This is a genomic window from Bacillus sp. FSL L8-0358 (assembly GCF_038593095.1).
Classification (GTDB): domain Bacteria; phylum Bacillota; class Bacilli; order Bacillales; family Bacillaceae; genus Bacillus; species Bacillus subtilis.
In genome coordinates, this window is sequence record NZ_CP151962.1 from 2583910 (window position 1) to 2699252 (window position 115343).

Here is a 115343-nt window from a genome sequence, read left to right on the forward strand (position 1 = left end):
GAAATACTCAATGATCTGAATACGTTCATCTATGCTCAGTGAATGTTGTTCACCAGTAGTACCGCATATTAGTAATGAATTGATACCGTTGTTTTTTAAATGATCAACAATAGTATCAAATCCTTCTAAAAATAGACTTTCATCCTCATTAAAAGGCGTAGGAATAGCAACATTTAGATTTTTCATTTTGAAATTTCCCCCAAATAAATATTCTTTAACTAACCATATGTCTTTATTTTCAATGGATTGACAAAGTACTTTTAGGATAAAATAACAACTGACATTTTAAAAGGTACAGTTTTAGTTAAATATACATGTCAGAGGAGAAAAACAAATGAAAAGCATGATTTTCGCTTTCAAAAGCGACACTCCGAAATACAAACAAATTTACGAGCAATTTAAGGCATTAATCGAGCATGGAAATATAAAAGTAAATGAGCAGCTGCCATCCATTCGAGAACTGGCCAATTCCCTGCAGGTAAGCCGCAATACAACGCTAATGGCCTACGATCTTCTTTTAGCAGAGGGATACATTCGCGGAGAATCACGTAAAGGGTATTTTGCAAATGAAGTAGGACCCCTTTTAAGACAAGAAAATGCTGAGGTACAAGCTGATAAAACAGAAACGTCACAACCGATACTGATTGATTTTCGCGCCGGAGCCGTCGATCAAAAGCATTTTCCGCTGAAAACATGGAGAAAATTATACAATCAGGTTTTGTCATTAGAGAAAAGCTATCTGTACAGCGAACCATTTGGAGAAATGAGCCTCCGTGAGCAAATTGCCACTTATCTTTTAGAATCACGTGGGGTGAAAACAGATGCTAATTCTATTATTATCGGCAGTGGTACGCAACAAATGCTAATATATCTTTGCCACATTCTAAAAGAGGAATTTCACGGAATTGTAGTTGAAAATCCGGGGTATGAAGGTGCCAGGGAAGCTTTTCAATTTCATGGACTTCATTTAGAAACGCTTCCTGTTTATGAAAGTGGAGCTGACTTTTCTCAATTAAATGCACTGAAAGAGAAATTAATCTATGTGACTCCTTCCCATCATAGCCCTTACGGCGTAAGCATGACCATTCAGCATCGTCAAACACTGATCAATTGGGCGAATAATAGAGAAGGATATATTATTGAAGATGATTATGATAGTGAGTTCCGTTATACGCAACAGCCGTTTCCCGCCCTTGCATCCATTCAATCAGAACGAGTGATCTATTTGGGGAATTTCTCAAAATCCTTTCTTCCCGGCATCCGTATAAGTTATATGGTTTTGCCGCAGCCCATTTTGCATAAGTATAAAAAACGGTTTCTTCATTTTGAAAACACTGCTTCTTTGCTTAATCAGCTAACCATGTCTGAATTTATAAAGGCTGGTGAATGGACTCGCCATATTAAGCGTATGCGCATTGTATATAAACGCAAGATGCAACACTTAATTTCAAATTTAAAGCAGCAGTTTGGGGATCATGTGACAATCATCGGCGAGCAGTCCGGATTATATATATTAGTGAGAGTTCATCTGAATTGCCTAGAAGAGAAATTAATTCAGCGTGCTTTGCAGTACGGTGTGAAAGTATATCCTACTTCCGTTCATTTCGTTAACACTATGCCTGATAAACCAATTATAAAGTTAGGTTTTGCTCATCTCAACTTTGATGAAATTACATCTGGCTCACAGCTTTTAAAAAGTGCTTGGTTAAATTAAACATAATTAAGAAATAGAAGTTGAAAGGCACAGAAAATTTGCTCATATACATAATAGATAAAAAGAAAAGGCTTAAAACTCTTTCCTTTTTTAGATACCATTTGTCCATACTATCAATCCACTTGCTCCTAAACAATTATAAAAGGCTGTTGAGATTTTTCTCACAGCCTGAATTAATTTAAAGTTTAGTTTTCCAACTTAGTTTCTTTACCTTTTGCTTCTTAATAATCTGGTGTTTTCTTTGACAGCCCCAACCTGTCACTTTCTCCGTTACCTAGCATATATTCAAGATGCTTAATACCAAGCCAAAAGTTATTATGATCTACCGAAAATTTTAATTTGCGGTGCACTATTGCCTTTTTCTCTCCCCAAAAAATAAGGTTATGCCTCAAGGATTTAAAAGGGGATACTATTTATGTAGCATTTGATTCCATTGTTTCTGTTAATATCAAATAAAAAAACCTCCATTTCTGAAGGAGGTTGAATGTAATATTATCAAGTTTGAAAACGATCAGAGGCAATATGAAATGTGTTTTGAGTTTGATCTTCTGTTAAGTTGGATCCGAAACCACACACTAAAACAAGTGACAAACCCAGGATTAGGCATACCTTCTTTTTAAAAGTCATACAGGCATTCTCCCCTTTGAATTTGTGTTTGAGTCTCAAGCATTTTCTGATGATATACATAGGATGTTTCAAATTCTTTTGAGTTTGCGTAAGCAGCTGCGGTCTCACAGGCAATGTCTTCAATATATGAATAGTTCTTATTTTTTTCTAAGTATTCTATTGTTTGATTAACACCTTGTTGGTCCACTGCATCGACATAAAGAGCTTTTAAATATCCCTGTAATTTTGCGAAAAGCTCATCACCTTGATAAAGAGCTGCTGACAAACCTTTCTTACTTACTTGGATAGCCTCATTCATTTTTCCTTGTTTAAAAAGGATTTTTGCATAAGAAAATAAAGAATGTGGCAAGTTTGTGAGCTTTTCTTTTTCTGTAATCTCCACTGCTTGCTTTATGTATACTTCCGCCTGCTCGTAATCACCACTGTCAGCAAAATTAGTGCCTAAATTATATAGTGCAGAACTAATCAACCTTTTGTTATTCAATTCCCTAGATAACTCTAATGCCTTTTCAAGATGCGGCTGACTTTTTTCGTAATGTTTAAAATCAGTATAATTCCCTGAGATAACAAACATACATTGAACTTTTCGCACCTTATAAAGTTCATATTGATTATAAATATCCAATGCTTGTTTAACGTGATGCATAGACACATGACTTTGCTTCATACCATAATATGCTTCAGCTAACTTAAAATGAAACTCTGCCCTTTCGATCTCATCTGGGACATGTATAAGCTGCTTTTCGGCTTCTCTATAATAGTAGATAGCTTTCATGTATTGCTTCTTATCAAACTCGTACATCCCTCTGAAAAATAGAGAATAATACGATAACAGGCCAGATATGCCTTTATTTGAAGTCTCAATTTTTTCAAGAAGTTCCTCAATAGTTGGTCTTATACGTGTTGTTACGGGTTCCAAATAATCTAACATGAGCTGATGACGGAATTTCATTAGGGAGAAGTAAATGAGTAAATACTCATCTTCCTCCATCCGTTGGATTTCTTGCTCGACCTCTGCCTTTAAAATCTCTGCATCCGGGACACTAAATTGACGTATCATTTTATACCATTCATTGATCTTTACGCCAACTTCTGACGATGATAAAACCGGATTCACAGGACCCCTCCTTTTATGTCTTTTTATGTAATATTCTAACATTTCCAAAAAGTGTTCAGACCGCAAAAAAACCGCAAACTTTTTATTCGCTATCTTTGATATGATCAATCAAGTTAATTTTAGGTTCGTTCCCTCTTTCTTCCATGGTAATATTTTGATATATAATTAAATGAAAGGGTATGATTATGAAAGTCTTTGAAGCTAAAACACCTATGTCTGAAGCTACAGACCGCGCCAAAGAATATAAAGAACTAAGGACGCAAATGGTCAACTTGAGAAAAGCTTTACAAAGCGTCGGGCGGAAAAATTATTCAGGGTACGGAAAAAAAAACTGATAAAAACGGAGTTTATATGGCAAAGGTTGAGGTTGATAAAAATAGCTGATTCTAGTTTCTTCCCTAGAGAGTGGAACCGTACAGATGTATTAAAAGCTATTGATGAAGCTTACCAAACTAAAAAGCAAATCGGCCAACTAAATTCAGGGGCATCTCTTGGTCGGGTATTAAAATAGAAATGTATTTAAATAAGGAGCAATAGCAACTGCTTATCCGTTATATAAATAATAATATTTAAGGTGAAATAACATATGAAGTATTCATATAAATTTGAAGAAGATCCATTTGGTGATTTAGGAATAGTATTGCCAGAAGAAATCAGTATTTTCTCTGACTTTATTGAAAACATCACTACAGAAGAACAAGCCAACGAGTATATAGATTACATTGAGAAGGTTTCAGAAGGGATATATGAAGATTTTGAGATTGAGTTAAATGCTACAAGTGTTCTAATCAAAAAAGATGTGGCAATTGTTGAGAAACCTCTTTTAGGAAGAAGAACCCTATGAAAACTCAATTGAGACTAATCAATTTAGAGAATTGCTATTAATATGATGAGAAAAAATTCCAGATATATTTAAAGATTAGAAAAATCAACACCCTCTTGTTACATAAAGAAGGATGTTACAGATCAAGGCGGTGATTCATATGGTTGAATGGGATTTCGGAGAGCATCCTGTTAGTAACAAGGAAATTATTGAAGTAGAAAACCTGTTACAAGTAAAGTTCCCAAAAGATTATTTAGAATATGTCAAAATCTATTCTGGTGCTACCCCCTCTCCTGAAACTTTTGATCTTGAAGATAGGGAAGGAATTGCATTTGGATACTTACATAGCTTCCATAAAGAAAGTGAGTCATATATAGTTAACGTTTCTAATCGTTATCGAGACGGCAGAATGCCAGATAAAGTAAAACCGATTGCCGATGATGTGTTTGGCAATGAAATCTGCTTCGATTTTAGAAAAGGACTCAATAGTCCTTCTATTGTATTTTGGGATCATGACATCGCTTATGAAGATAAGGAAAGTTCCATTAGCTATGTTTGTGATTCATTCACAGAGTTAATGAACAAACTTGAATAGAATGAACTTTGTCTCTAGCTGATTTTAAGTAAATAACAAAAAACTAAGGCAGAATTTGCAGAAAGCAAAATTTAAGAAATCATATTATATATGTGGAAAGTCCTTCTCATAACAAGAAGGGCTTCTCTTTTATTAGGGATTTAAGTTTTGCTTTTGTTTTCGGTCCATAAATGTCGTCTTGAAGTAAGGAGAAAAAAGAGCCCTTCTTTTAGTAAGGACTCTTCTCAATTTAGAATTATGAATTTTTATTTAAACCAAGCTTTCTTTAAATTGTTGGTGAAATTACTATCATTAAAAGGAACGTTTGCTTTACCGAAATCTGCTGTATTTAATGCATTCCTTGCGGCAGGAGTTAAATCATCCCAACCGATCAACGGTTGAGTTCCACCTACAACACGATCGCTCATCATCAATTCGTGGTTAAGTGGCCACGTGCTGTCATAGGCAATCAAAGGATGAGTGCCATCTTTCATGTTGGTTCCGCTTGGTGCTACATTTGTGAATTTTCCATGTCCGGAATATGCAATTGATAAAACCTTTGGATTTTGATTCGCTGGATTATCAATCCATACAACGATTCCTTCCCAGTCATGTCTGTGACCTAAGCTTGGAGAGGCTTCATCTTTAGGAAAATACCAAGAATACATGATTGCCCAAACCCCATTGTACCATGCAGAACGTGAATATACTTGTCCAGTATTTTTGCTGCAATGTCCTTCAGGCGCTCCAGTCGGCTCTAAACCTCCACTTGTATTACCTTGCGCATCTACTGCAGGAAAAGGCACACAGCCGCTATAAACCTTTAGATATGGTTGAAAACGTTTCGCCGCTTTTTGAGTAACAGTGGTAGGCACCACCTCTCTAAAACCCACAACTTTATCATGATCGATTACAGCTGCATTTGCTGTTGAAACCGTGCTAACAGAAGTGATTACAAATAAAAAGAGAGCCAAGAAAAATTTGTTCATTATTCCAACTCCTTTTAAGAATATTGACAACAATTAAATACCACAGAGTTGGAATAAATATCAATATCTTTTTTAGAAGATAACTGAATTTTCATACTAGATTACTATTTTATTTTCCTTATGTCTTTAAATTCAGTAATTAATGCACTCTTTAAAAATAAATAAAATGTCCTCCCCTTTGGCTGTGAGGCTTAATAGGACATTGCTCTTCAAGTATAATTTCAGGATTTAAAAATAAAACATAACAGATGAATAAAATTGGCACCATCATTAACCTTTTACCAACTTGTTATTGATATTTAACCCCCACCAACAAGCAAGCCCCGCGTTTCACAATCCATTTTGGTATTTTCTTTGAACTTCTTTCATTTTATAATTCATTTTCATGATTAAGCCCCTTTGAAGTCCATTTTATTCTCCTTGCCCTTTTCACTAGTAATAATTACACCAGCGAATAAAGATTGACATTGCTTTTTACTCAATGGTGCAGTTTTGAAGTTCGCTTGTGGGCTGCTTATTAAACCAGTTTATATTCTTTTTGGGCACACAATAGAAGCAATTTTTCCATATGAAAATCTCGTAATCTTACACCTCCTTAACTTGAAGGAGGATTTTGGCATATGTATTTTCATACCCGTCAACTACCATCTCATCCAGCATATATTCCTCATATGCATTTTGCCCTATTTGCATTCCATTCTTTTCAATGAACTCAATGATTCTCCGGTATGCCTCTTCAGTATTTCCGCCTATTTCATATCCAACTGCATACAGGCCCTTTGGTCGTACATGATAATTTATGTTCTCTGCCCCATCTTTTACTTTTATATAAAAGTAACTGTAATTGTAGAAGTCTTTTTCTAAGATTTGTTCCCGTGCAAAGATTCCGCCTATCGGATATCCTTCATCTAATTCATATTGCTGAACTTCATGAATGAGTTCTGAAATGGCAGCCACATATTTTCGTTCCGGTAAGTTTAATGTTTTTCGGCTTAACATAAATTTTTCTTCATGTAAATACTCAAATGAAATTGAGGAAAAATCAGTATCAAGTGCTTGTTCAGTAAGCGCCACTTTTGTATGTAAGATCGTTTGCAACTGCTTAAGCTCATTTATTTTTTTATCAATCTCAATAGACTTTTCTTTTAGAACATGCAGGATCTTGTCTGGTGTTTTTCCTTTTATTAGACACTTTATTTCTTTTAATGGAACTCCAAGCTCTTTAAATAGACTGATGACTTGAAAAATCTCAAATTGATGATAGGAATAATATCTATACCCATTTTCTTTTTTTATTTCCGGCGAGAAAAGACCAATCTCATCATAATGAAATAAGGTTTGTTTTTTTACACGGCAGAGCTTCGAAAACTCCCCTGTTGTGAAATACTTCTTAACATCTTCGCTCATAAAAACCTCCTTGACTATACGGTAACCATATACCTTATGATTTGATTGTACTTGAAAAAAGCTTCAAGCGAAAAGGATAGGTAAAAAGGGTTCAATTGAGTTAAAGGGGAATTCAGATGAAAAAATCAATAAATGAGCAAAAAACGATATTCATTATACTATTAAGCAACATCTTCGTAGTATTTCTTGGTATCGGTTTAATCATTCCAGTTATGCCTTCTTTTATGAAAATCATGCATTTATCCGGCAGCACAATGGGTTATCTTGTTGCAGCTTTTTCCATTTCTCAGTTAATTGCGTCACCTTTTGCAGGTAGGTGGGTTGACCGATTCGGCAGAAAAAAAATGATTATTCTCGGGTTGCTTATATTCAGTTTATCTGAGTTGATTTTCGGATTAGGGACCCATGTTTCAATATTTTATTTCTCGAGGATATTGGGTGGTATAAGTGCGGCTTTTATCATGCCCGCGGTAACAGCATATGTAGCTGATATTACAACCCTAAAGGAAAGGTCAAAGGCTATGGGGTATGTTTCTGCTGCAATTAGCACAGGCTTTATTATTGGGCCTGGTGCGGGAGGATTTATTGCCGGCTTTGGTATCCGCATGCCGTTTTTCTTCGCCTCCGCCATCGCGTTAATAGCAGCTGTCACTTCCGTTTTTATACTAAAAGAGTCATTGTCGATAGAAGAACGCCATCAACTCTCATCTCATACAAAGGAATCAAATTTCATTAAAGACTTGAAGATATCCATTCATCCTGTCTATTTCATTGCATTTATTATCGTCTTTGTAATGGCTTTTGGTTTATCAGCTTATGAAACGGTATTCAGCTTGTTTTCTGATCATAAATTTGGCTTCACACCAAAAGATATCGCAACCATTATTACGATAAGTTCCATTGTTGCGGTAGTTATTCAAGTTTTACTATTCGGGAAATTGGTCAACAAACTTGGAGAGAAAAGAATGATTCAGCTGTGCTTAATAACCGGAGCGATCTTGGCTTTCGTGTCTACTGTTATGTCAGGATTTTTAACTGTTTTGCTTGTAACTTGTTTTATTTTTCTGGCGTTCGATTTGCTACGCCCGGCCTTAACCGCTCATTTATCCAATATGGCCGGTAACCAGCAGGGTTTCGCAGCAGGCATGAACTCCACATACACCAGCCTGGGAAATATATTTGGACCTGCTCTAGGCGGTATACTATTTGATCTTAACATTCATTATCCTTTCCTTTTTGCAGGTTTCGTTATGATTGTCGGCCTTGGTCTTACAATGGTTTGGAAAGAAAAAAAGAATGATGCTACAGCTTTAAATTAATTCATTCTCTATAAAGTCAAGTCATTTGGATGCAGGGAATGCCTCTGGTTAGGCACAATAAGAAAAGGTACTTAATTTGATAGGCTACATGTTGTTTGACGTGAATATAGTTTAAGCTGAGATTTAGCAATATTAGGATTTCATCTGCCATCACCATAAACCGCAGCCTAACCGGGATAAGAAAAAAGGAGAATGTAGTATGAGTATAAAAATAAAAGCAGTAACTGATGATAATCGTGCTGCAATTCTTGATCTACATGTCAGCGAGAATCAATTATCATATATTGAATCTACAAAAGTATGTTTAGAGGATGCAAAAGAATGTCACTATTATAAACCTGTCGGGCTTTACTATGAAGGAGATCTAGTCGGTTTTGCAATGTATGGATTGTTTCCAGAGTATGATGAAGATAATAAAAATGGACGAGTCTGGCTTGACCGATTTTTTATTGACGAACGCTATCAGGGAAAAGGATTAGGGAAGAAAATGCTTAAAGCCCTCATTCAGCACCTTGCTGAGCTATATAAATGCAAGAGAATTTATTTGAGTATATTTGAAAATAATATTCATGCTCTACGCCTTTATCAAAGGTTTGGTTTTCGATTTAATGGTGAACTCGACTTTAATGGCGAGAAGGTAATGGTAAAAGAGCTATAGATATCCAAGCCTCCTTGTTTGCTGAGAAACGTTTGAACCTCGATAATGATTACCTGCTTAAACTGCAAGATCATTGTTTAAAAAAGCCTGGATGAAATTTTCATCTCAGGCTTTAAGCATCTTATTAGTCAAAATCTCATGTGTTTTATCCAGATGTTATTCTTTTTTCCGGACAATTTCTAAATAATTAATATGCCGGCCAACTGTTTTGTGCACTTTAAAAATATACCCATCGGCTTCTATAACGGACCCAACTGCAGCGTCTATTTGTTGAGTTATAAACCAGCCGCCTATTGTATCCACTTCGTCACTTGCTAACGTCGTTCCCAATAAATCATTTACATCCTCAATGAGCACTTTCGAATCTAAGATATAGTGATTATCATTTACTTTTCTAATATCAGGCACTTCATCTTCATCAAATTCATCTCTGATTTCCCCAACAATTTCTTCAAGAATATCTTCAGCAGTGACTAAACCTGAAGTGCCGCCATATTCATCCACAAGAATAGCGATGTGTGTTCGCTCTTTTTGCATTTTTACCAATAAATCATGAATTGGAACGGATTCAATAACATGGATAACAGGGTTGATATGATTTTCTAACTTGAAATTCTCTTTTATCTTCTGGTCTGTGTCAATATAAGCTGACAAGAACTCTTTAGCATTGATATAACCAATGATTGAATCTTTATCTCCATTTAGGACGGGGTACCTTGTATAGCTCTCTGTCTTAATGGTCTTAACAATAGTTTCATAAGAATCCTCACTAGAAATCGCTACGATCTCTCTTCTCGGAATCATAATTTCTTTGGCGATTCTTTCATCAAATTCAAAAATATTATTTACATATTTCAACTCATTTTTATTGATTTCACCGCTCTTATAGCTTTCAGACAGTAAGATGCGCAGTTCTTCTTCAGAATGAGCAAGTTCATGTTCTGATGCAGGTTTCAAACCGAAGAGTCCTACTATAAACCGGGCTGAACCATTTAAAAACCATATAAAAGGGAACAGGATGCGGTAAAACCAAATAATTGGCTTTGCAGTCAAAAGAGTGATGGTTTCCGCTTTTTGGATAGCGAGTGTTTTAGGAGCAAGTTCTCCAACTACAACATGCAAAAAAGTCGCCATCACAAAAGCAATCACTAAGATCAATACATGTGAGACTGTTTCACTTACATGAAAATGAACAAATAAGGGGTGCAAAATCACTTCAAAAGTCGATTCTCCAACCCAGCCAATTCCCAACGCTGTAACCGTGATCCCTAATTGACAAGCTGACAAATATTCGTCCAAATGAGTAATGACCTTTTTGGCTGATACGGCACCTTTTTTTCCCTCTAATATGAGTTGGTCAATTTTTGATGACCTGATCTTTACTATCGCAAATTCAGTCGCAACAAAAAATGCTGTCAAGACAATTAAAAGAGTAAAGATGATAAGGTTAATGGTTGTCAATGATTTGCCTTACCTAGTAAGGCGTACACCTCCGATGTAAATATTTTCTTTTATTTTTATAACGTCCGTTTTTTCTGAATAAACAAAAAACAGTATATGTAACATTATAAGTTCAAAAGAACCTAAAATCAACTCTGAATGATGTAAATAATCATCTTTTCCGTATGGAGAGTGGTTCCCATAGTATTCAACTAGCGATTGGTGACGTTTTAAGACTTAAAATAAAAAGCAAAATAAAAACACACCTGAATTTTCTGGTGTGTTTCAATAATATCCAACCATCTTGATTTATTTAATGTCTTTATTAAGGTTTTCTTTTAAAATTTGAATCAATTCCGCCTGTTGCTTTATATTTTTGCGGCCATTTCTATTAATTGCAGCAAGTTCACAGACAATTCCAGCTGAAATAAAAAACAATAAACCTTCAAACATTTTAAATCCCCCACCGTCTAAGTGATAGTCAAATGTGTTTTTTCTTTTTGTAATACCCGCTTATAATCTTCCTTACGCTGATATATGTTATTTAAAATAAGTCCAATAATCACAAACAGTGTTCCTACTATATCAAATGCAGTTATGTTATATCCTTTGATCACCATGATTAACAATGTAGTAATGGGGACAAAGTTAATAAATAAAATCCCATTAATGGATGATAGGATTTTAATGCCATAGTTCCAACCAAGGAGGGCTATGATACCTGGTAAAGTAATCATAAATAAAAAATCATACTTAATTGCTGCAATCACTTTAATACTCGGTACCGACACGTAACCTTGCGCGGTAAGTATAGCTGTCATGATTCCTGTTATAGCTGTGCCGAATAAACATGTCAATGTTGAATAACGAAGTGTGGACCACTCTTGGAATAACTGTCCCCCCATTGTGTAGACAACCCATCCTAAAACACCAATTAATATAAAGAGTAGCGAGAATAGATGATCCCCTAATGAAAAAAAGAAACTTATATTACCTTTGGTTATGACCATCGAAGCCCCCAAAAAGGCAATCAATATACTGATCATTGTGTATTTTTTAGGTTTTACATGTTTATATCCCCATAGAATAACAATTGAAAGCATCGGCATGAGTGCCTCGGCAATGGATGCTGTCATAATTCCAGACTTCCCCATCAACCTTTGACCTAAAAAAATAAGAACATTGTATACAGTAAACGCCATCACCCCAAATAAAATGATCCATTTTGCTTTACCCTCTAAATGAAATGATTTTTTTCCTTCTCTCACCAATAATAAAATCACTAACATAATCGTTACCACACCGTAGCGAATAAATGAAAAATAAAACGGATCAATAAATTCTAATGCATGATCTGCAACTGGAAACATCGCGCCCCAAGACATACTTGCCACTAAACATGTAAGGGCACCAATGAATAATTGACTTTTTTTCATTGAATTCCCCTCCTTTTCTTTAAAATTACAATGAGAATTATAAAAAGAAGTAAGCATCAAGTAAAATGAACAAAAGTGATGAAAAACATCACTGATAATGATACTTTAATGAAGGGGGGATCTTCATGGAACTGCGAGACTTACAAATTTTCAAATGCGTAGCCTATCACAAGAGTATTACCGGTGCTGCAAAAGAGTTAAATTATGTACAATCTAATGTAACTGCGCGAATTAAGCAATTAGAGAATGAGCTCAAAACACCTCTTTTCAATCGCCATAAAAAAGGGGTTTCACTAAGCCCAGAGGGCCGAAAAATGATTGAATACGTTAACAAAATTTTGAAAGATGTTGAAGAACTGGAGCAAGTCTTTCTAGATACTGATATACCGTCTGGAATATTAAAAATCGGTACAGTAGAAACAGTGAGGATACTGCCGACCATCATAGCTTCCTATTATAAAAAGTATCCTAATGTGGATTTATCATTGCAGGCTGGTCTAACAGAGGAACTTATTAAAAAGGTCATGAATCACGAATTAGACGGAGCTTTTATTTCAGGCCCTTTGAAACATTCTATTCTGGAACAGTATGATGTTTATACTGAAAAACTTACTCTTGTAACCAGTAACAAAACGTTTAATATAGAGGATTTTTCAACGACTCCGATTCTTGTTTTTAATCAGGGGTGCGGGTATCGGTCTAGGCTTGAACAATGGCTCAAAGATGAAGGCGTGCTCCCAAACAGAATGATGGAGTTTAACATCCTGGAGACAATCTTAAATAGTGTTGCACTTGGACTCGGTATAACAGTGGTACCGAAATCTGCTGTTATGCATCTTGCTGCACAAGGTAAGGTTTATTGTCACCCATTACCTGAGAAAGACAGCTGTATCTCAACAATCTTTATACGCCATAAAGATGCATACCTGACAAATTCAATGCGCAGCCTCCTTAAGACCATTGTTGAACATAAAAATATGAGTATGTCTTAAAGTGCTTTTTCTCTTTCTATGTTCTACCTTCTTAAATAAAAGAGAAGGCGCATCTCCACTTCGCTACCCTTATTCACAATAAAATAGAGCAGTAAACATGTGAGTTACTGCTCTGCTTCGTTTATTCACCGTTCATTTGTTTTACAATGTATTCAGCATCATTTCCTACGCCTTGAAGCAACGCTGAACCTCGCTTATGCTGCCAAGGCAAACCTATAAAGTACAATCCTTCTACAGGTGAAACACCTCTATGATGTATGATTCGGCCTTCTTTATTCAAAACACCTTTTATATTTATCCAACATAGGGGATTCCTAAAACCCGTAGCCCAAATAATATTGTTTACTTCTAATGTAGATGAATCTTTAAAAATGATTTCATTTTGCTTTCCGGCAATGACTCTTTTTTTTAAGATGATCTCCTTCTGTTTTATTGCATGTTTTAATTCATGCCCAAATATTGGATCACCTTTCTTTTGAATGAATTTGCCTACTATTGATGTATTACTTATATTTAAAACTCCTAATTTATCAAACCACCAAAAGATGCTTCTTTTTCCGATCATTAAAGGGAAATAAACTAGTTTATTACTAGAGGCTAAATATGTAACTCTTTCTTTGGATAATTCAACAGCTATCTGAGCACCACTATTCCCACCACCAACTACTAGTTCCATATGCCAATTGTTTTGAATTCTTATATTGTGATGAGTGTAGTTGATTAATATCATCAGCTAAATCCTTTGATATTGATGGAATATTAGGGGTATGAAAAGGACCTGTAGCAATGACAAGATTCTTCGTTTGATATTCTTCCCGATTTGTTTTTATTAAGAAATGATTCTTTATTTTTAGGACACTTATTACTTCTGTCCGTAATTGGATTGGAATTTCAAATTTTTTAACGTACTTCTTTAGATAAGCAACAATTTCATTTTTTGAAGGAAATCCATGTTTTTCTCCTTCAAGATGCATTCCAGGCAAAGAGCTATACATTCGAGAAGTAAATAAAACTAATGAGTCATACCGATCTTTCCAGCTCTCCCCCACCTCATGACTTTTATCCAAAATGATAAACTTTTGATCGGACTGCTTAAGATAATATCCTATCGAGATCCCTGCTTGACCAGCCCCGATTACTATAGTGTCGTACACATTATCACCCCGCCAATTTCAAATTGTCAGTAGACAGAATCTGCAAAATGCTAGTTGATCTCCTCACTATAAAGTTAGATAAAAAATTTAATGGTGATGGTGGTCACGCGGCTTCTCCATTTTGGCCTGACAAAGGATCGCATTGTCGTGATTATGCGCTTCGGTTTCCATTTGAATGGTTACGTGCGTAATGCCTTTATGCTCAAGTTCATGTTCAATTTTGCGTAAAATATTTTCACTTTCTGAAATGGTCAGTTGATCGTCAACAACTGCGTGGCAAGAAAGAGCATTCAATCCACTTGTGATAGACCATATGTGTAAATCATGAATGTTTTGAATTCCCTCTGTCCCTTCAATTGTTCGAATGATATCAGAGACATCGATATTTTCTGGAGTTCCTTCCATTAATATGTGAATGGAATCTTTAGTCACATTGTAACCGCTTCTTAGAACAAGAATAGCCACAATGATACTAGCCAATGGGTCTGCCCAGCCCCATCCAAAGAAGATGATAAGTATGGCTGCTAAAATGGCACCTACAGAGCCGAGCATATCGCTTATTACATGTAAATAAGCTCCTCTTATATTCAGATTATTCTTTGTATCTCCGCCACTCATCATAATCCAAGCGACCAATAGATTCACAACTAACCCGATGATACTAATTGTAAGCATGCCGGTTGTTGCTACTTTTGGTGGATTAGAGAAGCGTTCGATTGCTTCATAAATGATATAAAGAGAAATAAGAATTAGGGCAGCACCGTTTATCACAGCTGCAAGAATCTCAAATCGTTTATAGCCGAATGTCTTATTGTGATTTGCCTTTTTTTCAGCTAATGTAAAAGCAATCAGGGCAACCATTAATGAAATTGAATCACTCAGCATATGGCCTGCATCTGATAAAAGCGCTAGACTATTTGTTAAAAATCCACCTATAGCTTCTATTATCATATAACCTGTAATCATGATAAAAGAGATCAATAAAACCTTTTTATTTGCTCCTTCATTATGATTGTGACTATGATTGTGCCCCATAAAAAACTCCTCCTTAACTAAAGTTTATTGATACATATGTATTTATTATTTCAAATCTGTTATGAAGCATTCTAACATGGTGCAAATAATATTTATATATGAGCATGTGTTCATATATAAATATATCTGCTCTTTACTGAAATGTCAAAATATTTTTTATAGAAATCCACAATACCTCCTTAATTATTCTCTTATAAACATAAAAAAGCGGAGCAAACCCATGGTTTGCTCCGCTAACCTAGTTTCTCTATCCTTTTCTTCAATCAAGCATTTGAAAGTAGTATTCAACCACAATTTACCTGTTAAAAATTGGGCCTCACCAAGTCCAAAACTCCAGTCAGCATTATCATTTTCAACAATAGATACAATTAAATCAGTTGATGCGATACCACACTCCGATTCCAGTCTTTCGGCTAACAGCCTGTAAAATTTTTGTTTCTTCTCTTTTGGTCGGGATTTACTTGTAACTGAAAGAACAACAAGATTTTTAGTTCGGTTAAATCCTAACCCAGTATCCTCAATAATCATATGATTTTCTGGATGTTCATGAACAATTTGATAACGGTCTTGTTGAGGCACATCAAAAGCCTCTACTACAACATTGTGAGCGACATCTAAAAGTTTTTTCAAACTTGATTGATCTCGCCCTTCTATTAAGTCAAAACGAAGTAATGGCATAAAATTTCCTCCTTCTACTACAACAGTCTTTTTAATTTCATTCGTTATGTGTCAGCTATTTCCAAGCAGCTGCTATAAAATGTGTTCATTTTTATTCTTACTACATTAGAATAAAATAATTTTCCAATAACCCCTTCATTCTGTTGTTAGTCAAGCCTATGTTATGATGTGTATTTCCATAGGCAATATACAGAATCAACTTCGAGTAATTAACCATTTTTTGAAATAACCTTATCACTTACTCTAGAAATCATTTATTCTTCTAAGCTTTAGTTTACATGAAGTTCTCCTATCATATATAATTCAAAATTAAGATGTGAGACATCTCAAAATCAGATATCAACTATGGAGGACTACATGAATATTCAATTGTTACAGGTTTTTCTCACTACTGCTCGTGAAGGCAGTATTTCTAAGGCAGCTCAGACTTTAAATTATGCACAATCGAATGTAACGAATAAGATACAACAACTAGAAAACGATTTACAGACAAAATTATTCTATCGCCATAGTCGAGGAATCACACTTACTCCCCCAGGGCAAATTCTTGTTTCTTACTCAGAGAAAATTCTACATACGATTGAAGAAGCTAGAGCAGCCATGGGCGAATCATCCGCGCCTTCTGGGCCACTGCGTATAGGATCAATGGAAACAACAGCTGCAGTTTGGCTTCCTCAACTCCTTGCACATTATAATAACCTCTATCCAAATGTTGATTTGAACCTAGTAACCGGTCCTACGGAACAACAAATACAAGCAGTTTTACATTATGAGTTAAACGGCGCTTTTATTTCAGGGCCTATTGAACACCCTGATTTAGTTCAAGAAAAGGTATTGGATGAAGAGATGGTTCTTGTGACAAGCGCTTCACACCCTGTGATTTCTTCCATTCAGGATGTTCAAACACAAACAATGCTTGTATTCCGTGAAGGATGCTCTTACAGAGCAAAGCTCAATCATATCCTGCAAGAAGAAGGTTTATTACCTATAAAATTAATGGAATTTGGCATACTTGAAGCGATCATTGGCTGTGTAAGCGCCGGCTTGGGGATTTCACTGCTGCCTCGTTCAATCATTGCTTCGCATGAAAAAGAAGGCCGCATCCGCAGCCACACTATCTCTGACAAATATTCTTTCGTATCAACCATGTTTATAAGGCGGAAAGACACTTTAATTACCCCTGCTTTATCTGCTTTTTTAACGCATATGAGGGATCATTTTCAGGTAAAGAGGCCAGATTAATCGTAAATAAATGGATGGAAGGCAGGCTTCGCCTCAAAATACCTCTGATCAGTTGTCTGATATAAAAATATAGGCGCATCTCATTGTTTGTATAGAGCAAAAAAGCAAACTTCGGTATGTAGTTTGCTTTTTCTTCGTGATTTTGCACTCTGAATTGTGAAACCTAGTCGACATTAGAATGTAGATTTTCCTCATTCAAAGAATTTTGAACGAAGATCATTGCCCTAGACACTTGGTTGCGTCTTGAAGTTAAAGGCTAACTATTTCCTAAAGAGTCAATCGCTCTCACAACTATTAAATATTCACCTACAGATTTCGGGTGCCGACGGAAAGAGAATTTCTGCCACTCAACACTCTTACGACCTTTAACTTGAGCTTCTTTCCAACTCTCTCCTCCATCAGTGGATACTTCAACTGTTACAATTGGATGTTCTGCCCATGTCCAACCGAAAATATCAATCTCTTCGAGTTTAACCAATTGTCCATTCTGCGGATGTACAATAATACTGTTTGGGCTAACAGCCCATACCGGTGACTCTTTTAGTTGTCCATCTACTACTTCTCAGTCAACATAATATTTGGCAGTGAAAGCACTGTTGCTTCGGGAACCTGAAACAGTCAAATGAGTCAGCCATTTTGTAGAATTAGTTCCATAATAGCCGGAAACAACAAGCCGAACAGGACCACCCCTCTCTACAGTTAAAGGGCTCATTGTAATTTCCAAAGCTATTAATACGTTTGGGTTTAACGCCTTTGCTAGGGAGAGGTCTTTCTCGTATTTCGAATAGTATTCGTGGTTGTAAACTCCTTGATCAATTACCGGATGTTCTTCCTACCTTACGAAGAGGCGAAGCAAGAGGAAGGATGATTGTAAATTTAGTTGAACACATTTAATAAGCAATGCAACCGGCGAACAAGCACTTTATCCTTCCTGCAGATCTGAGTGATATTGCTGTTGATTGATCAACTTGTTTTTGCTCGGAATATACTCAGTATATAGCCGCATATTCCGCCTGCAATAGCTGGAATGAGCCACCCCAGCCCTATGTTATACATAGGAAGAATCTGAGTGAAAATATGATTCACAACTTCAATTTTTATTCCCGCCTCCTTCAAACCGTCAAATAAGCTGATGATGAATGCGAATAATAAACTGCCTTGATACACTTCTGTCTTCCCTTTAAATACAGAATGCAAAAACGTTAAAAATATTAAGGAAATCGCGATAGGATACATCGTCAGTAAGACAGGCATTGACACCTTAATGAGCTGGGTTAATCCTATATTTGCGACAAGCGTACTAAACACTGATAAAACGACAGCAATTTTTTTATAAGAAATGTTCGGAAATAATTCATGAAAAAATGAAGAACACGCTGTGATCAGTCCGACACTTGTCGTCAGACACGCCACTGTAATCATTAAGCCCAATAAGATTGAACCATAAGATCCAAAATAATAGGATGAAACCTTAGCCAAAACCTCTGCTCCATTTTCTAAAATCCCCAGTTCTTCAACGCTGGAAGCCCCCATATAGGAAAGGGCTGTATACATAACTGCTAAGAGTACAGCTGCAATCGCGGCTGCTTTTGCACAAACAACCATCAGCTGTTTTTTGGTAGAAGCTCCTTGTTCTTTCAATGCATTCACAATGATAATTCCAAAAACAAATGCTACAAGGGCATCCAGAGTGAGGTATCCTTCCTGAAATCCTTTAAAAAACGCTTGTGATGTGTACCCTTTTGATGGTGCTTGAATGGTTCCAATTGGGCGAATAAGAGCTACCACTACAAGCAATCCGATAAATGTCAGCTTAATTGGCGTCAAAAATTTTCCAACTATATCAATGATTTTTGAAGGATTAAGTGATAACAAGCATGCCAATGCGAAAAATAATATTGTAAATATGATCAATGAGACAGGGCCTGCATCATTTGATAAAAAAGGTTTTACCCCAATTTCAAACGATACGTTTCCTGATCTCGGGATAGCGAAAAAAGGCCCGATTGCCAAATAGAGAATCGTCGTAAATACAATGCCAAACACCGGGTGAACACGGCTGGCTAACGACTGTAAGTTTTGTTTACCCGAAAAAACAAATGCTGTTATAGCCAGTAATGGCAATCCAACTCCGGTCACTAAGAAACCTGCATTAGCGATCCATACATTTTTCCCAGCCATTTGACCAAGCATAGGCGGAAAAATGAGATTTCCTGCTCCAAAAAACAATGCAAATAGCATTAATCCTATAATGATGATATAGGAAGCAGACACTTTTTTTGACATTATACATCCTCCGATTAAAGTAGACACTTCTTGAATAGCCAGGAAACATTACAGATGCTATTTGCACTGGCACAGTGTTGATTCCAAAATAAGCTTGTGTCAGTTTATATATTTTTATCAAGTTCAATAAAAAGCATGATCATGTTGATAGTTTCCCATATCGGTTAAAAAACCAATTGCACCAAAACCATATAAACAACGGTTCCCCCCGCTATGGAAAGAAGCATATTTTTCTTCCACAAGTGAAGCAGTACAACTGCAGCTGCCCCAACCAATTCAGGAATACCATGACTTCCAGAAAGCAGACTCACATCTTTTAAACAATAAATGACCAAAAGCCCGATTACCGCTGATGGCAGCACTTTACCAAGATACTGTACATATTTCGGTGTCGGTTTGCCTGAAGGGAAAATCATGAATGGAAGGAACCGTGTCAGCATTGTTCCAAGCACGACCATTGCAATGGTAATCATTTGCTGCATCATAGTCATCGTCATACGGAAACCTCAGCTTTCTCCAATGGTTTTCTCAGTACAGTCAGTACCCCTAAAATGGCAAGCATAGCAGGAATAATAAATTGGTTTCCGCCAAAAAGGATAAGACTGCCTACTGAAAGTCCAAGCCCTGTGAGAGCACTGTAATGCTTTTTCTCTTTCATCCATTGTTCTATGAATATCACAATAAACAGAGCAGTCATCACAAAATCAAGCCCTTCGGTATTAAACTTCACGTACGACCCAAAAATACCTCCTATCGCTGCCCCCGCGACCCAATATAAATGATTAAGCAGTGTCACAAAAAACATAAACCAGCCCTTGTCAACATTCGCCGGAACATTAGCGGTATAATTAATAGAAAATGATTCATCGCACATTCCGAAAATCAGATAAAGCTTTTTCTTTCCAGTCCCCCTGTACTTATCCAGCATGGAAATTCCATAAAACAAATGCCGGGCATTGACCATTAACGTCAAAAAAAGAGCATTCATAGGGTTGAACGCACCAAGTAAAAAATTCGCTGCAACAAACTCCATTGAGCCCGCAAATATCATAAAACTCATGATGATTGGATAGATTGCGCTAAATCCCAAAGACTGCATAAAGATTCCATAAGCTATCCCCAAAAATAAAAACCCCGCAAAAATCGGAATTGTATATGGGAATGCAGAACGAAATGCAGCCCATATTTGACTTCTCTTATTCATATGAGTGTTTATAGCAGGAGAGCTTAAATGTAACGATTCTTTATTTTTATTCAAATCAACAACCTCCTACATTTCATCAATTGGCACACTGACAGTTCTTTTTTCTGTACTCATGACTATGCTTGTGTCAACTCCACTAATAGCAGGGTTCTGCATTAATGAATCAATGATAAAATTCCGATAACTCTCCATGTCCTTCGCCACAATCTTAAGCATATAGTCATGGCTTCCTGTAAGTGTGTAGCATTCTTGAACCTGTGGGAATTTGTTTATATCCTCTAAAAATGAATGAATTGTCTCCCTATTTAAGGGTGATAAGTTGATGAGAGCTAGTGCTGTGACTTCGATTCCAAGTTTTTTCTCATCAACAATAGTCGTAAACTTTTTAATTATACCTGCTTCTAATAGGTTCTTTGTTCTTGCAAGGCAAGCTGATGGTGAAAGCCCAATTTTCTTAGATAAATTTAAATTTGATATTGAAGCATCTTCCTGCAATTCTCTTAAAATGGCCTTATCAGTTTCGTCAAGCGTAATACCCATTTTATAACCCCCAATACCTTCAATAGAATTATATTTCATATGATTTAAATCATAACGAATTTTTATTCGTTAATCAAATATTATTTAAATTTAAATCCTTCTAAATGATTATTTACAGAATAAAATTACTCTCGATTAACTCATAATTAAATTAACTTACATCAGAAAGAAGTCATGGGAGAATTATGTAAACCACAATAAAAAAATGCATGTCCCTCCTAGGAATAACATGGAATATCTATTGCTGGCCTATGTATTCAATTCCAAAAAATCAGAAAAGAAGGTCTACTCTATTATTATTTTAAACTCGTCCTTTAGTTCCTCTTGAGCCTCTTGTAAAACTTCTAATACATCATCAGCGTATGAACCTAAAAATGTATTGCTGAACTCAAAATGTATCAAGACTAAAGTGAGCGGCAAATCCCCCACCCTGTCAGACAATCCCATAAAGCGTCTAAATTTCTCCCATAGTAGTTTGGGAAGTCTAGTTTATCTTTTAAAACATCATGTAAAACTTCTATATTTTCAAAGTCTTTTCCATCTATCATTATTTTTCTCATCAGAAACTATGCCCTCCATTATTTTATCTTAACAAACGTTTTCTATGTAACAGCTGTTTGTCCAAATGAGGCTGAAAACAAATAAAAAACACCGATAGGGGGAAACTATTGGTGTTTGCAAGACATTTTCATGCCCGGTAGGCATAAATAATGCTAAACTTTGTTTTTGAAAAGCTATCATATCAAATTTTTATGTTACAGCTTTTACTATCGTTTAATCTAATTTGAGGAGTAAAACGAGATATGTTTGAAAATCACATATCCCCCAAAAATTAAAAACTAAGCGGCAGTTCTTCTAGTGCTCTCATCAGAAAATTCCCTTTCCATTTCATTTGTTCCTTTTCGCCTTTTAACTGTATATTTGGACAGCGGCGTAATAAGGTGGAAATCGCAATCTTTGCTTCTAAACGGGCTAGCTGTGCACCAAGGCAAAAATGATTGCCATGGCCAAAAGCAATATGGCGGTTGTTCTTTCTTTCAATATCAAATATGTCGGCATTTGGAAATATCTTTTCATCACGGTTTGCTGATGCTAAAGAAATGATGATCACGTCTTTCCGTTTAATCTCCTGCCCATGCAGTATAAACGGTTCAGCCGTCCAGCGAATAGTCGTTAACTCAACAGGGCTGTGAAACCGCAATGCTTCTTCTATGGCTGAATTCATCAGGTCCGGCTGCTGGCGGAGCTTTTCAAATTGATCACCGTGACACATCAGAGCATATGTCATATTGGTGATTAAGTTTACGGTTGTTTCATGACCTGCAACGATAAGCAGCATAATCATCGAGTACAATTCTTCTGTACTTAATTGTGCGCCTTCACTTTCCGCTTGAATTAATGCACTGATTAAATCTCCTGCAGGTTCTCTCCTTTTTTTGCGAACTAAGGATTCCAGATATTCAACAAACTCCCCTAACAAGTGGTCATTCTCCTGAAGTCTTTCAGGGGCATCTGAAAAATCAATAATTGCTTGCGACCACACTCTGAATTTTTGACGATCTTCCAAGGGAATGCCGAGCATTTCACTTATCACGATAATCGGCAATGGAAACGCATAATCGTCTACTAGGTTCATGAATTTGTTGGGCTGCACTTTATCCAATAAAGAATCTGCGATATGCTGGATTTTGTCTTCCAACTGCAAAATCATCCGATGCGTAAATGCTTTTTGAACAAGAGTTCGCAAGCGGTTGTGATCAGGGGGATCTGAATTAAGCATATGTTTTGTTAAAGACTCTTCATTCTTCAATAGAGCAGGACGTTTTTCTTTTGCGGTAAATACATTTTCATAGTTTTTCTTTAATTTTTCATTCTTTAATAAATGTATTGCATCATCATATCTCGATATGAGCCAGCCTTTCCCCAGAGCTCCTAAAGATAATGGGTAGAGAGGCTGTGATTTTCGCAATTCTTTATAAAATTCATACGCTTCATCTTTAAATGCTCTCGAAGACAATTGACTTTCCGTCAAAATGGTTACACTATTTTTTTCTTTTGAAGACATTCATTCGACCTCCATCTTTATGAAAGGTTATGATAATCTTTAAATATAAAATCAGGACGATTTGTAAAATGATCTATTGAGATCAGTATTCGTGATAAGGGCCAAAATGCCGCCCCCGCATTTTGAAATAAAAGGTATGAGACAGTCATTAATCATTTTATGCCCAAACTCTTTCCCTGATAAGATGGCGAAACTCCTAATACTTCTAAATACCATGCCGGCTCTTTTAAGGATTTGTAGGATTTTTTCAGCCTCATTTTGTTAATGTTATCCCCCCTGCTGCTATATAATCGATCAAGTTAATGTCGGGTTTATTACGATGTTTTAATAGAGCGGCAACAACAATTTCACCATTCTGAATGTCAACAAAAAAGAAATGCTTTTTAAAATATGCTCTTGTCAGTACTTTATGCATTTGAAAAATAAATGAATGATCTTTTTTTCGCGTTTTACGAGTAAATCCATAAAAGGATATTGATTGAAAAATTCATGGAATAGCTTTGCCACTTTGCTTCATTCATCTGCCCTTGCTTGTCGATAAAGAAACATTGATACATCTCCTTTGAGCAAGTAAAGCAGGAAATCGAATTAATGCGCCCTTCCTATTGGAAAGGCGCCTGCCGTTTTACTGTGCAAAATGTTTTTCATCAGTGAGTTTTTATAAAATCATTTATTAATTGATCAGTTGTCAATATTGTGGCAAATTCATCATGCAATGTAGCTAGAGATATATTATGAATAGTCGCCGCATCATAATATGTATCATTTTGGTCTCTCATTCCGAAGGCTGCTGTTGCATCTGAAATCAGGTATGTATCAAACCCTAAATTACCACTCATTCTTGTGGTTGTTGATACACAGTGAGGCGTGGTTAAACCAGTTATTACTACAGTTGTTATTTCATTTAATTTTAAGAGTTCTTCTAAATTCGTTCCAATAAAGCTGCTATTTACTGTCTTGGTTATAATGCTTTCTTCATCCATAGGCTTAACTATTTCCTTTATCGCAAACCCTTCATTCTTTGGATGGAATAAAGAATGAGGTTTATCAGAAGTGTGTTGTATGTATATGACTGTCCATCCTTTTTCTCTCCATAATTTTAGTATTTTACTAATGTTTTCTTCCGCCTTTACGTTATTTCGTTCCCCCCATTTTTTATCATCAAAGGCTTTTTGCACATCCACAATGATTAAAGCTTTTTTCTTTTCTTCCACAAGATAGCCTCCTACGTAGAATTTCTATTTATTACTACATTTTAAATACAAATTTTACTTTTGTACAATTGTTTAATGATGAATTTCAAATAAGCGCCCTCTTTATTGGAAAATGCGTTCTAAACTGCAACTGTGCCCAAGCCGTTAACCTTCAATAATCTAATCTGAGAATCACTGGCTCTACAGAGAATGATAAAAAGCACTCTAATAACGAGTGCCGAAATTAGAAACTATTGATTTAGAAGCCATTTGATACGCTCAGCTGAAAAGATGTAGTGGAGTATTATTAGACATAAAAAGACAATACCAACTGGTTTTAAATGACTAAAATAAAGCGCTGCAACAGCCATTGCAAAGATCAATAATTCAATAACTAACCTTGTTATCCCTTTTACAGCTATTACAGTTTGTCCACTTCGACTAGGATCATGAGGTACTGCAAATACAGACCAGACAATCATAACTGCAATAGGCAAAACCAAAGTTAAAACATATTTAAAATAACCATTAAAGCTTATCCAAGCAAACACCCCTAAGGAGATTAGTGCAGCGATTTCAAGGGTGAATCTTAAAAGTAAATTAGTCTGATTCAGTTTTTCCAACTCCTCTATAAAAAACACCCCCCTAGGAGATGCTCTTTCTCTGCTTTATTTCAGCGTATAAAAACTTTTCTGTTCTTCCTCTTTAGATTCTATTGTAGTTTTCGGCGAGATTACCTCTACTTTTGAAGAGATGATACCGACTGCTGCTGTTACCAATGCTCCGATTAATAGAACGATGATAAGTATAATGAAATATGACAACTATTCCCCTCCTATCCAGTTAATTATCCAAATAATCAGGAAGTTGTCTACAATTTGCAGAATTTGTCGAACGAAGTAATGAATATACCATAAAAGCTGAATATTGACCTCGCTTATCGCTGGGAGGCTTTACTCGTTGTATGAATTACAGTAATAATCTGCCTTCCCTTTTGAGAAGACGTTCCTCTCTTATATCCATTTGTTGCAACTCAGCTAGACTCTTTCTCCTTTTGGCGCAGCTGCTTCTATTCCAAATTGAGCAACACCTGAATGTTTCATTGGAATTTCTGAACCATAGGTCGTTGCTGAATTTGTTGCAAATGCATACGTAGGATTAGTCGAATGGTGGTTGAAAAACGAAATGCCTTACCCACCTCGAGTGATGGCAGAAAAAGTGGGGGTTTTGTTAGAGAGGAATCTATAGATATGTGTATCTAGAAGATTTGACAGCATTAAAAATTATACTTACATCGTTGGGAATAGGCCAACAATAAAGCGGAAGAACGTTGTCATTTGAAGTGTTTGGAATAAAAATGATTCGAATATGTTCTTATCATTGGTAAACGAACAAAAAAAGAACATGTTTTGAAAAAAGATAGATCAAAACATCTTCTTATATGTTGTCATAACGTAACTTTTTTATAAAAAGGTTGATTACATTTTCGGGGCTTCCAAACCAAATTTTGCCCATTCTTCTTTTGCTGGACCATAAATACCTGGAACAGTTAAACCTGCTTGTCTCATAAGAACAGTCATTTGTCCCCGATGGTGATTTTGATGTTGAATTAAAAACATCAAAAGTGAACCGTTAGGCAATTGTTGTCCGATAAAGTTGATACGTTCTTGAAGTGTATGGTCAGTCCATTGGGTTTTTAATGCCTGTACAAATGCATTACTGGCTTGATGATAGCTGTCAGCTATAAACTGAGCTGAAGTTGGAACAGGATAATCTTCAGCTGGGGCATGGAACGTTAAGTCTGTGTTTGAGGTAATGATGCGAATGGCAGCAACAGTATGCCAAGCAATACGGCCTAGAGTCCAATTTTGTGAAGTTATTTCTTGTTTAAGTGATTCATCAGTTAGACTATTTAATAGTTTCTGTGTAGCATCTGCTTCGAACTCCCAAGATTTCAAAAAATGGTCTAAGGTTTGAAACACAAAAATCCTCCTTTTTATTCTTTTGTTTTTTCAATGTACCTATAGGTTAATTATAATGCCTCTTTTCGTTAAAAAGAACAAAAATTTTGGACAAGAATAATCATAGTAAAATGCGTAGACATTCTTAAACGTAATGATTTACGCATCTTTTTCAAACATGGTGACTCCTTGGTCTCCATTGTCAGCGAGAATCAAATATCAAATGAAGACAATCCTATATTCTTATCACTTTACTGAGCAATAAATACCTTCCGTATACTTAGTGATGCCTTCATCGTAATCAGGATACTTATATGCAAAACTTTCTGATACAGCTTTTGAATACTTTCTAAATAATGCATAGCAAGTAAATAAAGACTTCCACATTTCCTGATACCCATTCACAGAATATGTAGACATGAGTTCCTCCCATTCTTTATTTGAAAGGTACCGTTTCATAAATTTATAGTTCTTCCCCATACTAAATGAATACCCTTTCTGAGATGCGATATGCCAGGCCATCATTCTCAATAAATTAGGACGTACAATTTCATTTAAATGGTCAATGGCAAAAAGGATTTCATTTCTTGCTAGTCCTTTTACTACGTAAGTCGAAACCATCCAGAACTCATTACAGCAATCATCAAATTCCCTTGCAGTCGGCTTTTTCATCCAGTATTGGCGATCATTCGGGGTCACTTTATAGTTGATGAACGAATCCTTATCGAGCAAGACCTGAACCAAACCATCGTTATTATCAAAATAATCTTCTGCTTCACGAATTGGAATAAGGGTTAGATCTAATTTGTTGCCATCCTCAAAAAGAATAATGTATGAAAACCAATTACCTAATTCGGGAGGAAAAAGCTCCATATCTTCTGGTTTTTGCATCATAATGCGCTTCCCAAAAATTTCGAGCCACTGATCATTTTCTTTAAAAGATTCTACATCAGTTACAAAATACGAGATGTCATAATCTTGGAACTTGTCAGGAGGGATATTTCTGTTTGTACGTGACCCTTCCAAAGTGACCAATCGGATTCTCTCATCGTTCAAAACAAAGTCCAAGAAAATGTCCATCATTTCCTGCTCACTTCGCATCGCATGTTCCTCCGTTTCAGCCTTAATATCTAACTGTAAAATCGAATATTGACCTGTACGTCTTATAGATTTTTTTACTCTTGAATGTGATGTATTCTTCTAAGCTTTATTTTATATGATGTTCTCCTATATATCATTCAAAATTAAGATGCAAGACATCTCAAAATCAGATATCAACTATGAAGGACTACATAAATATTCAGTTTTTTGTAGAGCCGCCATGGGACGACACTATCTTTGACACACTTTAATCCCCCCTTGCTTTATCGTCATGTTAACTGGTATGAGAGATTGACAAAAAGAAGGAAAACGATATATTTAAGCGAATACGAGTTTTTGAGTAAATTTTAAAATGACACTTTTTTCAAAAATCATGTCTAAACGGGGGGATTCGGTATGAATGAATTTATGAAGAAGTTTTCCTTAACAAAACCGATTATTCAAGCTCCAATGGCTGGCGGTATTACAAAGCCCCGACTTGCATCTGCAGTTTCGAATCAAGGTGCTCTTGGCAGCTTAGCATCGGGGTATCTTACACCAGACCTGCTAGAACAACAAATAAAAGAAATGTTTGAGCTGACAGACGCTCCTTTTCAAGTGAATGTGTTTGTTCCGCTAGGTCTAGAGATGCCACCAAAAGATCAGATTAAAAAGTGGAAAGAAAACATACCGTTAGCTAATCAAGTAAATCAATTCACATCTGTACAAGAAGAGTGGGATGACTTCTATCAAAAAATTGATCTTATTTTAAAATCCAAGGTTAAGGCTTGCTCATTCACTTTTGATCTGCCGCCTGAAGACGCAGTAAAGGAGCTAAAAACCGCTGGATGCTGTTTAATAGGAACCGCTTCAACAGTAGAAGAAGCATTGTTAATGGAAGAACGGGGAATGGATATAGTAGTCCTTCAAGGAAGTGAAGCCGGTGGACATCGCGGAGCATTCTTACCTTCCAAAGGTGAATCTGCCGTAGGTTTAATGGCTCTGATTCCACAAGCAGCAGATGCACTGAGCATACCTGTCATAGCTGCTGGGGGAATTATGGACCACAGAGGAGTAAAAGCAGCTTTAACCCTTGGAGCCCAAGGAGCTCAAATCGGTTCTGCCTTTTTAATTTGTCACGAGAGTAACGCACATCCAGTACATAAACAGAAAATACTAGAAGCAAACGAAGCAGATACAAAGCTTACGACATTATTTTCAGGTAAAGAGGCCAGAGGAATCGTAAATAAATGGATGGAAGAAAATGAACAGTTTGAGACACAAACCCTTCCGTACCCTTATCAAAATATACTAACGAAGGCAATGAGACAGAAGGCTTCACTTCAAAAGAACCATGATCACATGTCTTTATGGGCAGGTCAAGGGATACGGTCATTGACTGAGGAAATGTCGGTTAAGCAGCTTTTAAATCAGCTTTGCCAAGAGGATATAAAAATATAGGCGCACCTCATTGATAGAGCAAAAAGCAAACTTCGACAGGCAGTTTGCTTTTTTTCGTAATTTCATCCTCTGACTCTGGAAATCTCAATACTCCTACATTTTCAAAGCTAATTGAATCGGGTTACCAATCATCCCATTGATACGATGCGATCTTAATGATTTCACCACAACCACAATACATCACCAACATTTCGATCTAATCTCCTCTTCTCAAATTTTGCTATCTATTCGAAAAATCGATAGCTCCCATATTACATTCGAATAGTAAAATGGTTGTTTTTCGTTTGATTCAGATGATATAAAGTCATATGATAAGAAAAGAATGAGACAGAAAGCGTGAGAAGTGATGAAAATAGGATTTTTTGATTCTGGAATTGGTGGCATGACTGTATTGTATGAAGCCATAAAAGTTCTTCCTTATGAAGATTACATTTTTTATGCAGATACGTTAAACGTTCCATACGGTGAAAAATCAAAGGGTAAAGTTAAAGAATATATTTTCAATGCAGCTGAATTCCTGGCCAGTCAAAATATCAAAGCTCTTGTTATTGCGTGTAATACAGCCACTAGCATTGCGATAGAGGATCTTCGGAGAAACTTCGACTTTCCGATAATCGGAATCGAACCCGCTGTAAAGCCTGCTATAAATAAATGTACAGAGGAAAGAAAAAGAGTTCTCGTAGTTGCTACTAATTTGACGCTTAAAGAAGAGAAATTTCATAATCTAGTTAAAGAAATTGATCACCATGACCTTGTTGATTGCTTAGCTCTTCCAGGACTAGTTGAATTTGCTGAGAACTTTGATTTTAGTGAAGACAAAATCATTAAATATCTAAAGAACGAACTATCTTCTTTTGATTTGAAACAATACGGAACGATTGTGTTAGGATGCACTCATTTTCCGTTTTTCAAAAACAGTTTTGAAAAACTGTTTGGGATAAAAGTTGATATTATTTCAGGCAGTGTCGGTACTGCAAAACAGTTGAAAAAAGTTCTTGCAGATCGTAATCAGCTTGGTAAAGGATCGGGCTCAATCACCTTTTTCAATTCTGGCCATAAAATTGTAGACCAAGAAGTCATATCAAAGTACAAAAGATTGTTTGAAATATTAGATGAAACTCAAAAGAGTCATGTTGGACATTGAATGTAAGGGGCTCTGGTTATAAACAATTTTTCAGTAAATTTACAAAAGAGAGAAGTATGAATTCTCGGGTTTGTTATCCAATGTAAATGAAAAAGACAGTCTCCTGAAGGGAAACATGAACTAAGAAGCGGGCTTAAAAAGCCCACTTTTTTTCTAACATACAATTGAGTTATGCACACATCTCTGATTACAGTGTTTTCGCTCTTTCCCCTCTTATTTCTCCCCCATCTCTATAGCTTTTCTATTTCAATAAAGCACAAGTATCGATTGAAAAGTTATCGTAACATGTACACTTCACAGGACATTTTTCGAGATTGCGAATCGACCGTTTGCCAGATATAAAAAGTCATAATGTGTAAATCCTGTGTCTATTTGCATGTTAATTATGGAATTATTTTCATAATGTTTTATAATACAAGATGATAGCGTTTTTTAATTATAATAATAGGGGGAAATAATGATGATGAAAAAAGGACTGCTTGCGGGTGCGCTTACGGCAACTGTGCTTTTTGGCACATGTGCAGTAGATGTGCCGGGTATTATTAGCCCAAAAACCGCAGAAGCTGCATCACAGCTAACTGATGGAATCGGCGGGAGGGCTTACTTGAACAGCACTGGTGCCATTTTTGTTACGAAAATCCAGCTTCCTAGCTCCATTCAGGTTTCAAATGGGACAGCCTACATCTACTCTGGCTTTAGCGGAGGCACAGAATCCGATATCGGGTTTCAGTACAGTGATAAATATAATGTATGGAAACCATATATGAAAGTTGGTTCAAAAGGGCAGGATCAGGTTCAGTACCTCGAAGGAGGAAGCCAATTCACGAATACGAAAGGCTTCCGTCCCGGCAGCACCGTACAACTTACCATCTACAAAAACCTTAACGGCAATACCCGCGCTACATACTGGGGCACGAACAATGCGGGATACAACGGCCGTCTCATTTCAGAAATCAGCAAAACAAATGTCGGCTCCATCTCAAAATGGAAAGCGCTCGCTACAGTTGCAACAACAGGTTCACGCCAATCTATCAAATCAAATTTTTCAACATCTTTTACAAACATCACCATCGACAACAAAGCAATAACACCTGTAATTGATACACAAGACTTCGCAAAAGTAACTGTCTCAGGCAACAGTGTCAGTTTATCCGTTGTGAAAAATTAAAACATGTTAAACATACAATGCGTTAGGCTATTGAGAAGCTCTCGATAGTCTTAAAGGGGGCTTAACATGCCCCTTTTTTCATTTCAATTTAACTTTCAGTTAGCTTCGGTACATGCCGTCTATCTCCGTCTTTTATCTGGGTAAAGTAAGGAGCAGCTCGCCCCTTCTGAACCTGTTCCATTTGCTCAACGCAAAAGGTGTGCATCACTGTCTTAAAAATGTTAAAACAAATGCACTTTATTATTAGATGAGGCATGCTTACGCTCGATATGCAAGTCAAATGATTAAGGGTCTGCAAGAGAGAGAAGTTTTGGGTGTAATTCCATAAAAGAGGGATGTCTTCATATAGCTCGATTGCATCAGGAAGATTAGCCAGCGATTGGCCGAGAACAACACATCACTTTGAAACGGATTCATTCCAAAATGATAAGTATGATCCCATAACTAATATAGATCAGTTAGCAGTCCAGCCTTAGGCTAAAAAATATTTTTACATCAATTAAACTAGTATCACTATCGAATAAGCTCGATCTGCATATCATGTACTATCCTCTTTTAAGGAAGGTGATGTTATGAGGTCATTTCCATTAATTGTAGTTCTATTCATCCTATTAATCATCGTTGGGACATCTTTCTTTGGTGGCTATTAAGAACACACCTTACCTCATATCCATCAGACGCCATAAGAAATCTTTATGGCGTCTGTTTTTATTAGATTTAAACAAAACCATTAAAGTGGGGCCATGCAAACACACCTATGGAGATTACTGCCACGACTTGTGAGGGAAATGTTCTTCTCTTTATGGACTATTGTCGATCAAAAGAGAAAGTTGAAATACCTTTTTATGGTGAGATGAATCATATAAAAGACCGCAAAGCTTTCTTGAAGAAGCTTTGCGGTCTTTGGGTCTCTTTTTTGCTTTGTATAAGCCTATAGATTTCAAGCGGAATCTACTGCCATACATCCAATGATTTTATTTTGAAATAGGTTTCTTCTACTCTTCATGTGGGATGAACTCAAGGTATGCACGTCACAATAATGTGGCGGATCCTGAATGGTCTCAATCAGTTTTTTACCCATTCTATCAATTCTCCACAGAAAAAAATGGCTATGGCAGAACAACTTTCATAGAGTAATCATCATTTAATGAGCCATCATCTCATGGGCAATATCGTGTCCATCCATTTTTGACGGGTAGTAGGTAGGCCAGTTTTTGACTTCATCAAGTAAAGCTTCACGGTCGTCCCCCCAATAGAGATGGTAATGACTAGCTTTAGTCGGGTAAATACTATGATCACTAAACTGAATATACTGAGGCAGCCCTTCTGCTTTTTTAGCTAGTTTGAATATGTATCTTACCCCTCTATTGCCCGCATCATAGGTTAGAATTTCGTATCCGTCATACGTATACTTACCAGAATATTCTTTTCCATTTTTGAAGAACGTTACAGTATCTTTCTGGATTACAATACGGTCAACATCTGTTTGATAGCCTTTTTTATAATACTCTTTATATTCTTCAGCTGTCTTGCCGCCTTCGTATTCTGATTTATATGAAAACACTTCGTCAAGAGTACCATCTTGCAGGTATGGATATACAGATTGCCAATCTCCTTCCCAATCAGAAAGTAAGCGATCCTTTACTTGGCTGTTTTTAAAATAGCCTTCATATATTTTTTCTGTTTCTTCATCATGCGCATGACTATGATCGTGAGAATGTTCGTGTGTATGACTGTCAGATGTTTGCTCTTGCGTTTTGGAAGAGTCTTCTTCAACTGCTGAGGATGATGTTGTTTGATTAGACTCACCTGCAGAAGAACCGGAAGTCTGACATCCTGCCAAAACTAGTAATGAACCAATCGTTAATATGCCTAGCCGCTTTGAAAATAAAATGTTCATTCCAACACTCCTTTTTTATTAAATCGAAAACATTACGATTTATATTATACATGCATCTCTTGCAAACATCAAAGGGAAAATGCTTTTCATGCGGATGGCCTATTTTAAAGGAATAACTGACTATGTTCATCAGTTATTCCTTTAAAATGCGAAAGTCTACGATATTTCCATATCGATCCGCTTCAATATGACAGCACCCCTCAAGCAGCTGTTTTAATTTTCTCCGTCCGCGTTGTACCCTTGATTTTGCTCCCGAGTAAGAAATGCCGAGCTTTTCACTCAACTCTTTTTGTGATAACCCCTGGAATTCAGTTAACTCGAGAGCCTCTCGATACTTTTCAGGCAACCGTTTGATGGTCGATCGAATACACACAGTTGCTTCCTTGGTGAAATTTTCTTCCTCTGCACTGTCATTAAAATGTAGAACATCAGGCAATATTTCGCTTGTTTTTTTTGTACGGTAAAAATCAATAATCGTATTTCTAGTGATCCGATAAATCCAGCTGTCGATCTTTTGTTCATCGATCAGATTTGGGAGATGCACTTGTATTTTCATAAATACGATTTGCAAGAGGTCATCAACGATAGATTGATCGTTAACCCTATGTGAAATATATGTTTTTAACGGCTGATGAAATTGATCCCATAGATCCTCTATATTCATTTGAAAAAACCTCCTATAATTTTGCGTCTGCTTTACATTTGCTTCGTCTTTTTAATCGTAACAAAGAGCGAAACAATTGTTGAATCAATTGTATTGCAGCTGTTGCAAAAAATAATGATAAAGGAGAGGTTTGTTGTGGAGTATACCTATTTAGGGAGAACAGGATTGCGGGTGAGCCGTTTATGTTTAGGCACGATGAATTTTGGAGTTGATACAGACGAAAAGACTGCGTTCCGTATCATGGATGAAGCGCTTGATAACGGCATTCAATTTTTTGATACTGCCAATATTTACGGCTGGGGCAAAAACGCAGGATTGACAGAGAGCATCATTGGAAAATGGTTTGCACAAGGAGGACAGCGCCGCGAGAAAGTTGTTCTGGCGACAAAAGTATATGAACCGATTTCTGATCCGAATGACGGACCAAATGATATGAGGGGCTTGTCTCTATACAAAATCAGACGTCATCTGGAAGGATCACTGAAGCGGCTTCAGACAGATCATATCGAATTGTACCAAATGCATCATATCGATAGGCGGACACCGTGGGATGAGATATGGGAAGCTTTTGAGACTCAGGTTCGCTCCGGCAAAGTAGACTATATTGGATCCAGTAATTTTGCAGGCTGGCATTTAGTTAAAGCGCAAGCTGAAGCTGAAAAACGGCGATTCATGGGACTCGTCACTGAACAGCATAAGTATAGTTTATTAGAACGAACAGCTGAGATGGAAGTGCTGCCGGCTGCACGGGATCTTGGTTTAGGAGTAGTGGCGTGGAGTCCCCTTGCAGGAGGGCTTCTTGGCGGGAAGGCATTGAAAAGCAATGCCGGAATTCGTACAGCAAAAAGAGCAGATTTAATTGAAAAACATCGTTTGCAACTCGAGAAATTTTCAGATTTATGCAAAGAACTAGGAGAAAAAGAAGCAAATGTGGCTTTGGCATGGGTGCTGGCGAATCCAGTTTTAACTGCGCCGATCATTGGACCACGAACGGTTGAGCAGCTGCGTGATACGATAAAAGCCGTTGAAATCAGTCTGGATAAGGAGATTCTCCGCATGTTAAATGATATCTTTCCCGGACCTGGAGGAGAGACACCTGAGGCATACGCCTGGTGATACATTCATTACTCAATACTGACATTTTTCTTATATATTTATACTGAACTATCATATTAGGAAAGACAAGAGCTTGTTTGTCTCTTGTCTTTTCCACATCATGCTGAAAATGCTGGCTAAACATCGACAAAAACGCTGCCGTTTTATTCATTTAATGCTTATTTGATTACGAAATTACCGTACTCGTTAGAACGAACATGAATTGGTCCGTTTAGATTATAGTTGTTCTCCTTGGCGATAGAGCGAAGCACGTCCACACGGGCAACTGATTCTCTCCATTCGTCACGGGTGTCATGATTGGCCGGATTCATCAGATCGTCATAGCGTACGTCCAAGAATTTATTTAACCACTTCTTCTCGTCTATTCCGTCTTTAGGTGATCCGCCCGCTTTTTTGTTCGTACGTTTAATCAAGGCATAAAAAGAGTCAGGGTCATCACCATCGCCATGCTGAATAACCGTATCGTACATCACAGCTCTTGCCAATGCTGTTTTTAGTCCGGCATTATCCGATCGTTTCATGGCAGGCTGATAATACAAACGGTCATTTACTTTGTCTTGGGCGGCGCGAAATTCCTTATCATTCGCAAGCGACTTCCAGGCAGAAGCGAATCCCTTGAGATTGCTTGTATCATCGCTTTCTTCCTTGGCCAGACGGCGCAATTCAGGCAGATACTTTTTCAGTTTGTTATTCGGAACTGCCTTTGTGTATACTTCCACTACTTCCAATGCATCCCCGGTAGCCGTTGTAAAGCCTGCCCGTCCGCATGTATAGCCTCGCCCGTCATCCAATCGCTCTACATATCCATATTGGATCTCCGTTGTGCCGTTTTCAAAGATACTTGTCAGCTGTTCCGCCCGGCGCTTTTGATCTTTATTCAGTCCCGCCGCAAAAACCGTTTCGCTCATCATCAGGGTAAAAAACATGGTGAAAACAAGTAATGAGATCGCTGTTTTTTTCCAAAAATCTGCTGTTTGCATACTGATTTTCATTGCACTTCCCCTTTCTAAATATTGTAAATACAGACTCAGTATACATGAAGAGACTGCCCTATTGTTGAAAATACATCAATTTGTCAATATTTTGAACCTAAAGTAATATAGCTTGAATCTTACTCTTTTGATTGCCAATCAGCCTTAGCCCCTCTCACTTGGAAGGTCCCTTGATTTTCATACTGCTTCAACTTTAATTAACAAGATGCCATAAGGCTTTACTCTATTTTATAATGGAAATGATCATCGAAAATCGTTAGGGAGGTGATGTAAATGGCAAGCAAGATGAGAATGCCAGATTCCGCAACGTCCCATGCAAAGCCTATTATTGGGAAGGCGATACTTTGCATGGGGTAGACTTTCTAAAAGATCGCCCAAGTAAGCTTTTCTGATATAGTGGCTTTGCACCTTATTTGACATAAAAAAATAAGGAGCTGGCAGAAATGGCATATGTAAAAGCAACCGCTATTTTACCTGAAAAGCTGATATCGGAAATTCAAAAGTATGTTCAAGGAAAAACAATATATATCCCTAAACCTGAATCCTCTCATCAAAAATGGGGTGCGTGTTCAGGAACAAGAAAGCTGATCGATGACAGAAACGCTTCTATTAAAAAAGCATTTAAAAACGGCAAAACCATTCATCAATTATCTGATGAATATCACCTCTCTGATGAAACAATAAAAAAAATTGTCTACTCTAAATAAACAAAACGGAAGCACTGATGAAATATAATCAGTGCTTTTTATATGGCGAGTTTGTTTCTTAGTTATTTCCTGCATATGATACCATTGGCCAATTGTGTAAAGTTAAGGGAGATGAGAAGAAAGGAAGGTCCTACAAATGACGATAAACAATGGAACGTTGCAAGTACCCGGCGCGAACATCCACTATCAGGTGCGTGGCTCAGGTCCCATCATTCTTTTGGTTCATGGCGGAGGCGGTGATGCCGACAAGTTCCATCAAGTTGCCAATCATCTGGCTAACTGGTACTCGGTTGTTACTTACGATCGCCGCGGCCATTCCCGCAGCAATCTCGCCAATCAGATTGAGGATTACCGTGTGGAAACACACAGTGACGATGCTCACCGTCTTCTAGCCAAAATCACCAATAAGCCGGCATACGTATTTGGAAGCAGCTCCGGGGCTGTTATCGGGCTTGATCTGTGCATACGCCATCCCGAACAAGTACATGTCATGATCCCACACGAACCAATCTTATTGCAGCTTCTGCATGGAAATGAGCTGAAACAAGCCGAGCAATTTATGGAAGACCTTAAGAAAAATCATCGAAGTGAAGTCATTAAGTTAATGTCAAGATTAGAGACAGACGAACAATCAAAGGCTGTGCTGACAAAGCGGCTTCTCGGCAATTCAACGTATTTCACTGAGTATGAAATTCAAGGAATTCTCAACTATACATTAGATTTCGAAGCATTAAAAACTGTGTTTACATCTTCACCGATGAAGGTACTCCCAGCTGGCGGAAGTGCTTCTCGGGAGCTTTTTCCTTATCGTTGCGCGAACGCCCTAGCGGAACAATTTGAAACAGAATTGGTTGAATTCCCCGGAAATCATACGGGGTACACAATGTACCATAAAGAATTTTCTGAGAGGTTACACGATATGTTAGAAAAAGAAAAGAAACATACGTGTTAAGGATTGATTAAAATTTTTTATAATAGGACAGGTAAAACTAACTATAGAATTAGAGAAGATTTCACGAAGCGTAAAAAGAACTTTTCACTAACGAGAACGCAATGTGAGATGTTTAACCAAAGTGATATTAGGGATTTCATCGAAAAATAGGTTTGTACATTACGTTCTCCTATTGATTATTTCCTATCTTAATTCCGTATTTTATACCATTAGATACAACTCTAAAGCGGCTCGTTATTTTGTCCTCAACAACAACCAGTGTCTAACATCATGAATCTCTTTTGAAAATCACCACAAATGCAGGTATGGAAGACTTCATCGCAACAAAAACCATACCAACTATTGTTGTTGGTATGGTTCGTCCTAGATAGGCCCTTAAGAAGAGATTCTATTGTACGGAGTATTTAGCTAATTGCATTTGTAACCGACAGGGCCGTCTGAACCTGTGTACACATATGTGTCAGAAACATATCCAATATTCACGACACCCCGGGAATCTTTCCACTGGATTTGGTCCCAGATATTACTCGTTCCATACTTCCCTGTAACAGTCGTTCCATAAGCGTAACAATAATAAGGAACACGGGAGCCGCTCGGAATGGAAAGCATAATAGGATAATTTGTACCAGGACCGCTGCGCATATTGACAGGCGCACCGCTGCTTGTTGAGACAGTAAAGTACTGAACGGCAAGTGCCTGACTGGAAAAAATGAATAAAGATGCAATCATAACGGTTAACATACTCAGCATTTTCAGTTTAGTCAATGTCATCCCTCTTTCTTCAATTCCTTCATTTTAAGAAACAATAGAACAATGCTACCAGCTGCATTTAGGAACAACCGGACCGTCTGAGCCTGTATACATATATGTATCAGAGACAAATCCAGGAACGATCTCCCCGCTGGCAAGCGTCCGCTCTGTGTAATTCCAAATATTACTCGTTCCATACTTTCCAGTTACAGTTGTACCGGTTTTGTAGCAATAGATCGGGATGCGGGTTCCGCTCGGAATGGTCGTTACAATTCCCCAACTTGTACCTGGGCCGCTGCGCATATTGACAGGAGCACCGCTGCTTGTTGAAACCGTATAATACTGAGCTGCAAGTGCATGGCTAGAAAAAATGAACAAAGATGCAATCATCACCGTTAGCATACTTAGCCTCTTTAACTTATTCACCTTATACCCTCCCCTTATAAATGCCGTACGTTTGACTTTCTTACATCCAGTTAAGGATTTACTTTCAGATACCATGCCCCCTCCCCTCCCATATATTTATCAATGTACCATAAACTAGATCTTTCAAAAGTGGAATTATTCCTATGTTTTCGACAATTAAGGATACAAAATAAATGGTAGTCAGGCTTGATATTGATGGTGTGTTCAATTTGGCTCTTAATCATTTGCACGATTGACAATCCGGAAAAAGGACATGGATTAAGCGGCTTCGTGTCAACCAATTAACTCAATCAGTGTACTGCTTCCTTGTATCCACGCTTCTCCTCGATTCATGGATACTCCACCTTTTTCACCAATCAAAAACGGACACCAAACAAATCAGCGTAAATGCTGCAAGTTCAGTGTCCGCAACCTATTATGACTTTGCTTTCTTTTACCAGGGCGTATAAAAATGATGAGGTACGTTATCAAACGTTATTCTATGATTTTGCAAGTCGAAAAATCATAACATTTTATATATTTCAATCAGATTATGATCTGGATCTCTGAAGTGAGCAACTCGGGCACTCCATTCCTTGCGATCATGCGGTTTATTCACACATTTAACTCCTTTTTCGTGTAAATCGTCATATGTTTTATCAACATCTTCTACCTTAAACTGAAGCAAAAATTTTGATTGAGCTTCTCCTTCCAAGGACTTTTTTTCCTCTCCAACGATTTCAGCCATCGTTTCTCGAGATAAAAGCTCTATTTTCGTTTCCCCATTATCAAAGAGTGCATATTCCATTTCATTCTCTAACCAACTTATTGGAAGTCCTAATGAATCTTTGTAAAACTCGACGCTTTTCTTAAAATCATTCACCAACAGTCTAATTTGTAACAGCTTCATATCGAGTGCCTCCTATAAAACCATACTTTTTACTGGTCATCCAATTTAATGATACAAAAGGAAACCTGACAGCACTATGTCAAGTTTACGTAAATAAATTTCCATACTTCACCTTATTTCAGATTTAAGTGCAGTTTATTCCATGTCATAAGAAATGTACGCTAACGAGCAAAAACAGCGATTCTTAAAACAAAAAATGATACCGAGTGTACTTTCTGTATGCTTCAACGTCATTTCGGGAAATGTAACGTTGATAAAAGGAGGTTACATCAATATGGATCATCAAACATTGGCAGCTCACGAGGCTGTTGACTTACATGAAATCGTGAACTTTAAAACACTTTGTATAGCGAAATCAAAGTTAATGCAAGGGCTTGTGTTTGACCAAGAACTGAAGGACTTGATGCAAAAAGATGTGCAGCAATCCATTCAAGACCTTACTGAATTACAGGCGGTGTATGAGCGTGCCTCATTTCAGGCCCCTGTCCCTCAAAGCCGCCCAACGCCAATCATCAATTGAAAGGAAGGTAAGCCTCTTTGAATAATGATCATTTAGACCCCATTAATTCGCTGAATGTGCCTGAACTAGCAGACACTACATTCGCGATGGATTTTCTTATACGAGCTAAGGAAGGCGTAAGGAATACTGCTGTAGCTTTGACAGAAACCGCTTCACCAGATGTAAGAGCCTTGCTGCGGAAACAGCTGATGCAAGGAATTGCGATGCACCAAGAGATTACGGAACTGATGATCAGCAAAAAATGGTTCCATCCATATGAGCTGAGCGAACAGTATAAGCTGGATCAGCTTTCTGCAAAAAACACGATCATGGTCGGCAATATGAACCTCTTTCCTGATGAAACAAATCGAAAAGGGATGTTTGACCGGACACCTGATGAACACTAACACTGGAGGTTTTAAGCATGAAGGCAGTAACGTATCAAGGCATTAAAAATGTTGTTGTCAAAGATGTCCCCGATCCAAAGATTGAAAAATCCGATGACATGATTATCAAAGTCACCAGTACAGCCATTTGCGGATCAGATTTACACTTAATCCATGGATTCATTCCTAATATGCAAGAAGACTATGTCATTGGCCATGAAGCGATGGGAATTGTTGAAGAAGTTGGGCCAGGGGTTACAAAGGTAAAAAAAGGAGACCGCGTCATTATCCCTTTTACGATCGCCTGCGGTGAATGTTTTTTTTGTAAAAACCAGCTGGAAAGCCAATGTGATCAATCGAATGACAACGGAGATATGGGTGCTTATTTCGGTTATTCAGGGCAAACTGGCGGTTATCCAGGCGGGCAAGCTGAATATTTAAGAGTGCCGTTTGCGAATTTTACCCATTTTAAAATCCCTGAATCTTGTGAGGAACCCGATGAGAAATTAAGCGTGATTGCCGATGCTATGACCACCGGCTTTTGGAGTGTGGACAATGCCGGTGTAAAAGACGGCGATACTGTTATCGTTCTCGGCTGCGGACCAGTCGGCCTGTTTGCTCAAAAGTTTTGTTGGCTAAAAGGCGCAAAACGCGTCATAGCAGTTGACTATGTAAACTATCGCTTACAGCATGCGAAACGTACAAACAAAGTAGAAATCGTTAATTTTGAAGACCATGAGAATACAGGGAATTATTTAAAGGAAATCACGAAAGGCGGAGCGGATGTAGTCATTGACGCTGTTGGGATGGATGGTAAAATGAGCGATCTCGAGTTCCTTGCCAGCGGATTAAAGCTTCATGGCGGAACGATGAGTGCATTGGTCATTGCTTCCCAAGCTGTTCGCAAAGGAGGAACCATACAAATTACAGGTGTGTATGGAGGCAGATATAACGGTTTTCCGTTAGGAGATATTATGCAGCGAAACGTCAATATACGCTCTGGACAGGCTCCGGTGATCCACTATATGCCGTACATGTTTGAACTAGTATCGACAGGCAAAATTGATCCGGGAGATGTTGTCAGCCATGTCCTGCCGCTTAGTGAAGCCAAGCATGGCTATGACATTTTTGATTCAAAAATGGATGATTGTATCAAAGTTGTGTTAAAGCCTTAAAAAACGGAGGTTACAGAAATGGAATACGCCTTACATGAAGTGCTTGAGGTTCAAGAAATGACTGCTTTCAAGACACTTTGTTTGACGAAATCTAAAACAATGAAAGCACTGGTATCTGATCCGAAGCTTAAAGAAATCATGCAGCAAGACGTTGACATCACCACACGGCAGCTGCAGGAATTCGCCTCTATTTTATCTAATGCAAAGCATGAATGAGGAGATGATTGAATAATGAATCCTATCATTGAATATCTGACCGGCATGAATGTTCTAACAGACCAAATCATTGCTATGGACTTATTAATTGCAGCAAAAAACGGAGTCAGAAATTATGCGATGGCAGCAACTGAAGCCGGAACGCCTGAAGTGAAGGAGGTCCTTGTCCGTCATTTGGAAGAAGCACTCGATATGCACGAACAACTCTCAAGCTATATGATGGAAAAAGGCTGGTACCATCCTTGGAACACAGACGAACAAGTCAAGCTGAATTTAAAAAATATTGATACAGCCATTCAATTGCCAACCCTTTAACATACAATGAGTGATTTGCTGAGGAACAGTATTGATTGTGCACAACTGTTCCTCAGCTTCAAAATGAGCACTGTTTGTTCGGGTCCTATGACCGTAAATAGATTAACCGCTTTTCTCCATCTGTTCTCCGATAATGTTTGCAAATTCTCCAATCCAAATAAGGAATCGTAACCACCTCTTTTTATGCGATCTCTTGATGGAGAAAACAGGCCAGAATCAAAATCCTTGGTTTTAACCTGCCCTCTTCACACGCAAAGAATGCTACCTTCTTTGCTCCACTGATCCGTGAAGACTTTCCGTTTTAGGCCTGCTTTTGAGCTTTGCCTCATTTTCGCGCAATTTCCCATCATAATCTTTAATTTTTGTGTCTAATCTCTTAATTGTTTCATCAATTTCTTTCCGCTTCTCTATCAGCCGCTGTCGTTCGTCAGCCAGGATATTTTTTCGAGCTTCTACCGTACGGTCACCTTCGGTAAATAATGTTGTATATTCAATTAGCGCTTCTATCGATAGTCCCGCATTTCGCATGCATTTAATGAATTCAATCCATTTGATATCTTCTTCATCATAGTCGCGAATGCCGCTGTCTTTTCGTTTTACAGGCGGGATTAATCCTACACGTTCGTAATATCTGAGTGTTGCGGCTGTCAGGCCAAACTGCTTTGCCACCTGAGCAATATTCATGATCTTCACCTCTCTATCCTGCATGTTGTGAAGGTAACACTTAAAGTTAACTTTAAGTCAAGCTCAAAACAAGTGGTTAGCTGCTGAATCTGGGTTTATATATTCGGGACTTGTCTTAAAGCACACTTTAAGCTCTATACTTCTCCATGCAATAAAAACAGTTTAGATGGAGGGATTGCTGAATGGCAAATAAACAAACTGCCGGAAGAGAACAATTAGGAGAATTTGCGCCAAAGTTTGCTGAACTTCATGATGATGTTCTATTCGGTGACATTTGGGCAAGAGAGGAAGAACTTTCACCCCGGGATCGCAGCATGATTACAGTTTCTGCGTTAATTGCTGACTGTAGCTCACCTTATAAATCAGGTTCATTTTAAATGCTATTTTAAAAAAACCCTTGCCTTAAAGCAGACTTTAAGGTTTATCGTTATGTTGAAGACACCATAAAACATAAATAAGTGCATGTTTTTTTACAACACTTATGATGAAGAAAGGAAAGGTTCATATGTGTACTCAACATCAAACCCGTGTATTAAGCGTGTCACATGCAAAAGCCAAATTTGAACAAACGACGATTGAGCGAAGAGAATTACGGCCGCACGATGTCTTAATCGATATTAAATTCAGCGGTATTTGCCATTCAGACATTCATAGTGCTTTTGATGAATGGGGCGGTGGCATCTTCCCAATGGTGCCAGGACATGAAATAGCCGGTGTCGTAACAGCCGTTGGAGCAGAAGTCACCAAGTTTGCTGTCGGAGACCGCGTTGGTGTCGGCTGTTTTGTTGACTCTTGCGGAGAATGCGAATACTGTCTCAACGGAGAGGAACAATTCTGCACGAAGGGTGTTGTTCAAACGTATAACTCAGTAGACTACGACGGAAACCCCACTTATGGCGGGTACAGCCAAAAAATCGTTGTCACTGACAGATTTGTTGTTCGCATACCAGACCGTTTGGAAATGGATGTTGCCAGTCCGCTGTTGTGTGCAGGTATCACAACGTATTCCCCGCTGAAACACTGGAATGTTGGCCCTGGTAAAAAGGTTGCGATTGTAGGCGTGGGTGGCCTTGGACATTTGGCGATTCAATTTGCACATGCGATGGGTGCAGAGGTAACCGTCCTGAGCCGTTCCATGAATAAGAAAGAAGAAGCTCTGGAACTCGGTGCAAATCATTACTTTGCAACAAGTGACCCAGCTACATTCACTGCATTGGCCGGGCGTTTTGACGTGATCTTAAATACGGTATCGGCGAATCTTGATGTGGATGCCTATTTATCAATGCTTCGTATAGACGGGACACTTGTAAACGTTGGAGCTCCTGCCAAGCCGGACACATACAGTGTGTTTTCCCTAATCATGGGGCGCCGCAGCATTGCAGGTTCTCTAGTCGGCGGAATTCAAGAAACTCAAGAGATGCTGGATTTCGCAGCTGAGCATGACATCGAACCTAAAATCGAAGTCATCCGAGCTGACCAAGTGGACGAAGCATACGAACGTATCCTCCGAAGCGATGTCCGTTATCGATTTGTGATTGATATTTCCACATTGTAATAGGTAAGTCCTTATATGGGCTGACCCGCTTTTATTGAAACTCACGAAAAACGATCTCGTTAAGCAAATATTTTGAAGGCCGGTCAATCTTCCTGTTATTCTATGAATAGAGAGTTATTAGGAGGGTTTTTTATGAGCAAAAAAATTGCAGTTCTTGTTACAGACCAATTCGAAGACATCGAATATACAAGTCCGGTAAAAGCATACGAAGAAGCTGGCTACAGTGTTGTAGCTATCGATTTGGAAGCCGGCAAAGAAGTGACCGGTAAGCATGGCGAGAAAGTAAAGATTGACAAAGCCATCTCTGATGTGGATGCAAGTGACTTTGATGCACTTTTAATTCCTGGGGGATTCTCTCCGGATTTGCTTCGTGCAGATGACCGTCCGGGTGAATTCGCAAAAGCATTTGTCGAAAACAAAAAACCTGTTTTCGCAATTTGCCACGGCCCGCAAGTACTGATTGATACGGATCTTCTAAAAGGCAAAGATATCACAGGCTACCGCAGCATCCGCAAAGATTTAATCAATGCCGGTGCAAACTACAAAGATGCAGAAGTAGTCGTCAGCCACAACATTGTCACAAGCAGAACACCTGATGATTTGGAAGCATTTAACCGCGAATCTTTAAATTTGTTAAAATAACGAGAAGGCACAGACTGTTCGGGTCTGTGCCTTTTTTAAAATTAAGACTCCTTCTTTACATTCTGAAAGACAGCAGTCGCGTCCCACACATTCAAGCCAAATTGGCCTTCTGAAAATGCGGAATCATTTGCATCAATCACAAGACGATCATCTAAATAGATTTTAAAGCGATCGCCCTCGGCCTCTGTTTTCAGATGATACTTTTTATTAACGTCTATCGGTGTTTTGTATTCAGCAATGACAGAAGCAACACCGTTCTCAAATTTAAAGAATTTCACCAGGTCATGCTTCGCGTCCACATTGGCAAGATAACCGTTTTTGGCATCTTTGTCAGAGCGAAACATTAGTGCTCCTGCCCCTCTTCCGTTTCCATCCTTAATGGTGATATCAGATTCATAAGTGAAGTCTGACCCGGATGCTGAAGACAAGATAAAGGAATCTCCGTCCGACCTCCCTTGTTTCCCCTCAATTGTGTCGGCCCACGTGCCATTTACAGTCGTCCAGCCAGTCATATTGGACATAAAAGGTGACGTTCCCCATACCTTTTTTAAAGGGTGTATGGTTAAAGATTTTACCTTTACACCGCCCTTTGCAGCATATAATTCAAGCCCTTTGCTTGATCGGTCTGGGAGAATAATATCCGTTATGACCTGCTTTCCGTCATTCCCAAATACTTCAACCGAGGAGCGGTCAACAAAAATGCGCATCTTAACCTTCCCATTTACCGGCTTCAATGGGGCTGTTTCTTTTCCGGTGTTAAAGGCCGGATTAAAGGTGTCGTTGCCCGACTCGCTCCGGTCAACGAACAATTTGGCGTTCCTTCGGTCATAGCCGACCTTCGTAAATTGATTTTCACCTGTTCGGACCTTAAAACCAAATTCAGCAGCTGAACCAGGGCTTACTTTAAATTCTGCATTTATTTCATAGGCATCTCCAGATTGCCCTGCTAACACATTATGACTTGCAGGCGATATGGTCAGATTCTTCCACTTCTTAGAGGTCCCGCGAATCGTTTCCAGCTCTTTCACTGGTGTTTGGACCACTCTAACCCCTTCGGTAAACGCTTTCAATTTTAACTCTCTTGGAATGGACGTTGCACTTCTCCATGGGGATGTCGGAACATCATTCGCATATTGCCAATTGCTCATCCACCCTAACCATAGTCTCCGACTATCTGTGGCTGGAATATCGGACCAGGATACAGCGGCATAAAAGTCTCTGCCGTAATCCGTCCAGAGAACTTTGTTTGACGGGTTTTCATTTTTAAAATGAGTTCCATCAAAGTCCCCTACAAAATATTGCATGCCTGATCCTCCCGAGACCGCTCCGTTTCCGACACTGACCTGCATGACCCATTTCTTTTGATTCGGATTGCCGTCTACCGGAAGCTCAAATAAATCCGGGCATTCCCATACTCCCCCGTGGCTTCCTTGACCCTGTCCAAATTCACTTGCATACGTCCACTGCTTCAGATTTTTTGATGTATAAATGAGGATTCGGTCACCGGCCGCAAGCACCATTACCCACTTTTTTTCTTTCTCATACCAAAAGACTTTTGGATCGCGAAAATCTTTTTTACCCGGGTTTGGAATGACAGGGTTGCCAGCGTATTTCGTCCATGTTCTTCCTTTGTCGTTGCTATAGGCAATACTTTGCACTTGATGGCCTTCCCGATCCTGTGTATAAATGGCCACAAGCGGCCTCTCTTTGCCTGTTTGAAAACCGCTAGTGTTATTTTTATCTACAACTGCGCTTCCAGAAAAGATCGTGCCTTTTTCATCCGGATACAGCGCAACAGGAAGGTGTTCCCATGTAACCAAATCTTTGCTGACGGCATGCCCCCAATGCATGGGCCCCCACTGAAGCCCGTATGGATGGTATTGATAGAACAAGTGATATTCCCCGGCATAATATACCATTCCGTTTGGGTCATTCATCCAGTTTGCCTCTGGTGTGAAGTGGTATTGAGGACGGTAATCCTCATCATAGTAGCTTGAATCGGCTGCATCTGCCGAAAATGCCATAGTCAACAGCAGGGTGAACATGATCATGACTTGAATAAGTCTCTTTTTCATTTGTTCCTTCGCTCCTCTCTTCATGTTTGAACACTTTCAAGAGAGACTGCTAAGCAAGCTGGTCCGTTTCTGGCAATTCTCCTCTGTTTCGCTGTTATCCGAATGATTTATATATGAAAAGACTGCTGCAGTTTCTCTCTTTTTCCTTCACACAGCTTATGCTAAGAATCCAGCCCAATACCCGAGAATCCCGATGACAAAGATGCCGCAAATAATGAGAAGAGGATTCACCCCTTTGCGAAGCATCCATGCCACCAATAACGTTAATCCGAGAGGCAGCGCACCCGGCATAATGCTGTCTAACACGTTTTGTACAGTTTGAACATCTACTTTTCCGCTTTCATCCTTAATCCTGGATACAACGATTGGAATGTTGATGGTGGTCCATTTGGACACGAGAGCCCCCATAACAAATAATCCGAGAATCGAAGCGCCCTCTGTAAGCTTTTGAATGCGATTCCCCGCTAAATCCTGAAGAATCTCCATTCCTTTCACATAGCCATACTTTAATCCGTAATATTTTGTGCTTAATCTTATGGCATTCAGCAAGAAAAAGAATAGCAAAGGACCGGCAATGTTTCCTCCTAAAGCAAGGGAGGCTCCTAGCGCAGCTAAGACAGGACGAATCGTTCCCCAGAAAATCGGGTCGCCTACGCCCGCTATTGGTCCCATCAAACCAATTTTCATTCCGCTTATCGCTTTTTCGTCAATTCCTTTATTGTTCGCCATTTCTTCTTCCATGGCTGCCGTCACGCCAAATATAGGCGCTGTCAGCCACGGATGTGTATTAAACCATTCCAAATGCCGCTGCAAGGCTTCGTTTCTTTTCGCTCCGGGACCGTACAATTTTTTGATCGCCGGTATCATGACATAACAATATCCCATTGCCTGCACACGTTCGAAGTTAAAGGAACCGAGTAAAAAATTTGAACGAATAAACATGCTGAAAATTTCTTTTTTCGTTAATCGTTTTTCTTTCTCCATTTTTTCTTCCCCCCTCATCGTTTAGGCATCAAGATCATCATCGTCATCATAAACAGCAACACTGCCACTGTCTGATGCGGCCGCGACTGCTCCATGAGCGCTTTGTTTTTGCATCACCTGCTGGTATAAAAGCGCCAGACAGAGACCAAGGGCTCCAAATCCCACTAAGTTAAAATCGGTAAACGCCGCTAATAAGAAACCAATATAGAAAAATGGCTTTAAATAAGGAATATTCATCATATTGATCACCATGGCATACCCGACAACCACAATAATGCCTCCGCCTATTTGCAGTCCTTTTGTAATGACATCAGGAATATTTCCCAAGAACGCCTGAACAGCGCTGACACTAATTAAAGCAACAATCAATGTAGGAATCATGACGCGCAAAGCTTGAAACACCATCGCGGTAATATGCATAATTTCAATTCCTTTTATATTTCCCGCTTTTGCATATTGATCAGCGCGGTGGATGAAAAAGACAGTGATCGTCCGAACAAAAATCGTCAGCGCCTGACCCGCAGCTGCTAAAGCAACAGCGACAGCAATCCCTTCGCCAATTCCCTGATCAGCGGTAATAACTAAAATGGTTGAGATGACAGAGGCGATCGCTGTATCAGGTGCCATGGCAAGCCCGACGTTCATCCAGCCGAGCGCCATCAGCTCCAGTGTGCCTCCAAGAATAATTCCCGTTTTTAAGTCCCCGAGCACCAAGCCAACCAACGTACAGGCCACAAGCGGACGGTGTGTCTGCCCTTCATCCAATACACTTGCGATTCCGGTGATTGCTGCAATGATTAACAACAAAATAATTTGTAATGAAGACATATTCTCATCCCCTTGATTATTTTGTTACGTTCCGTAAAATCTGTACAAAATCCTCACTGGCATCTGAAGGCAGCTGCCTCAATTCCAGTTTCACGCCCTTGTCACTTAATGTTTCAAATGCCTTTATATCTTGTTCTGTGACACTGACTGATTTTGTGATTTGCCTGCGATGATTTTCAAAACGCATTCCCCCCACGTTTACGGTTTTGATCGGTACACCTGCTTCTATAAGAGATACAATATCGGACGGATTTTCAAACAAGAGCATTGCCGTTACCCCTTCGTAGCGCGGACTATGAAATGCTTTTGCCATTTTAGAAACCGAGACGGCACTCGCCTTTACATTTGAAGGCGCAACAGAAAGGATCAGCGTTTTTCTCATTTCGTCCTGAGCAATATCGTCGGAGACAACGATGATTCGGTCGGCTGCATGGACTTTTATCCACCTTGTCAGGATTTGGCCGTGAATAAAGCGGTCATCAATTCTTGCTAACACAATGTTCATCATAATTCATCCTCTCTTGTATCTTGATTGGCTGTTTTTACTTTTTCTAAATGTTCACTGCACACTTGAAAGCTTTGCTGACTCATTGCTTTTAAGTTGTTCAGCAAATCTTTGAGAGCCAGATGTTCTCTCAGGCTTAATACCTCCAGCAGAATCGGCAGGTTTACGCCGGCTGCCATATCCATTCTTTGATCCTCAGCAATAAAGGAAGCTGCCGCGTTATATGGCGTCCCTCCAAAAATATCGACTAAAAAAAGCACTTCATGTTCTTCCGGGATATCCTTGAGCGCCTGATGATATTTTTCTTGCAACGTTTGTATTCCTTCCCCTTTAAAAAACGGCACTGCAATCAGGTTATTTTCTTCACCGAATATCATCCCTGAAGATTCTTTTAATGCTATGGGGAAATCTCCATGACCGCTGATAATAACTGAAATCATATCTATTGCTCCTTTCCTGTTTTGTACATCCATATATAATGCAAGGATCGTGCCAACACAGTTGTGTTAAGCGTTTTCATTGTTATTTCAGCCAATAGCAATTTGTTGTTGAAACACTTAAAACGAAAAAAATAAACCTGTATTAAAATGGTGTTCCATTTAATACAGGTTCATATAAAAAAACTATTTTTAAAACAGCTGGCCATGCACTTCTTCAGCAAATATGGCGGCTATAAATAATTTTTCATCATCACTTATGCGAAGTCCGAGCTTTTCTTCATAAGGGGCTAATGTTCGCCCTGTCACGTACACCATTTCCTTCAGCTGATCATTGATCTCTTCTTCCTCCGAGAAAGCGATCGGATTCTGCTTAATTACCCTTTCAAAGGCGAAAGCCGTGTGCATAATGACTTTGATCAAAACCGCATTATTGAAAATGACTCCCAGCTCATCTTGAACGGTTTGCAGCCACTCCAATAACATTTCGATCACATGATGAGGATTCAAGAAGACAAGGTATTTTTTCAGACTATCCTCGCAAAGCTCCCTGACAATAATATTTGCTTCGTTCAATCCATTGCTCAAGGGGATGCTTCCTTTTGTAATCGCCTGTTGAATCAGCTTCTCTCCCTCCCCTTCAATTAACACTTCTAAAGATACATGCGGAGCATTGATTTTAGGGTCTTTCGTTCCGACTGTCGCAAGGATTTCATACTCTTTTTCGATTTCTTTTATGCTGTTGGCCAGCTTAATCGATGATACGGTCAATATGTGAATCGGGGTATCGGAGGCCTTGTTTACGATCGTGGTTAGAATGTCTTCCAGCTTTTTGGCCGTTCCGCTGCCCGTCGTGCAGATGGATACCAATGCCTTCTTTTTGCCGGGTGCCGCTGGCTGACGCTCCCACAACTCGATAAAATCCTTCGTGACCGATTGATAGATCGCATGCAAATTTAAATTCAAATAGTTTACCTTTCTGACAGCATCCAGCACCATTGAAGTCGTAACATTGCTGATCGTTTTGATGGAAATGCCTGTCTTTTCCTCCAGCCTGCTTTCCATCATTGCAAGCGACCCCATATCTACCAGCATTAAAACACCTTCACCTTCATCAACCTGTTTCATTTTTTCCGCTACGCATTCAATAATGTCCGAAGGTGAAACAGAAAGCGGCATGTCAACTGCTGCAATCGGCGTGCTCCCTAGCAGTTCTGTCGCGACTTCAACCATTGAACTCGCCGTGCTGTTTCCATGAGCAGCCACGATGATACCGACTCTTTTGTTCTCCTTTAACGATTTGATGGAATGGATTAACATCGTTAAGTAGATGACTTCTATTTCAGGAATAGCCACTTTAAAATATTCCTGAATTTTATCTTTAAAAATCATCGCCACCCGATATTCTTTCACATGAGTATCACGAATTTCATCCGTCTCCTGTGTATTCAAAACATCAATTTGCTTTCCTCGCTTTAAAAATGCGTCAATATGCATACTCAAGAAATAAATAAACTTACGGTCAAATGTGCAATCCAGCTCATGTTCAGCTATTTCTTTTAACTGTTTTGTCATTTGAATCACATCATCTTCAACGAATGTCAGCAGGTTGTCTTTTTGAAAAGCTTGATGGTGAAAAAAACTTCTGACATGCAAATGGACATCAGTCAAGATGTATTGGTTAATATCCTTTTTGGATAAACCTTCTTTCATAAGCGTTTTCACTTTTTCCTCAATCAAATGATATAAGTTAAATGAGAGGTCTTCGTCAATTTTTGTTGTTTCATCTTCTACAATCGGAGAGATAATCGTTGTAATATTGACATATTCAGAAATGGCTTTGCTTCTTTGCATGTTTTTGCTGCTGGACATCCATTCTTGCTTGATTTCATCAGGCAGATCGCGAACAGTCAGTTCAATAACCTCATTTCTGTCAAGGCTATGCAAAAATCCGTGTGCGCAAACTAACTGGACATTTGATTTCAGCTGTCCGACATTCCCAAATTTCGCAGAATGAATAAGCGCATTATAGACATCGATATGCACACTCAGATTCTTCTTAATTCGCTCTGCTTCTTTCCCTAATAAAAACGTCGTCAAATCTACTCTTTCTTTAAGCGATCGTTCTTCAAGCGAAGGAATATGAATGGTCATTGGGATTCTTCGCAAAAATGTTTTCAATAGTGCAGAACTCGGATTTTCTGTAGTCGCACAAATAAACAATACATTCGATGTTCGTTTATGTTCAGATTCTCCAAGCCTGTTATAAGAACCGCTGTCAATAAAATAAAACAGCATTTCTTGTCCCTCGGGAGGGAGACGGTGGATTTCATCCATAAAAAGAATGCCCCCATTGGCTTGTTCGACTAAACCTGCCTTATCCTCGGCAGCACCTGTAAATGAACCTTTTTTGTGTCCGAATAATTGAGAAAGCAATAATTGAGGGTTGTTGTAGTAGTCTGCACAGTTAAATGTAATAAATGGTGCGCCGGCCTTCAATATGTCAGAGTAAATGGCAAACTGGTAAATTCGGTTCGCAAAAAGGGATTTACCGGAACCAGTCGGCCCTAGGAGGAGCATATGCAGACCGTTCGGCGGATAAAAGACAGCTGCTTTTGCCTGGGAGATCGCTTTCTTCAAACTCCCTTTTGCCCCTATCATAAGCTCTAAGGGATTCGTGGAAATGTGTTGATGATTTTGCTTTGAATTTCCGGAAAACGCCTGAAGGTCTTTCACTTCCATCATCTCTGTATCCCATTTCTTGTTGAATAATTTTTCTGCTATCTCGACTGGGATGTATCTTACAGGAAACGTTTTAATTTTGATGACCTTTTTGGACCGGACGAGATTGTTCAATTCAAAGCTGACATTGGACCGCTCCATTTTCAGCTGCTCGGCAATTTCCTTTGCTGAATTCCCTTGTATTTTTAAAAGATGATCTAAGGTTGAATCATGAAAATTATGCATGAGCTGATGGTATATTTTATCTTTTCTTCTCACGTCTATCATCCTTTGTCCTTATTAGATAAGCCATTAACAAGAATATTTCGAAACTTTATAGTCCGCGTTGAGATTATCTGCTGATACACGTTTAAAAAGGTCTCTATAGCAGATTGACAAAGCTGGCTTTTATGCGTATATGTTTACATTTTGAATCATTTGCATCTCATATTAGTATGATAGATTCGCAGTTCTTGAGGGCCAGTCCCCTTCAAAAGTAATAATCAGTAAACAGTTTATCATTCTTGGGGAATGTAATGATGTCAAAATCATCAATGCCAAAAAATGAATCTTATAGATCAGGACAAATTACCTAAATATAACCCCTTAAGTTCGTTCACAACTAAAAAGACGGACACTCTATGTGACCGCCGCAGTATTACAATTTGCAAAACTTCGTCATTTTTGCAATCCACCTTGAAGGTTAAGGAATCTGTAAGCTTAAAAACTTTATCTTCGATTCTCTCGATTTGATCCCCCCTGCAGGCCTCAATCATAGTGGGTATGCAATTATACAAATCGTTACCGATCTAGTCTGTCAGATTGTCCAAATGACTTTCCTGTTTTACTCTGCTATTCAGGTAGAATCACGAGTGAAAAATAGAGCCAGAAGACATGTAACAGCACTTAAAATAGTTTTAAAATTTAAAAATAAAAGTATCTATTCTTTTAAATGTTATAATATCCGATAAAACTTTACTCATCTTTTTATTACTGGAGGAAAATAAAATTGATAGGCAATTCTAGCAAAGACAATTTTGGCCAGCAACAGAAATTGTCTAGAGGCCTTAAAAACAGGCATATACAATTAATGGCGATTGGGGGTGCAATCGGTACAGGTTTATTTTTAGGTTCAGGTAAATCCATCCATTTTGCAGGACCATCCATTTTATTTGCTTACTTGATCACCGGCGTATTTTGCTTTTTCATTATGCGTTCGCTCGGAGAACTGCTCTTATCAAATGCGGGATACCACTCTTTTGTTGATTTTGTAAGGGACTATTTAGGAAACATGGCAGCGTTTATCACTGGGTGGACCTACTGGTTCTGTTGGATTTCCCTCGCGATGGCTGATTTAACGGCGGTTGGCATTTATACGCAATATTGGCTTCCCGATGTGCCTCAATGGCTGCCGGGTCTTCTTGCGCTTATTATCCTGCTGATCATGAACCTTGCCACCGTTAAACTTTTCGGAGAATTAGAATTTTGGTTTGCATTGATCAAAGTCATTGCCATACTGGCTCTGATCGTAACTGGTATTTTCCTGATTGCGAAAGGTTTTTCCGCAGCTTCCGGCCCTGCCAGCCTCACCAACCTTTGGAGCCACGGCGGCATGTTCCCAAATGGATGGCATGGGTTTATCCTATCGTTCCAAATGGTCGTCTTCGCTTTCGTGGGTATTGAACTTGTTGGGCTGACAGCAGGTGAAACAGAAAATCCCCAAAAAGTGATCCCTAAAGCCATCAATCAAATCCCTGTCCGGATTTTACTTTTTTATGTTGGCGCACTTTTCGTGATTATGTGTATCTATCCTTGGAATGTGTTGAATCCAAACGAAAGCCCATTTGTTCAGGTCTTCTCTGCAGTAGGCATCGTTGTGGCTGCCAGTTTGATCAATTTTGTTGTATTAACATCAGCCGCGTCAGCTGCAAATAGCGCTTTATTCAGCACAAGCCGAATGGTCTATTCACTTGCAAAGGATCATCACGCACCTGGACTATTAAAGAAATTAACTTCTTCTAACGTGCCAAGCAATGCGCTGTTCTTTTCATCCGTCGCCATTCTGATTGGCGTTAGTCTGAATTATTTAATGCCCGAGCAAGTCTTCACACTGATTACAAGTGTTTCTACAATATGCTTCATTTTTATTTGGGGCATCACGGTGATTTGCCATTTGAAATATCGAAAAACAAGGCAGCATGAAGCGAAAGCAAACAAATTTAAAATGCCTTTTTACCCATTATCCAACTATTTAACACTTGCATTTCTCGCGTTCATTCTTGTCATATTGGCACTGGCGAATGATACACGTATTGCTTTGTTTGTAACCCCGGTCTGGTTTGTTTTATTGATTATTTTGTATAAGGTGCAAACCCGCAGAGGACATAAGATGAAATAAAAAAAAAGACAAGGGATACTCACTCCCTTGTCTTTTTTATAGGGCCAAACACTAAATTAAACTTTGGTTTCAAATTTCATTCACTTCATTTAAGTGTTAACTCAAACCAGTTTTGATGCCGAAACCTACTAATATTATTCCGGTAATTTTTTGAAACACTTTCTGGAACTTCGAGTTTTTCATCCATTTTTTCGCGTAATCAATAATATAAACAAGAAACAGAAACCACAACACCGCTAATAAGGTTAGGATTGAAGCTAAAATGATGAGCTGCTGGTTTATATTTCCGTTCAAATTGATAAATTGGGGCATGATTGTAACATACACCAAAACAGTTTTAGGATTGAGAATGTTACTGAGTGAACCCTGCATAAAGGAAGTTTTATAATACCGTTTCGGAGAACTTGCCATATTTTTTGCTTGGGATTGCATGTCATCTAACGAAAACATACTTTTAGCAAAAAAACTTTTTACACCTAAATAAATTAAGTATGCCGCTCCCAAATATTTGATCGTTGTGAAAAGAATCACTGACTTTGCGATCACCACTGATAACCCTAAAATGGCAATCACCGTCCAAAAGGAAAGTCCTGTTGCCAATCCGAGAATGTTATAACGGCCGGCTTTCGGACCATACCTAAGCGTATTTTTCATCACAAGCATCGTATCTGCCCCCGGCATGATAACCATCATGGCAGCGATTGGTATGTATGCGAGTAAGCTGTGCACTGTTCTCTCCCCCTTTAAAAAATCCCCTCAATAATTTAGTGACTACAAAAGTAACTACTTATAAAAGTGTATCAATCAGTTTGGAATAAATCAATATGGTTTGTTAAAATAGCGATTACAAAGGCAGCGATTGCTCTTTATATTGGAGGATATATGAAAGAAAATATGTTAGACATTTTAAAAAACCTCAATTTTACAGAATATGAATCGAAAGCGTATTTGGCATTATTGCAAGAATCACCTTTAACAGGCTATGCCGTTGCCAAAAAATCCGGAGTTCCCCGTTCTAAAATTTATGAAGTCTTGGAAAGCCTTGTCATAAGGGGAGATGTTTTTGTCAGTCATGGAAATACGCCTCAGTATGTTCCAGTCCCCGCAAAAGAACTGATTAAAAACCGCCGGCTCAAAGCGGAAGAGCATTTTGATCAGGCTGAGAAATATTTTGAAAAGTTCGAGGAGACCGCAAATGACCGGGAAAACATCTGGAATATCACCGGCCGCAGTGAAATTCTTGAAAAGGTGAAGGCTTGTATCTTATCTGCCAAAAAAAGAATCCTCTTAGAAATATGGAAAGAGGATTTTGAGGAGATAGAATCAGAGCTCAAACATGCGGCAGATCAAGGCGTTATTGTCACCATTATTGCGTACGGAGACATCGTATCTGATTTTGCCAATGTTTACCTTCATGATATGAGCAGTGAAATTACAGAAGAGTATGACGGACGGTGGCTTGTCTATAGCGGAGATGATTCAGAAGTAGTAGCGGGCATTGTCTCACTTGGCAACGACAGCCGTGCTGCATGGACGATGCATGTAGGTTTAGTCATGCCTATTACTGAAGTGATCATTCATGATCTGTACCTCATGGAAATTCTGAAAAAGCATAGAGAGCTTTTAGAAGAGAGCTTCGGGAAAAATCTCATCCAGTTGCGCCGTAAATTTTCTATCCATTCAGATTTCAAAAAACATTATTTGGAATAATGTTTCGCATCTCTTACCCCAAAAACATGGCTTGTACAAAACAAGCCGTGTTTTTTTATGCATAAAACTCCCCCTTGCTGATTTACTTCTCTCTTTTAAAAAAATGCAATTCTGCGCAAACTATTTTTCAGCCTGCCGCGTCTATCCTAGGTAACAGCCTACGATATACGTATATTCAAAAAGGAGCCCTTTATTGCAATGAAGAAAAAACAAACAACAAAAGCGTTGCTTGTCACATGTATAACTGACCATAAGCAAGATTTCTACAGGTTGGCTTTCAGTTATGTAAAAAATCAAGATGACGCATTAGATATTGTTCAGGAATCTATAAAAAAAGCGCTGAGCTCAGTTGAAACGGTCAGAAACCCTGAGACGATAAAAAGCTGGTTTTATAAAATTTTAGTACGGACAGCCATTGATTTTTTGCGCAAACAAAAAAAGATAAGAGTGATGGACGACGAAACGATAGAATTTTTAAGCAAAGGAAAGGAAGACCATTACAAGGATACTGATCTCCATGAAGCGCTTGACGAATTGCCGTACCGCTATAAAACCATTATTATTTTACGCTTTTTTGAAGACCTCAAATTAGAAGAAATTGCGGAAATTACAGGAGAAAACACGAATACCGTCAAAACGCGCCTATACAGAGCATTGAAGCTGATGCGCATTCAGTTGACGAAGGAGGATCTTTCTTAATGGATAAGAGATTACAGCAATTAAGAGAAGAATATAAAAATGTTCAGATTCCTAAAGAATTGGATATCATTGTTGAAAAAGCCCTTCAGCAAGAACCAAAAAAGAAAAGAATCGTCATGTGGCCGACATCAGCAGCAATCGCTGCAGCTATTTTATTCACTGCGCTTGTTAATATCAACCCTGACGCTGCTCAGGCTATGTCAAAGATCCCTGTCATCGGCAAAATCGTCAAAGCGATCACCTTTATTGAAATCAAAGAGGAAAAAGACCAATCAAGCATTGATGTCAAAACACCTGCTTTGTCCGGGCTTTCTAATAAAGAGCTTGAAAACAGCATTAACCAGAAATACTTGAAAGAAAGCCAGCAGCTGTATAAAGAGTTTATACAGTCCACATCCAAAAACAAAAAAGGGCATCTCAGCATCTACAGTGATTACGAGACGGTCACAGACACGCCAGATTTACTCTCTATCCGGCGCAATATTGAAAAAACACAAGCATCTTCCTACACACAAAGCCGTTATATTACAATTGACAAAAAGAATGATATTTTACTTACATTAAAAAGCTTATTCAAAGATGAGCGCTATATCAAAGTCATCAGTCAAAACATCAAAGAACAAATGAAACAGCAAATGAAGGAAGATCCAAATAAAATATATTGGCTCACTGACGAAGATGCAGAACCGTTCAAAACGATTCTTCCTGATCAGACGTTTTACATTACTGAAGACCATAAACTTGTGATCTCATTTGACGAATATGAAGTCGCCCCCGGCTATATGGGCGTTACCGAGTTTACAATTCCAACCAGCGTCATTTCAAACTTGCTCGTGGGAGAACGTTATATTCGATAAAATAAAAACATCCATCTAAGATCATGGATGTTTTCTCTCTTCTCTATTCGAGGTCGTAACCTCGCTATCAAAAACAACGAGAATATTTGCATACTATTGGAGGAATACCCATGTATCACAAGACACAGCATCATCGATACATCCCTGGACTTGATGGCCTTCGCGCTTTCGCCGTCCTGTCAGTTATCGCTTATCATCTAAATTTCAATTGGGCTAACGGAGGTTTTATCGGAGTTGATATCTTTTTTGTTTTATCCGGATATTTGATTACATCTATTCTATTACCGGCATATGGAAATGATATCAATCTTGATTTTCGGGACTTTTGGGTGCGCCGCATTCGGCGGCTTCTGCCGGCAGCGTACCTTATGATCTTTTCCACTGTTGTGTGGGTCGTATTGTTTGATCGAGAACTATTGCACACTCTACGTGGAGATGCGATCTCTTCTCTCTTTTATATGAGCAATTGGTGGTTTATTTTTCACAAGCTATCATATTTTGATAGTTTCGGTTCCCCATCACCTCTAAAAAACCTTTGGTCGCTGGCGATTGAAGAACAATTTTATATCATATGGCCGATGTTCTTAGTTGTTGGAATGTACATAATGAAAAGCCGCGCCAGATTGGCTGCGGTGATATCATTGCTTGCGCTTTGTTCAGCCGTGATGATGAGCGTACTGTATGAACCTGGCGGAGATCCGAGCCGCGTTTACTATGGCACAGACACTCGTTCGTTTGGACTTTTCATCGGATGTGCCTTGGCTTTGGTATGGCCGATGAAAAGGCTGTCTTCCAACAGGCTGCCAAGCAAACTGAAGCACACTTTGCACGCCACTGAATTTTCGGCATTTTGTATTTTAGTGTTGTGTGTCTATTTCACAGATGAATACGAGCCTTTTCTTTACAGAGGCGGAATGCTATTCATTAGCGTGACTGCCGCAATCCTTATTGCATGTGTTTGCCATCCGAGCAGCTTTTTAGGCAATCTGCTTTCATGGAGGCCGCTTCGGTGGCTTGGAACGAGGTCTTACGGAATTTATCTTTGGCACTACCCTGTTATTGTGTTAAGCACGCCAGTTCAAGAAATCGGAAACCCTGTTTTTTGGCATATCGTGCTAAAGGTCATTTTGACATGTATACTTGCCGAGCTTTCCTATCATTTTATTGAGAAGCCGATACGGACACAGGGGTTTAGGTCATTTTTCCGCCGTGTTTTTATACATAGAATCAAGGAATGGAAAACGACATCTGTCATCAGCAAACTGTCAATTGGTTTCATTATTTTCGCTATACTTATTTTTGCAGGCGGGCTGTCAGGGCTAGCCGGCGAGCAAAAGCACCCTACCAAATGGACCTATAGCTCACAAGAAACAAATGCTGACTCCAGCCAGGCTTCTGGGGATAAAAAGAACGCTGCAGCAAATAAAAAACACTATCCTGAACAAAAGACAACAGAATCGGATCAACGTCAAAAGGAAAACAAAGATAGTGGGCAAGAGACTCATAAAAAGAAAGACACGCAATCCCAACAGCAGAAAAAACCAGCAGACACTGCGAAAGAAGTTTTAGCTATAGGAGATTCCGTCATGCTTGATATTTCTTCACACCTGCGTCAGTCATTTTCAAATGTGACGATTGATGGAAAGGTAGGAAGACAAATGTCTCAAGCTTTGGAACTCGCAAGGGAGTACAAGTCTTTTAATCAGCCGAACAAGGCTGTCATCATTGAGCTTGGAACCAATGGCTACTTTACAAACAGCCAAATCGAACAACTGCTTCAATCTTTCTCAAAAGCTCATATCTATCTTGTCAATACACGGGTTCCCCGCCAATGGGAAAGCAAGGTTAATGAGTCTTTACAACACCAGGCAAGCGCACATCAAAATGTTACGTTAGTTGACTGGCATACAGAAGCTCTTCAGCATCCAGAATATTTTACCCCTGATGGTGTTCACTTGATTCCTAAAGGGGCAAAAACTTTGACTGCTCTTATTGTTCAGGCGATGAAATCGTAAAAAAAGAGATTCTATGGGATCTCTTTTTTACTAATTGCCTCTGGTTTTTGAAGGAAGATCTTGCGACTATAACTAAACATTCAAACAGAAGAGTATTCTAACTGCTTAAAATCGTTGATTATGTCTCCTTTCAGCAAGGCAGCCCTTATGTTTACATTCCGTTTACGTAAGGGTAAGCCAAAATAGAATGGAGGGATGATGGTGACAGTAAATGAAGAACGTGACATCCAAAAAGAGCTGAAACGATATGAGCTTTTTTTCAAAAAACGATATAAGATTCTTTATACAGTAAACGATTTTATTATTGGTGCTTTGTTTCTCGTCGGGAGCTTTTTCTTTTTTTATGACCGATTAATGTCGGCAGGGATTTGGCTGTTTGCGATCGGAAGCTTGCTGCTGTTAATCAGGCCCACGATCCGGCTGATTCATGACTTTCATTACCGTAAGCATGTGGAACAGCAATTCAAGCATCAATCTTCAACAGATGACTGATCTCGAGGAATCACAAGATAAAATGCAAAAAAATGATGTTAAAATTGCAATAAACGAGACTTTAAGACTATTTATTTTTAAAAATAAGGCAAAAAACATAAACTTTCGTCCCTGTTTGCCGATATTAACAATAAGACCGGCGCGATACTCCCTATAACATCCTTTTCAGTAGATTTCATTATCGTGCCGGTTTTCTCACATGCAAAGCAATCCCGCCAATCAGATTGGCGGGATTTTATGTTTTACATTCCTGTCCAAACGTCTTTTACATAACGTTTTTGATCTTGCAGCTTTTGCAGCCATTCAGCTGATTCTTCCTGACTTGCTCCTTTTTCAGCTTCATACGCCAATCGCAAAGTTTTCTCTACATCAGGAGCCATTTGCGATCCATCACCGCATACGTAAATATGAGCCCCTTTTTCAATGAGTGTCATCAATTTCTGCGTATCTTGCTTGAGCAAGTGCTGGACATATTCTTTTGGTTCGTTTTCGACGCGCGAGTAGCATCGGCGGATTGTGACCAAACCGTCCTGTTCCGCTTGATCCAGCTCTTCTTTGTAAAGGTCGTCATGGTCCGGGCGGCGGCAGCCGAAGTATAAAAGTGCTTCACCAAGGGTGCTTCCTTCCTTCTTCAAAACCGATCTTGCCTGAATAAAGCCCCTGAATGGCGCAATTCCTGTGCCCGGCCCGACCATAATCATAGGCGTTTCAGGCTCATCCGGCATCTGGAATCCGGACTGCGGCGTACGAATGAAGCAGGCTGCTGCATCACCTGTATTCAACTCTGCTAAATAATTAGAGGCGACACCCCGGTATTCACCTCGGCCGCTCCATGCTGAGGCTTTCACAACTCCTACCGTCATGCTCACGATATTTGCATGAACTTTCGGTGAGCTTGAAATGGAATAGTATCTCGGTTTTAGTGATGGCAAAAGTGCTAAAAACCGTTCAAACGGCATTTCGCAAGCAGGATAATCCTCTAAAAAATCAAGCATGGTAAGACGTTTTGCAAGTACCTGCTCTTTGTAAATGCCATCATCTGAAACGAGCTGTTCCAGCTCTTTTTGATGCGGCGGACAAACTGTATAAGAGGCCAGCTCCCGAAGCTGAAGCCTTGATGCCGGTTCCTGCAGCTCTACATAGGACGACAATAAATCCACTACTTTTATCGGCCGATCCATCGGCAGATGAGCCATATGAGCGCTTCCGCTTACTTTTATCACATGATTGGACTGCAAACCGAATCGGCTGAGAACCCGCTGAACAAGCTCCCTGCTGTTCTTCGGCATGATTCCGATATGATCGCCTTCTTTATATGTTTTACCAGCCGGAATTTCCAATTCAATATGGCGGGTTGAACGCGTGCTGTCAGCTGTCTGGAGTTCTCGATTCTCTAACACTACCCCTTCAAACGCGCCATATGCTTTAGCAACCGGCGTTTCCGTCGTCTCACTGAGAAAAGTAATCGATAATGAAGGCCTGTCTTCTTTCTGGGCTATTTCGTTAATATCAAATGCGTCCATCGTTTCCTTCCAGAAGCGGTTTTCCCAAGACTCGCGATGGCTTTCAAAATCATCGGCGGCGTCACCTTCCCCAATCTCTGTTAAACGCGATGCCCCCTTTGCTTTCATCATGTCATCAATCAGGCGGGGAATCCGCTGATACGTGCTGGCCCAGCTCCGGTTCCCGCAGCCGAATACCGCATAGGAAACACCTTTCAATTGGCCTTCCTTAAGCTCTTTCAGCCACTCTACAAAGCCGGCAGCATTATCAGGCGGCGCCCCATTATAAGAAGCCGTTACAATGACGACTGCCCCTTCTTCAGGGAGCTTGCCGATATAATCATCAAGCGGAGCCGTTTCAGCTGCAAAGCCCATCTGGCGGCCTTGAGCAGCCAGTTCACCGGCTATTCCCTCAGCTGTCCCAAGGTTTGAACCGTAAAGAACGAGTAAAGGTGTGCCGTGTATAGGTTTGGTTTCTTTTGGCTTTGTTTCTGCTTTGATGTCTGCCTGTTCTTTTCTCTGTACATTGATTGCCGCTGTTTTCCGCGGTTTCACAGTAATTTTAAAATCATCCGGCTTGATCGTTAATGCTTCTTTGATTTTTAGTTCATAGCCAGTATGGTTTATCAATTCAAAATGCTTTAATACAAGACCGAGAACCATTGTCGCTTCTTGAAGAGCAAACTGCATGCCAATACAAGCGCGCTGTCCGTTTCCAAACGGCTTATACGCATGGTGAGGGATACTTGAAGGATCCTCAAACCGTTCCGGACGGAAATCTTCCGCATCCGGTCCCCAAGCGTTTTGATCCCGGTGCAGTTTTGGAATTAAAACAGTGACTGGCTGCCCTTTACTGATCGGATATTCCCCGCCTAGAACAGTATCCTCCTTCGCATATAGAGAAAAAGCCGGAGCTGTTGGATACAGTCTGAGGGTTTCATTTAAAACCATCCGAATGTATTTGAGCTGCTGGATTTGTTTATATTCAGGCGTGTCATCTGTTAACACGCGATCCGCTTCCTCCTGAGCTTTTTTCAGTTTTTCCGGATGTGTAAGCAGACAATAAATCGCAAAGGAAAGCAACCCGCTTGTTGTCTCATGTCCAGCAATTAAAAATGTGATGATTTGGTATCGAATGTTTTCGTCATCCAGCGTTTCACCCGTTACTGGATCTTTGGCATAAAGCATGAGAGACAAGAGATCCTTGATGTTATCATCCGGATTCGCCTTTCGCTCCGCTATCATTCTATCAACCAGGGAGTTCATGACTTCTATATCCTTTTGGAACTGCAGCTTCGTTTTCACCATCATTTTATCTTGCAGGCCCAGTCTTTTCGATTGATTCATCGCCTCTTTTAAGGCACGGAGCATACTGGTGATAAACGGATGCTGTGAATCACGGTAAAAGCTGTTGAATCGATAGTTAAACCCGCATAACCCAATCGTATCAAGCGTCAGACGTGTCATATCGTCCGCTACATCAATTTCTTCATTAGGGTTTAACCGGCTCCACTTTTGAATCAGCTGGGTTGCGATATCCAGCATCATAGAATGATAGCCTTTCATCGCTTTTTGACTAAAACTCGGCAGCAAAATGCGGTGGGCTTTTTGCCAGTTCGGTTCGTGCGTCCAGCTTGTAAATAAGCCATCTCCCCCGAACTCGCGCACCTTTTGCAAGCCTTTGCCAAGGTTCTTGTCGAAGCGGCTTTCATCACATACTTCAGCCACAAGATTGTGGCCCGAGACAAAAACACTGGATACTCCCGGAAAATCAAAACGGAAAATCGGTCCCAATTCATCAGCTATCCGCCATAAGGATTGAGAAAGCTGTTCTTTTTCCAGATGCGGAAGATTTTTTAAAGGTCCGTATGTTTTGGGCTGAGGTATTGCGCTTGCCTGTTTCATTAACATCTCCCTTTCCTTATTTTTGTGATGAATGAAGCTTAATGGCGTCCCAGCAGCATTGTTCCAATTCAGTAATTAAATCAGTGTCCATCTCTATATCACCTGTTTGGACGAGCTGATATATCTTGAGAAACGCCCCTAATACAATCGCAATTAACACATTAGAGGGCAGGTTGCGAATCACGCCTTCCGCTTTTCCCTTATTAAAATAGTCATCAAGCATTTGAGTCAGATTTTCTATCATTTTTTTGCTTGTATGATTTAAGTAATGAGCATCTTTTTTGGTTTCAAGAAAAAAAAGCGCATAGTCGCTCTCTTTCGTAAACTGAACGAGACAGCAAAATACGTGGTGAAAGCCTTCTCTGACAGGCAATTCTGAAACGTCTTGCTTCAGTTTTTCCGTAAATCGCTGGATGCTTTCTTGAAACAGTACGTTGACGAGTGTTTCTTTGCTGTCAAAATAACGATAGATCGTTCCTGTCCCTACATGAGCACGTTCAGCTATCATAGGAATAGTGGTAGCGTCAAAACCCCTTTCCGTAAAAAGTGAGACCGACGCTTTCATAATCATGTCGTATTTACTGCTGGATGCGGATAACATGTAATCTGACAACCTCCGATTCGTTTGCGGAATGAATATTCATTCCTTTTGTTCACAAAGAATGTCTGCCCTGTCTGAAATCACCTCTTTGTTCTTTCTTCTGTTATAAGTTTATATGAAAAAAACTTTTTTTAATATAAAGTATATGCAAAAAATAAAAAATTAAGAAAATATACCCAAATCCTAAAGCGAGGATCTTGGATATATTTCCCGAGAAATTTTTTATTTAACAGCCACAATACATAGACAGGAATCACGCCGGATAACAGAAAGATCCCTGAAATGCTGGTCTTTCAGCAGTTGAATATACGTTTTCTCTTTTTCACCGGTATTTGTGTCAATACTGATATAAAACCGGCCGTCAATTTGAAGCACCCTGTAAATTTCTCTTAATGCAAGCCTAATATCGGTGCAGCTTTGAACCGTATGTAAAGAAAAGACTTTATTAAAGGTACGGTCATCAAAGGGAATGTCCTCTGGATAGCCATGACAAACCTCCCCGTTCCCCATGTTCTTTCGATTCGCACGTGATATCTGTCTTACCTTTCGTTTTGAAGGATCAATGCTTTTTAGGCTTCCCTTTTCTAGTTTCTTGGTTATGCTTTTAAAGACAGTGCCATTTCCAATTCCAATTTCTAAAATTCTGTCATTTCCTTGTATATCTATAGAGTCAATCATCATATGCTCAATTGTTTTGGTTAGCTTATATTTCCGAGAAAATAATTTCCAAAAATCCGATCGTTTATAGAGTCTATTTTCTAGCATTTTAAACACCTGCTTTTGGTTTCCTATGTTTATTTATTATATTCAAAAAATAAACATCATCTTCATTCTAAAAGTGAAGGAAGGTACCAACTAGACGGCAATGTATTGAAAAATGTTTCAATAGAACTAAACTTTTTCATTTTTTTCCGCAAAAAAAGCAGAAAACAAAATGTTTTCTGCCCTCTTTCTAATGCCAATGATAAGGGAATACATACAGCCTTTGCTGCTGCATTGCCATCAGCCTCTGCTGTCGGAATGGATTTCCATAACCATGTTTGAAGGAATGCGGCATGGACGCATAACCATGGCCAATCGACGGCAGCCTTTTTTGATAATCGTTCATCATGCCATCACCTGCCTCACAGTAACGTTGATTTATTGTATGCAGGCAGGCATTTTCTTGACAGCTGTTTCGCTAAACTTGGTCCTTCTCCATTGTATAATGCATCAATAATTCCATTCTAAGCATATGCCATTCCCCCTTCAGTTTTTTTCGTTGCTTTTAGCGCCAGTTTGTTAAATAAAGATGCTTTAACTGAGACTCTTTCATTTCATCATAAATCTGCTCAATCTGCTGTTCTCGTTCGAATTCTTCCAGGCTTTTAAACCGTTTTTTAATCGTTAACGTTAAAAAGAATAGGTTAATCGTCATATCGCTCACCCCCTTTCAAAGTCCGCACAAGCGAAATAACCCGCGGCACACCCCTTCTGCTGCGGGCAAATAAAAACCGCAGACAAAAGAAGACACCAATGCCTCTACTGCCTGCGGGGAGTTGCGTATGTCCGTCTATTCCGAATTTAATGCGTGCGATAAGCATCGGTTAAGGAAGGACACGAACTCTTCCACAGGCTGAATAAACCATGAACTTTTACATGTGTATCACGTACAGGTTGACGTCGTTGTCTCATTGTCATTTTGGTTCAGCCTCCTTTGCTTTTTTCTTACTTTGTAAGTATATCCACCAAATTCCATTTTGTAAACATCTTTTTCTAAAAATGGACGGAAATTGTGCAAATCATCGAATGGATTTGCCCGTTGGTCATGACACCTGCTTCATTTCTTTTCTGGAACGGTCTTTCTTATGATATGCAATAAAATAAATGAGACCCACAAATACAGCTCCGCCGATGACATTACCGATAAAAGCCGGAATGATGTTTCCGATGAACTGCCCCCACGTGAATGAGCCTGCAAAAATGGCAGCAGGAATCACAAACATGTTGGCGACAACGTGCTGAAATCCGATAGCCACAAAAGCCATGATTGGGAACCAGATGCCAAGGATTTTTCCTGCTGCGTCTTGGGCGCCGAAAGAAAGCCACACTGCAAGACATACAAGCCAGTTACAGCCGATGGCGGAAATGAGAATCTTGCCAAAGCTCATATCAAGCTTTCCTTGGGCAACGGCAATCGTTTTTTCTAAATAAGGACCTGTTTCAGTCAATCCAACCAAATGCCCGAAAAAGTACGCAACAAACAATGCGCCGATTAAGTTCATAATTGTGACGATTCCCCAGTTAATCGCTAACTCTTTTACTGATATTTTTCTCGAAAATAACGCCATCGCAACTGACATCATATTGCCTGTGATCAGTTCAGCGCCAGCGAGTACGACAAGGATCAGGCCGACTGGAAATACTGCTGCACCAATCAAACTGGACAGGCTCCCCCATTCTTTCGGAAGATCGCCGATTACCCTGATATCAAGCAAATACCCAAGCGCAATAAATGCACCGCCTAAAAACCCCAGCACAAGCAGTGACAACAGCGGGAGCTTTATTTTTTTCATCCCTGCTTCAATTGCTGCTTCCGCTATTTCATCCGGTTTTCGAAAAGCCATAATTAAACGCCTCCATTACTTCTTCTTTTCTCACAGTTATGCAAGAAAGGCAATAAAAAAGGCAGCACTCAAATAACCTGTGTCAAACCAGGCGTTTGAATGCTGCCTAACTTGTATGCATACCCATACAACAATATCAAGCAGTATGTAAGATATTGAAAGAGAATATATACAGTTCGTGCATACATTCCATTGCTTTAGCCTTCTATAACTGTAGCAACATCATAACAAATGTGACAAATTTGTGTCAATGACAAATATACTAGCTTTGCAGAGCTTCTTTTTGCTCATCTATTTTTCGGTCAAAAACAAATACAGATACAGCTATGTTTTCCTCAATTTTAATATCAGAAAACAAATGGACTAGCTTAGCTCCCATGAGTTCCTCCATTCCTTCCGGTGTTTGTTTGGAATAAAGGTCTTGAATTAGGCTTGTCCGGGCCGCATGTACCATCTCTCTTCCTTCAGGCGTGCGGGCGATAAACTGCTCGCTTGCACTCAGATTTCCATATAGTGTTGAAACTGCCATGTTTTCTACAAATACAGTATGAATTCTCTCAGGCCCTTTTCCGAACAATTCTTTGCGAAGTTTTCGAATAATATCATTGAATTCATGAATTTTTTTAGACATGCTGATTACCCCTTCCGATATTGCCTTATAAAGGCTTTTCCCGGTTCCCCTCAGGACATTTCACTTGGTTAAAATTTTCCTGCCATATTGTATTATAATAAATATCACATTATAATAAAAGCAGTGTTGATGGATTTGTAATAGGATCTTGTTATGAGTCTATCGTTTTATAAAAATCAAGGATTGGTCTGTTAGTAAGACTTGCTAGTGAACTATTCCGCCATGTGTGTTTACACCTTCTTAGAATAAAGGGCAGGTGTATCTATACATGGCTTTTTTTGACTTCTTGAAAGAAAGATGGAGGGGAATATGAATATGATGGACGTTAAGTCGATCAGTGTCCGTGTAGACGGAACAGAAATTCAAGCACGAGCAGGGGCCACAATTTTAGATATTTTAAATGAAAACGGAATTGAGTACCCGCAGATTTGCCACGTACCAGAGGTTGACCCGATTCAAACTTGTGATACTTGCATAGTAGAGGCAAACGGCAAGCTGGTTCGTTCATGCGCGACGGTTGCAGAAAACGGGATGTCTATTGATCTATCAGGAAATCGAGTGAAAGAAGCGCAAACCGAAGCGATGGACCGCCTTCTTGAAAATCATTTGCTGTATTGTACAGTTTGCGATAACAACAATGGAAACTGTACGCTGCATAATACTGCGGAAATGATGGGGATCGAGCATCAAAAATACCCATACACGCCAAAAGAAGATCCTTCTTGCGCGGTTGATATGTCTCATCCTTTTTACCGCTATGATCCAAACCAATGTATTGCCTGCGGCCAGTGTGTTGAGGTCTGTCAAAACCTTCAGGTAAATGAAACACTCTCAATCGACTGGGAACGCGAACGCCCTCGCGTCATTTGGGATGAGGGAGTTCCGATCAATGAATCTTCCTGTGTCAGCTGCGGTCAGTGTGTAACAGTATGTCCATGTAATGCACTGATGGAAAAATCAATGCTCGGGCAGGCTGGCTTTATGACAGGCATTAAAGAGGACGTCATGGAACCGATGATTGATCTCGTGAAAAATGTTGAACCGGGGTATGGCAGCATTTTTGCCATTTCTGAAGTCGAAGCGGCAATGCGTGAAACGAGAACGAAAAAAACGAAAACTGTATGTACGTTCTGCGGTGTCGGATGTTCATTTGAAGTATGGACAAAAGGACGGGATATTTTAAAGATCCAGCCTGTTTCTGATGCTCCGGTTAACGCGATTTCCACATGTGTCAAAGGGAAATTCGGCTGGGATTTCGTCAATTCAAAAGAACGGATCACAAAGCCTTTAATCCGTAAAAACGGAGCCTTTGTGGAATCTTCTTGGGAAGAAGCCCTCGATCTTGTCGCAAGCAGATTAGGATCAATCAAAGAGCAGTACGGTAAAGGCTCTGTCGGGTTTATTTCTTCTTCTAAAATTACGAATGAAGAAAACTACGTCATTCAAAAACTAGCGCGTCAGGTATTTGAAACAAACAACGTCGATAACTGCTCACGCTACTGCCAGTCTCCTGCTACAGACGGATTGTTCCGCACTGTCGGCATGGGCGGTGACGCCGGCACGATTAAAGATATTGCCAAAGCAGGTCTCGTCATCATTGTCGGTGCCAATCCGGCGGAAGGACACCCAGTGCTCGCAACACGCGTCAAACGGGCACACAAGCTCCACGGTCAAAAACTGATTGTTGCCGACCTGCGTAAAAATGAGATGGCTGAGCGATCTGATCTGTTCATCAGCCCTAAACAAGGCACAGACCAAGTTTGGCTAATGGCTGTTACGAAATATATGATCGACCAAGGCTGGCACGATCAGGCGTTTATTGATGAGAACGTCAATTACTTTGAAGATTATAAAGAAACCCTTAAAACGTATACGCTTGATTATGCAGAACGCATCACAGGCCTTTCAAAAGAAAACATCATTCAAATTGCTGAAATGATTCGTGATGCTGACGGCACTTGTGTCCTTTGGGGAATGGGTGTCACACAAAATACAGGCGGTTCTGATACATCAGCAGCCATTTCAAACCTGCTTCTCGCTACGGGCAACTATCGCCGTCCAGGTGCCGGCGCTTATCCTCTGCGCGGACACAATAACGTGCAAGGCGCTTGTGATATGGGAACATTGCCTGGCTGGCTGCCGGGATATCAGCATATTACAGATGACAAAGCCCGTGCTAAATTTGAAGAGGCATATGGTGTCGAGATAGATGGAAAGCCTGGTTTAGATAATATTCAAATGCTTCATGCCATTGAAGAAGGAAAAATGAAAGCTATGTATCTTGTCGGTGAGGATATGGCACTGGTCGATTCAAACGCGAACCATGTGCATGATATTTTATCAAGCCTTGATTTCTTCGTGGTACAGGACATCTTCCTGTCAAGAACAGCTCAATATGCCGATGTCGTCTTGCCGGCCACTCCTTCACTTGAAAAAGACGGAACATTTACCAACACAGAACGCCGTGTCCAGCGATTGTATCAGGCGCTTCCGACGCTTGGTGACGCAAAACCGGACTGGTGGATTATTCAAGAGGTGGCAAACCGTTTAGGAGCGAATTGGACTTACAGCCATCCAAGTGACATTTTCTCTGAAATGGCGAGTCTTTCTCCTCTGTTTGCCAAAGCAAGCTATGAGGTGCTTGAAGGCTGGAACAGCTTCCTATGGGGCAGCTTCACAGGTGAAAGCACACCGCTTCTGTATGAAGACGGATTTAATTTCCCTGACAAAAAAGCCCGCTTTGCCCTTTCTGATTGGACCGAGCCAGCGGCATTTCCGGAGGAATATGACCTTCATATCAATAACGGCCGGATGCTGGAGCATTTCCATGAAGGAAATATGACAAATAAATCGAAAGGCATTCAAGCAAAAGTGCCGAATGTATTCGTTGAGATCTCACCTGTGCTTGCACAAGAGCGAGGTGTTTGTGACGGTTCGCTTGTACGGCTCGTTTCTCCGTTCGGAGCAGTCAAATTGAACGCGCTGATCACAGACCGGGTACGGAAAAATGAACTCTATCTGCCAATGAACTCGACAGACAAGGAGTCAGCGATTAACTTCTTGACGGGCCCTGCAGCTGATAAACGGACGAACACGCCTGCTTATAAACAGACAAAGGTCCGCATGGAAGTGCTTGGCGGCTGTGAAACAGCGCCGCTTCCAAAAACCAATCCGCGCAACAAAAAACGGCATCCGCAAAACGGAGTCGAAGCGGAAAGAAAATGGAACCGCCCTGGCTATGTCCATCTGACTGATTAAACGATAGGAGGAAAACGAATGGCCACTCCGATTACGACGATCAAAAAAGAAACAAAAACAGCTGAGCAAATTAAGCTTGAAAAAATAGAAGAACTGAAAGAGCTGCTGGCGGAAAATGAGGACGCCGTCTCTAAAACGATGACGTTAATGAATGAACTCAATGATCTTGGAATTTTTGATGCGGCAACAAGCATGCTCAGAGCGAAGGAAGACATTGCCAAGATTGCGCTTGGCCAAGTTTCCCGCGAGCCTGTCACCAACCTCATCAACACGATGATGGCCGCCGGAGGCGCATTGACAAAAGCTGATCCTGAGTTTACAGCAAAGCTTTTAGAAAGCGTAATGGCTGGGACTGAACAGGCACAAAGCTTTTTAAAAGAAGACAAGAAAGTCGGGGTTCTCGACCTGTTAAAAGCAATGAACGACCCTGACATCAACAGAGCCGTCGGCTTCGGCCTTCAGTTTTTAAAAGGCATGGGAAAAGAACTTCGAGAACAATAACAGAAAAACAGCCATCGCTTGATGATGGCTGTTTTTTTATTCGTCGGCTTCTTCCAAACGCTTCTTGTAAATAAGTGAACGGTCAGCGCAAAAGAAGGCACCGGCTAAAAATACGCAATCCGCTAAAAACATCGTCGATTTCTGGCCTAATGTTAAGCCTTGATCAGGGAGAACTGCGCCTATATATAAAAAAGTGCTGACTGCAAGCAATGTAAAAGCAAAATGCTTGTAATCTTCTTTTAAAGATTTCATTCTATTTTTGATCAAAAGAATCACCTGCCAGATTCATAGTATACGACTATTATAATATAATCCGGCGGCTTACAGAGAAAGTAATTCTATCCATTTGTTATATATTTTCAAGCGCTTGGCCGATATCTTCCAACAAGTCTTCCGCATCTTCAATTCCTACAGAAATTCTGATCAAGCCGTCCGTAATGCCGAGCTCAAGCCGGCGTTCTCTCGGAATAGAGGCATGTGTCATTCTTGCCGGAACAGAAATTAAGCTTTCAACCGCCCCCAGGCTTTCAGCAATGGTAAACAGTTTCAGATTTCCTAAAAACGCATCAACCCGTTCTTCACTGCCAATATCAAAGGAGATCATGCCGCCGAAGCCAGATCCTTGCGTTTTTGCAAGCTCATGTTCGGGATGATTTGAAGAACCAGGATAATATAACGTTTGGACAGCAGGGTGATTCTCAAGTAAGCTTGCGATTTTCCGCGCATTTTGATCGATCGCTTCCATTCTGAGTCCCAACGTTTTGATTCCTCTCATTAACAGCCAGGAATCTTGAGGGCCAAGCACGCCGCCTGTGGAGTTTTGCACAAAATGCAGCTCTTCTGCAAGCTCTTTCGAAGCTGTCACAACTAAACCTCCGACGACATCACTGTGTCCGCCAAGATATTTTGTCGCACTGTGAAGTACGATATCAGCGCCTAAAGTAAGCGGCTGCTGAAAATAAGGAGTGTAAAAGGTATTGTCTACAATAAGCAGAACACCCGCTTTTTTTGCGATATCAGCCATGAGCGTCAAGTCGGTGATTTTGAGCAACGGGTTTGTCGGTGTTTCAATATAAATGGCTTTTGTATTAGGGCGAATCGCTTTTTCAACTTCTTCTCTGCTGCTCGTATCGACAAATGTTGATTCAATGCCAAGACGGTTAAGCACCTTTGTCATCACGCGGTATGTTCCGCCGTACACATCATCAGTCAACACGACATGATCTCCGCTGTTAAACAGCATCATAACCGCTGTAATGGCAGCCATTCCTGAGCTGAACGCATAGCCTGCTTCCCCGCTTTCCAGTTCTGTCACAAGTGCTTCGAGAGCGGTTCGAGTCGGATTGGCCGTTCTTGAATACTCGTACCCTGTATGCTGCCCTGCTTTCGGCTGCTTGTACGTGCTTACTTGATAAATGGGCACGGAAACTGCGCCTGTTTTCTCATCACCTGTGATTCCGCCATGTATCATCAATGTTTTTTTCTTCATATCAGATGCCTCCTTCGTATATTTGTTTGCTGATATATCGATCGCTGCTGTCAGGAAATACTGTGACAATGTTAGTTCCCGCCGATGCTTTTTTCGCTTCCTCCAATGCTGCATAAAGCGCTGCACCTGAAGAGCTTCCGATCAGCAGGCCTTCTTTTTCTGCCGCTTCTTTCACAAGTCTAAACGCATTCTCATCTGTTACGGTGTAGATCTCGTCAAAATGGCTCTTATTCATATAATCGGGGATAAACTCCATGCCGATGCCCTCTGTTTTATGAGCGTGGGGCTCTCCTCCGTTTAAAATCGAGCCCTCCGGTTCAACAATCACCGTTTTGACTGCTGGATTTTTTTCTTTTAAGAAGGAAGCTGTTCCTGCGAACGTGCCCCCTGATCCTGCCCCTGCGACAAACGTATGAACATTCCCGTCAAGCGCTTCCCACATTTCAGGTCCAAGCGTCTTATAGTAAGTCGATGGATTTACTTGGTTTTTAAATTGCAAAACGCAATAAGAATTTTCAATTTCAGTCTCCAGCTGAATGGCTTTTTGAATGGCGCCCTGCATTCCGTCTTGACGCGGTGTATGAATGATTGATGCGCCAAGCGCTTGCATAATTTGCTGTTTCTCTCTGCTGAAATGTTCAGGGACACAGAAAATCGCTTTCAACCCATATTTTCTGGCACTTAGCGCAAGGCCGATCCCTGTATTGCCTGCTGTAGCTTCTATAATCACTCCGCCAGGTTTCAACTTGCCTGAATCGAGCGCGTCACGAATCAGCATATCTCCCAGTCTGTCTTTGATGCTTCCCCCGGGATTCATCATTTCAAGCTTGGCATACACCGCGACTCCTTCTGGAACATCAAAGTTCTTCAAGCGGAGAAGCGGTGTATTCCCAATCAGCTCAGTAATGTCCGTAATCACTGTCATATATGTCCTCCTCCTTAATAGAGGTTGTTTTGTAGGAAAAACGGAGGAGAACGTTCTCCCCGTTTTAATGAATTCGTTTGATCACCTTTAACACAAGCTCTGTTGAATTGACAGCCGCCTGCTCTAAAAATTGGTCAAATGAAACATGTGATTCTTTTCCTGCGATATCAGATAACGCTCTGATGACGACAAACGGCGTTTTAAATTGATGGCACACTTGAGCCACTGCCGCAGCCTCCATTTCAACCGCATACAAATCAGAAAATCTCGCACGCACCTCTTCAACCCGCTTCGGATCGTTCATGAAAGAATCGCCTGTTGCAATCGTTCCTTTTGCAACCTGAATGCCGTTGAGTTCAGATACCGCTTCTTCCGTGATGCTGATCAGCTTTTCATCCGCCGCATAAGCAGCCGGAAGGCCCGGCACTTGGCCGTATTCATAGTCAAAAGCCGTTACGTCTACATCATGGTGGCGAACGTCAGTGGAAATGACGACATCCCCTACATTCAATGTATGATGAAATCCGCCGGCTGAGCCTGTGTTAATGACATAATCAGGCTTGTAACGGTCAAGCAGAAGCGTTGTGCTGATAGCAGCATTTACTTTTCCAATTCCTGATTTTAAAAGAATCACTTCAGTTCCTTCATATTCGCCTGTTGTAAATTCACAGTGTGCGATCGTTTCTGTTTTTGCATTTTCAAGTTTGTTTCTTAGGATGGTAACTTCCTCTTCCATTGCTCCGATGACTGCTAGTCTCATCTATTCACATTCCCTTCACTTTACCGTTTGATCGCCTCCATTATCCACACGAAGTCGTTTTGCTGAGTGAATCGGACTGCAAAACCTTCAGCTGTAAACATTTCTTTCAACGCATCCAATGTAGGATAATGCTCTGTCTCTAAATCATTTGCAAGCTGATAGAAGCCTTGAGAACGGGCTTTATCGATAGCCTGTTGATACGCTTGCGCATCTTCAAAGACGGTATCGGCAAACACTATTTTATCATGCAAGTGAAGGTATTTGCCATATTGCTTTATGGCAGCCCGTTTTTCTTCGTCAGTCAAATGATGAAAAGCATATGAACTGACAATTGTATCAGCCTGAAATGGCGGCTCAGGGAATGTCAGGAAGTCTCCATCAACGATTGCCGTCCTGCCTGAAAGCTTGTCAGAAGCCAGTTTACGCATTGCTGGAGAAGGTTCGATTCCAAATACAGTTTTGCCTGCATCGAGCAGCTTAGCTGTCAAATTCCCGGTCCCCGGGCCAAATTCTAACACATGAGTTCCAGATTTGCTGACGATGGCATCAAGGATATGATCGTAGCCTCTGAACGCTTCTTTATACTGAATATCTAAACCTTGTACTGTTTGATCATAAGTTGCTGCCCAATCTTCAAAGAGAGGGATAAATTCACGTCCCATATTTGTCACACTCCATATTTAATAATTCCTATAAGCATACTATGAATTAATGATGGAACAGTTCCTATAATACCACATCTTCTGAAAAGCAGGTACTAAAACACTTTGTGTATTTAATGCCATCTCATATTGCGCATTGACCGCAAAAAAGCTTATACTTCATATGACTTGTGAAAGCTGGAGGGTCAAGACATGAATTTTCAATTAGATCTGATTAAAGACAAAGTGGAATTTTTTGAAGCGGCTTCATTGCAGGAGCTTGAAAAGAAAATCAATACACAAATTGAAAACAATAAAGCCATCATGCTCCGGGTGAAATCTGTTTCACACCAAACTGCTGTGGCAGAAGGACGAATATTGTACAGCGCGGTGGTTCATTTCGCAGCTGAAGCCTAAAACAAAAGCAGCCGGTTGTAACCCGGCTGCTTTTGTTTATTTTAGCTTTTCTACTTTTATCGGCTTCCAGCCTTTTTCATCGACCCATGTAATCGTGACTTGATATTTATTCCCAGTCGCTTTGTCCAAAATCTTGCCTTTAGCATCCTGAGGGCTGCCGTTATTTCCAAGCCAGAGCACCGTCATGTTATCTGTTGAGACACCAGTTGCGTATGAAATGGCTTTCAGCATCTCAGCCCAGTCTTGTGAGCTTGAATCATAAGTAGCGGCATGCTCGCCAGTCTGCTCAGTTCCGACTGCTTTCCAGTCAGGATTTTCATACGTTTTTTCCACATCGCTCGATGAGCCGCCTTCTGTTACTTTTGCATCTTTAAGCCCGTCACCGGCTGAATCTGAGCTTGAATCTGAATCAGAGTCATCTTTTTTAGAAGAAGAATCATCTTTTTTGGAATCAGAGTCAGAAGACTTCTCAGAATCCTTTTCGCTGTCAGATGTATCTTTCTTGCTGTCTTTTATATCCTCATCCGATTTCTTTTCCGTCTTTCCTGAAGCCGGAGATTCCTGTTTTTGCGCCGTTTCAGAATCCTTGCTGACATCTTTGCTAGAAGGACTGTTAATGAAGAGATTCGCTGCTACTACGACAATTAGTATGGATACGATTGCGATTAAAATGTTAAGCACTAAATTGGCTTTTCTGCGTTTATCACGATTTTCATAACGAGATTGATTATTGCTCAATAATTCTGCACTCCTTTATCCCTCTTGGCTCAGCATATATTTTAACATGTGCTGAGAAGTTGTTCTATTTCTGATTGATTTCAATTTCGTGTACTTTTTTAACAATATCATAAAACACCGAATTTGTCAGAGCCTTATCTCCCGGTGTATCCATGTGTAAAACAACCAGAGCGTATTTCGGCTTATCCGCGGGAAAATATCCGGCAAACCATTTTTCATAGAGTGTTTCCTTCTCTTTTGAAAGCTTGCCTGTCTGAGCTGTGCCCGACTTCCCTGCTACAGTATACGGAAGATCTTGAAACCTTCTGCCCGTTCCGGAAGGAGATTCTACCACCCGCCGCAGTATTTTTTGAAGCTGCTGTGACGTATATTTGTCTATCGTTTCCCCTTTGAGCTTCTGATCTTTAAACGTAACGAGCGTTGTGCCGTTCTTATACTCAATTTGTTCGGCAATTTTCACCTGCCGTTTTTCTCCGCCGCGGGCGATTGTCGCCATCATATTGGCTACCTCCAGCGGCGTTACCTTTACATTTTTCTGCCCGATTGCTGTTTGCGCAATGGCTTTTTTGACTGATTTGTCTTTTTCATCCCCCCAAATCACGCCGCTTTTTTCGTTATACAGCTGGCGGAAATCGGTTTCGTGGTACAGTTTTCCCTCCCAGCCTGCCCGATCAGTAAGAGCCAGCTTCTCGGACATATCTTCAATAACCGAGCTGTCTTTTTTCATTAATTGTTCTGCAAGGCTCGTAAATGTGTAATTACAGCTTTGGGCAAAACTTTCATCAAAAGACAAGGTTCCTTTGTCGTCCCCCGGTTCCCCGTACAGGTTTAAATTGCAATTAAAGGTTTGACTAGGCTTCACCATATTATTTTCGATTGCAGCTGCGGCAATGACTGTTTTAAAAACTGATCCGGGATAGATTGGCGTCAGCATATAATTTTGAAGTGTGTTTTGCCGGGACACATCCGCATCTGGTTTGCTTACAATTCCCAGAACACTGCTATTTTCGATGTCCAGCAGCACAGCTCCTCCCTTTTTCAGCCCCTGTTCATCCAATACCTCCTCCATCACTTTTTGAATGCTTTGATCGATCGTTGTTTTGACCTGGAGCGGATAAAATGTATTGGCTTCAGCTGTATATTTGACGTCCATGCCAAACAAAGGGTTTCCTTTTCCGTCCACATGATATAAAAGCTTTGTGTCTTGTTCCGGAAGCAAAAACTCGTCAAATGTCCGTTCTAAACCGGTTGTTCCGATTTCTGTTGTAATCGGAAGGCTCTCTTTGTCAGGATATTTCTTGCGAAGCAGCGCCGGATCTTGGTTCGTGCTCCCTATCGTATGTGAAGCAAGGCTGGGCTTGTCTTCATTCTCCATATATACGCCGTAAATGCCGGGATATTTCAAAGAATTGATTTTTGTGATAGATTGTTTTGAAAGTGTTTTGATTTTCTTTTGCTGCAAAATGACCGGTTTTTTTGCCTTACCTAGTGTCTGGCGCAAATCATCTTCAGACATGCCGAGGATGTCCGCAACTTTTTTGATCGGCCAATCCTGCGTCAGCAGAAAAGGGAACAAAACAACCGCAGGCTCGCTTTGTCCTGTCAGCGCCCGCCCGTTTCGATCTAAAAAAGAGCCTCTTCCATCTGAAATGAGCACTTCCTCCGTCCGCTGTTTCACACTTTCTTGAATCAAATTAATTTTCTTTTTAGAAAATGATTCTGTGAAAAACAGCTGGATTTCTGCAAGCCTCAGCAGAAGCAGAAAAAATACAATCAAAAAAGCGATGACTGCCAGCTTCATTCGTTTCGATATCTTCATAAAAAAACACCTCACCCACATTGTGGACGAGGTGTTTCGCTGCTAAACAGATATTATGAAATTTTCACAATTTTCACGAGCATTTCTCCGCCCGGTGTTTGTACTGTGACTTCTTCATCTACTTTTTTGCCCAAGAGGCTTTTTGCGATCGGTGAATCGTTTGAGATTTTTCCTTCAAACGGGTCAGCTTCCGCGCTTCCGACGATCGTATATGATTCTTCGTCACCGTCAGGCAGTTCGACGAAAGTGACGGTTTTACCCAAACCGACAACGTTAGAGCCGCCGTCATCTTCAATGATTTTCGCATTGCGAATCATATTTTCAAGAGTCGTCACGCGGCCCTCTACAAATGCCTGCTCTTCTTTCGCTGAATCGTATTCAGAGTTCTCGGAAAGGTCTCCGAAGCTTCTCGCAATTTTGATGCGCTCTACTACTTCTTTTCGTTTAACCGTTTTCAAATATTCTAATTCTTGTTCAAGTTTTTGTTTTCCTTCTGCAGTCATAGGAAAAACTTTCTCTTGTGCCATGTCCCTTCACTCCTTCTGGTTGTCCCTCAACATCTTCGATTATGTATGAGAGCATAAACTAAAAAATACAAGAATGAGAACACAGGGCAGTCCTCGTTCTTCTCTCCCATATAGGTACTGTTTATCTTAAACTGAATCTTGTCGTTCTGCAAATATTTCGCGTTTATAAACAGGGAAAGAAGGGAATTCGCACATTCCCTTCCTGCCTATACATAATATGGTCAGAGTTATTTATGTCTATGCTATGGTATTACAAAATCGCGTTTTGTTCAAGAATGGTTTGAATTTTTGTGACCATCAGATCAATTGCGACGTGATTCTGACCGCCTTCCGGGATAATAATATCAGCGTATCGTTTCGTCGGCTCGACGAATTGGTTATGCATCGGACGGACCACTGACACATATTGTTCAATGACAGAATCAATAGAGCGTCCGCGCTCATTAATATCTCTCATAATCCGTCTGATGATACGCAAGTCAGCGTCCGTATCAACATAAAGCTTGATATCCATCAGATCACGAAGCCTTTTGTCTTCAAGAACAAGAATTCCTTCAAGGATAATAACATCCTTTGGCTCTACGTGAACCGTTTCTTCTGAACGTGTGTGAAGCTTATAGTCATAAATCGGCTTTTCAATCGGGCGGTAATTCAATAGATCCTGAATATGCTCGATTAAATAGTCATTATCAAACGCAAGCGGATGATCATAGTTTGTGTTCAGCCTTTCTTCAAACGGAAGATGGCTTTGGTCTTTATAATAAAGGTCCTGCTGGATCATTAAAATTGAGTGTCCTTTAAACTGTTCATAAATGGACCGTGTGACACTCGTTTTTCCTGAACCGGAACCTCCTGCGATTCCAATGACTACTGGATTCTTACCCATGGGCTGTTACTTCCCCTTTCTCATCATGTTGCTCGGATAAATCTTTTTGTCTAGTTTGAATTTGACAATTTGCAGGGGATGGCGGGCAGCATCTAGCTCATTTCCGTCTTCGTCCCAAATGGTTTCAATCGTATGTGTAAAGTTTTCGATTTCTGGACCGAAAAATTCCACTTCGTCGCCTTTTTTGAAGAAATTGCGCTGCTGAAGCGTGACCATTTGTGTATCTTCATCATAATTCAGCACTAAGCCGACAAAATCATATGTCGTTTTCTTGGCGTGTTCGCCGAACATTTGCTCTTCATAGCCTGGCGTTCCTTCAAAGAAAGCTGTCGCAGTGTCCCTGTTGGCGCACTTATCAAGCTCTTCAAGCCATTCTTTTTGAATCACAAAGTTCTCTGGATCAGCGCAATAAGCATCGATTACTTTGCGGTATACGCTGACAACAGTTGCTACATAGTGAATGGATTTCATGCGGCCTTCAATCTTTAAGCTGTCGATCCCCATTTCAATCATTTTCGGAATGGATTCAATCAGCTTCAAATCTTTCGGGCTCATCGCAAATGGTGCATCTTCTTCACCATACAAAGCAACGGCGTTGGCACCGTCTGTTTGATAGAGATCATAATCCCAGCGGCATGACTGGCAGCAGCCTCCGCGGTTGGAATCCCGAGCTGTCATGTGATTGCTCAGCACGCAGCGGCCGGAATATGCGATACACATTGCGCCATGAATGAAGGATTCGATTTCGATATCTACCTTTTCTTTCATTTCTCTGATTTCAAGAGCGCTTGTTTCACGTGCCAGCACGACGCGGTCGAGACCTTCTTCCTTCCAGAACTGGACAGCCTTCCAGTTTGAAAGAGACTGCTGTGTGCTCAAGTGAACCTCAACATTCGGCGCCACTCTGCGGCATGTTTCAATAATAAGCGGATCTGCCACAATAATACCGGCAACGTTGGCGTCTCCAAGCGCTTTTAAATAGTCTTCAAGCCCGTCCATGTTTTCATTATGAGCGAAAATATTCGTTGTTACGTAGATCTTCGCGCCATATTTCTTTGCGAATTCAACGCCTTCTGCAATTTCTTCGATCGTAAAGTTATCGGCATTCGAGCGCAGCCCGTATTCCTGTCCCCCGATAAAGACCGCGTCCGCTCCGTAATGAACAGCGATTTTCAGCTTTTCAAGATTACCCGCAGGTGCGAGAAGCTCCGGCTTTTTCGTAATCACACGCTTTCCATTAACGATTGTGGATATATTATCATTTACGGCAGTCATAGCTTAACCTCCTTTTGATTAATAAACCGTTTCCTTGAAGAAGAATCCGGTATCAATTTTTCTGTTTACTGGCTGGATGCTTTCAATGCGTTCGATCCAGTCTTCTTTTTTCGCTTCGTATTCGCCACGGTTTTCCACGCACAAATCAATTGCTTCTCTGTACATTTTGGTGACTTCTATTAGGTATTCAGACGTTTTCAAAACACCGTCGATCTTGAAAGAATCAATTCCGGCATCTATCAATTCCTCGAGCTCATCAATGATGCACACATCGTTCGGGCTCATGATGTGAGTGCCGTTTTCATCTTCGAAAATCGGATATTTATTATCACGTTCTTTATCGTGTAAAAACATGCCTGATTCTTTTTTCTTTCTTTCAATGTCCATGACTTTGCCCTGATATTCAAAATAGTTTCCAATCAAAGAACGCTTCGATTGGAACATGCACGTCATTCCATGCACCTGGATTTCAATTTCGACTTCAGCATTTTCTTTAATCTCAACAATGCTGTCCATGTTTAATTCTCTGGCAAGCACAGAACGCGCCGCACCCTTGCGTCCCCAGTAGTTGCATGTATAATAGTTGGTGCCTGTCGTTTCTGTGCTCCAATGAAGCTTCAGAGCAGGCGCAGATTCACGGGCAGCCATCAGCACGGCAGGATCGCCGAATACCGCTGCATCGACACCGGCTTCTGCCAAGAAAGCCAGATATTCGCCAAGCTCACCCACTTTATCGTTATGGAAAATTGCATTTACAGCAACGTATACTTTTGCCCCTTCTTTGTGAGCAATCTCTACGGCTTTTGTTATATCTTCACGAGAAAATTCTCCGGCTAATCTCAAGCCGTATCTCTGTTCCCCAACTAAAAACGCAGTTGCCCCCGCCTGTATGAGCGGCAAAATGTCCGCTGTACTCGTCGGCGTCACTAAGAGCTCTGGTTTTTTCATGACGTTCACCTCTTCTTTTTACTAATCGCAAGTCCGTCTCCGACAGGAATAATCGCAGTTTGATAATCCGGATGATTCATCAGCCAATGATTATATTCATCAATTTTTGTTACAAGCCTGCGCCTTCTCTTCGGTTCTATTTTGCTGTAATCCTCTGCCACCAGACCTTTAAACAGCACGTTGTCTGTTATAATCACCCCGTCCGGTGAAAGCATCGGTTCATATAAATGAAAAAAGTTTTGATACTGACCTTTTGCAGCGTCAATAAAAATGACATCGTAAGGCGCAGTTACATGAACGGCGTCGGCTAATTCAAGCGCATCTCCGTAAAAAACATGAATCCGGTCATCAAGCTGAAATTCCTTGATATTGTTTACCGCTTCTTCATGCCGTTTCTCATTGCGTTCAATTGTATATATTTCAGCAGACGGCAGCTCCAGCGCCATTCGAATAGCTGAATAACCAATGGCCGTTCCGATTTCTAGTATTTTTTTCGGCTGTTTCACAGACAAAATTTGAAGCAGCACCTCCATGCCCGCTTTTTCCATGATCGGGACATGATGTTCTTCTGCATATGCTTCAAGCTTCTTCACGTTATCCGGCCGAGGCTTTAATAATGCTTCTATATAGTCATTTATTTGTTCATACCGGTCAGTCACTACAAACAGCCTCCCGTTCTAAAAAGGAGTGCCCCAGTCTTATGCGCAGGACACTCTCTGAATACATCATGATACATCGGTAAACAACCCGATATATTTTATCATAAAACCTTGCGGAAAGCGAACAAAAGGAGAGCTTTTTGCTCTCCTTTTATTTCTCGTTTTTTGAGGAAATGTATTTTTCTTTTGCTTTATTATGCTCTTTTAGCGTTTTTGTAAATACGACCTCACCATTTGATTTGGCCAAGAAATACAGATAATCCGTTTTATCCGGATGCAGCGCCGCTTCCCATGACGACATGCCGGCATTGGCAATCGGCCCTGGCGTCAGCCCTGTGTTTTTATACGTATTGTATGGCGAATCGATTTCCAGATCCTTATAAAGAACCCGATCTTTATGCTTGCCTGCCGCGTACAGCACGGTCGGATCTGTTTGGAGCGGCATTTTCTTTTTCAGGCGGTTATAAAAGACGCTCGCAATTTTATGGCGGTCGGCTTTTTCAGTCGCTTCTTCTTCTATCAAAGAAGCCATTGTCAGCAGCTTATGCACAGAAACTTTGTTTTTCTTCATTTCTGATTTATATGTTTCCACATAAGAATTTGTCTGCTTAATCATTGCCTTGATAATGTCTTCAAGTGATGTGTCCGGATCGTTAAAAGGGTATGTAGCCGGGAATAGGTACCCTTCAAGCGGGTGCTTAATGTTTTTATTGAAAACATCATTTGTCACAGTGTCCGGGAATTCTTTCTTCAGCTGATTGATAAATGTTTCATCGTCCAGCTTCGCTATGACTTGTTTTTTAGAGTATTTTGTTTCATCAGCAATAGCAGCCGCGATTTGGGTCAGCTGTGCTCCCTCAGTCACTGTGATTTGAAAAGCGTAGCCTGTAGCCCCGCTTGTCAGCTTCTGAATAATGGCATCTAAATCCATACCTTTATTCAGATGGTAGAATCCTGCCTGAAACCCGGAAGCACCTTTATATTTCACATAGTACTGAAACGCCTTCTCGCTTTTTATGACATCATTTTTCTTTAATATCGATGCGATGGCTGAAACAGACGAACCGCTCGGAATGTTAATATTAACTGTCGTTTTACTGTCTTTTTCAACAGGTTCAAGCAATGATTTCCCATATAAAAATGCCCCGCCAATGATGAGAAACAGCACAACAATGGAAGACAGTATGATTCTTTTTTTATTAAAAAACGATTTTTTTTGCTGATTGATATACATTAGGTCTCCTCCCATCAGCTCTTATACTACATGATTCATTGTGTTTCGGCAATTTATTACAAAAAGAGGCCTGCATAAAGCAGAAAAAAGCCGGAGCAGTATAGCTCCGGCTTTGGTTTGGCGCGATGTTTTACTCTTCGTCTTCGTCCGCTAAGAATGTGTTTAGTGTTTCTTCGATCATATCCCATTCTTCGTCAGTTTCAATCGGGAATAGCTCACCGTTTTCACCGTCTTCGTTTGGCGTGAAGCTGGATGCAAGAATTTCTACTTCTTCGTCATCTTTTGATTCGATTGGATAGTACAAGACATAAGACTTGCCAAACTCTTCGTTTTCAAATGTAAACAGCACTTCACAAAGCTGTTCATTTCCTTGATCGTCAACAATTGTAATATTTTTTTCGCCGTGTTCCATTTTCTTCACCTCTGGCTTTAATTTAAGCTGTCAAGATATCCTTGTAAAATCATAACAGCCGCCATTTTATCAATGACTTTTTTTCGTTTTTGCCTGCTGACGTCAGCTGCAATCAGCATTTTTTCAGCCGCCATTGTGGTAAGACGCTCGTCCCACAGCACAACAGGAACATTGTACGTTGTTTCAAGCACTTTCGCAAATGTTTGGCTGGCTTCGCCTCTCGGGCCGACTGTTCCGTTCATGTTCTTAGGAAAGCCGAGCACGATTTTATCTATAGTATAGTCCTTTATCAGTTCAGATAAACGGGATAAACCATAATCGCCTTCTGCTTCATTTATTTTTATGGTCTCAATGCCTTGAGCAGTCCAGCCCATTTCATCGCTCAGAGCTACACCGAGTGTTTTGGTTCCTAAATCGAGTCCTAATATTCTCATTCTTTATTTACGCCTCTTTATGCTGTTCTAAATAAGACTTCACCAATTCCTCGATTAATTCGTCTCTTTCAAGTTTGCGAATTAAATTGCGAGCGTCACGATGCCTAGGAATATAAGCGGGATCACCTGACAGCAAGTATCCGACAATCTGGTTGATTGGATTGTAGCCCTTTTCCTGAAGCGCGTCATACACTGTAATCAGCACCTCATTTACGTTAGTCTCAGCAGAATCATCGGAGAAATTAAATTTCATCGTTTTATCAAACGAGCTCACCGTTTTGCACCTCTTTCCCAAATTCGCAGGCAAAGTTCAGCCTGGGGTCCTAATCTTACCATCATTCTACACTACATGGGCAAATTATAAAACGGATTTCACCCAATCTTCTACAGAAGCCAAAGCTTCTTCTAATTTTTCCGGCTGTTTACCGCCTGCCTGCGCCATGTCCGGACGGCCTCCGCCGCCTCCGCCGCAAACTTCCGCAGCTTGTTTAACCAGCTTGCCGGCGTGAAGGCCTTTCTCAATGAGGTCCTTTGTGACTCCGGCAGAGATATTAACTTTATCGTTTTGTACCGCACCAAGCACGATCACCGCAGAGCCAAGCTTTGCTTTGAGTTCATCGACCATAGTGCGGAGATGATTCATGTCTTTTGCATTTACTTTTGCCGCAAGCACGTTTACGCCGTCAACTTCTTTTACTTTCGACAGGATTGCTCCTGCTTCCACGTTGCCTAGTTTTGCAAGAAGAGATTCATTTTCTCTTTGTGCTTCCTTCAGTTCAGCCTGCAGAGCCGCGACCCGTTTCGGCACTTCTTTGATATTTGTTTTCAGCTCGTCAGCGGTCTGCTTCAATACAGAAATCTGGCTGTTCATTTCGACGTAAGCGCCTTGTCCCGTTACAGCTTCAATCCGTCTTGTGCCTGCTCCGATTCCGGATTCAGAAACGATTTTAAACAAGCCGATTTCTGCTGTATTTCTGACATGGCAGCCGCCGCACAGCTCTAAGCTGTAATCTCCAACTTGAACGACACGGACAATATCACCATATTTTTCGCCGAACAGTGCCATCGCACCCATTTCTTTTGCTTCAGCGATCGGTTTCAAATCAATGCTGACCGGGATGCTCGCCCAGATCTTTTCGTTTACGATTCTTTCAATTTGTTCGAGCTCTTCTTTTGTCACTTGGCCAAAGTGCGAGAAATCAAAACGAAGACGGTTTTCCGTTACAAGAGAGCCCGCCTGATTGACATGAGTTCCAAGAACGTCTTTTAGAGCCTGATGCAATAAATGCGTTGCCGTGTGGTTTTTAATGACGCCGCTTCTCATATGGTCTTCAACTTCAGCCGTAACATGCAGGCCTTTTTGAACAGTACCGCTCTCCACAACACCTTCATGCACATGCTGGCCGTTCGGCGCTTTTTGAACATCTTTAATTCTTACAACTGCCTGCTCGTTTCGGAGATAGCCTTTATCGCCGATTTGGCCGCCGCTTTCTGCATAGAACGGTGTTTCATCAAGAATGATTTGAACGCTTTCTCCTTCATGAGCCTCTTCGATTAATTGGCCGTCCTGAAGAAGCACAATGATATTGGCATCAGCTTTGGTTTGAGAGTAGCCGACAAATGTGCTTTCATCTGTCACGTCGCGCAGTGCGCCGCCCTGCACCTGCATGCTGCCGACATCCTGGCGGGCGTTTCTTGCCCGTTCACGCTGCTGGTTCATTTCCTCCTCAAAGCCCTCATGGTCAACCGTCATGTTCTCGTCTTCTGCGTATTCTTCAGTCAATTCAACCGGGAATCCATACGTATCATACAGTTTAAACACATCAGCACCTGAGATAACGCTGCTGCCCTTGTCTTTTTCTTTTTTGATCATTTCTGACAGGATCGCAAGCCCTTCATTAAGGGTCTCATGGAAGCGTTCTTCCTCGGTTTTAATGACTTTTGCGATGAAATCCGCTTTCTCTTTCACTTCAGGATAGAAATCAGCCATGATTTCTGCGACAACCGGCACTAAATCAAACATGAACGGACGATGGATGTTGATCGTTTTGGCATAACGCACAGCACGGCGTAATAAGCGTCTTAATACATAGCCGCGGCCTTCATTTGACGGCAGCGCACCGTCACTGACAGCAAAGGCAACCGTTCTGATATGGTCAGCAATCACTTTAAACGCAGTGTCTTTCACATTGTCTTTGCCATATGTTTCACCAGAAATCGATTCTGTTGCTTTAATGATCGGAATAAACAAATCGGTGTCAAAGTTTGTCGGAACATTCTGGATGACAGATACCATTCTTTCAAGACCCATGCCTGTATCAATGTTTTTCTTAGGAAGCGGTGTGTACGTGCCGTCAGGGTTATGGTTGAACTCTGAGAACACAAGGTTCCATACTTCCAGGTAACGGTCGTTTTCCCCGCCTGGGTAAAGCTCCGGATCTTCTGGATCATTACCGTATGCTTCACCGCGGTCGTAAAAGATTTCCGTATTCGGTCCGCTCGGCCCTTCACCGATATCCCAGAAGTTCCCTTCCAGACGGATAATTCTTTCTTCAGGAATACCGATTTTTTTTGCCCAAAACTCATATGCCTCTTCATCTTCAGGATGAACCGTAACAGAGAGAAGCTCTTTGTCGAAGCCAATCCACTTGTCGCTCGTTAAAAACTCCCAAGCCCATGTAATGGCTTCTTCTTTGAAATAATCGCCGATGGAAAAGTTTCCGAGCATTTCAAAGAAAGTGTGATGGCGCGCAGTTTTACCTACATTTTCTATATCATTTGTTCTGATCGCTTTTTGAGCGTTTACGATTCTTGGATTTTCCGGCACGACACGGCCGTCAAAATATTTTTTCAGCGTCGCAACACCGCTGTTGATCCAAAGCAGTGAAGGATCCTCATGAGGCACTAATGACGCGCTTGGCTCTACCGCATGTCCTTTTTCTTTAAAGAAATCCAAAAACATTTGACGCACTTCCGCAGAAGTTAAGTGTTTCATTGTATTTCCTCCTCTATAAAAATCGAAATTCTCTTCAGTGACAGCAAAAAAGCCCTCCCCCTATGCAAACCAACGTTTACACAGGGACGAGAGCTGTCTCGCGGTACCACCCTGATTACGGGCATTCATGCGCCCGTCACCTTTAACCCTGTAACGCAGGATAAGCGGCAGTGATTAACTGCACTCAGGATTAGCTTCCTCCGATCTTCTGATAAAGCTCCTTTCAGCTTATGGAGCTTCTCTCTTTAACAGGGCTTCGGCGTACTCAGATCCGTCACTCGAGATTCGTATGTATTCTACGAGAAATTATAGACAAGCGGCACGCCGATGTCAATGCTCCGTCCTCATCCGCAAAAAATGGATCATCATTACTTTTAAAACAGCCGTCGCAGGAACAGCCAAAATCATCCCGACGATTCCCGCAAGCTCCCCTCCGGCAAGGAGCGCAAGCATGATAACGACCGGATGCATTTTAAGGCTTCTGCCGACAATGAACGGACTGAGGATATTTCCTTCCATAAACTGCAGAATAAACACCGTAATCACCACAACAAGAACAGCCTTGACTGAGATCGTCATCGCAATTAACAACGCAGGAACAGCTCCGATGAAAGGGCCAAAATACGGGATGACATTCGTTACTCCAGAGATAAGGCCAAGTATCAGCGGATATGGAAGCCCAAATACCCAGAACGAAATGCCTGCAATCACGCCAAGAATCAAGCAGACCAAAAGCTGGCCGCGGATATAATCGCCAAGCGAATCATCCACATCCCGCAAAAAGGCGCTGCCCCGCTTTCTCCACGACTTCGGAGTCAAGTACCATACTGTCTTTTTCATTAACTCAATGTCCTTCACCATATAAAACACGAGAAAAGGGATTGTTGCAGCAATTAAGAAGTAATCAAGCACATTGCGGATCCCGCTGATCGCACCCTCGATCGTTCCCGCAAAAAACGCCTCCGTCTGGCGGATCATTTTATCTATACGGTGATGCATACCATCAGGCCAGTCATCCGTATGGTTATGCACATGAAGAAGAAGCCCGTTATACGTTTCGGCAAACATGGGTATATTTTCTGACAAATCCGTCAGCTGCACGATTAAAACAGGCACCCCTTTATACAACGCCCAGCCAATCCCGCCAAAAAAAAGAACATAAATGACCAAGATGCTCAAAGTCCTAGGCAATCCTTTGCTATGCAGCCATTCCGTGACCGGAAGCAATAAATAAGATATAAAAATAGAAATGATCAAGGGAATAAAGATCGTTTTTATGACGAGCCAAAAGGGTGACCATAACATATCAAGCATAAAAAAGACATAGACTGTTAACAGAACCAGCAAACAAATAGCCACCCACAACAAAAGCTGCACCGGTTTTTGGAGCATCTGCTTTCACCTCACCTATATCTTTTGAGGTTTACACGGAATTATTCTTTATGTTTCTTTAGTCAGCCAGAAGTCATGGACATTTTTCCGCATTTAATTTTCAGAAAAGTTTGATTTCATGTATACTTTTTAGTCAAATTTCTGATAGGAGGATTGCGATGATCACATTTCAAAATGTAAACAAGCATTACGGAGATTTTCACGCGTTAAAACAAATTAATCTTCAAATCGAAAAAGGGGAAGTCGTTGTTATCATCGGCCCATCCGGTTCCGGTAAAAGCACATTGCTCAGATGCATCAACAAACTTGAGACGATCAATGAGGGAGTGCTCACAGTAAACGGCACCGCCATTAACGACAGAAAAACTGATATCAATCAAGTGCGGCGGAATATCGGGATGGTGTTTCAGCACTTTCATTTATATCCGCATAAAACAGTGCTGCAGAACATCATGCTGGCTCCGGTAAAAGTGCTTAGACAATCACCTGAACAAGCAAAGGAAACGGCGCGGTACTATCTTGAAAAAGTCGGCATCCCAGACAAGGCTGACGCCTATCCTTCCCAGCTTTCCGGCGGGCAGCAGCAGCGTGTTGCCATCGCAAGAGGACTGGCGATGAAGCCGGAGGTCATGCTGTTTGACGAGCCGACATCAGCACTTGATCCTGAAATGATCGGTGAGGTGCTAGATGTCATGAAAACTCTCGCCAAAGAAGGCATGACAATGGTTGTCGTGACACACGAAATGGGGTTTGCCAAAGAAGTTGCCGACCGGATTGTCTTCATTGACGAAGGAAAAATTTTAGAAGAAGCAGTGCCGGCTGAGTTTTACGCGAACCCGAAGGAAGAACGGGCCCGCTTATTCTTAAGCCGTATTTTAAATCATTAAAACAGAAATGGGGGAGCTTGTATGAAAAAGATTTTTTCTTTAGCATTGATTTCTTTATTCGCTGTCATCTTGCTTGCCGCTTGCGGCAGCAAGGGATCAAATGGAGAAGCCTCAAAGGAGAGCAAAAAAGATACGCTAGCAGCCATTAAAGACAATGACAAAATTGTCTTCGGCGTAAAAACGGACACTCGACTGTTCGGTCTTAAAAATCCAAGCTCAGGTGAGATTGAGGGTTTTGATATTGATATTGCCAAACAAATCGCTAAAGACATTTTAGGTGATGAGAAAAAAGCTGAATTTAAAGAGGTCACCTCAAAAACAAGGATTCCTATGCTGCAAAACGGGGATATCGACGCCATTGTCGCCACAATGACGATCACTGATGAACGAAAAAAGGAAGTTGACTTTTCTGATGTCTATTTCGAGGCCGGGCAATCGCTTCTCGTGAAAAAAGGCAGCAAAATCAAGAGTGTCGAGAATCTTGGCAAAGGCTCAAAAGTTCTTGCAGTAAAAGGCTCCACCTCCTCTCAAAACATTCGTGAAAAGGCGCCTGAAGCATCGGTTTTAGAATTTGAAAACTACGCAGAAGCCTTTACAGCCCTTAAATCGGGGCAAGGCGATGCCCTCACCACAGATAATGCGATTTTATATGGAATGGCTGATGAAAATAAAAATTATCAATTAACAGGAAAGCCTTTTACAGATGAGCCTTACGGGATCGCCGTGAAAAAAGGGCAATCGGCTCTCGCGAAAGAAATCAACGCTTCACTTAAAAAGATGAAGTCGGATGGCAGATACGATGAAATTTATAAAAAATGGATTAAAGAAGACCCAGCTGAATAACAACCATCCCGGGATGAGCAGGCGATGCTCATCCCAATTTGATAAGGAGTGAATAGGCTGATGAATGTGTCAATTCTTTTCGATAACTTTGGCATGTATATGGACGGTTTTTACCATACCTTGCTCGCAAGTGTTATCGCGCTGGCCGGCAGTTTTGTCCTCGGCGTTGCTGTAGCGGTTATGAGAATAACAGTCTTTAAGCCGCTGCAATGGCTCGGGACCGCATATGTAGAGTTCATCCGCAACATCCCTCTTCTTTTAATTACCTTTGTTTTCTATTTCGGACTTCCAAACGCAGGCCTGAGGCTTGACGGTTTTCAAGCGGGAACGGTTGCTCTCACCATTTATACCTCTGCGTTTATCGCTGAAGCCATCAGAGCAGGCATCCAGTCTGTTTCAAAAGGGCAGATGGAAGCGGCACGCTCGTCAGGCTTTACCTACAACCAAGCCATGCTCCATATCATTTTGCCGCAGGCAATCAAAATCGTCATTCCGCCTTTAGGCAATCAATTTTTAAACTTAGTCAAAAACTCTTCGATTCTTGGGGTTGTGGCCGGATTGGATCTTATGTACCAAGCCGATTTAGTTTCGTCGAGCACACTCGTTGTATTTGATGTTTATATTTTTGTGGCGCTTTTTTACTTAGTGCTGACGATTCCGCTTAGCATCGGTGTTAACTATCTGGAAAAACGGCTGGAAAAAAGCTATTGATAAGGAGTGAGTTACATTGGATTTCATCGGTGCTTATTCACAGGAGCATTTAGCGTTTTTATGGGATGGCTTTCTCGTCACCTTGTACGTTGCTTTTATCTCCATCATTCTGAGCTTTTTCTTCGGTTTAATCGCAGGCACCCTGCGTTATGCGAAAGTTCCCGTTCTTTCTCAATTGATTGCGGTTCTCGTTGAAACGATCAGAAACCTCCCCTTGCTGTTAATTATTTTCTTTACGTTTTTTGCCCTTCCGGAAATTGGGATTAAGCTTGAAATTACAGCTGCTGCAATTACAGCACTAACGATTTTTGAATCCGCTATGCTATCTGAAATTATCCGAAGCGGACTGAAATCAATTGACAAAGGACAAATTGAAGCGGCGCGCTCCTCCGGGCTGAGCTATACACAGACCCTGTTCTTTATCGTCATGCCGCAAGCGCTTCGCCGCATGGTTCCGCCCATCGTAAGCCAGTTTATTTCTTTATTAAAAGATACATCGCTCGCTGTTGTGATCGCCCTGCCTGAACTGATTCACAACGCGCAAATTATTAACGGCCAAAGCGCAGACGGCAGTTATTTTTTCCCGATCTTTTTACTTGCGGCCCTTATGTATTTCGCAGTCAACTACAGCCTTTCACTCGCAGCAAGACGCCTCGAGGTCCGGCAAACATAGAAAAGGATACTCTTTGGAGAGTATCCTTTTTGCATTAAAACATTTTCGTAATTCTTCTTCTCATCCGCTTCATGCTTCGATTATTCAGCATGTCAGATTGAGTCGCCATTCGGTACACGAGAGCTCCGGCTCCCATTGCCAAAAGAGAAGTCATCGTCCGATTCATCCTGCGCATCTCCTTTCATGATTAAAAATTGATGCTGCGTTCATCCTCAGAAAACAAATCATCCAAGCTGCTTAACGTTCCGTCTTCTTCCACCTGATGAGTTGCAATCTTCCCTTTCGCCACTGTCAGTTCAATAAAACAGCCCCAGCAATAATATTGGTTCACGCCGATTTTGCCGATATCCTTACTTTTGCAATTCGGGCATATAAGCATACCTCACACCTCTATCCGTTCAGAACGATCTCGTCTTTCCGCACCTCGACAAGCGAATCCGCTCTTTGGATCTGGCGCTTGCTTCCCGCCAGGTCAGAAAAGAAACCGTCCGAGAGTTCATATGCTACGATTATGCCCCTGTCCAAACAAAAGTATACATCTTCCAGCATCCCCAATATATCCCCCTCTTGCGATTTCACAAGCTTCATCTTCATCTGCTCGTATGTGAAGCATGTTTTCGGAAGAGGCAGAAGCTGTTCTGAACTGACCGAAGCCAATATGCGGTCATCAAGAATGGAAGAGATATCACACGCCCGTAATAGCGCATGATGATGATGCAAAAAGCGTTTTTGTGCAAGAATAAACCCGAGACAATCTCCCTTCGTAGAAAAACAAATATCAGAAATTGCCCCGAGATAACAAGAAGTTCGTTCTGAGTATACTGGGAATCCTTCTACTTCATGGCATGTTCTCAAAGTGTGATCAACCACCTTTTGTTGAACAGGCTTAGGTTTTGCTTTGCGCCTTAGACTCATACGATGAAATCAATTCCACTGCAAATGAAAAAACTCCCGCTTGCACGGGAGCATTTTATTGCTGTTCTTCTTTCATAAAATCGAATGGTGTAATGCCTTCCATGCCAATGTTGGCGTCGTGTACGCTGAACGGGAGCTCTTTTTGCAAAGCTTCAAGCTCGGCATCCATTTCCTCAACCTGTACGGACAGCCTGTTTTTCAAGGAGGTCTGTCTGACAGTTGCATCATTATTTTTCACGCCCCACTCCAGCGCCTCCTCTTCCCCGCATAAAATGAGAAATTTCTTCGCTCTTGTAATCGCGGTATAAAGAAGGTTTCTTCTGAGCATTCTATAATAGCCTTTCACAACAGGCAAAACCACAATCGGAAATTCACTTCCCTGCGATTTATGAATAGAACAGCAATACGCATGGGTAAATTGATTAAAATCTTTTTTCGTAAATGTCATTTCATTGCCGTCAAAAGAAACGACGGCCATGTCTTCTTTTTCTGTATTTTCCTTTGCATAAAATATCGACGTGATTTCGCCAATATCTCCGTTGAACACATTGTTTTCCGGCTGATTGACAAGCTGCAAAATTTTATCTCCGGTTCTGTAGACAACATCCCCGAACTTCAATTCTCTCCGTTTTTCTTTAGGAGGATTTAAAATGTCCTGCAGCATCACATTCAATTCATTAATGCCGGCTTTTCCTCTGTACATCGGAGCGAGGACCTGAATGTCCTTTGCCGTATAGCCTTTTTTCAATGCATTAGCGACAACCTTCTCAACAACTTCTTTAATTTGCGAGCCTCCGCAGCGAATAAAGGAACGGTCCTTTGTCGGGGCAGTCAAATTGTTCGGCAGCAATCCATTTTTCATCTGGTGGGCAAGCTCGACGATTGATGACCCCTCCGCCTGACGATAGATGTCTGTCAGTCTCACAGTCGGAATCACCTGGGATGCCAGCAGGTCTCTGAGCACTTGTCCCGGACCGACGGAAGGCAGCTGGTCTTCGTCTCCGACAATGATGATTTGTATATGATCAGGGATCGCCTTGAACAAATGATTCGCCAGCCATATATCAAGCATACTGGCTTCATCGATAATTAACAGCTTCCCTTCGATCGGCTGATCCTCTGTATGAGTAAAGCCTTCAGCGCCGTTCCAGCCAAGCAGCCTGTGTATCGTGACTGCAGGGAGTCCCGTTGATTCACTCATCCGTTTTGCTGCTCTCCCTGTCGGAGCGGCCAAAACAATCGGAAAAGCTTCATCCTTTTTATAAGCTGACGGGTCTAGTGACACACCGTGAAGCTCTCCATAGAGCTCGACAATCCCTCTGATTACCGTCGTTTTCCCTGTTCCCGGACCGCCTGTTAAAAGAAGCATCGGCGAGGAAAGGGCTTTTTGAATCGCTTCCTTCTGGCTGGGGGCATACTGAACGTTCATCCGTTCTTCCAGTTCTCCCAACGCGAGCAAAAACTCTGATTCGGGAAACTGGTTCTCATATTCGGTTTGGCTAGCGATATGTTTCACACGCTTTGCAACGTTTTGTTCTGCGTAAAACAGCGATGGAAAATAACAGCGGCCATCTTCTATGACAATGTCTTTATTTTCTCCAAGGGCAATAATCGCGTTAGCGGCATCCATTTCTGTGATGCGCTGCCCTTCCCTTGCTGACTGGTTTAACAGAGATTGGGTGTCAATGATCAGCTGTTCCGTTTCTATGTACGTGTGCCCCTCTGACAGACAAGTCGTTTCAAGCGTGTACAAAATAGCAGCTTTTACCCGCTCAGGATGGTTACCCGAAAGACCCATTCTGCTGCCCAGCTCATCCGCTTTTCCAAATCCGATGCCTTCTACATCCTTCACAAGCTGATAAGGATTTTCCTGAATCTTTTCAAGCGTCTCGGATTCATAGGCTTGATAGATTTTCATAGACAGCTGCGGGCCAAAACCAAACTGATTCAAGGAAATCATGATTTGCTCCAGTCCCTGATGCCGCTGCAATGCGCCAGCCAGCGTGTCGGCTTTCTTTTTTGAGAGTCTGGGAACATCATAAAGCACTGAAGCGTCAGCCAATATTTTATTAATGGCGCTGTCGCCCAGCTTTTTCACAATTTCTTCAGCAGTTTTTTTGCCGATTCCCTCGAATAAATCACTCGATAAATATTGAATGATGCCTTCCTTAGTCGTCGGTATCTCTTTTTTGAAATGCTCCGCCTGAAATTGGAGCCCGAATTTTGGATGGGTTACGATCTTTCCGTAAAACGTGTAGGTCTCTTCTTCTTGAAGCGCAGGGAAGTAGCCCGTCACGGATACGGCTTTATCTTCAATGGCTTCGGAGGTCTCTGTGACTTTCACTTTCAGAACCGTATATAAATTGGTGTCATTATGATAGATGACTGTGTTGACTGTCCCTTTTAAATAGGGCTCTTCCTCCAGTTTAAGCTGATCCGGATGCTGCTGCACGAGCTGTTCCTCCTCCTGTGCCTGTTATGATGGATCAATCAGTTTTTTAGCATGAAGCGCAAGCATATGATCTGGCTGGATATCGATTGCCTTGTCCAGCATTTCCAGCGCTTTTTCTCGGTTTTCTTTATAAGCATAAGCGACACCGGCATTATAAAATGCATCTGCATGCCCCGGGTCTTGCTCTGTCACAGCTGCGAATTGGCTGAGCGCTTCGTCCAGCATGCCCTCGTTGGCTAAGCACATCCCGAATTGAAAACGCGCTTCCGTATCGTTTTCATTCAGTTCGACCGCTCTTTGTAAATATGGCAGTGCAAGCTTAGGCTGTTCGAGCTTGACAAGTACCGTTCCGAGCATGTAAAACAGGTCACCGTTTTCCATCCCCGCACGTAGCGCTTTTTCAAACATGTCTTTGGCTTCTTTGTACATTTCTTTTACAACATAGACATTTCCTGCTCCATAATAAGCAGTGGCTGCGCTACTGTCTAATTCAAGCGCTTTATCATAAAACGCAAGCGCACGTTCCAGCTCGTTTACGGATGAAAGCAGGTTGGCAAAATTGATATACGGAATCGCGTCTTCTTTATTTTCTTCAATCGCTTTTGTAAATGCCTCTGCCGCTTTCTCGTAATCGCCTTCCTGCATCGCCTCTATACCGAGTTGATTATAATCCACCGATCATCTTCCTTTCATTAAAAAACCCCAACTCAGTGTTGAGGTTTTTCATCTTTTATACGTACCACAATTTTGTTCCGTCTTTGTACACATCATCAATTGTCCCGCCGCCAAGGCATTCTTCGCCGTCATAGAAGACAACGGCTTGTCCCGGCGTTACAGCGCGGACTTGTTCATCAAAGATTACTTCCGCTTCACCCTCGCCAGTCATGCGCACCGTTACTTTATGATCTTCTTGGCGGTAACGGAATTTAGCCGTGCAGGAAATCTCTTTGCCCTTCATGATATCCGAACGCACCCAGCTGATATTTGTTGCTGTGATTTTGTCAGAATATAAAAGCGGGTTATGGAACCCTTGATCCACGTAGAGGATGTTCTTTTCAAGATCTTTGCCTACCGCAAACCACGGCTCGCCGCTTCCGCCGATGCCAAGGCCGTGACGCTGTCCGATCGTGTAATACATCAACCCGTCGTGGCGGCCTTTTACTTCGCCGTCCATCGTCATCATATCGCCCGGCTGTGCAGGGAGATATTGGCTGAGAAACGTTTTGAAGTTGCGTTCGCCGATAAAGCAGATGCCTGTACTGTCTTTTTTCGTCGCCGTTGCAAGTTCTGCTTCTTTGGCGATTTCACGCACACGGCTTTTTTGAAGTTCGCCGATCGGAAACATGACTTTGCTCAGCGTATCTTCTGTCAGCTGATTCAAGAAGTACGTTTGATCCTTGTTTTCATCAATGCCGCGCAGCATTCTGACTTTTCCGCCGCTTCTGTCTACTCTTGCATAGTGGCCAGTCGCTAAATAGTCGGCGCCAAGTGACAATGCATGCTCCAAAAAGGCCTTGAATTTAATTTCTTTGTTGCACAGTACATCCGGGTTTGGTGTTCTGCCTGCTTTATATTCATCAAGGAAGTATTGAAATACCTTCTCATAATATTGCTTTTCAAAGTTTACGGCATAATACGGAATTCCGATTTGGTTGCAGACGCGGATCACATCTTCATAATCCTCTGTCGCCGTGCAAAAACCGTTTTCGTCCGTATCATCCCAGTTTTTCATAAAGATTCCGATTACATCATAGCCCTGTTCTTTTAACAGCAGGGCCGCCACAGATGAGTCTACTCCGCCGGACATGCCGACGACGACTCTTGTATCCTCCGGCCGTTTTTCCATTTCATTCACTCCAATTACTAAGCCGCCTTATTGTGTCAGCCGTTTGACAACGTCGGCCACATGTTTGGCAGCAGTTTTCACTTGCTCAGCCGTATTGCCGAGGCCGAAGCTGATTCGAATAGAGGACGTCAGCCGGTCACTCTCTTCTCCGAACATAGCAGTCAGAACATGTGACGGCAGGACTGAACCGGCCGTGCACGCTGAACCGCTGGAGACAGCGACACCCTCCATATCAAGATTGACCAGCAGGGCTTCCACTGACACACCGGGGAAATAAAGATTCAGAACATGCGGCAGACTATGCTCTTTGTCCCCGTTGATCTCGAATGACACACCTGCATCTCTAAGCGTGTCGGCAAAGATTGCTTTAAACGATTGATACTTCTCGTTTTTTTCGTCCCGTTCTTCACTTGACAGCTTAATCGCTTCTTTCAGCCCGACAATGCCTGGAACATTTTCCGTTCCGGCACGGCGTTTTCTTTCTTGCTCTCCTCCGAATAAAAGCGGTGAAAGCTTCACATCTTTACTAGCATATAAAAAGCCTGTCCCTTTTGGCCCGTTGAGCTTGTGCCCGGAAACAGACAGAAGGTCAATATGGCTGTTTTTCACATCAATTGGCAGCAACCCGAATGCCTGAACAGCATCGGTATGAAAATAAGCTTTGTGTTCCTTTAACAGCTCACCGATTTCTTCGATCGGCTGCACTGTTCCAACTTCATTATTTCCATACATCACTGTCACAAGGATTGTATCATCACGCAGTGCTTCTTTCACCTGTTTTGCACTGACTCTTCCATTTTGGTCAACGTCCAGATACGTTATGTCAAATCCGTCTTCCTCAAGTTTTTCACATGTGTGAAGCACGGCGTGATGCTCAATTTTTGTTGTGATGATATGTCTGCCAAGATCTTTTCTTGCAAGTGCGGTTCCCATGATCGCCAAGTTATCAGCTTCCGTTCCCCCGCTTGTAAAAATGATCTCCTGCTCTGCCGCTCCGATTTCTGCTGCGATCTGCGCTCTTGCTTCATCCACCCATTTTCGAGATTCTCTGCCAAATGAATGAATACTGGATGGATTACCGAAACTGCCGGAGAAGTGCGGTATCATTTTTTCCAGCACGCGCTCATCCATCGGAGACGTTGCGGCATGATCTAAATAAATCCGTTCCATTATGTTTACACCTCTGATCTAAATATAGAACATATAAGCTTCTTGCTCTCCGTCTGTATAGCTGGCAAGATCCTCTAATGTCGTACTGTCTAAAACCTCTTTTACAGCATCCCGGATGCGAATCCAGAGCTCACGCTTGGCAGGCTCCTCATCTTCCAGCACTTCAACAGGGCTGATCGGCCCCTCAAGCACACGGATAATATCTCCCGCGGTAATGGCATCCGGCTCACTGCCTAATACATATCCGCCATATGCGCCTCTGATGCTTTTCACTAAACCGGCATTTCTGAGCGGCGATACCAGCTGCTCCAAATAATGCTCGGACAAATTATTCGTCTGTGCGATGCTTTTTAATGAAGTCGGGCCTTCACCGTGCTTTTTTGCAAGCTCGATCATAATGGTGAGCCCGTATCTTCCCTTAGTTGATATTTTCAACATGAACACCTCTGTTATTTCATGATTTTCCACATTTATAATGGTAATTTCTATATGTTTCGTCCGTTTATTATCTTATAGACCAACTGTTATTATAACATACCTTCAGCGAATTTTCATTGAGGCAGAAGGAAAGGGGCCTTTCCCCTTTTCTAATGTACGGTTTTCCGTTACCCTGTAATTAAGTAAGGAGAGATGATAGATGAAGCCATTGGCATATCGGATGCGTCCGACAAAAATAGAGGATATTATCGGCCAGCAGCATCTGGTGGCTGAAGATAAAATTATTGGCAGAATGGTCCAGGCAAAACATTTGTCATCCATGATTTTGTACGGGCCGCCCGGAATTGGAAAAACATCAATCGCAACAGCAATCGCCGGTTCAACAAGTATTGCTTTTCGAAAGCTGAATGCTGTCATTAACAATAAAAAAGATATGGAAATTGTAGCCCAGGAAGCCAAGATGTCCGGCCAAGTGATTTTGATTCTGGATGAAGTCCACAGGCTGGATAAAGGAAAACAGGATTTTCTATTACCCTATTTGGAAAACGGGATGATCATTTTGATCGGAGCAACCACAGCTAACCCGTATCATGCCATTAATCCGGCGATCAGAAGCCGGACCCAGATTTTTGAGCTTGAGCCGTTAACACCCGATCTGATTAAACAGGCACTGGAACGTGCGCTCCATGATGAACATCGGGGCCTTGGCACCTATTCTGTATCCATTGATGATCAGGCGATGGAGCATTTCGCCAACGGATGCGGAGGAGATGTCCGCTCCGCTTTAAATGCGCTTGAGCTTGCCGTGTTGTCAACGAAAGAGTCAGCAGACGGTGAAATTCACATTACATTAGAAACCGCGGAAGAATGCTTGCAGAAAAAAAGCTTTTCTCACGATAAAGATGGTGACGCGCATTATGATGTACTGTCCGCTTTTCAAAAATCGATACGCGGCTCTGATGCCAACGCTGCTCTCCACTATTTGGCTAGATTAATTGAAGCCGGTGATCTGGAGAGCATCGCAAGACGATTGCTTGTTATCGCCTATGAAGATATCGGTTTAGCAAGCCCGCAAGCCGGCCCTAGAGTGCTGAACGCTATTCAGACCGCTGAGCGAGTCGGGTTTCCTGAAGCGCGAATCCCGCTGGCCAACGCAGTTATTGAGCTTTGCCTCTCACCGAAATCAAACTCTGCCATTCTGGCAATCGATGAGGCCCTGGCAGATATCAGAGCCGGAAAAATTGGTGATGTCCCGAAGCATTTAAAAGACGCGCATTATAAAGGAGCTCAGGAATTAGGAAGAGGAATCGACTATAAATACCCGCACAATTACGACAACGGTTGGGTCGAACAACAATACCTCCCTGATCCTCTGAAAAATAAGCAATACTATAAGCCGAAACAGACAGGAAAATTCGAATCCGCCTTAAAGCAGGTGTACGATAATTTAATGAAAAGAAAATAAAACAAAAACAGCCTTGATCATCAAGGCTGTTTTTATGCATTATTTATCCTTCACACGTTTGATTTCAATGTCTTTCAAAAGATCCATGACAACATGTCCGCCCATAATCAAACCTGCAACTGACGGCACAAAAGCATTAGAGGAAGGCGGCATTTTTGCTTTACGGATTTTCGCTTCGTCATTTCCCACTTCTTTTCTGACATCTTCCCGAATGACAATCGGGCTTTCATCAGAGAAAATCACTTGAACACCTTTTTTGATCCCCTCTTTGCGTAATTTCGTACGAACGACCTTCGCAATTGGATCAGTATGCGTTTTTGAGATATCAGCGATTTGGAAGCGTGTCGGATCCGTTTTATTTGCTGCACCCATGCTGGAGATGAGCGGAATATCCCGTTTCAGACATTCCTTCATTAAATGAATTTTATAACAAATGGTGTCTGACGCATCAATGACATAGTCAAGATCATAATCAAAAAACTGCTCATACGTTTCCTCCGTATAGAACATTTTTAACGCGATCACTTCACACTCCGGGTTAATGTCTGCGATCCGCGCCTTCATTAAATCAACTTTCGGCTGTCCGACAGTTGAAAGCAGCGCGTGAAGCTGACGGTTTACATTTGTAATGTCGACATCATCTTTGTCGACAAGCAGAATGCGGCCGACGCCTGACCGCGCGAGAGCTTCCGCCGCGAACGACCCGACTCCCCCGACTCCAAGCACAGCAACTGTGCTGTTTTTCAGCGTTTCAAGGCCTTCTTTTCCGATAGCTAATTCATTGCGTGAAAACTGGTGTAACAAGAACCTCACTCCACATTCGTATTCTGGTTTCATCTATAAAATGGCTGATCCATGAGCAGCCGTTTTTCTGCGCACAAAAAATAAAGTCCCAATAGTGCCGTTGCAGCTTTCCTTTGTTTTGAACCCGCTCTCAGCAGGTGGGTGCCCTCTTTTAAATCTTGTAAGTCCTCTTTACCGAATGAAAAGAGGCATGTACGCCATTTAAAAATGCGGGCTCCCAAGTCAAAAAAATGTTCGGTCAAAACTAGGTGTACAACTAACACATCAGGACTTTATTTAACTTGTCAAAATCATATCACAGACGATTTTGATTTTCAAGAATCGAACTGCCCAATCAGTTCTTAACTTTTTTCTTGATAGAAAGATGAAGCTCGTCAAGCTGGGCGTCACTTACTTCTCCCGGCGCTTCTGTCATCAGGCAGCTTGCACTTGCCGTTTTCGGGAATGCAATCGTATCTCTCAGGTTCGTACGTCCAGCGAGAAGCATAACGAGACGGTCTAAACCGAGTGCGATTCCGCCGTGCGGAGGAGCGCCGTATTCAAATGCTTCCAGCAGGAATCCGAACTGTTCAGCCGCTTCTTCCGGTGAGAAGCCGAGAAGCGCAAACATTTTTTCCTGAATATCCTTTTCAAAAATACGGATTGAACCGCCGCCAAGCTCATAGCCGTTTAAGACGAGGTCATAAGCTTGTGCTTTCATGTCTTCGGGCGCTGTTTCAATCAGCTCAAGGTCTTCCCGGACAGGCATTGTGAACGGATGGTGCGCTGCGTAAAAACGGCCTTCTTCCGGATCATGCTCTAATAGCGGCCAGTCGATGACCCATAAGAAATTGAACAATTTTTCGTCAATCAGCCCGCGTTCTTTCCCAAGCTTTAAGCGCAGGGCGCCGAGTGATGCGGCCACAACTTCGAATTGATCTGCTCCGAACAGCAGCAAATCGCCTTCAGCAGCATCAAGTGCTTCAATCAGCTTAGACTGCTTTTCTTCATCAAAGAATTTAGCGATCGGGCCTTTCACTCCGTCTGCCTCAACCTTCACCCAGGCAAGCCCTTTTGCCCCGTAGTTTGCAGCAAAAGCGCCAAGAGCGTCGATGTCTTTTCTGGAGTAATCGCCGGCACCGCCTTTTACGTTGATGGCTTTAACCACGCCGCCGTTTGCTACAGCTGATGAGAACACTTTAAATTCCGTATCCTTTACAATGTCAGACACATCCGTCAAAAGCATGTCAAAACGCGTATCCGGTTTATCAGAACCGTACTTGTTCATTGCTTCGTCATACGTCATTCGAGGAAGAGGAAGCTTAAGTTCCTCACCTTTTGTTTCACGCATAACCTTTGCCATCATCTCCTCAGCCAATGACATAATGTCTTCCTGGCTCATAAAGGACATTTCAATATCAATTTGCGTAAACTCAGGCTGACGGTCCGCACGCAAGTCTTCATCGCGGAAACAGCGGGCAATTTGATAATATCGTTCAATGCCTGATACCATCAGAAGCTGTTTAAATAGCTGCGGGGACTGCGGCAGTGCGTAGAACTCACCTTCGTGCACACGGCTCGGCACCAAGTAGTCACGTGCGCCTTCAGGCGTGCTTCCTGTTAAAATCGGCGTTTCAATATCAAGAAACCCATTTTCATCTAAAAAGCTGCGAACTGCTTTCGTCACGTTATGGCGCAGCTGCATCGTCTGGAACATAGCCGGTCTGCGTAAATCTAAGTAACGGTGTTTTAAACGAACGTCCTCTGACACTTCTTCTGCTTGATCAGAAATCGCAAATGGAGGTGTCTTTGCAGCATTTAATACGTTCACTCCATCAGCATGTATTTCGATCGCGCCTGTTTTCAAATTCGGATTAACTGTTCCCTCTTCACGCGCCACCACTTTTCCTTGAATATCAAGCACGTATTCATTTCTGATGCCTTCCGCAATAGCAAGCGCTTCTTTTGACACATCAGGGTTAAAAACGACTTGAACAATGCCCGTACGGTCACGCAAGTCAATAAAAATCAATCCGCCGAGGTCTCGTCTTTTTTGGACCCAGCCTTTCAGCGTTACAGATTCGCCAATTGCTTTTTCAGTTATATCACCGCAATAATATGTTCTTCCAAACAATGCGTTTCACTCCTTATCCCTTTTGGTTTGCCTTCATCACATGTATAAATTCATCAAGTGCCACTTCAATCTGTTCGCCCGTCTGTGCATCCTTTACATTGATTTTGTTTTGGGCAAGCTCATCTTCACCCAAAATCGCAATAAATCTGGCATTTAAGCGATCAGCTGTTTTAAACTGGCCTTTCATTTTCTTATTTTCATAATCGATTTCACTGGAAATGCCTGCTTCTCTCAGTTTGTAAACCAATGAAACAGAATAATCCTTTGCTTTTTCGCCGAGTGTGACGATATAGCAGTCGATTCCCTTATCAACAGGCAGCTCTCGTTTTTCAGCATCAATTGCGGCAAGCAAGCGTTCGATGCTCATCGCAAATCCGATGCCCGGTGCTTCAGGTCCGCCGATCTGTTCGACAAGTCCGTCGTAGCGTCCGCCGCCGGCAAGTGTCGTAATCGCGCCGAAGCCCTCCGCATTGCTCATAATTTCAAATGCGGTGTGGTTGTAATAATCCAGCCCTCTCACAAGGTTCGGATCGATTTCATACGAAATGCCCAGATCATTTAAGTATTGTTTCACTTTTTCAAAATAAGCGGCCGATTCATCGTTTAAATACGTCAAAATTGAAGGCGCTGATTTCATCAGCTCATGATCTCGGTCTTTTTTGCAGTCCAAGATTCTAAGCGGGTTCGTGTGCAGCCGTGACTGGCAGTCTGAACAAAATTCTTCGATGCGAGGCTCGAAGTGTTTCACGAGCGCTTCTCTGTAGCTTTTGCGGCTATCTTGATCGCCAAGACTGTTTATGACAAGCTTAACGTTTTGCAGACCCGCTTTTTGATAAATACTCATCGCAAGCGCCATTACTTCAGCGTCGATTGCAGGGTCTTTCGAACCAATCGCTTCAATTCCAAACTGATAAAACTGGCGGTAACGGCCCGTCTGAGGACGTTCATAACGGAACATCGGCCCGACATAATAAAGCTTTGTCGGCTGTACAGGATTTGCGAACAGCTTGTTTTCATTAAAAGCGCGAACAGCAGCAGCTGTTCCCTCCGGACGAAGCGTCAGGCTTCTGCCTTTGCGGTCCTCGAAGGTATACATTTCTTTTTGTACGATATCTGTTGATTCTCCGACGCCTCTGGCAAACAGTTCTGTATGCTCAAAAATCGGTGTGCGGATTTCTTTATATTGATAAGTGCGGCAAGTGTCTCTCATAATTTGTTCAACATACTGCCAGCGATCTGATTCTCCAGGCAGAATATCCTGTGTTCCTCTCGGAATGTTATATCCCATAGGTAGACCTCCTTATGTATTCCTTATAAAATATCCAATGATCGTTTATGATGAAAATGAAAAAACTCCCGCCCCTACTATACATGATAGTAGGGACGAGAGTTATACCCGTGGTGCCACCCTAGTTGGAATACGTTCATATTCCCGCTCGATCCTTTAACGCAGGTTCACGTTCACTGCCTAATGACGTTATTCACGCGTTCAGCAGGAAACCTCCGGAGTGTTGTTTCGAGAAAGACGCAATGGGATCCGCTTTCAGCCTGGGGCGGGTTCCTCTCTAATCATGCAATCTGACCTACTCTTCTCCATTATTGGTTCAAATCTTTCATCATTTGCTATGTACTCAATTTCTATTATAATAATGGGATTGGGGTTCTCTGTCAAGCTTTATTCCGGTTGTTTTTCCTCAGCGCTGCTTCTTTGGACATAAGACCAAATTCAGATGCTGTTTCCGTAAGATAACCAGTCGTATCGGGATCTGCGTGATCGCTGTAATGCAGATTCGCTTCACCGTCGTGAAATGCACGTCCCATTTTTGGATGATATTTCATGATTTGCACACCTTTTTGATTGTATTTACGCTTAGTATAAACAAATCATTTTATTTTTATTTAAAAATCAGAAAGGACTTTACGATATTAAACAAGAATGCTTTTTTAATGATCATCAGAAAGGAGGACACAATGAACAAGAAATACTTTGTCCTTATTGTATGTATTATTTTCACCGCAGCGCTATTCCCGACCTTTTCATCCGTTACAGCTGCTCAAGGAGAAGCGGTCATCGCAACAGATGAAATGAACGTCAGAAGCGGCCCTGGGCTTAGCTACGGCATTACAGCGGAAGTAAAAAAGGGAGAACGCTATCCGATTTTAAAGGAAGATGGAGACTGGGTGCAGATACAGCTTGGTTCCGGAGAAAAGGGCTGGGTAGTCTCCTGGCTTATTACAAAGGAAGACCAGGCCAACACAAGCTCCTCAGGAAGCAGTGGCACTGTGACATCAACAGACCCCGATCTGCGGATGAGAAGCGGTCCGGGCACTTCCTACGAAGTCATCGGCAAATTCCCGCAAGGCAGCCAAGCATCTGTCATTGATAAAGATTCGGGCTGGATCAAGATATCCTATCACAGTGCCACCGGATGGGTATCATCTGAATATGTCACGTCAGGAGGCAGCAGTTCAGCGTCTGATGAGAGTGACCAAACCGAGGATTCCGGTGCGTCAACGACGGGCACAGTCGGTGTTTCTTCGCTAAATGTAAGAGCCTCCGCCTCACATGACGCGGCAATTATAACAAAACTTGATCGCGGAACGAAACTGACGGTTCTCAACGAGAAAAATGGCTGGGCTCACATTGAGGTGAACGGGCTAAAAGGCTGGGTTGCAAGCCATTACCTTTTGACTAGTTCTGTTCCAGCTGATGATTTAGCAACTGCCGGCAGCTCATCCTCCGCTAAAAAAGCCTATATCATGTACGGAGGAACGAATCTAAGAAGTGATGCGTCAACATCAGCTTCGATCGTTGAGCGTGCTGCCAAAGGAGATTCATACACCATTACCGGTTCAAAGGGAAGCTGGTATGAAATAAAGCTTGATAACGGGCAGACTGCTTATGTAGCCAATTGGGTGGTCCAAACGTCTAAAAGCGCAGAAGAAGCAGGTGAACCGCCAGTCTCTGATTCCCCGTCTGGAAACGGCTCTCTAAACAATAAAACGATTATTGTTGACCCGGGACATGGAGGAAAAGACAGCGGAACGATCGGGTATTCGGGGAAATTCGAGAAAAACCTGACGATCAAAACGGCAAAACTGCTCGCCAGCAAACTTAGATCGGCTGGAGCGGATGTATATGTGACACGCCAGGATGATACCTTTGTCAGCCTGCAGTCACGGGTCTCTACGTCTCACTACCGCAACGCTGACGCCTTTATCAGCATTCATTATGACAGCTATGCGGATACCTCTACAAGAGGCAGTACTGCATATTACTACAGTCCTGCCAAAGATCAGGAACTCGCATCAGATGTCCACTCAGAAGTAGTGAAGCGTTCTTCCATTCCAGACCGCGGCGTATTATTCGGAGATTATTATGTGCTCCGGGAAAACAGACAGCCCGCTATGCTGTATGAGCTGGGATATGTAAGCCATCCGCAGGAAGAAGCCATTGTACATAGCAATTCATACCAGGAAAAAGTAACAGATGGGATCGAAAGCGGATTAGAGAAATACTTCCAATAAAAAAAGCTGCCTTTTGGCAGCTTTTTTTATTTTGAATCCATAATGAGCGTGACCGGTCCGGAGTTTGTAAGCTGTACATCCATCATTGCTCCAAACGTTCCGGTCTCCACTTTGATTCCTTTTTCACGAAGCAGGTCATTCCATTTTTCATAAAGACCTAAAGCTTTATCAGGTTTGGCCGCGTTCATGTAGTTCGGCCGGCGCCCTTTTTTCGTATCTCCATAAAGCGTAAACTGTGAGACGGATAAAATCTCTCCTCCTATATCTACAAGAGACAGATTCATTTTTCCTTCACTGTCATCGAAAATACGGAGATTGACAACTTTATCGGCTAAATAAGCTGCATCATCTTCTGTATCATCATGAGTGATGCCGACCAGCACCATGAGGCCTTGTCCAATTTGGCCGACGACCTCTTCGTCCACTGTAACGCTTGCTTCTGTTACTCGCTGAACAACTAATCTCATTTTCTAACCCCTTTAGTTCATGACGCGGCGCACAGAGTAGATATCTCTAATCTGTTTAATACGCTCGACGACTTTGTGCAAGTGATTGATATTCTGGATAAAAATCGCCATATGGATGGTTGCCACTTTATTGCGATCCGATTTGCCAGAGACAGATGAAATATTGGTTTTCGTTTCATTCACTGCCTGGAGTACCTCGTTCAGCAATCCGCGGCGGTCATACCCAAGAATCTCTATCTCAACATTGTATTCCTTGCGCTTTTGAACCTGTGACTCATGCTCCCACTCTACCGGTATCAGCCGCTCTTGGGCTTCATTCGTTTTGACATTCGGACAGTCTTCGCGATGGACCGAAACCCCTCTGCCTTTTGTGATAAAGCCGACAATATCATCACCTGGCACAGGATTGCAGCATTTTGATAAACGGACAAGGAGGTTGTCGATGCCCTTGACACGAACGCCAGCTTCCCGTTTTCTTCCTTGCGGATATGGCTTAGGTTCCCCAGTAACTTCCTGAACGATCTTTTCCTGTTCTTCCTGATCGCGCTGCTTTCTCTCTTTTTCTGTTAGGCGGTTCGCCACCTGCAGAGCTGTGATGCCGTTGTAACCGACCGCCGCGTACATATCCTCTTCATTTGAGAAATTAAATTTGTCAGCAACCTTTTGAATATTCTCCGGCGTTAAAACATCCTTCAATTCAAAATCCAGGTTTTTAATTTCTTTTTCGACCAGTTCACGGCCTTTTTCGACATTTTCTTCACGCCGCTGTTTCTTAAAGAATTGACGGATCTTATGCTTCGCTTGGGATGTTTGGGCAAGCTTCACCCAATCCTGGCTCGGGCCGTAGGAATGCTTAGAGGTGAGAATTTCAACGATATCACCTGTCCGAAGCTTATGGTCAAGCGTAACCATTTTTCCGTTTACTTTGGCACCGATTGTTTTATTGCCGATTTCAGAGTGAATCCGGTAAGAAAAATCAATCGGAACAGAACCGGACGGAAGCTCGATCACATCTCCTTTTGGCGTAAAGACATACACCATATCAGAGAACAAATCAATTTTGAGCGATTCCATAAATTCTTCTGCATCTGTCGATTCATTTTGAAATTCTAAAATTTCACGGAACCAAGAAAGCTTTTTCTCAAAGGTTGCACCTTCAGTGGCTGCTTTCCCTTCTTTATAAGCCCAGTGAGCCGCAACCCCGTATTCCGCTATTTCATGCATTTCAAAGGTGCGGATCTGCACTTCAAGCGGATCGCCTTTAGGCCCAATAACCGTTGTATGAAGCGATTGATACATATTCGGCTTCGGCATTGCGATATAATCTTTGAATCTGCCGGGCATCGGTTTCCAGCATGTGTGAATGATGCCAAGCACCGCGTAGCAATCCTTTATGCTATTCACAAGAATACGGACAGCCAGCAAATCGTAAATTTCATTGAATTGCTTATTTTGCAGCACCATTTTTCGATAAATGCTGTAAATATGTTTCGGGCGTCCCGAGAAGTCAGCCTTGATATTTACTTCTTCGACACGTTTCTTCACTTCATTGACAACCTCATCGACATAAAGCTCACGTTCCGCACGTTTCTTCTTCATGAGGTTGACAATTCTGTAATATTGCTGAGGGTTCAAATAACGGAGCGCCGTATCTTCCAATTCCCACTTAATTTTTGAAATCCCGAGACGATGCGCCAAAGGAGCAAAAATTTCCAGCGTTTCATTGGAGATTCTCCGCTGTTTTTCCTGAGGCAGATGTTTCAGTGTCCGCATATTGTGAAGACGATCCGCCAGCTTGATCAATATGACCCTGATATCTTGAGCCATAGCGACAAACATTTTGCGATGATTTTCCGCCTGCTGTTCCTCTTGAGATTTATATTTAATTTTGCCGAGTTTCGTTACGCCGTCTACAAGCATTGCCACTTCTTCGGAAAATGCTTCTTTCAGGTCATCGAGCGTCACATCTGTATCTTCCACGACATCGTGCAAAAATCCGCCCGCGATTGTGGAAGGGTCCATTTCAAGATCAACGAGAATCCCCGCAACCTGAATCGGATGAATAATATATGGCTCGCCCGATTTGCGGTATTGCTCGCGATGAGCATCTTCAGCGTACAGATATGCTTTTTCGACAAATGCGATATGCTCATCAGATAGATAGCTGCGCGCTTTATCTATAACTTGCTCGGCAGTCAATACTTGTTCGTTCGCCATGGAATCACCTTTTTTAAAATGTAAACTGTATTGTAGTTTATTATCAAGAAAAAAACGAAAGATGTAAAGAGCAGAAGTTCAAATAGCCAAATATTATATAAAATAAATGCAAAACAATAGGAAAAAAGCACCCTGACATGGAGTGCTTTTTCGTTATGCGGTTATCCTTAGTATTTCATCAATGTTAAGATGTCGTAATTTTCCAGCTTATTTCTGCCGTCAAGGTAAGAAAGCTCGATTAAGAAAGCGATACCAGCAACAACGCCGCCAAGTTCTTCAACAAGTTTGATTGTCGCTTCAATTGTGCCGCCTGTCGCAAGCAGGTCATCTGTAATAAGCACACGCTGACCAGGCTTAATCGCATCTTTGTGGATCGTTAATACGTCTTTTCCGTATTCCAAGCCATAATCCACTTTGATTACTTCACGAGGCAACTTGCCTTCTTTGCGGACCGGCGCAAAACCTACGCCAAGCGCGTAAGCAACGGGACAGCCGATAATAAAGCCGCGTGCTTCAGGGCCAACGACCAAATCAATTTGCTTTTCTTTCGCATATTCAACAATTTGATCTGTGGCATAGCGGTATACATCGCCTTTATCCATCAGTGTCGTAATATCTTTAAATTGCACGCCCTCTTTCGGGTAATCCGGTACAATTGTTACGTATTGTTTTAAATCCATCTGTTTTATGTCCTCCTCGTACTTTCATAAGCCTCTGAATCTTGTTTCATCAGCTTATTCAGCCATTCCTTCAGCTCTTCAGCAGAAGAATAATTCAGCTTTTGATCCAGTTCCATCAGCTGCTGTTTCGCCTGATATGTTTGTGAGTCTGTTAAGTCGCGTTTCTTTGCTCCGCTCACAACAGACAGCACACCATTCTCTATTTTAACAAAACCGAGATCAAAAAACACCTTTGTCATGAAATTGATTGTTTCAACGGACCAGCCTTTATGTTTTGCAAGCTCTGAACCGTGTTTTTTCACGTCAAAAGCGCCTCTTTTCAGCAAGAACGCATAATACCATTTAAAGTGGTCTCTTGCGGGAAAAGTTGATAAAAAGTGGTCCTCATGATTGAGAAAAATAAAATATATCCGCTCAGGCGCCTTGCCTTCCAGCAAACGTGCGAGCATGTCCAGCGAAGGCGGCGGATCCAGTAATACAATATATGCACCATCGAGGTCAAACGCCTTTGCTTGATCTTTAGAACTGATGACGTGCACTTCTCGGCGAAGGTCTTCAGTTTGAAGTAATGTTGTTGAGTCTTCTTTGAAAGAGACAATTGCCCGTTTAGCAGATGGAAGGGCGGAAACTGTGTCTTCCCACGTCCGTTTTCCCCTTAAATCAAACAGCTGCCATTCAGAAACAGCGACATCCTTTATCATAAGCTGCGGCTTTTTTCGATTGTTCCATTCGTTGATTGACATCTCACCGACAATGGAAATTCTTGAACCCGGTACGATGCCTTCTTCAAGCTCGCCTTTATTAAAACCGACGCAATCAAGCTGGGACGACTCGTTTCTGATCGTCATTTTGACATGAGATTTATTTGCCCCTATCTTGCGGACATCTTCCAGTACTGCGTTTTCTACGAGAACGTGCGGTTTCGGGTTCAGCATGCCAAAAGGAGACAGCATGTTCATTTCTGCGATGCTTTCAACTGTAATGTCTTCGACGCCGCAGACAAGGTCGACTTCCTGTACGGGAATAAAATCCTCTTCCGTAAGCGTATTGTCTGCTATTTCATTCAGCCTGCTTCGCAAATCCGGCACATCTTCGGCTTTCAGCGTCATCCCCGCAGCCATTGGATGGCCGCCGAAATGAGGAAGAATATCTCTGCATTCAGAAAGGCTCTCAAATAAATTAAATCCCCTGATGCTTCGGGCCGAACCTTTAGCGATTCCCTTTTCTTCATCAATGCCAAGAACAATTGCCGGTCGGTAGAAACGGTCCACAAGCTTTGAAGCCACAATCCCGACGACTCCCGGGTTCCATCCGGCTTTGGCCACGACAATTGCAGTTTGATCGAGCCCTTGCTGTTCAACCATTTCAATCGCTTCATCCGTCATTTTGCTGACCATTTTTTGGCGCTCTTTGTTCAGCTGGTTAATTTCTGCGGCAAGCTCTTCCGCTTCAAACGAATCCTCTGACATAAGCAAATGAACAGCGGGATCCGCCTGTTCGATTCTTCCGACGGCATTCAGCCTTGGTGCGAGCTGAAATCCGACAGTTTCTTCGTTCGCTTCTCCGATGTCTCCGCCTGACAGCTTAATCAGCTCTTTTAAGCCGAGCCGATTTGTCCGTCGAAGCCTTTCAAGTCCTAGTGTTGCAATTAATCTGTTTTCGTCATGCAGCGGGACTAGATCGGCAATGGTGCCGATAGCCGCCAGGTCAAGCAGTTCATCAGGAAGTTCACCCAATAAAGCGTGGGCAAGCTTAAACGCGACTCCAACCCCGGCAAGCTCCTTAAACGGGTAAGTGCAACCAGGCTGCTTCGGGTGGACGATCGCATGGACATCCGGAAGCTCCGGTCCCGGTTCATGATGATCGGTAATGATGACATCCAGTCCAAGTTCCTTTGCCACCTTCGCTTCATGCACAGCGGCAATTCCTGTATCAACCGTAATGATCAAAGAGAAGCCCCGTTCTTTAATCGAACGAAACGCCTGTTCATTAGGTCCATATCCTTCTTTAAAACGGTCAGGTATATAAAAATCAACTTGAGCCGACAGTTTTTGCAGCGTGTGAAGCATCACTGACGTACTTGTAACCCCATCGGCGTCATAATCGCCATATATCATAATCTTTTCTTGTTGTGAAATCGCCTGTTTTATTCGATCTGCCGCTTCTTTCATGCCTTTCATTTCAAAAGGATCATAAAAATCGGCATCCTTTATATGTAAAAACAGCCTAGCGCTTTCTGCCGTATCAAAGCCTCTTTTTACAAGCAGGGACGCAACAAGAGGTGTTATATGCAATTGTTCTGTGAGTGATTTGACCTTATCCTGATCTGGTCGCTGGATTTCCCATCGCATTTTTGACGCTAACATAAATTCACCCCTCAACCACCCTATTATACTAGAGCAGGATGAGGGGTTTCAAATAATATTCGAAAACTAGTCTTTTTTCTCAATCATGGCTGATGCATCCTGTGTGTCAGTCTGATCAGCAAGATGAGTATCCTCTTGTTTATGTATTGCCGTCCTATTTTCTTTCCGCAAGGTTTTTATTTCCCGCTTCAATTTCATTACCTGAAAAATGCCGACAGAAAATACGATCAGCGCTCCCATTAAAACTGAGCCCAAAATAACAAGAATGAGCGGCCATTCTGATCTTCCAAACAGGTAATCAACTTCTACGGATCGAACATTAATGACTGCGAAAATAGCGACAATTAAGGTGAAAATAAGTGCGAAAATAATGGTCCATTGTTTATTCATTCTCTTTTCCCCCAAACTTCTTATTGAGGTAACTTTCCCCATCAAGACTGGTTTTAAACATGGCTTAACACTAGGTTAAGCCCCCTTTGCTGTTAATTTTTCCCGGATCAGCCTCTTCAGTCCGGTTCCCTCACCGGAAATCACAAGTGTATCGCCTTCGTCAATGACTGTTTCAGAGCTCGGATTCAGTTGTTTATCCTGATTCTTTTTAACAATTGCAATGACCGTCACATGATATTCCTGACCCACATTCAACTCACCAATCGTCTGATGAATGGCAGGCGCTCCCGCCTCTGCTTTACACCACTCTATAATCAAATCATCAAGGGCTGACTCGACCTGTTCTAATGCTTTCGGTTTATATGCCATTCCGCCAAGAATTGCAGACATTTGCCTTGCTTCAGCGTCATCAAACTGCACGGAGGCAACACATTCCTCATGGTCGTTTTCGTCAAAATAGTAAAGCTCTCTCCGTCCGTCATGATGAATGATAATTGAAATTTTATCACGGTTTCTAGTAATCATTTCAACTTTTTGTCCTATGCCCGGCAGCTCTGATTCGCGAACCCTCATAATATAAACCCTCCTACATATCTGAAAACCAGTCATAAACACTTTTAACACCATATATATGTTTAAATGTAAGCGTATGTCATTATAGCAAATGTCTATTTTAAGTTCAATGAAACTTCAAAAAACAGGCTGCCCTGCAGAGGACAGCCTGATATTTTTTATTGCGCCGAATCTTTTTTCAGTTCTCTTCCTTTCCATGCAAGCCAAATTTGTGCGGCAATGTATAGAGAAGAATAAACGCCTGTTAACAGCCCGACCAATAAAGCAATTGAGAAGTTAGTAATAGAAGATGCTCCAAAGATCAGCAATGTCACAACAACAATCACAACAGTTAATACAGTGTTAATTGAACGTGTAAAGGTTTGCTGCAGGCTCAGGTTTACAATATGGTTCAGATCGGCAAATGTTTTCGGCTTGCGCTTTTTCATATGCTCGCGGACCCTGTCAAATGTAACGATTGTATCGTTAATGGAATACCCGATTATCGTCAAGATGGCCGCGATGAACGTAACATCTACTTCAAGCCTTGTAATACTGAAGAACGTGACGATAAAGAATGCGTCATATAGCAATGAGGCGATGGCGGCAATCGCCATTTTGTATTCGAATCGGATTGAAACGTAAATAATGATGCCAATAGAAGCTATAGCAACTGCGTACAGCGCATTTCTTGCCAGCTCCTTACCGACTGTCGGTGAAACTGTGCTGACATTTGGATCAGATCCGTATTTGTCTTTAAAATACGTTTTTACTTTTGCAATGGTTTCTTTATCTGGCACCCCGACAAAACGGGCAACACCCATATTGCTTTTTTCGCCTGACAGAACTACAGTATCAGGGTCCATACCCAGAGATTCAAAATCCTTTTCGACTTGCTCTGTCGTCAGCTTATGGTCGCTTTGTACTTCAATCCGTGCGCCGCTTGCAAAGTCAATGCCAAGATTCAGCCTAAACACAAGCAGGATAATAATTCCGGCTACCGTGACCGCACTGGAGAAAATAAAGAAGTATTTGCGTTTGCTCGTGAAATCCCATTTTTGGAATGGCGTATGCGGCTCTGTATTTTCATCCGTATCCTGAATATCCATGATATGTTTCTTATTGACACCAAACCAGCCTTTTTTCCGATCAAGCCATCTGCTTTCCACAAGGAGAGCGAGGAGAAATCTCGATAAGAAAACGGCAGTGATAAAGCTTGTCAAAATCGATAGGATCAGCATTGTCGCAAACCCTTTAACAGAGCTTGTCCCAAAGATAAAGAGCACAACCGCTGCGATAATGGTTGTAATATTCGCGTCAAAAATCGTCGCAAATGACCGTCTGTTTCCTGAACGGAAGGCAGAGCGGACTGACT

116 protein-coding genes, 1 other RNA gene, 6 pseudogenes and 1 other annotated feature (2 of these 124 only partly in view) are annotated in these 115343 nt (G+C 41.3%); of the genes and pseudogenes, 39 read left to right on the top strand and 84 right to left on the bottom strand.

What is annotated here, in order from left to right; translation table 11 throughout:
* Positions 1-186, bottom strand: the start of a protein-coding gene (locus NYE49_RS13335) for a dihydrodipicolinate synthase family protein (protein ID WP_047182916.1). The gene continues 615 nt to the left of window position 1, outside the view; only the first 186 of its 801 coding nucleotides appear in the window; its start codon is at positions 184-186; its stop codon lies beyond the left edge, outside the window.
* 148 nt (positions 187-334) lie between these two features.
* Between NYE49_RS13335 and NYE49_RS13340 the strand changes: the two genes are divergently transcribed.
* Positions 335-1714, top strand: coding sequence for a PLP-dependent aminotransferase family protein (locus tag NYE49_RS13340; RefSeq protein ID WP_047182917.1), 1380 nt, complete (start codon positions 335-337; stop codon positions 1712-1714).
* A 616-nt stretch (positions 1715-2330) separates the two neighbouring features.
* Here the strand turns inward: NYE49_RS13340 and NYE49_RS13345 are convergent.
* The gene (locus tag NYE49_RS13345; RefSeq protein WP_014477416.1) at positions 2331-3458 is read right to left on the bottom strand and encodes a Rap family tetratricopeptide repeat protein; all 1128 of its coding nucleotides are present in this window, start codon (positions 3456-3458) and stop codon (positions 2331-2333) included.
* Positions 3459-4044: 586 nt separating this feature from the next.
* On the opposite strand from NYE49_RS13345, the pseudogene NYE49_RS13350 reads away from it, so the two are divergent.
* Positions 4045-4348, top strand: a pseudogene (locus tag NYE49_RS13350) (tRNA-Val4).
* Positions 4349-4441: 93 nt separating this feature from the next.
* Positions 4442-4876: an SMI1/KNR4 family protein gene (locus NYE49_RS13355; RefSeq protein WP_047182918.1), complete on the top strand. Its 435-nt coding sequence runs from the start codon at positions 4442-4444 to the stop codon at positions 4874-4876.
* A gap of 245 nt (positions 4877-5121) precedes the next feature.
* Here the strand turns inward: NYE49_RS13355 and NYE49_RS13360 are convergent, their stop codons facing one another.
* Both NYE49_RS13360 and bltR read right to left on the bottom strand, forming a co-directional pair.
* Positions 5122-5844 (bottom strand): NPP1 family protein, encoded by a 723-nt coding sequence (locus NYE49_RS13360; RefSeq protein WP_015384163.1) that lies wholly within the window; start codon positions 5842-5844, stop codon positions 5122-5124.
* Positions 5845-6429: 585 nt separating this feature from the next.
* Entirely contained in the window at positions 6430-7251 is an 822-nt protein-coding gene (gene bltR, locus NYE49_RS13365) for a multidrug efflux transcriptional regulator BltR (RefSeq protein WP_047182919.1), read from the bottom strand.
* 116 nt (positions 7252-7367) lie between these two features.
* Between bltR and blt the strand changes: the two genes are divergently transcribed.
* Entirely contained in the window at positions 7368-8570 is a 1203-nt protein-coding gene (gene blt, locus NYE49_RS13370; protein WP_047182920.1) for a multidrug efflux MFS transporter Blt, read from the top strand.
* 199 nt (positions 8571-8769) lie between these two features.
* On the top strand, positions 8770-9228 hold the full coding sequence (bltD, locus tag NYE49_RS13375; protein WP_047182921.1) for a spermine/spermidine acetyltransferase: 459 nt from the start codon (positions 8770-8772) through the stop codon (positions 9226-9228).
* A gap of 156 nt (positions 9229-9384) precedes the next feature.
* Here the strand turns inward: bltD and NYE49_RS13380 are convergent, their stop codons facing one another.
* The 3 genes from NYE49_RS13380 to NYE49_RS13390 all read right to left on the bottom strand — a co-directional run bounded on the left by NYE49_RS13380 (position 9385) and on the right by NYE49_RS13390 (position 12104).
* The gene (locus tag NYE49_RS13380) at positions 9385-10689 is read right to left on the bottom strand and encodes a hemolysin family protein (RefSeq protein WP_047182922.1); all 1305 of its coding nucleotides are present in this window, start codon (positions 10687-10689) and stop codon (positions 9385-9387) included.
* A 288-nt stretch (positions 10690-10977) separates the two neighbouring features.
* On the bottom strand, positions 10978-11121 hold the full coding sequence (locus NYE49_RS13385; RefSeq protein ID WP_014477437.1) for a YrzO family protein: 144 nt from the start codon (positions 11119-11121) through the stop codon (positions 10978-10980).
* Between the two features lie 17 nt (positions 11122-11138).
* Positions 11139-12104 (bottom strand): DMT family transporter, encoded by a 966-nt coding sequence (locus NYE49_RS13390; RefSeq protein ID WP_047182923.1) that lies wholly within the window; start codon positions 12102-12104, stop codon positions 11139-11141.
* Positions 12105-12229: 125 nt separating this feature from the next.
* On the opposite strand from NYE49_RS13390, the gene czcR reads away from it, so the two are divergent.
* Positions 12230-13096: a LysR family transcriptional regulator CzcR gene (czcR, locus tag NYE49_RS13395; protein ID WP_342410307.1), complete on the top strand. Its 867-nt coding sequence runs from the start codon at positions 12230-12232 to the stop codon at positions 13094-13096.
* A 121-nt stretch (positions 13097-13217) separates the two neighbouring features.
* On the opposite strand, the pseudogene NYE49_RS13400 reads toward czcR, so the two are convergent.
* The 3 genes and pseudogenes from NYE49_RS13400 to NYE49_RS13410 all read right to left on the bottom strand — a co-directional run.
* Positions 13218-14250 (bottom strand): annotated as a pseudogene (locus tag NYE49_RS13400) (NAD(P)/FAD-dependent oxidoreductase).
* 87 nt (positions 14251-14337) lie between these two features.
* Positions 14338-15285: a CDF family zinc transporter CzcD gene (czcD, locus tag NYE49_RS13405; protein WP_047182926.1), complete on the bottom strand. Its 948-nt coding sequence runs from the start codon at positions 15283-15285 to the stop codon at positions 14338-14340.
* 291 nt (positions 15286-15576) lie between these two features.
* Positions 15577-15963: pseudogene (locus NYE49_RS13410) on the bottom strand (tautomerase family protein); the annotation flags it as partial.
* Between the two features lie 357 nt (positions 15964-16320).
* On the opposite strand from NYE49_RS13410, the gene gltR reads away from it, so the two are divergent.
* Positions 16321-17205 carry a glutamate biosynthesis transcriptional regulator GltR gene (gltR, locus tag NYE49_RS13415; RefSeq protein WP_041517952.1) on the top strand — a complete coding sequence of 295 codons (885 nt, stop codon included), beginning with the start codon at positions 16321-16323 and terminating at the stop codon, positions 17203-17205.
* A 256-nt stretch (positions 17206-17461) separates the two neighbouring features.
* Here the strand turns inward: gltR and NYE49_RS13420 are convergent, their stop codons facing one another.
* From NYE49_RS13420 to NYE49_RS13465, 10 genes and pseudogenes are all read right to left on the bottom strand, one after another.
* Positions 17462-17683 carry a hypothetical protein gene (locus NYE49_RS13420; protein WP_052771594.1) on the bottom strand — a complete coding sequence of 74 codons (222 nt, stop codon included), beginning with the start codon at positions 17681-17683 and terminating at the stop codon, positions 17462-17464.
* A 485-nt stretch (positions 17684-18168) separates the two neighbouring features.
* Positions 18169-19491 carry a branched-chain amino acid transport system II carrier protein gene (gene brnQ, locus NYE49_RS13425; protein WP_015384175.1) on the bottom strand — a complete coding sequence of 441 codons (1323 nt, stop codon included), beginning with the start codon at positions 19489-19491 and terminating at the stop codon, positions 18169-18171.
* 164 nt (positions 19492-19655) lie between these two features.
* Complete coding sequence (azlD, locus tag NYE49_RS13430; RefSeq protein WP_041517953.1) at positions 19656-19988, bottom strand: branched-chain amino acid transporter AzlD; 333 nt, start codon at positions 19986-19988, stop codon at positions 19656-19658.
* Positions 19985-20749 (bottom strand): azaleucine resistance protein AzlC, encoded by a 765-nt coding sequence (gene azlC / locus NYE49_RS13435; RefSeq protein ID WP_047182928.1) that lies wholly within the window; start codon positions 20747-20749, stop codon positions 19985-19987. Before azlC ends, azlD begins: the two co-directional genes overlap by 4 nt.
* Before the next feature lie 12 nt (positions 20750-20761).
* Positions 20762-21235, bottom strand: a complete 474-nt coding sequence (gene azlB, locus NYE49_RS13440; protein ID WP_015483475.1) for an azlBCD operon transcriptional regulator AzlB — start codon at positions 21233-21235, stop codon at positions 20762-20764.
* A 285-nt stretch (positions 21236-21520) separates the two neighbouring features.
* A pseudogene (locus NYE49_RS13445) lies at positions 21521-21795 on the bottom strand (barstar family protein).
* A 272-nt stretch (positions 21796-22067) separates the two neighbouring features.
* Positions 22068-23300 carry a cytochrome P450 gene (locus NYE49_RS13450; protein ID WP_047182929.1) on the bottom strand — a complete coding sequence of 411 codons (1233 nt, stop codon included), beginning with the start codon at positions 23298-23300 and terminating at the stop codon, positions 22068-22070.
* A gap of 647 nt (positions 23301-23947) precedes the next feature.
* Positions 23948-24514 (bottom strand): cysteine hydrolase family protein, encoded by a 567-nt coding sequence (locus tag NYE49_RS13455; RefSeq protein ID WP_047182930.1) that lies wholly within the window; start codon positions 24512-24514, stop codon positions 23948-23950.
* Positions 24515-24744: 230 nt separating this feature from the next.
* Complete coding sequence (locus NYE49_RS13460; RefSeq protein WP_080344277.1) at positions 24745-25116, bottom strand: YrdB family protein; 372 nt, start codon at positions 25114-25116, stop codon at positions 24745-24747.
* Between the two features lie 45 nt (positions 25117-25161).
* Complete coding sequence (locus NYE49_RS13465) at positions 25162-25317, bottom strand: hypothetical protein (RefSeq protein ID WP_014477443.1); 156 nt, start codon at positions 25315-25317, stop codon at positions 25162-25164.
* Positions 25318-25597: 280 nt separating this feature from the next.
* Here NYE49_RS13465 and NYE49_RS13470 point away from each other — a divergent pair.
* Positions 25598-25741: pseudogene (locus NYE49_RS13470) on the top strand (TetR-like C-terminal domain-containing protein); the annotation flags it as partial.
* Positions 25742-25971: 230 nt separating this feature from the next.
* On the opposite strand, the gene NYE49_RS13475 reads toward NYE49_RS13470, so the two are convergent.
* Positions 25972-26475 carry a DinB family protein gene (locus NYE49_RS13475; RefSeq protein ID WP_015251612.1) on the bottom strand — a complete coding sequence of 168 codons (504 nt, stop codon included), beginning with the start codon at positions 26473-26475 and terminating at the stop codon, positions 25972-25974.
* Positions 26476-26700: 225 nt separating this feature from the next.
* Entirely contained in the window at positions 26701-27555 is an 855-nt protein-coding gene (aadK, locus tag NYE49_RS13480; protein WP_047182932.1) for an aminoglycoside 6-adenylyltransferase AadK, read from the bottom strand.
* 396 nt (positions 27556-27951) lie between these two features.
* Between aadK and NYE49_RS13485 the strand changes: the two genes are divergently transcribed.
* From NYE49_RS13485 to NYE49_RS13500, 4 genes are all read left to right on the top strand, one after another.
* The gene (locus NYE49_RS13485; RefSeq protein ID WP_174616766.1) at positions 27952-28995 is read left to right on the top strand and encodes a nitronate monooxygenase; all 1044 of its coding nucleotides are present in this window, start codon (positions 27952-27954) and stop codon (positions 28993-28995) included.
* Between the two features lie 346 nt (positions 28996-29341).
* Positions 29342-30139: a glutamate racemase gene (murI, locus tag NYE49_RS13490; RefSeq protein WP_047183571.1), complete on the top strand. Its 798-nt coding sequence runs from the start codon at positions 29342-29344 to the stop codon at positions 30137-30139.
* A 460-nt stretch (positions 30140-30599) separates the two neighbouring features.
* On the top strand, positions 30600-31307 hold the full coding sequence (locus NYE49_RS13495) for a YrpD family protein (RefSeq protein ID WP_015483480.1): 708 nt from the start codon (positions 30600-30602) through the stop codon (positions 31305-31307).
* A 572-nt stretch (positions 31308-31879) separates the two neighbouring features.
* Positions 31880-31957, top strand: a complete 78-nt coding sequence (locus NYE49_RS13500; protein WP_072175780.1) for a YjcZ family sporulation protein — start codon at positions 31880-31882, stop codon at positions 31955-31957.
* A 301-nt stretch (positions 31958-32258) separates the two neighbouring features.
* Here NYE49_RS13500 and NYE49_RS13505 read toward each other — a convergent pair.
* The 3 genes and pseudogenes from NYE49_RS13505 to sigZ all read right to left on the bottom strand — a co-directional run bounded on the left by NYE49_RS13505 (position 32259) and on the right by sigZ (position 33871).
* Positions 32259-32388, bottom strand: a pseudogene (locus NYE49_RS13505) (hypothetical protein).
* 63 nt (positions 32389-32451) lie between these two features.
* Positions 32452-33207, bottom strand: coding sequence for a metal-binding protein ZinT (locus NYE49_RS13510; RefSeq protein ID WP_015384187.1), 756 nt, complete (start codon positions 33205-33207; stop codon positions 32452-32454).
* Positions 33208-33340: 133 nt separating this feature from the next.
* On the bottom strand, positions 33341-33871 hold the full coding sequence (gene sigZ, locus NYE49_RS13515; RefSeq protein WP_021480181.1) for an RNA polymerase sigma factor SigZ: 531 nt from the start codon (positions 33869-33871) through the stop codon (positions 33341-33343).
* A 135-nt stretch (positions 33872-34006) separates the two neighbouring features.
* Here sigZ and NYE49_RS13520 point away from each other — a divergent pair, with 135 nt between their 5' ends.
* Positions 34007-34987 carry an aldo/keto reductase gene (locus NYE49_RS13520; RefSeq protein ID WP_029318151.1) on the top strand — a complete coding sequence of 327 codons (981 nt, stop codon included), beginning with the start codon at positions 34007-34009 and terminating at the stop codon, positions 34985-34987.
* A gap of 158 nt (positions 34988-35145) precedes the next feature.
* Here the strand turns inward: NYE49_RS13520 and csn are convergent, their stop codons facing one another.
* Positions 35146-35979, bottom strand: a complete 834-nt coding sequence (csn, locus tag NYE49_RS13525; RefSeq protein ID WP_047182934.1) for a chitosanase — start codon at positions 35977-35979, stop codon at positions 35146-35148.
* Positions 35980-36422: 443 nt separating this feature from the next.
* Between csn and NYE49_RS13530 the strand changes: the two genes are divergently transcribed.
* The gene (locus NYE49_RS13530; RefSeq protein WP_015384191.1) at positions 36423-36686 is read left to right on the top strand and encodes a CD3324 family protein; all 264 of its coding nucleotides are present in this window, start codon (positions 36423-36425) and stop codon (positions 36684-36686) included.
* A 136-nt stretch (positions 36687-36822) separates the two neighbouring features.
* Entirely contained in the window at positions 36823-37638 is an 816-nt protein-coding gene (locus NYE49_RS13535; protein WP_047182935.1) for an alpha/beta hydrolase, read from the top strand.
* A gap of 408 nt (positions 37639-38046) precedes the next feature.
* Here NYE49_RS13535 and NYE49_RS13540 read toward each other — a convergent pair whose 3' ends face one another.
* The 4 genes from NYE49_RS13540 to NYE49_RS13555 all read right to left on the bottom strand — a co-directional run bounded on the left by NYE49_RS13540 (position 38047) and on the right by NYE49_RS13555 (position 39703).
* The gene (locus NYE49_RS13540) at positions 38047-38403 is read right to left on the bottom strand and encodes an SH3 domain-containing protein (protein ID WP_004398671.1); all 357 of its coding nucleotides are present in this window, start codon (positions 38401-38403) and stop codon (positions 38047-38049) included.
* A gap of 51 nt (positions 38404-38454) precedes the next feature.
* Entirely contained in the window at positions 38455-38814 is a 360-nt protein-coding gene (locus tag NYE49_RS13545) for an SH3 domain-containing protein (RefSeq protein ID WP_119899611.1), read from the bottom strand.
* Positions 38815-39087: 273 nt separating this feature from the next.
* On the bottom strand, positions 39088-39174 hold the full coding sequence (locus NYE49_RS13550; RefSeq protein ID WP_144413666.1) for a hypothetical protein: 87 nt from the start codon (positions 39172-39174) through the stop codon (positions 39088-39090).
* Between the two features lie 142 nt (positions 39175-39316).
* The gene (locus NYE49_RS13555) at positions 39317-39703 is read right to left on the bottom strand and encodes a VOC family protein (protein WP_015251599.1); all 387 of its coding nucleotides are present in this window, start codon (positions 39701-39703) and stop codon (positions 39317-39319) included.
* Positions 39704-39977: 274 nt separating this feature from the next.
* Between NYE49_RS13555 and NYE49_RS13560 the strand changes: the two genes are divergently transcribed.
* Genes NYE49_RS13560 through NYE49_RS13580 form a run of 5 tightly spaced genes read left to right on the top strand, consistent with a single transcriptional unit; the run spans position 39978 to position 42294 of the window.
* Positions 39978-40223, top strand: a complete 246-nt coding sequence (locus NYE49_RS13560; RefSeq protein ID WP_014477469.1) for a hypothetical protein — start codon at positions 39978-39980, stop codon at positions 40221-40223.
* Positions 40224-40240: 17 nt separating this feature from the next.
* Entirely contained in the window at positions 40241-40609 is a 369-nt protein-coding gene (locus tag NYE49_RS13565) for a spore coat protein (protein WP_009967868.1), read from the top strand.
* 17 nt (positions 40610-40626) lie between these two features.
* Positions 40627-41763, top strand: coding sequence for a zinc-dependent alcohol dehydrogenase (locus NYE49_RS13570; RefSeq protein WP_174616768.1), 1137 nt, complete (start codon positions 40627-40629; stop codon positions 41761-41763).
* A gap of 18 nt (positions 41764-41781) precedes the next feature.
* Entirely contained in the window at positions 41782-41979 is a 198-nt protein-coding gene (locus tag NYE49_RS13575) for a hypothetical protein (RefSeq protein WP_014480384.1), read from the top strand.
* Positions 41980-41994: 15 nt separating this feature from the next.
* Positions 41995-42294: a spore coat protein gene (locus NYE49_RS13580; RefSeq protein ID WP_047182938.1), complete on the top strand. Its 300-nt coding sequence runs from the start codon at positions 41995-41997 to the stop codon at positions 42292-42294.
* A 261-nt stretch (positions 42295-42555) separates the two neighbouring features.
* Here the strand turns inward: NYE49_RS13580 and adhR are convergent, their stop codons facing one another.
* Positions 42556-42978 (bottom strand): aldehyde stress transcriptional regulator AdhR, encoded by a 423-nt coding sequence (adhR, locus tag NYE49_RS13585; RefSeq protein WP_004398725.1) that lies wholly within the window; start codon positions 42976-42978, stop codon positions 42556-42558.
* 182 nt (positions 42979-43160) lie between these two features.
* Here adhR and NYE49_RS13590 point away from each other — a divergent pair, with 182 nt between their 5' ends.
* The 3 genes from NYE49_RS13590 to yraA all read left to right on the top strand — a co-directional run bounded on the left by NYE49_RS13590 (position 43161) and on the right by yraA (position 45175).
* Positions 43161-43355, top strand: a complete 195-nt coding sequence (locus NYE49_RS13590; RefSeq protein WP_047182939.1) for a carboxymuconolactone decarboxylase family protein — start codon at positions 43161-43163, stop codon at positions 43353-43355.
* Between the two features lie 128 nt (positions 43356-43483).
* Positions 43484-44533 (top strand): formaldehyde dehydrogenase AdhA, encoded by a 1050-nt coding sequence (gene adhA / locus NYE49_RS13595; protein ID WP_047182940.1) that lies wholly within the window; start codon positions 43484-43486, stop codon positions 44531-44533.
* A gap of 132 nt (positions 44534-44665) precedes the next feature.
* A complete protein-coding gene (gene yraA / locus NYE49_RS13600) occupies positions 44666-45175 on the top strand; it encodes a cysteine protease YraA (RefSeq protein WP_003229836.1) in 510 nt (169 codons plus the stop codon).
* A gap of 41 nt (positions 45176-45216) precedes the next feature.
* Here yraA and sacC read toward each other — a convergent pair whose 3' ends face one another.
* From sacC to levR, 7 genes are all read right to left on the bottom strand, one after another.
* Positions 45217-47220 (bottom strand): levanase, encoded by a 2004-nt coding sequence (sacC, locus tag NYE49_RS13605; protein WP_250540426.1) that lies wholly within the window; start codon positions 47218-47220, stop codon positions 45217-45219.
* The gene (locus tag NYE49_RS13610) at positions 47159-47290 is read right to left on the bottom strand and encodes a hypothetical protein (RefSeq protein ID WP_223497671.1); all 132 of its coding nucleotides are present in this window, start codon (positions 47288-47290) and stop codon (positions 47159-47161) included. The genes sacC and NYE49_RS13610 overlap by 62 nt, the downstream gene beginning before the upstream one ends.
* A 116-nt stretch (positions 47291-47406) precedes the next feature.
* On the bottom strand, positions 47407-48234 hold the full coding sequence (gene levG / locus NYE49_RS13615) for a PTS fructose transporter subunit IID (protein WP_047182942.1): 828 nt from the start codon (positions 48232-48234) through the stop codon (positions 47407-47409).
* A 21-nt stretch (positions 48235-48255) separates the two neighbouring features.
* Positions 48256-49062, bottom strand: a complete 807-nt coding sequence (levF, locus tag NYE49_RS13620) for a PTS fructose transporter subunit IIC (RefSeq protein WP_014477476.1) — start codon at positions 49060-49062, stop codon at positions 48256-48258.
* Between the two features lie 16 nt (positions 49063-49078).
* On the bottom strand, positions 49079-49567 hold the full coding sequence (gene levE / locus NYE49_RS13625) for a PTS fructose transporter subunit IIB (protein ID WP_004399158.1): 489 nt from the start codon (positions 49565-49567) through the stop codon (positions 49079-49081).
* The gene (gene levD, locus NYE49_RS13630) at positions 49567-50007 is read right to left on the bottom strand and encodes a PTS fructose transporter subunit IIA (protein ID WP_003246144.1); all 441 of its coding nucleotides are present in this window, start codon (positions 50005-50007) and stop codon (positions 49567-49569) included. The genes levE and levD overlap by 1 nt, the downstream gene beginning before the upstream one ends.
* A gap of 189 nt (positions 50008-50196) precedes the next feature.
* Entirely contained in the window at positions 50197-53004 is a 2808-nt protein-coding gene (levR, locus tag NYE49_RS13635) for a transcriptional regulator LevR (RefSeq protein ID WP_342410311.1), read from the bottom strand.
* 551 nt (positions 53005-53555) lie between these two features.
* On the opposite strand from levR, the gene NYE49_RS13640 reads away from it, so the two are divergent.
* Positions 53556-53696, top strand: a complete 141-nt coding sequence (locus NYE49_RS13640; protein ID WP_121517033.1) for a hypothetical protein — start codon at positions 53556-53558, stop codon at positions 53694-53696.
* Between the two features lie 38 nt (positions 53697-53734).
* The gene (locus tag NYE49_RS13645; RefSeq protein ID WP_015483487.1) at positions 53735-55123 is read left to right on the top strand and encodes an amino acid permease; all 1389 of its coding nucleotides are present in this window, start codon (positions 53735-53737) and stop codon (positions 55121-55123) included.
* Between the two features lie 96 nt (positions 55124-55219).
* Here NYE49_RS13645 and NYE49_RS13650 read toward each other — a convergent pair whose 3' ends face one another.
* Positions 55220-55852, bottom strand: coding sequence for a LysE family transporter (locus NYE49_RS13650; protein ID WP_014477480.1), 633 nt, complete (start codon positions 55850-55852; stop codon positions 55220-55222).
* Between the two features lie 153 nt (positions 55853-56005).
* On the opposite strand from NYE49_RS13650, the gene NYE49_RS13655 reads away from it, so the two are divergent.
* The 5 genes from NYE49_RS13655 (at position 56006) to NYE49_RS13675 (ending at position 60896) form a co-directional block, all read left to right on the top strand.
* On the top strand, positions 56006-56833 hold the full coding sequence (locus NYE49_RS13655; protein ID WP_015483488.1) for a TrmB family transcriptional regulator: 828 nt from the start codon (positions 56006-56008) through the stop codon (positions 56831-56833).
* Positions 56834-57031: 198 nt separating this feature from the next.
* Positions 57032-57532, top strand: coding sequence for an RNA polymerase sigma factor SigV (gene sigV, locus NYE49_RS13660; RefSeq protein ID WP_004398891.1), 501 nt, complete (start codon positions 57032-57034; stop codon positions 57530-57532).
* Positions 57532-58389, top strand: a complete 858-nt coding sequence (rsiV, locus tag NYE49_RS13665; RefSeq protein WP_015384210.1) for an anti-sigma-V factor RsiV — start codon at positions 57532-57534, stop codon at positions 58387-58389. The genes sigV and rsiV overlap by 1 nt, the downstream gene beginning before the upstream one ends.
* A gap of 110 nt (positions 58390-58499) precedes the next feature.
* Positions 58500-60404, top strand: coding sequence for a peptidoglycan O-acetyltransferase OatA (oatA, locus tag NYE49_RS13670; RefSeq protein WP_047182944.1), 1905 nt, complete (start codon positions 58500-58502; stop codon positions 60402-60404).
* 201 nt (positions 60405-60605) lie between these two features.
* The gene (locus NYE49_RS13675; RefSeq protein WP_015483489.1) at positions 60606-60896 is read left to right on the top strand and encodes a YrhK family protein; all 291 of its coding nucleotides are present in this window, start codon (positions 60606-60608) and stop codon (positions 60894-60896) included.
* A 242-nt stretch (positions 60897-61138) separates the two neighbouring features.
* Here NYE49_RS13675 and cypB read toward each other — a convergent pair whose 3' ends face one another.
* The 7 genes from cypB to NYE49_RS13710 all read right to left on the bottom strand — a co-directional run bounded on the left by cypB (position 61139) and on the right by NYE49_RS13710 (position 68141).
* The gene (gene cypB / locus NYE49_RS13680) at positions 61139-64303 is read right to left on the bottom strand and encodes a bifunctional cytochrome P450/NADPH--P450 reductase CypB (RefSeq protein WP_047182945.1); all 3165 of its coding nucleotides are present in this window, start codon (positions 64301-64303) and stop codon (positions 61139-61141) included.
* Between the two features lie 16 nt (positions 64304-64319).
* The gene (gene fatR / locus NYE49_RS13685) at positions 64320-64904 is read right to left on the bottom strand and encodes a transcriptional regulator FatR (protein WP_015483491.1); all 585 of its coding nucleotides are present in this window, start codon (positions 64902-64904) and stop codon (positions 64320-64322) included.
* A 222-nt stretch (positions 64905-65126) separates the two neighbouring features.
* Positions 65127-65669 (bottom strand): methyltransferase domain-containing protein, encoded by a 543-nt coding sequence (locus tag NYE49_RS13690; RefSeq protein WP_015483492.1) that lies wholly within the window; start codon positions 65667-65669, stop codon positions 65127-65129.
* Between the two features lie 187 nt (positions 65670-65856).
* Positions 65857-66015, bottom strand: coding sequence for a hypothetical protein (locus tag NYE49_RS13695; protein WP_003229817.1), 159 nt, complete (start codon positions 66013-66015; stop codon positions 65857-65859).
* Positions 66016-66171: 156 nt separating this feature from the next.
* Entirely contained in the window at positions 66172-66321 is a 150-nt protein-coding gene (locus NYE49_RS13700) for a YrzI family small protein (protein ID WP_004399102.1), read from the bottom strand.
* 388 nt (positions 66322-66709) lie between these two features.
* Positions 66710-67510, bottom strand: a complete 801-nt coding sequence (locus NYE49_RS13705; RefSeq protein ID WP_047182946.1) for a formate/nitrite transporter family protein — start codon at positions 67508-67510, stop codon at positions 66710-66712.
* 262 nt (positions 67511-67772) lie between these two features.
* Positions 67773-68141, bottom strand: coding sequence for a DUF2294 domain-containing protein (locus NYE49_RS13710; RefSeq protein ID WP_004398508.1), 369 nt, complete (start codon positions 68139-68141; stop codon positions 67773-67775).
* Positions 68142-68456: 315 nt separating this feature from the next.
* On the opposite strand from NYE49_RS13710, the gene fdhF reads away from it, so the two are divergent.
* Together fdhF and NYE49_RS13720 are read left to right on the top strand one after the other, a co-directional pair.
* Positions 68457-71399, top strand: a complete 2943-nt coding sequence (gene fdhF / locus NYE49_RS13715) for a formate dehydrogenase subunit alpha (RefSeq protein ID WP_342410314.1) — start codon at positions 68457-68459, stop codon at positions 71397-71399.
* Between the two features lie 18 nt (positions 71400-71417).
* Positions 71418-71900, top strand: a complete 483-nt coding sequence (locus NYE49_RS13720; protein ID WP_003229812.1) for a DUF1641 domain-containing protein — start codon at positions 71418-71420, stop codon at positions 71898-71900.
* 36 nt (positions 71901-71936) lie between these two features.
* Here the strand turns inward: NYE49_RS13720 and NYE49_RS13725 are convergent, their stop codons facing one another.
* The 5 genes from NYE49_RS13725 to NYE49_RS13745 all read right to left on the bottom strand — a co-directional run bounded on the left by NYE49_RS13725 (position 71937) and on the right by NYE49_RS13745 (position 75736).
* Positions 71937-72167, bottom strand: a complete 231-nt coding sequence (locus NYE49_RS13725; RefSeq protein ID WP_047182948.1) for a YrhC family protein — start codon at positions 72165-72167, stop codon at positions 71937-71939.
* 82 nt (positions 72168-72249) lie between these two features.
* Positions 72250-73389: a bifunctional cystathionine gamma-lyase/homocysteine desulfhydrase gene (locus NYE49_RS13730; RefSeq protein WP_047182949.1), complete on the bottom strand. Its 1140-nt coding sequence runs from the start codon at positions 73387-73389 to the stop codon at positions 72250-72252.
* A gap of 1 nt (position 73390) precedes the next feature.
* Positions 73391-74314: an O-acetylserine dependent cystathionine beta-synthase gene (locus tag NYE49_RS13735; protein ID WP_047182950.1), complete on the bottom strand. Its 924-nt coding sequence runs from the start codon at positions 74312-74314 to the stop codon at positions 73391-73393.
* Positions 74315-74378: 64 nt separating this feature from the next.
* Complete coding sequence (gene mtnN / locus NYE49_RS13740) at positions 74379-75074, bottom strand: 5'-methylthioadenosine/S-adenosylhomocysteine nucleosidase (RefSeq protein WP_047182951.1); 696 nt, start codon at positions 75072-75074, stop codon at positions 74379-74381.
* A 20-nt stretch (positions 75075-75094) separates the two neighbouring features.
* Positions 75095-75736, bottom strand: coding sequence for a class I SAM-dependent methyltransferase (locus tag NYE49_RS13745; protein WP_047182952.1), 642 nt, complete (start codon positions 75734-75736; stop codon positions 75095-75097).
* Positions 75737-75928: 192 nt separating this feature from the next.
* Between NYE49_RS13745 and NYE49_RS13750 the strand changes: the two genes are divergently transcribed.
* Positions 75929-76132, top strand: a complete 204-nt coding sequence (locus NYE49_RS13750) for a YrzA family protein (protein ID WP_014477495.1) — start codon at positions 75929-75931, stop codon at positions 76130-76132.
* A 36-nt stretch (positions 76133-76168) separates the two neighbouring features.
* Here NYE49_RS13750 and NYE49_RS13755 read toward each other — a convergent pair whose 3' ends face one another.
* The 13 genes from NYE49_RS13755 to NYE49_RS13815 form a co-directional block, all read right to left on the bottom strand.
* Positions 76169-76870 carry a YrrS family protein gene (locus tag NYE49_RS13755; protein ID WP_047182953.1) on the bottom strand — a complete coding sequence of 234 codons (702 nt, stop codon included), beginning with the start codon at positions 76868-76870 and terminating at the stop codon, positions 76169-76171.
* Between the two features lie 64 nt (positions 76871-76934).
* A complete protein-coding gene (locus tag NYE49_RS13760) occupies positions 76935-78689 on the bottom strand; it encodes a penicillin-binding protein 2 (RefSeq protein ID WP_032726287.1) in 1755 nt (584 codons plus the stop codon).
* 53 nt (positions 78690-78742) lie between these two features.
* On the bottom strand, positions 78743-79216 hold the full coding sequence (gene greA / locus NYE49_RS13765) for a transcription elongation factor GreA (protein WP_004399078.1): 474 nt from the start codon (positions 79214-79216) through the stop codon (positions 78743-78745).
* 250 nt (positions 79217-79466) lie between these two features.
* Complete coding sequence (gene udk / locus NYE49_RS13770; protein ID WP_003225916.1) at positions 79467-80102, bottom strand: uridine kinase; 636 nt, start codon at positions 80100-80102, stop codon at positions 79467-79469.
* Between the two features lie 6 nt (positions 80103-80108).
* On the bottom strand, positions 80109-81377 hold the full coding sequence (locus NYE49_RS13775) for a U32 family peptidase (RefSeq protein WP_015384226.1): 1269 nt from the start codon (positions 81375-81377) through the stop codon (positions 80109-80111).
* Between the two features lie 18 nt (positions 81378-81395).
* Positions 81396-82325: a peptidase U32 family protein gene (locus NYE49_RS13780; protein WP_342410316.1), complete on the bottom strand. Its 930-nt coding sequence runs from the start codon at positions 82323-82325 to the stop codon at positions 81396-81398.
* Between the two features lie 5 nt (positions 82326-82330).
* Complete coding sequence (locus NYE49_RS13785; RefSeq protein ID WP_015384228.1) at positions 82331-82984, bottom strand: O-methyltransferase; 654 nt, start codon at positions 82982-82984, stop codon at positions 82331-82333.
* A 151-nt stretch (positions 82985-83135) separates the two neighbouring features.
* On the bottom strand, positions 83136-84218 hold the full coding sequence (gene mltG, locus NYE49_RS13790) for an endolytic transglycosylase MltG (RefSeq protein ID WP_003229799.1): 1083 nt from the start codon (positions 84216-84218) through the stop codon (positions 83136-83138).
* Positions 84219-84348: 130 nt separating this feature from the next.
* The gene (locus tag NYE49_RS13795; protein ID WP_003246199.1) at positions 84349-84630 is read right to left on the bottom strand and encodes a DUF1292 domain-containing protein; all 282 of its coding nucleotides are present in this window, start codon (positions 84628-84630) and stop codon (positions 84349-84351) included.
* A gap of 17 nt (positions 84631-84647) precedes the next feature.
* Positions 84648-85064, bottom strand: a complete 417-nt coding sequence (gene ruvX, locus NYE49_RS13800) for a Holliday junction resolvase RuvX (RefSeq protein WP_003229795.1) — start codon at positions 85062-85064, stop codon at positions 84648-84650.
* A 7-nt stretch (positions 85065-85071) separates the two neighbouring features.
* Positions 85072-85338 carry an IreB family regulatory phosphoprotein gene (locus NYE49_RS13805; protein WP_003225903.1) on the bottom strand — a complete coding sequence of 89 codons (267 nt, stop codon included), beginning with the start codon at positions 85336-85338 and terminating at the stop codon, positions 85072-85074.
* Between the two features lie 84 nt (positions 85339-85422).
* The gene (gene alaS / locus NYE49_RS13810) at positions 85423-88059 is read right to left on the bottom strand and encodes an alanine--tRNA ligase (protein WP_080529615.1); all 2637 of its coding nucleotides are present in this window, start codon (positions 88057-88059) and stop codon (positions 85423-85425) included.
* Positions 88060-88389: 330 nt separating this feature from the next.
* On the bottom strand, positions 88390-89451 hold the full coding sequence (locus tag NYE49_RS13815; RefSeq protein WP_047182955.1) for an AI-2E family transporter: 1062 nt from the start codon (positions 89449-89451) through the stop codon (positions 88390-88392).
* Positions 89452-89609: 158 nt separating this feature from the next.
* Between NYE49_RS13815 and NYE49_RS13820 the strand changes: the two genes are divergently transcribed.
* Genes NYE49_RS13820 through NYE49_RS13835 form a run of 4 tightly spaced genes read left to right on the top strand, consistent with a single transcriptional unit; the run spans position 89610 to position 92565 of the window.
* Positions 89610-90338 carry an amino acid ABC transporter ATP-binding protein gene (locus tag NYE49_RS13820; protein WP_015384232.1) on the top strand — a complete coding sequence of 243 codons (729 nt, stop codon included), beginning with the start codon at positions 89610-89612 and terminating at the stop codon, positions 90336-90338.
* 21 nt (positions 90339-90359) lie between these two features.
* The gene (gene glnH, locus NYE49_RS13825) at positions 90360-91181 is read left to right on the top strand and encodes a glutamine ABC transporter substrate-binding protein GlnH (protein WP_015384233.1); all 822 of its coding nucleotides are present in this window, start codon (positions 90360-90362) and stop codon (positions 91179-91181) included.
* A 60-nt stretch (positions 91182-91241) separates the two neighbouring features.
* Entirely contained in the window at positions 91242-91892 is a 651-nt protein-coding gene (locus NYE49_RS13830; RefSeq protein WP_047182956.1) for an amino acid ABC transporter permease, read from the top strand.
* Between the two features lie 16 nt (positions 91893-91908).
* The gene (locus tag NYE49_RS13835; RefSeq protein ID WP_003229784.1) at positions 91909-92565 is read left to right on the top strand and encodes an amino acid ABC transporter permease; all 657 of its coding nucleotides are present in this window, start codon (positions 91909-91911) and stop codon (positions 92563-92565) included.
* Between the two features lie 34 nt (positions 92566-92599).
* Here NYE49_RS13835 and NYE49_RS13840 read toward each other — a convergent pair whose 3' ends face one another.
* From NYE49_RS13840 to cymR, 8 genes are all read right to left on the bottom strand, one after another.
* A complete protein-coding gene (locus NYE49_RS13840) occupies positions 92600-92731 on the bottom strand; it encodes a YrzQ family protein (protein WP_003229780.1) in 132 nt (43 codons plus the stop codon).
* Between the two features lie 21 nt (positions 92732-92752).
* Complete coding sequence (locus NYE49_RS13845; RefSeq protein WP_003225893.1) at positions 92753-92944, bottom strand: hypothetical protein; 192 nt, start codon at positions 92942-92944, stop codon at positions 92753-92755.
* A gap of 11 nt (positions 92945-92955) precedes the next feature.
* Positions 92956-93480: a PRC-barrel domain-containing protein gene (locus tag NYE49_RS13850; RefSeq protein WP_080344218.1), complete on the bottom strand. Its 525-nt coding sequence runs from the start codon at positions 93478-93480 to the stop codon at positions 92956-92958.
* 55 nt (positions 93481-93535) lie between these two features.
* Positions 93536-95932 (bottom strand): ATP-dependent RecD-like DNA helicase, encoded by a 2397-nt coding sequence (locus NYE49_RS13855; protein WP_014477509.1) that lies wholly within the window; start codon positions 95930-95932, stop codon positions 93536-93538.
* Positions 95933-95956: 24 nt separating this feature from the next.
* Positions 95957-96577: a tetratricopeptide repeat protein gene (locus tag NYE49_RS13860; RefSeq protein ID WP_206697897.1), complete on the bottom strand. Its 621-nt coding sequence runs from the start codon at positions 96575-96577 to the stop codon at positions 95957-95959.
* A gap of 85 nt (positions 96578-96662) precedes the next feature.
* Positions 96663-97778 (bottom strand): tRNA 2-thiouridine(34) synthase MnmA, encoded by a 1116-nt coding sequence (gene mnmA / locus NYE49_RS13865; RefSeq protein ID WP_015483502.1) that lies wholly within the window; start codon positions 97776-97778, stop codon positions 96663-96665.
* Positions 97779-97805: 27 nt separating this feature from the next.
* Positions 97806-98948 (bottom strand): cysteine desulfurase family protein, encoded by a 1143-nt coding sequence (locus NYE49_RS13870; RefSeq protein ID WP_015384237.1) that lies wholly within the window; start codon positions 98946-98948, stop codon positions 97806-97808.
* Between the two features lie 18 nt (positions 98949-98966).
* Positions 98967-99383, bottom strand: coding sequence for a cysteine metabolism transcriptional regulator CymR (gene cymR / locus NYE49_RS13875; RefSeq protein WP_003225879.1), 417 nt, complete (start codon positions 99381-99383; stop codon positions 98967-98969).
* Between the two features lie 202 nt (positions 99384-99585).
* Between cymR and NYE49_RS13880 the strand changes: the two genes are divergently transcribed.
* A complete protein-coding gene (locus tag NYE49_RS13880) occupies positions 99586-100851 on the top strand; it encodes a replication-associated recombination protein A (RefSeq protein ID WP_047182958.1) in 1266 nt (421 codons plus the stop codon).
* A gap of 39 nt (positions 100852-100890) precedes the next feature.
* On the opposite strand, the gene NYE49_RS13885 is transcribed toward NYE49_RS13880, so the two are convergent.
* The 5 genes from NYE49_RS13885 to NYE49_RS13905 all read right to left on the bottom strand — a co-directional run bounded on the left by NYE49_RS13885 (position 100891) and on the right by NYE49_RS13905 (position 105607).
* Complete coding sequence (locus NYE49_RS13885; protein WP_003229763.1) at positions 100891-101655, bottom strand: tRNA threonylcarbamoyladenosine dehydratase; 765 nt, start codon at positions 101653-101655, stop codon at positions 100891-100893.
* An 81-nt stretch (positions 101656-101736) separates the two neighbouring features.
* Positions 101737-101929, bottom strand: a non-coding RNA gene (gene ssrS, locus NYE49_RS13890) — 6S RNA.
* A gap of 60 nt (positions 101930-101989) precedes the next feature.
* Entirely contained in the window at positions 101990-103768 is a 1779-nt protein-coding gene (gene aspS, locus NYE49_RS13895; RefSeq protein ID WP_015384241.1) for an aspartate--tRNA ligase, read from the bottom strand.
* Positions 103769-103781: 13 nt separating this feature from the next.
* Entirely contained in the window at positions 103782-105056 is a 1275-nt protein-coding gene (gene hisS, locus NYE49_RS13900; protein WP_047182959.1) for a histidine--tRNA ligase, read from the bottom strand.
* An 88-nt stretch (positions 105057-105144) separates the two neighbouring features.
* Positions 105145-105377 (bottom strand) — a binding site (T-box leader).
* Positions 105378-105436: 59 nt separating this feature from the next.
* Entirely contained in the window at positions 105437-105607 is a 171-nt protein-coding gene (locus tag NYE49_RS13905; RefSeq protein WP_004399157.1) for a YrzK family protein, read from the bottom strand.
* A gap of 132 nt (positions 105608-105739) precedes the next feature.
* Between NYE49_RS13905 and NYE49_RS13910 the strand changes: the two genes are divergently transcribed.
* Positions 105740-107296, top strand: a complete 1557-nt coding sequence (locus NYE49_RS13910) for an SH3 domain-containing protein (RefSeq protein WP_047182960.1) — start codon at positions 105740-105742, stop codon at positions 107294-107296.
* Positions 107297-107322: 26 nt separating this feature from the next.
* Here the strand turns inward: NYE49_RS13910 and dtd are convergent, their stop codons facing one another.
* From dtd to secDF, 7 genes are all read right to left on the bottom strand, one after another.
* On the bottom strand, positions 107323-107763 hold the full coding sequence (gene dtd, locus NYE49_RS13915; protein WP_004398689.1) for a D-aminoacyl-tRNA deacylase: 441 nt from the start codon (positions 107761-107763) through the stop codon (positions 107323-107325).
* 12 nt (positions 107764-107775) lie between these two features.
* Positions 107776-109980: a GTP diphosphokinase gene (gene relA, locus NYE49_RS13920; protein WP_015483507.1), complete on the bottom strand. Its 2205-nt coding sequence runs from the start codon at positions 109978-109980 to the stop codon at positions 107776-107778.
* A 167-nt stretch (positions 109981-110147) separates the two neighbouring features.
* Complete coding sequence (locus NYE49_RS13925; RefSeq protein ID WP_015384246.1) at positions 110148-110660, bottom strand: adenine phosphoribosyltransferase; 513 nt, start codon at positions 110658-110660, stop codon at positions 110148-110150.
* Between the two features lie 5 nt (positions 110661-110665).
* Positions 110666-113026 carry a single-stranded-DNA-specific exonuclease RecJ gene (recJ, locus tag NYE49_RS13930; protein ID WP_047182961.1) on the bottom strand — a complete coding sequence of 787 codons (2361 nt, stop codon included), beginning with the start codon at positions 113024-113026 and terminating at the stop codon, positions 110666-110668.
* 66 nt (positions 113027-113092) lie between these two features.
* Positions 113093-113416, bottom strand: coding sequence for a lipopolysaccharide assembly LapA domain-containing protein (locus NYE49_RS13935; RefSeq protein WP_003229740.1), 324 nt, complete (start codon positions 113414-113416; stop codon positions 113093-113095).
* A 75-nt stretch (positions 113417-113491) separates the two neighbouring features.
* Positions 113492-113989, bottom strand: a complete 498-nt coding sequence (locus NYE49_RS13940) for a cation:proton antiporter regulatory subunit (protein ID WP_047182962.1) — start codon at positions 113987-113989, stop codon at positions 113492-113494.
* 158 nt (positions 113990-114147) lie between these two features.
* Positions 114148-115343, bottom strand: partial view of a protein translocase subunit SecDF gene (gene secDF / locus NYE49_RS13945; protein ID WP_047182963.1) — the 3' portion only. The gene runs 1018 nt beyond the window's last position; only the last 1196 of its 2214 coding nucleotides appear in the window; the start codon falls outside the window, past its right edge; its stop codon occupies positions 114148-114150.

What these genes read in the sequence shown, in the direction of transcription:
- NYE49_RS13910 (WP_047182960.1), top strand. Translation starts at nt 105,740, where the DNA reads ATGAACAAGAAATACTTTGTCCTTATTGTATGTATTATTTTCACCGCA.
- udk (WP_003225916.1), bottom strand. Translation starts at nt 80,102, where the DNA reads ATGGGTAAGAATCCAGTAGTCATTGGAATCGCAGGAGGTTCCGGTTCA.
- mnmA (WP_015483502.1), bottom strand. Translation starts at nt 97,778, where the DNA reads ATGGAAAAACGGCCGGAGGATACAAGAGTCGTCGTCGGCATGTCCGGC.
- mtnN (WP_047182951.1), bottom strand. Translation starts at nt 75,074, where the DNA reads ATGAGACTAGCAGTCATCGGAGCAATGGAAGAGGAAGTTACCATCCTA.
- NYE49_RS13710 (WP_004398508.1), bottom strand. Translation starts at nt 68,141, where the DNA reads ATGTCTAAAAAAATTCATGAATTCAATGATATTATTCGAAAACTTCGC.
- NYE49_RS13820 (WP_015384232.1), top strand. Translation starts at nt 89,610, where the DNA reads ATGATCACATTTCAAAATGTAAACAAGCATTACGGAGATTTTCACGCG.
- NYE49_RS13500 (WP_072175780.1), top strand. Translation starts at nt 31,880, where the DNA reads ATGAGGTCATTTCCATTAATTGTAGTTCTATTCATCCTATTAATCATC.
- bltR (WP_047182919.1), bottom strand. Translation starts at nt 7,251, where the DNA reads ATGAGCGAAGATGTTAAGAAGTATTTCACAACAGGGGAGTTTTCGAAG.
- NYE49_RS13935 (WP_003229740.1), bottom strand. Translation starts at nt 113,416, where the DNA reads ATGAATAAACAATGGACCATTATTTTCGCACTTATTTTCACCTTAATT.
- NYE49_RS13880 (WP_047182958.1), top strand. Translation starts at nt 99,586, where the DNA reads ATGAAGCCATTGGCATATCGGATGCGTCCGACAAAAATAGAGGATATT.
- NYE49_RS13390 (WP_047182923.1), bottom strand. Translation starts at nt 12,104, where the DNA reads ATGAAAAAAAGTCAATTATTCATTGGTGCCCTTACATGTTTAGTGGCA.
- NYE49_RS13840 (WP_003229780.1), bottom strand. Translation starts at nt 92,731, where the DNA reads ATGAATCGGACGATGACTTCTCTTTTGGCAATGGGAGCCGGAGCTCTC.
- NYE49_RS13870 (WP_015384237.1), bottom strand. Translation starts at nt 98,948, where the DNA reads ATGGAACGGATTTATTTAGATCATGCCGCAACGTCTCCGATGGATGAG.
- NYE49_RS13730 (WP_047182949.1), bottom strand. Translation starts at nt 73,389, where the DNA reads ATGAAGAAAAAAACATTGATGATACATGGCGGAATCACAGGTGATGAG.
- NYE49_RS13745 (WP_047182952.1), bottom strand. Translation starts at nt 75,736, where the DNA reads ATGGGACGTGAATTTATCCCTCTCTTTGAAGATTGGGCAGCAACTTAT.
- blt (WP_047182920.1), top strand. Translation starts at nt 7,368, where the DNA reads ATGAAAAAATCAATAAATGAGCAAAAAACGATATTCATTATACTATTA.
- gltR (WP_041517952.1), top strand. Translation starts at nt 16,321, where the DNA reads ATGAATATTCAATTGTTACAGGTTTTTCTCACTACTGCTCGTGAAGGC.
- azlD (WP_041517953.1), bottom strand. Translation starts at nt 19,988, where the DNA reads ATGACGATGACTATGATGCAGCAAATGATTACCATTGCAATGGTCGTG.
- NYE49_RS13925 (WP_015384246.1), bottom strand. Translation starts at nt 110,660, where the DNA reads ATGGATTTAAAACAATACGTAACAATTGTACCGGATTACCCGAAAGAG.
- NYE49_RS13355 (WP_047182918.1), top strand. Translation starts at nt 4,442, where the DNA reads ATGGTTGAATGGGATTTCGGAGAGCATCCTGTTAGTAACAAGGAAATT.
- NYE49_RS13700 (WP_004399102.1), bottom strand. Translation starts at nt 66,321, where the DNA reads ATGACGATTAACCTATTCTTTTTAACGTTAACGATTAAAAAACGGTTT.
- NYE49_RS13575 (WP_014480384.1), top strand. Translation starts at nt 41,782, where the DNA reads ATGGAATACGCCTTACATGAAGTGCTTGAGGTTCAAGAAATGACTGCT.
- hisS (WP_047182959.1), bottom strand. Translation starts at nt 105,056, where the DNA reads ATGGGATATAACATTCCGAGAGGAACACAGGATATTCTGCCTGGAGAA.
- oatA (WP_047182944.1), top strand. Translation starts at nt 58,500, where the DNA reads ATGTATCACAAGACACAGCATCATCGATACATCCCTGGACTTGATGGC.
- mltG (WP_003229799.1), bottom strand. Translation starts at nt 84,218, where the DNA reads ATGTATATCAATCAGCAAAAAAAATCGTTTTTTAATAAAAAAAGAATC.
- NYE49_RS13695 (WP_003229817.1), bottom strand. Translation starts at nt 66,015, where the DNA reads ATGATGAACGATTATCAAAAAAGGCTGCCGTCGATTGGCCATGGTTAT.
- NYE49_RS13590 (WP_047182939.1), top strand. Translation starts at nt 43,161, where the DNA reads ATGGCAAATAAACAAACTGCCGGAAGAGAACAATTAGGAGAATTTGCG.
- greA (WP_004399078.1), bottom strand. Translation starts at nt 79,216, where the DNA reads ATGGCACAAGAGAAAGTTTTTCCTATGACTGCAGAAGGAAAACAAAAA.
- NYE49_RS13560 (WP_014477469.1), top strand. Translation starts at nt 39,978, where the DNA reads ATGGATCATCAAACATTGGCAGCTCACGAGGCTGTTGACTTACATGAA.
- NYE49_RS13795 (WP_003246199.1), bottom strand. Translation starts at nt 84,630, where the DNA reads ATGGAACACGGCGAAAAAAATATTACAATTGTTGACGATCAAGGAAAT.
- NYE49_RS13555 (WP_015251599.1), bottom strand. Translation starts at nt 39,703, where the DNA reads ATGAAGCTGTTACAAATTAGACTGTTGGTGAATGATTTTAAGAAAAGC.
- brnQ (WP_015384175.1), bottom strand. Translation starts at nt 19,491, where the DNA reads ATGTCAAAAAAAGTGTCTGCTTCCTATATCATCATTATAGGATTAATG.
- sigZ (WP_021480181.1), bottom strand. Translation starts at nt 33,871, where the DNA reads ATGAATATAGAGGATCTATGGGATCAATTTCATCAGCCGTTAAAAACA.
- glnH (WP_015384233.1), top strand. Translation starts at nt 90,360, where the DNA reads ATGAAAAAGATTTTTTCTTTAGCATTGATTTCTTTATTCGCTGTCATC.
- recJ (WP_047182961.1), bottom strand. Translation starts at nt 113,026, where the DNA reads ATGTTAGCGTCAAAAATGCGATGGGAAATCCAGCGACCAGATCAGGAT.
- csn (WP_047182934.1), bottom strand. Translation starts at nt 35,979, where the DNA reads ATGAAAATCAGTATGCAAACAGCAGATTTTTGGAAAAAAACAGCGATC.
- NYE49_RS13495 (WP_015483480.1), top strand. Translation starts at nt 30,600, where the DNA reads ATGATGAAAAAAGGACTGCTTGCGGGTGCGCTTACGGCAACTGTGCTT.
- NYE49_RS13510 (WP_015384187.1), bottom strand. Translation starts at nt 33,207, where the DNA reads ATGAACATTTTATTTTCAAAGCGGCTAGGCATATTAACGATTGGTTCA.
- aadK (WP_047182932.1), bottom strand. Translation starts at nt 27,555, where the DNA reads ATGCGAAGTGAGCAGGAAATGATGGACATTTTCTTGGACTTTGTTTTG.
- NYE49_RS13570 (WP_174616768.1), top strand. Translation starts at nt 40,627, where the DNA reads ATGAAGGCAGTAACGTATCAAGGCATTAAAAATGTTGTTGTCAAAGAT.
- NYE49_RS13530 (WP_015384191.1), top strand. Translation starts at nt 36,423, where the DNA reads ATGGCATATGTAAAAGCAACCGCTATTTTACCTGAAAAGCTGATATCG.
- yraA (WP_003229836.1), top strand. Translation starts at nt 44,666, where the DNA reads ATGAGCAAAAAAATTGCAGTTCTTGTTACAGACCAATTCGAAGACATC.
- NYE49_RS13690 (WP_015483492.1), bottom strand. Translation starts at nt 65,669, where the DNA reads ATGCTAGAAAATAGACTCTATAAACGATCGGATTTTTGGAAATTATTT.
- NYE49_RS13860 (WP_206697897.1), bottom strand. Translation starts at nt 96,577, where the DNA reads ATGCAGGAAGGCGATTACGAGAAAGCGGCAGAGGCATTTACAAAAGCG.
- NYE49_RS13705 (WP_047182946.1), bottom strand. Translation starts at nt 67,510, where the DNA reads ATGGCTTTTCGAAAACCGGATGAAATAGCGGAAGCAGCAATTGAAGCA.
- NYE49_RS13780 (WP_342410316.1), bottom strand. Translation starts at nt 82,325, where the DNA reads ATGAAAAAACCAGAGCTCTTAGTGACGCCGACGAGTACAGCGGACATT.
- NYE49_RS13720 (WP_003229812.1), top strand. Translation starts at nt 71,418, where the DNA reads ATGGCCACTCCGATTACGACGATCAAAAAAGAAACAAAAACAGCTGAG.
- bltD (WP_047182921.1), top strand. Translation starts at nt 8,770, where the DNA reads ATGAGTATAAAAATAAAAGCAGTAACTGATGATAATCGTGCTGCAATT.
- adhA (WP_047182940.1), top strand. Translation starts at nt 43,484, where the DNA reads ATGTGTACTCAACATCAAACCCGTGTATTAAGCGTGTCACATGCAAAA.
- NYE49_RS13735 (WP_047182950.1), bottom strand. Translation starts at nt 74,314, where the DNA reads ATGACAGTGATTACGGACATTACTGAGCTGATTGGGAATACACCGCTT.
- NYE49_RS13360 (WP_015384163.1), bottom strand. Translation starts at nt 5,844, where the DNA reads ATGAACAAATTTTTCTTGGCTCTCTTTTTATTTGTAATCACTTCTGTT.
- fdhF (WP_342410314.1), top strand. Translation starts at nt 68,457, where the DNA reads ATGATGGACGTTAAGTCGATCAGTGTCCGTGTAGACGGAACAGAAATT.
- murI (WP_047183571.1), top strand. Translation starts at nt 29,342, where the DNA reads ATGAAAATAGGATTTTTTGATTCTGGAATTGGTGGCATGACTGTATTG.
- NYE49_RS13905 (WP_004399157.1), bottom strand. Translation starts at nt 105,607, where the DNA reads ATGAAATATCATCCAAAAATGGGACGTGCATTTCACGACGGTGAAGCG.
- sigV (WP_004398891.1), top strand. Translation starts at nt 57,032, where the DNA reads ATGAAGAAAAAACAAACAACAAAAGCGTTGCTTGTCACATGTATAACT.
- czcD (WP_047182926.1), bottom strand. Translation starts at nt 15,285, where the DNA reads ATGGGGCACAATCATAGTCACAATCATAATGAAGGAGCAAATAAAAAG.
- NYE49_RS13580 (WP_047182938.1), top strand. Translation starts at nt 41,995, where the DNA reads ATGAATCCTATCATTGAATATCTGACCGGCATGAATGTTCTAACAGAC.
- NYE49_RS13850 (WP_080344218.1), bottom strand. Translation starts at nt 93,480, where the DNA reads ATGAGTCTAAGGCGCAAAGCAAAACCTAAGCCTGTTCAACAAAAGGTG.
- NYE49_RS13775 (WP_015384226.1), bottom strand. Translation starts at nt 81,377, where the DNA reads ATGACTGCCGTAAATGATAATATATCCACAATCGTTAATGGAAAGCGT.
- levG (WP_047182942.1), bottom strand. Translation starts at nt 48,234, where the DNA reads ATGGAGAAAGAAAAACGATTAACGAAAAAAGAAATTTTCAGCATGTTT.
- NYE49_RS13845 (WP_003225893.1), bottom strand. Translation starts at nt 92,944, where the DNA reads ATGCTTATATGCCCGAATTGCAAAAGTAAGGATATCGGCAAAATCGGC.
- NYE49_RS13750 (WP_014477495.1), top strand. Translation starts at nt 75,929, where the DNA reads ATGAATTTTCAATTAGATCTGATTAAAGACAAAGTGGAATTTTTTGAA.
- cypB (WP_047182945.1), bottom strand. Translation starts at nt 64,303, where the DNA reads ATGAAACAGGCAAGCGCAATACCTCAGCCCAAAACATACGGACCTTTA.
- NYE49_RS13655 (WP_015483488.1), top strand. Translation starts at nt 56,006, where the DNA reads ATGAAAGAAAATATGTTAGACATTTTAAAAAACCTCAATTTTACAGAA.
- rsiV (WP_015384210.1), top strand. Translation starts at nt 57,532, where the DNA reads ATGGATAAGAGATTACAGCAATTAAGAGAAGAATATAAAAATGTTCAG.
- levD (WP_003246144.1), bottom strand. Translation starts at nt 50,007, where the DNA reads ATGATTTCAGTTATTATCAGCGGTCATGGAGATTTCCCCATAGCATTA.
- ruvX (WP_003229795.1), bottom strand. Translation starts at nt 85,064, where the DNA reads ATGAGAATATTAGGACTCGATTTAGGAACCAAAACACTCGGTGTAGCT.
- NYE49_RS13815 (WP_047182955.1), bottom strand. Translation starts at nt 89,451, where the DNA reads ATGCTCCAAAAACCGGTGCAGCTTTTGTTGTGGGTGGCTATTTGTTTG.
- NYE49_RS13385 (WP_014477437.1), bottom strand. Translation starts at nt 11,121, where the DNA reads ATGTTTGAAGGTTTATTGTTTTTTATTTCAGCTGGAATTGTCTGTGAA.
- dtd (WP_004398689.1), bottom strand. Translation starts at nt 107,763, where the DNA reads ATGAGATTAGTTGTTCAGCGAGTAACAGAAGCAAGCGTTACAGTGGAC.
- NYE49_RS13640 (WP_121517033.1), top strand. Translation starts at nt 53,556, where the DNA reads ATGACTTTCCTGTTTTACTCTGCTATTCAGGTAGAATCACGAGTGAAA.
- levF (WP_014477476.1), bottom strand. Translation starts at nt 49,062, where the DNA reads ATGTCTTCATTACAAATTATTTTGTTGTTAATCATTGCAGCAATCACC.
- sacC (WP_250540426.1), bottom strand. Translation starts at nt 47,220, where the DNA reads ATGTTCACCCTGCTGTTGACTATGGCATTTTCGGCAGATGCAGCCGAT.
- levE (WP_004399158.1), bottom strand. Translation starts at nt 49,567, where the DNA reads ATGAACATTGTGTTAGCAAGAATTGATGACCGCTTTATTCACGGCCAA.
- czcR (WP_342410307.1), top strand. Translation starts at nt 12,230, where the DNA reads ATGGAACTGCGAGACTTACAAATTTTCAAATGCGTAGCCTATCACAAG.
- NYE49_RS13830 (WP_047182956.1), top strand. Translation starts at nt 91,242, where the DNA reads ATGAATGTGTCAATTCTTTTCGATAACTTTGGCATGTATATGGACGGT.
- NYE49_RS13450 (WP_047182929.1), bottom strand. Translation starts at nt 23,300, where the DNA reads ATGTCTTCAAAAGAAAAAAATAGTGTAACCATTTTGACGGAAAGTCAA.
- NYE49_RS13340 (WP_047182917.1), top strand. Translation starts at nt 335, where the DNA reads ATGAAAAGCATGATTTTCGCTTTCAAAAGCGACACTCCGAAATACAAA.
- NYE49_RS13485 (WP_174616766.1), top strand. Translation starts at nt 27,952, where the DNA reads ATGAATGAATTTATGAAGAAGTTTTCCTTAACAAAACCGATTATTCAA.
- alaS (WP_080529615.1), bottom strand. Translation starts at nt 88,059, where the DNA reads ATGAAACACTTAACTTCTGCGGAAGTGCGTCAAATGTTTTTGGATTTC.
- adhR (WP_004398725.1), bottom strand. Translation starts at nt 42,978, where the DNA reads ATGAATATTGCTCAGGTGGCAAAGCAGTTTGGCCTGACAGCCGCAACA.
- NYE49_RS13760 (WP_032726287.1), bottom strand. Translation starts at nt 78,689, where the DNA reads ATGAAGATATCGAAACGAATGAAGCTGGCAGTCATCGCTTTTTTGATT.
- relA (WP_015483507.1), bottom strand. Translation starts at nt 109,980, where the DNA reads ATGGCGAACGAACAAGTATTGACTGCCGAGCAAGTTATAGATAAAGCG.
- NYE49_RS13535 (WP_047182935.1), top strand. Translation starts at nt 36,823, where the DNA reads ATGACGATAAACAATGGAACGTTGCAAGTACCCGGCGCGAACATCCAC.
- fatR (WP_015483491.1), bottom strand. Translation starts at nt 64,904, where the DNA reads ATGTTATCCGCATCCAGCAGTAAATACGACATGATTATGAAAGCGTCG.
- NYE49_RS13940 (WP_047182962.1), bottom strand. Translation starts at nt 113,989, where the DNA reads ATGAGGGTTCGCGAATCAGAGCTGCCGGGCATAGGACAAAAAGTTGAA.
- azlB (WP_015483475.1), bottom strand. Translation starts at nt 21,235, where the DNA reads ATGGGTATTACGCTTGACGAAACTGATAAGGCCATTTTAAGAGAATTG.